This is a genomic window from Paenibacillus sp. J22P51 (assembly GCF_059692215.1).
Genome location: NZ_JCAUAZ010000022.1, coordinates 1 through 84,921 on the forward strand (window position 1 = coordinate 1; position 84,921 = coordinate 84,921).

Sequence of the window (84,921 nt, forward strand, 5' to 3'; positions counted from 1 at the left end):
GAGTCCCCTACGGGTCACCATTTACACATCCCATGGAGGCTTAGCTCAGCTGGGAGAGCATCTGCCTTACAAGCAGAGGGTCGGCGGTTCGATCCCGTCAGCCTCCACCATAAACTTCATATGCCGTTGTAGCTCAACTGGTAGAGCAACTGACTTGTAATCAGTAGGTTGGGGGTTCAAGTCCTCTCGACGGCATGTTATTATTGGGGATTAGCCAAGCGGTAAGGCAACGGACTTTGACTCCGTCATGCCAAGGTTCAAATCCTTGATCCCCAGCCATTTTTATCTTGAGTCATTAGCTCAGTTGGTAGAGCACCTGACTTTTAATCAGGGTGTCGTAGGTTCGAATCCTACATGACTCACCATTTGCCTTTTTTATAATATGCGCGTATGGCGGAATTGGCAGACGCACTAGACTTAGGATCTAGCGGGTGACCGTGGGGGTTCAAGTCCCTCTACGCGCATTAAATCCTCAAACATATTCATATGTCTGAGGTACCCTGCGGAAGTGGCTCAGCGGTAGAGCATCGCCTTGCCAAGGCGAGGGTCGCGGGTTCGATCCCCGTCTTCCGCTCCAATTTAATATGCGCCCTTAGCTCAGCTGGATAGAGTATTTGACTACGAATCAAAAGGTCGGGAGTTCGAATCTCTCAGGGCGCGCCATTCTTCATTATAGGTTATAAACGTATCGGGACGTAGCTCAGCTTGGTAGAGCACCTGCTTTGGGAGCAGGGGGTCGCATGTTCAAATCGTGTCGTCCCGATCATCATTTTTCTAAACTACGCGGGCGTAGTTTAATGGTAGAACTTCAGCCTTCCAAGCTGATCGCGCGGGTTCGATTCCCGCCGCCCGCTTAAAAGAAAGAGCCACCTTCGGGTGGCTTTTTCTTTTGTTTAGGGAATTAACTATAACATGCAAGCCGGTCAGAGGTTTCTAGAATCTTACCAATACATTAATTACCACCGTGGAACGTACGGTTTTTTTTATTTTAATACTATGTGTAGCGATGAGATTGTGGTAAAATATTCTGAAATGAGTTTTTATAGCGACTAGCTTTTGCAGAGAGAAGCATTAATGCATCATAGTGAATAGATGGGGTGGAGAGTAATGGTAGAGAGTGAGATCGTCCTTCAAAAGCAAACTACGAATAACCTACTGCGCAGAGATGTTCGGTTTCTTGGGCACATACTAGGCGAAGTTCTTGTACATCAGGGCGGAAATGATCTGCTGGATGTCGTTGAAAGAATTCGTGAAATGAGCAAGTCGTTAAGAGCACACTATGTCATTGAGATCTATGATGAATTTAAGAAAACGATATCTTCACTAGATCCGGAAATTCGCCATCAAGTAATACGCGCTTTCGCTATATACTTCCAACTAGTTAATATTGCTGAACAAAACCATCGTATTCGCCGTAAGCGTGACTATGAGCGCTCCTCTGGTGAATCTGTACAACCAGGTTCGATTGAAAGCATTGTGCAAGAGCTGAAGAATACGCATATTCCTTATTCCGAGGTGCAAGAAATTCTTAAAGCGATCTCTCTGGAGCTCGTGATGACGGCACATCCAACTGAAGCTATGCGTCGTGCAGTACTAGATATTAACCTGCGTATTTCTGAGGATATGATGAAGCTGGACAACCCTAACCTAACGTACCGTGAACGCGAGAAATTGCGTGAAAAGCTGTTGGGGGAAGTGCTTAATTTGTGGCAAACAGATGAGCTGCGTGACCGTAAACCGACGGTAATCGACGAAGTGCGTAACGGCTTGTACTATTTTGACGAGACGTTATTCGATGTCCTTCCAGAGGTTTATCATGAGCTTGAGCGTTGTTTAAATAAATACTACCCAGAAGACAAATGGCATGTGCCATCCTTCTTGAAATTTGGATCTTGGATCGGCGGAGACCGTGACGGGAATCCATCTGTTAGAGCGAATGTGACGTGGGAAACACTTGGTTTGCACCGTCAGTTGGCTTTGCAGAAATATGAGGAAATTCTGAAGGAATCCCTTGCGCATATGAGCTTCAGTAAGAACATTGTGAATGTGAGCGATGCTTTGATCGATTCGATCCAATGTGATCGTGACGCTATGGGGAATGTACAGGATGTTTGGCGTAATGAGAAAGAACCGTACCGAATCAAAACGACTTATATGATCGAGAAGGTTCATAATACGGGCAATGCCAATGTGCCTGCTGCACAGAAGTACAATACTCCTGAAGAGTTTATTCAAGATTTGCAAGTTATGGAGGCTAGTTTGCGAGCGCACTTTGCAGATTATGTCGCTGATAAATACATTAAGAAGCTGATTCGTCAGGTTGAGCTTTTCGGTTTCCACTTGGCTGCCCTGGATATCAGACAGCACAGTAAAGAACATGAGAATGCGATGACCGAAATTTTGTCCAAAATGGGCATTACACCGGATTACAGCAAGCTTTCGGAAGATGAGAAGATTTCATTGCTAACAAATGTGCTGAATGATCCACGTCCGATCACTTCAACTTATTTGGATTATACGGATAGTACGAAGGAATGCTTAGATGTTTATCGTACAGTAGGTAAAGCTCAGAAAGAATTCGGACGCAACTGTATTAACAGCTACCTGATCTCGATGACGCAAGGTGCAAGTGATATGCTTGAAGTAGTTGTGTTTGCCAAAGAGGCGGGCCTATACCGCAGAGAGAGCGACGGTACGGTAACAAGTACGGTTCAGTCTGTTCCGCTTTTTGAAACGATTGACGACTTGCATGCGGCGCCTGGTATTATGAGCACGTTGTTAGCGATCCCTGCTTACCGAGATAGCCTTGATCCTGAAACACAGCTGCACGAAATTATGCTGGGTTACTCCGACAGTAATAAAGACGGCGGTGTGATTACAGCGAACTGGGAGCTGCGTATGGCGCTTCAGGACATCACAGAAGCAGCGAAGAAATTCGGCGTGAAGTTGAAGTTCTTCCATGGTCGTGGCGGTGCTTTAGGTCGTGGCGGTATGCCACTGAACCGAAGCATTCTAGCACAACCGGTAGAAACGCTTGGTGGCGGCATCAAGATTACGGAGCAAGGTGAAGTCTTATCTTCCCGTTACTCCCTGCAAGGGATTGCTTACCGTAGCTTGGAGCAAGCAACATTTGCGTTGATCACAGCATCCAAGCTGTCCCGTTCCCCGCAAAGACACCCGCTAGAAGACAAGTGGGAGAATATTATGCGTGGCATTTCGGAGCAAGCGCAGACGAAGTATCAAGATCTTATTTTCAGAGACGAAGACTTCTTAACGTTCTTCAAAGAATCCACACCGCTTCCGGAGATTGGTGAGCTCAATATCGGTTCCCGTCCATCCAAGCGTAAAAATAGCGACAAGTTCGAAGATTTGCGTGCGATTCCATGGGTATTCTCTTGGACGCAGACGAGATACCTGCTTCCAGCATGGTATGCGGCAGGTACAGGTTTGCAAAGTTTTGCGCAAGGCAATGATAGCAACCTAGCGGTTCTTAAAGAGATGTATGAGGACTGGTCATTCTTCCGCACCATGATTGATAACCTGCAAATGGCGTTAGCGAAAGCAGATCTTCTAATTGCGAAGGAATACGGCAGCTTGGTTAAGGAATCGGCGATTGCAGAGCGTATTTTCAACTTAATCAAAGAAGAGTATGAGTTGACGTCCTCGATTATTTTGCAAATTACAGGTCAGCAAGAGATTCTGGATAATGTGCCTGTCATTCAAGAATCGATCAAATTGCGTAACCCTTACGTAGACCCACTAAGCTACATGCAGGTTGAACTGCTCACTGAGCTTCGTGCACTAAGAGAAAACAATGAAGATGATGCGATTCTGCTTCGTGAAGTACTACTTACGATTAATGGGATTGCCGCGGGACTTCGGAATACGGGCTGATCCTTACAACAACCTAATAAAAGCAACAGGATGATAAAGTCGGGGGCCTTGCAGCTATGCAGGCAGCTCGGCTTTTCCTGTGATTACGGGAATTGCCCAAAGACAGGAGGTGCGCAGCAGCATGGGGCGATGGTTGGCAATAGTCCTTGTTCTTATTGGAGCTTCAAGCTATGGCTTGCTCTCCTCATTTATTAAAATGGCGTATGATCAAGGCTTCACGGACGGACAGATTACACCTGCTCAAATGACGATGGGAACTCTGTTCGTATGGGTATTGATTCTTTTTCACAAAAAATCATGGGTGAATCCCTTCAAAGGGCCGTGGATTAAGCTTGGATTGATTGGTATTTTTGGATTGTCGTTAACGACGGTTGTTTACAATATTGCGCTGCAAGAGCTCGATGCCTCCCTATGCATTATTCTTCTCTTTCAATTTACGTGGATGACGATCGCCATGGATTGTCTTGTGAACCGTAGATGGCCTAAACGAATGGAAGGGTTTGCGATTGCACTCATTCTGGCAGGGACGATACTTGGTGTGAATGTGTTGGAGACAAACTGGGGAGAGCTTAGCATTCTGGGCATACTATATGGACTTATATCAGCGTTAACCTATAGTATTTTTCTGTTTTTCACGGGACAAGTGGTAAGCTCACTGCCTCCGCTGATGAATTCTGCGATAATGCTCACGGCCGCGTTGCCGGTTATGTATATCTTGTATCCGCCGACGGTCTTTGTTCAAGAAAATGGTGGCATGCTGGTACTATGGGGATTGCTGTTAGGCTTCTTAGGACAGGCTGTACCGACAATTTCATTTAACATCGGCATACCCAAGATCGGTAGTACACTCGCTGCTTTGTTGGGCTCTGTAGAGCTTCCTGTGGCTATCCTCGCTGCGTATCTCCTTATTGGAGAGCCGATTAGCGGGTTACAGTGGGGAGGCATGGGGCTGATTTTAGCAGGAATTATAATTTCTGAAAACAAATCGTAATTTCTGCGTATATATTTAGAAGAGGGAAATTATTTGAGTTTGAATTGTCGAGAAGCCGGAGGAAAATCAAATTGAACTTTGTTGAAGCACGACTGGCTAAGCTGGCCAGAAATGGGGATCGGAATGCTTTTGCGGAGCTCGTAGAGCTCTATAAAGACAAGATCTTTCATTTGGCTTACCGCATGCTGAATAACAAGCAAGAAGCCGAGGATGCCGTGCAGGAAACATTCCTGCGCGTGTATACGAATTTGCATCGCTATGATGAAAATCAGAAGTTTTCTACGTGGATTTTTCGGATTGGGACAAACTTATGCATTGATAAGCTGCGCCGAAGAAAGCAAACGTATTCGCTGGATGCGGAAATGACGGATGGTGAGGGCAATGATTATTATGCAATGCTGCCTAGTGATGAGGACACACCTGAGAAGCAGCTGATTGTATCAGAAACACAGGCACAAATTCACCGAGCGATTGAGACGCTGCCGGAGAAATATAAATCGGTTGTTATCCTCAGGTATCTGCATGATATGTCCCTGCAAGAAATAAGCGATGTGCTCGACATGCCCGTGACGACGATCAAAACGCGTGTACACAGGGGGCGTGAGTACTTACGAAAAAGGCTGGAGCAGGAGGAACAAGTTGTTAGTACAAATCCTGTTCGAAATTGAAACATCTTTGAAATTGAAACGTATGGTATATCACATCATGCAAAAGTCTAAGAAAGGGGTGGCGATATCGTGAATTGTAAAGAAGCCCTCCCGCTCATACATGAATACCTCGACGGTGATTTACCAAAGTCTGAAGCTCTACCGTTGAAAGAGCACTTGATAGCCTGTCAGGCGTGTCATAACACTTTCAAACAATTAGAGAAAACGGATGCTTTGGTTAGAATGCTGCCCTCCATCAAAGTACCTGATACATTAACTGCACAGATTATGAGCGGATTACCACCGATGAAAAAGAAGAATACCTGGACCGATTGGATTCGCAGACATCCTGCTGTATCGGTTGCTGTTGTTTTCGGAACGGTCATGTTCGGAAGCTTCGTTTCAATGTGGGACGACGATAAGAATCTCATGGTGCAGGGAAGTAACCTACAGGATGTCGTTATTCAAGGGGATACAGTGATTGTGCCGCAAGGACATACCGTAAAAGGTGATCTTGTGGTTAAACGCGGTGAACTGAAGGTTGAAGGCGATGTAACGGGGAATGTCGTCGTGATCGATGGGTCGGTCAACCTGGCCTCAACGGCGCATATTTCTGGAGAAGTCAAACAAGTCGATGAAGCATTGAGCTGGGTTTGGTATAAATTAGGTGAGTTCGTAGGAAAAATCACGCCATAAGTGCACGTCCCCTTATAGCTGAGACTATAGGGGGCTTTTTCTATTTTTTATATAGGAAAAATGAACCAATTCTCGTCTGGCGAGTCTAGATAAATAGAAGTATACCTGGGTTTATGTTATGATTCTTTTATAGAGAGAACTTTGTTTAGTCGCCTGGGGGAGAATACAATGGATTTGCTCACGAGCATCTCGGCTAAGGATATCGTCGATATACTCATCGTTAGCTATGTGATTTATAAATTGATCCTATTGGTGCGCGGGACAAGGGCCATTCAACTAATGAAGGGTATCCTCGTAGTTGTCATTATCTGGGTCATTAGTATTTGGTTTCAGTTAAGTACACTCCAATGGATGGTAAATCAAGCATTTACGTTCGGGGTGCTCGGGGTCATCATTATTTTCCAACCTGAGCTGAGAAGAGCCTTGGAACAATTAGGTCGAGGGAAGCTATTCGGCGGCAGATCTTCATCAGAAGAGGATCAAGATGTAAACAAACGAATCAGTGAAGTGATTCGGGCTGCGAATTATTTGGCCAAGCGGAAGATTGGGGCTTTGATTGTTTTTGAGAAAGAGACTGGACTTACCGACTATGTCGAATCCGGGATTGCGATAGAGAGCAAGATCAGCGGAGAGCTGTTAATTAATATTTTTATCCCCAATACGCCTCTTCATGATGGTGCAGTCATTATTCGGCAAGGTCAGCTGATGGCGGCGGGCTGTTATTTACCCCTGTCTGAAAATCCTTTCATTTCGAAGGAGCTTGGGACTCGGCACCGTGCCGCGATTGGTATGAGTGAGGTTTCAGATGCCATGTGTGTGATTGTTTCGGAAGAAACAGGCCAAATTTCATTAACCATGAATGGTCATATTGTGCGGGATATTAAAGAGGAATCGTTGATTTCTAAGCTTTTTGAAGAGTTGAAGCCAAAAACAAAAGCAAATGAAAAGAACCCTTTCTTGAAATGGAGGGGTCGTTCGAATGGATAAATGGTTACGTAATACGAATGTGGTACGGATCGTCGCTCTTGTTATCGGGATTCTGCTATGGGTAGTCGTGCATATGGAAGAGACGAATATATCCGGGAATACACCGCTGCGCGAGCGCGTGGAGACCATTAATAACGTATCGATCACAACGAAATACGATGAAACGCATTACTACATATCGTCGATGTCTCCTGCCAATGTACAGGTGATTCTGAAAGGCAAGGAATCTTCCGTAAAAAAAGTGACGGCAAGCAATTCGTATCAGATTCAGCTCGATTTGACACAGGTCGGTAAAGGCGACCATCAGGTTACACTTACACCAATAGGGATACCCTCGGATGTAGATGTGGAGATCGTTCCTAGAACGGTCCACGTCATCATTGAAGAGCTGCAGATGAAAGAAGTACCTGTGGTCATTAATGTCAAAGGAACGCCTGCAGCAGGCCTTAAAGCGGGACAACCTATTGTGAAGCCAGGTAAGGTGTATATTACGGCACAAACGAGTAAGCTCGATCAGATTGAGAACGTCCGCGGCGAGGTTTCCGTAGATAAAGCGCAATCGGCAGTGACAAAGCAGGTTAGATTGCAGGCTTTTGATAAGGAAGGCAAAGAAGTCACACTGAACATTAACCCTTCGGTTGTGGACGTTGAGGTGCCTATCACAAGTCCGTTCCAAACGATTCCGTTGCAGCTGAAAATAAGCGGTGAACCGCCGAAGGGCTATGCAATCGCCATGGTTACGCAAACCCCAGATAAGGTGACAGTATACGGAGCGCAGGATGTCGTAGATCGCCTGGAGTTCTATCAAGGGCCACAGCTTAGTCTGCAGGATTTGAAGGAAACGAAAGATTTTGCACTGGACATTCCTCTAAGGAATAAAGTAACTCAATTGGATCCTGCGAAGGTAACCGTCCATGTTGAGGTTGTGCCTTCGATCACGAAAGCCGTAGAAAATATACCGATTACGATTATTGGTCAAAATGAGAACTATGTAACCAAAGTTACACAGCCGGCGTCGGCTACCTTGAACATTACGGTAGAAGGGGCTCCTGCCATTATTGACCAATTGAAAGTTCAAGATATTCAAGCGATACTAGATGTTAGTAATTTGCCGCCAGGTAAGCATGAATTGAATGTTACTTTAAATCTGCCTACCTTTGTGAAGCTTGGGCTTCCGCAAGAAGTGAAGGCGATTGTTGAAATCAGCGAGAAAAACGTAAAAGCTACAAATCCATAATGGGGAATAGAGAAAGAGGAGAATACAAAAATGGGGAAATATTTCGGAACAGATGGTGTGCGCGGTGTCGCGAATGGCGAACTCACACCAGAATTAGCTTATAAAGTAGGACGCTGCGGCGGGTTTGTGTTAACAAGACAGGCGAAGCATCCGAAAGTCGTGATCGGGAGAGATACACGAATTTCGGGGCCAATGTTGGAAGCATCCCTTGTAGCAGGATTGTTGTCGATTGGTGTTGAGGTGATTCGAATTGGTGTGGTGAGCACGCCAGCGGTCGCTTATTTGACGAAAAAGCTAGGCGCAGACGCCGGCGTTATGATCTCCGCTTCACATAATCCAGTTGAGGATAACGGGATTAAGTTCTTTGGCGGCGACGGCTTCAAGCTTCTGGATGAAACGGAGCTTGAAATTGAACAGCTGCTGGACGCAGCTGTTGATGAACTGCCTCGCCCAGTTGGCGGCGAGATTGGTACGGTTTCGGATCAGCAAGATGCGAAGCATGCTTATCTAGCGTTCTTGAAGGAGACGGTGTCCAAATCCTTCGCCGGCGTGAAGGTTGTTCTTGATTGCGCGAATGGCTCAGCTTATGAGCTGGCGCCTTTGATTTTCCGCGAGTTGGGAGCGGAAGTGATCACCATCGGCGCAGAGCCGAATGGGCGCAACATCAACGATGATTGCGGCTCCACCCACCCAGAGACGCTTCGTGACGAGGTGGTTAAGCATGGCGCAGCCATCGGGCTTGCTTTTGACGGCGACGCGGATCGATTGATCGCGATCGATGAGAAGGGCGATGAAGTCGATGGCGACTTCATCTTGAGCATTCTTGGCGATGCGCTGAATCGCCAAGGGAAGCTGAACCACGGCACCATCGTGACGACGGTGATGGCGAATATCGGCTTTTTCAAAGGGATCGAAAAAGCGGGCTTGAAGGCTCTGCAAACAGCTGTAGGTGATCGCTACGTGATGGAAGAGATGCGTAAAGGTGGCTACAACCTGGGCGGGGAGCAATCGGGTCATGTTATTTTCCTAGATTACATCTCGACAGGAGATGGGATTCTGACAGCTCTGCAATTGGTGAATACGCTAGTTGAATCTGGGCGTAAGCTTAGTGATTTGAAAGGGATTATGCGGAAATTCCCACAATTGCTCGTTAACATTCGTGTTGCTGACAAGAGCAAGCTGAAGGATAACGCTGTGATCGAGGAAGCGATCCGTAAAGTGGAAGATGAACTCGGCGATAACGGCCGCGTGTTGGTTCGTCCATCGGGTACGGAGTCTTTGATTCGTGTTATGGCTGAAGGCCCAGACAAGGAACAAGTTGAAGCATACGTTCACGACATTGCGAAAGTTATTCAAGAGCAATTGGTATAATCATAGGTTGCTAGTCCCTCATTTTGCTAGAAAATAGCGGGTGGGGGATGAGGCATGCCAAAAACAAGTTGCATTGCGGCATTAAAATGCATATGATGAAGTTACTCAAGAAGGAAAGGCAGGGCAGAGGTTATTCGTATTAAATAGCGCCAGAACTCGCAAGCGGGACGGAAATGTAGTCGAAAGGCTGCTACTACGCGGTGAGTTGACGAGGTGAAGGTGTTCGAAACATTCGGCGGGGACCTTCCGGCACGAGGAGTGCCGTTAAGTTGGAGAGCAAAATCGTTCGGGCGACCGGGCAGACAAGTATCCAACATCTATTAACGTTTTTTTGACATGTACACGTAATGAACGCCCTTATAGATGGTTTATTTATTTATGTTTGATAGTGAATTGAGATCCTTGACAAACAGCCCTTGCAGAAGAGGCTTATAAAAATTTGGAGGTTGTAACTATGTGCGGTATTGTTGGTTATATTGGAAAGCGTAATTCTCAGGAGATTTTATTGGAAGGCCTTAAAAAGCTAGAGTACAGAGGCTATGATTCTGCTGGGGTTGCGGTGTATACGGCGGATGGTTTGCAAATTAAGAAGGCCAAGGGCCGTATTGCGAACCTCGAGTCGAAGCTGGGTGAAACGCCGTTGAACGGAAGTGTTGGGATCGGGCATACACGCTGGGCGACACATGGTAAGCCGTCAGATGTGAATTCACATCCACACACCGATAATTCTTTGAAATTCTCCGTTGTGCATAACGGTATTATTGAGAATTATATTACGCTGAAAGAAGAGTTGATCGCGAAGGGCCATGTTTTCGTATCGGAGACGGATACAGAGGTTATTTCGCATTTGATCGCGAGTTTGTACGAGGGAGATATCCTTAAAGCCGTTCAAAAAGCCGTGAAGCACATGACAGGTGCGTTTGCGCTTGGTGTTTTGACAGAGTTCGAACCTGACCGTCTCGTAGCTGTGCGTCAAGCTAGCCCGTTGATTATCGGTATTGGCGAAGGCGAGAACTTCATTGGTTCAGATATTCCAGCGATTCTAGAGTATACACGTAATGTGTTTATTCTCAATGATGGCGAAATGGCGCTATTAACGCGGGATGCTGTCGAATTAATGACTTTAGAGGGGAATTTTATTTCCAGGGAAATGTTCCATGTCGATTGGGATATTGTTACGGCGGAAAAAGCCGGATTTGATCATTTCATGTTGAAGGAAATTTATGACCAACCGAAGGCGTACCGCGATACGATGGGAAGTCGTATTTCACCTGACGGTAAGAGCGTCACGTTGAATGAGCTGTCGATTACGCCAGAGGCGATTCGCAACATCAGCCGTGTGCATATCGTGGCTTGTGGAACGGCGTTCCATGCTGGTATGGTTGGGAAATATGTCATTGAGAAAATGGCGCGTATTCCGGTGGAAACGGATGTAGCGTCTGAATATCGTTATCGTTCCCCGATTATCACAAAGGATACGCTTGTCATTGTTGTGAGCCAATCCGGTGAAACGGCGGATACGTTGGCGGCACTTCGTGAAGCGAAACGTTGTGGCGCACACGTGCTGGCGATTACGAATGTTGTAGGAAGCTCTGTTGCACGTGAAGCGAACGATATCATTACAACATGGGCTGGACCGGAAATTGCGGTAGCTTCGACGAAAGCGTACACGTCGCAATTGATCGCGTTCTACCTGCTTGGTCTGCATTTGGCCCAAACACTAGGCACGCAAACGCCTGAGGAAATTGCTGAAGTGATTACAGCGATGAAGGAGCTGCCTGCGCAAGTTAGTGAGATTTTGGAGCAAGCAGAAGCATTGAAGGTTGTTGCTGAAGAGATGGCGAAGCATGATAATCTGTTCTTCATCGGCAGAGGCTTGGATTATGCGGTAGCGCTAGAAGGCTCTTTGAAGTTGAAAGAGATCTCATACATTCACTCCGAGGCGTACGCAGCGGGTGAGTTGAAGCACGGCACACTTGCGCTGATCGAGGATGATATTCCGGTGATCGCGTTAGCGACACAGCATGAGCTGTTGGAGAAAACTGTGAGCAACATTAAAGAAGTGAAGGCGCGCGGCGCGAATGTGCTGGGTATTGCGGTGGAAGGCGAAATGGAGCTGCAGAAGTCGGTAGACAGCACGTTCATTATTCCGAAGACGTTGGATGTGTTAACACCTGCGTTGTCTGTAATTCCGTTGCAGTTGCTCTCTTACTACGCGTCATTGGCGCGTGGGAATGATGTGGATAAGCCGAGGAATTTGGCGAAGAGTGTGACGGTGGAGTAGGTAGAAGCTGATTCGTTTATTGTGTGGTAAGCAGAAGATCCTGAGAGAATTCTCAGGGTCTTTTTTATTAATGTAAACAATGATTCTTTACTGAACATTCTTAAACATGTATGATAGCAGGGAAAGGAGGTTATCCAATATGGCAAGGCCTAAAGAGTTTGATCAAGAAGCTGCGTTAGATAAAGCCTTGGAGCTGTTCTGGGAGAAAGGATACGAAAGAACATCCATTCAAGACTTGGTGGAGCATACAGGTGTTCATCGCGGGAGCTTGTATGATACGTTTGGGGATAAGCATAAGTTATTCTTAACTTGCTTGGACCGTTTCCGAATGGTAGCGAAGGAACGTGTATACTACATCCTGGAAGAGGATGGTGAGCCCAAGGAGGTTTTGCAGCGTTTCTTTACGAAGTTGATCGACCTGTCCCTTGATGATGAGAAGCAGCGTCGCGGATGCTTTGTGGCAAACACGGCAATGGCCCTAGGCAGTAGTGACCCCGTTGTATCGCTGCGCGTGGAAGCATACATGCTCGACATGGAAACGTGGTTCTACCATTTCCTAATTCGGGCCCAACAAAAAGGGGCTCTGAAGAGTAAGTTTGGTATTCGTGAGCTTGCTCGGTTTCTTGTAAATACAAGGCACGGTCTGCAAGTTTTGGCCAAAACAGCAACAGATCGCAGAGTGTTGGAAGATGCTGCTGCGGTGGCTATGTCCATCTTAATGTAATAGATGCCATAGTCGCCGGTGTTTCATTGCAAATTAAAGAACGAACATTCTTTAAAAAATCCCATTTTCCCACAAGTATAATACGATTGCTTAGATGTATTCCTATTTGCATAAGGAATGGTTAGAAATAGTTATTGACCGGACGTTCTTAAATGGAGTATGCTGTATTGCGTAGGAGAGATGCAGAAAACTTGGAATGAACGAGCGTTAAATATCCATTGAATTCTAAGGAATCCATGCTTGTAAGTAGGTATTTTTTTATCTTTTTAAAGAACGGTCATTCTTAAATATATCATCTCATGAAGAGGGGACATTATTATGAACATCACAAATCAAATTGCGTTAGTCACTGGAGCGAACAGAGGACTTGGCCGTCAATTAGCGCTTGAACTGATCTCTAGAGGGGCTAAAGTGTATGCAGGTGCTAGAAACCCAGAAACTATAGATATTCCTGGTGCAATTCCGCTCCAATTAGATATTACGGATCCGAATTCGGTAGCCGCGGCAGCGGAAGTGGCAAAGGATGTGACCTTGTTGATTAACAACGCAGGATCATCCACCGGTGCTTCGCTGCTTGAAGGTGATTTAGATAACATTCATCTTGAATTTGATACACATGTGTTCGGTACACTCGCCATGGTCCGTACATTTGCACCGATTATGGAGCGCAATGGCGGAGGGAGCATTCTGAACGTACTATCAGTCTTGTCCTGGTTCAGCTTCGGAAGCGCTGGCGCTTATACGGCGGCTAAAGCAGCAGAGTGGGGATTGACGAACGTATTGAGATTGAATTTGGCTCCTCGCAACATAAGAGTTTCCAGTCTGCACGTGGGGTTCATGGATACAGATATGACTGCGAATATTCAAGCACCGAAAGCTAATCCTACGGATATCGCCAAAATTGCTATTGCGGGCATTGAAGCCCACAGTTATGAGATTGTAGCCGACGATACGAGTCGTAAAGTGCAGAAAGACCTTGCAGGTGGAGTTTTGAGCATGTACCCACAATTATTCCAAGCCAACGAGTAAACCATATAACGCCTGAATTATGTAAGTAAAAAATACGTATCGTGAAGGAGGAAAGTTAATGAAAACAATGTCATCGAAAGCGGCATTCTGGGCTGTAGCCTGGATCCTGACCATCAGCTTGTGGGCCAGTACTGCTCCTTCGATTGTTTTCCCTATTTATGCGTCGCAGTGGCATCTATCTAAGGCGGTAACGACAGGTATTTTTGCATCGTCTCCGATCGTACTTATTCTGGTCCTCATTCTCTTAGGGAACATTTCTGATTACATTGGCCGTCGGAACACGTTATTGATCGGACTTACTTTTCTACTCATAGGCGCATTAGCATTCGCTTCAGCACCGAGCGTGTTTTGGCTGTTTGCTGGTCGTATACTGCAAGGTATTGGGGTTGGACTCACGGCAGGGTCTGGTGCCGCAGCACTTGTAGAATTTAATCCGACATCCAATAAGAAATTTCCGGGATCAATCAACACAATCACACAGGCCTTCGGTCTTTTCCTTGCAACGATTATAGGTGCAGCTCTCATTAAATATGCCCCATCGCCGCTGCACTTCAGTTATTGGGTTTTGACCGCCATTGTATCCTTCAGCATAATCCTATGCTTGTTTATTCCCCAAAATAAAACACCGGAATCAGTCCGGAAAACTGGCTGGAAGCCGCAAGGCATTCAAATCCCGCCAGGACAATGGGGACTATATGCATTAGCTGCATTAGCAGCAGGAACGGGTTTCGCAAACGGTGCAGTATTTTTATCGCTAGGAGCCCAAATCGCACGTGATGTCGTCGGAACGAATGACATTCTTGTTATTGGAACTGTTCTGTCGATTTCGTATCTGCTGGCCGCGGTTAGCGCTACAATTGCAGGGCGCTTGAGCCCTAGGACGTCGATTCGAGCTGGTATGATCTCCGTCTTTTTAACAGTGGTTATGTTGGTTACCGCTTCAGAGTTGCATTCCTTCGTTCTGTTTGTCATCTCGGCGATCCTCGGCGGACTTGGCTATGGCTTCTCTGCAGCAGGTGGAATCGGGATTGTCGTTATCAACTCGTCTGCTCAGTATCGCGTACAGTTTATCTCCGCTGTGCTGGTCGTCGCCTATTTGTTCCAAGGCCTTAGTGCATACGGTGGCGGGGTGGCTTCGACGGCCTACGGCTTCAGCAGCGCGATATGGATTCTGTCGATCATTGTGGCATTCCTTGCACTCCTTACCTTATTTCTTTCGATGAAAAACCGTATGGCTGTGGTGACAGCACCTGTAACCCCTAAGCCGATTGGATGATATGTATACAACAATTAGTTCCATCGTTATATTTCTCTGAAGCGAAAACTATTTTATCGAAGAGGAATCCTTTATTGGCAGGATCATTTGCGGAGGTTAACTGTTTTTTGAACTACTAAGATCAAACATATAAATACTTAATATCCCCTTGAATAAACACTCAGAAAAACCTAATGAAATAGGAGGAATGAGTGAAATTGAAGGGGATATTTTGTGTGACGTGAAAAGGGTACCATTGGCGAGTTAAGGAAGAATGTAAGTTAGACGCAACTCAGGGGAGGAGACAATTGCTGTCGTTCGTATTTCTAGCGTCTAATGCCTTGTTTGGAGATGTCATGTAACAAGCTTTTACTAGTTTTCTCAAATCGTATGGGGAACAACTCCACTTTCTCCGAAGCTAATTTCTTCAATTCAGGAAAGACAGAGGAGGAAGCATAAATTTTGTCCGAATGCTGCAAGACACTATCCAATTTTTCTTGTTCATCCCAGCCTAATATCCCACAATGTATGTGCTGAATGCCCGCGTCACGAACCTGGCTCGCCATCCATTCTCCGCCAGTCTTGCCAAGGCAAACAAACGTGACGTTAGTATCCAATTCTAGCCTGGAAATTTGGAGGAGACAGGAAGTGTCCACTGTTGTGCCAACAACAACTATTTTTTTGTCATAGCAGGCGAAGCGGGATCTAACCTCATCTTCGTGAATCAAGGTTGTGATGATGAAATGAGCGTGGCGTAGTACTTCGTCAGCCTCATCCCCATTTGGGTCCGGATCCTCTAGAAAGAGCAACGTCACGGTACCATCTGTCGCTTGTTCAATAGCCTCACGGAGGAAATGATGATCATGCCCTTTGCATTCGACCAATACAATATGTAATTTTCCTTGGGATCGAGGAGTGTTCAACAGAACATAAGCGAGACTGGCCGTGAAAAGTTGCTGTAAATCGTGGCCTGTGGAGATAGCTTCACGAATGGTCTTCTCCAACAGCTTCTGCATAGACAGCCGTTCCTTTCGGAGCCGCTCTGTTTGGGGCCCGTCTACAACCTGTGTACCCCGCCCCCTTTGCATGGTGACAAGCCCTTCATAACGAAGTTGAGTAAACGCATTATTAATCGTATTTAGATTAAGCCCTAATTCATCGGCCAATTGGCTTGTAGAGGGAAGCATATCGCCAGGCTCGATTTGGCCAATGCCAATCAGCCATTTTAATTGTTCCTTGATTTGCGTATTCATATTAAAAACTAGATCGGGAGCTACTCGAAGTGGCAGCTTTTTTTCGTCCATGAATGATCACCTTTTCTCTAGCTTGACAAGCTATATTATATCGCATCGGTAGATAAAATAAAAACAAGATTCCCTAGAATCTGACATGGAAAGAAAGGTGTAAAAGACTAAATAACTAGTTAAATATGTATTTATATGTTATGCTACGGGTAGTTTTCTGTTATCAAAAGGATGAAGCTTTATTATAACGAAAGTCACCATCGCTGTTCCCCCTATTTGCGAACGTGTCTCGTTGGAGCTTGAACAGTCAGGACAGAAAAGAAAAGGATGAAGACATCATGGGTGTTTGCAATTGTCCGGTATGCCAAGTAGGCGTTGTTGAAAATGTTGGTTACTTTGAACTAAAGGAAGGACCGCTGGAATTCAAGTTTAGTCAATTTCCACCACCTGAAAAAGCAACGATAACGATTGGAATTTGTAGTCGAGGAGCATGTCAGTATGTGGGGATGGGGGCAACTCCAAAGTCTCGATCTCTTGCCAAATGTTCCGCGAGCGACCTAATTTTATCGATGGCTAAACATTCACCACAGGAATAGTGATTAAGTACATTAGTCTTGAATGGTAAAAAGTACCAGTGAAAATATGCTGGTTCTGTTTCCGTGTGTCCTAGTCTTGTTAGCGAAAACCTAAGAAAAATGCCAGTTCAGTTATTTACAAAAAAAATATAATATAGATTTTACATACAAAAATAGAATTTAATAGGCAATTATACCCATTAATTTACATAAGCTCGTTTGATGGGATGTAACGCGATGAGAACAGCGTACAACTCGGATTGATGGCTCAATCTCGGCGGAAATAATGAACCGAAAATTGCATTTCAATGTTTTCCTCCTACAGATTAGTTGGACTAGCAGGCACGAAACCCTAGGTAGATCTGCTCATTGTTTTATTTTCCCAGTGCAGAATATAATCAGGCTGTGAAAACCAGTCGACAAAATTTGCGCGAAAAGATTCGTTTTGACAATGACTGCAATCACAGCTTGACCCCCATAGGGGCAACATCTTAAGGAGGAAAAATTGGTATGGCATTGCATGCTAGAAGGATTCGCAAGAAATTTTTTCAGATTATTTCTTTATCGATCGCTTCATCCATGGCACTTAGCGTATTTAGCGTGGTACCTATCCCAAAGGCGACTGCCGCAAAGGCTGCTGGTACTTCGCATCTAATTTCGTATGAGGGAGCAGCTTACGCTTCATCGATGGAGGGAGGATTAACGCCCGACAAAGCGGTAGATGGCGTCAAGGACTCTCGCTGGGGCAGCGCCTTTAGTGCAGATCCGCAGTGGATTTATGTTGACCTTGGTGCTGAGGCAACCATTGACCAAGTTGTTCTCCGTTGGGAGAACGCCTATTCCAAATCCTATAAGATTCAAGTTTCCGACGATGAGGCACAGTGGAAAGATATTTACGAAAACATCACCGGTGACGGAGGCGTGGACACGATTTCGCTAACAGGATCTGGGCGTTACGTACGTATGCTGTCTCTCGAACGCGCTGGAAATTATGGTGTTTCTCTCTATGAATTTGAGGTTTACGGTACAGGCGGAACTAACCCTCAGCCCATTGTTCTTGGTGAGGATGTCGCTTTAAATAAACCTGTTGTCGCTTCCTCCTACCAAATTGCTGAAAAAGATAAACCCCTTATGATCCCGCAGCATGCTGTAGACGGGGATATGAAGACGCGATGGTCATCTCACGATACAAGTGATGAGTGGATTTATGTTGATTTGGAAAGTGTTCGCACTATCGGGCGTATTAGATTGCAATGGGAAAACGCAGCAGGTAGGATCTACGACCTTCAAGTATCTGATGATGCCGTCAATTGGAAGACGATTTACAGAGAAATGAATGGGCGAGAAGGTTTAATGGACACACCTGTATATGCCAGTGGCCGTTATGTGAGAATGAAAGGAATTAGCAGGACGACTAGTTTTGGCTACTCTCTATTCAATTTCTCTGTATATGATTACGTGCCAGGGGATCCCCAGCCGGTTTATACCATTCCGACATTGCCGACTGCCTCTACAGTTAACGTTGGAAAGGGCAGTTATTTAACAAATGATGTTTCAATGCCGCAGCCTAGACCACCGGTCAATAAAACGGATAATGTCGCTGCACCGATTGCTTCTAACGATTGGTGGCAGTCCGTATTGATTAAAGATTTGAGTGACAGTCTAATCACGCTTCCGCTTAAATCCAAATATACCAATCAAGGTCTTAGCATCCTGAACCCCGGCGCGGGTTGGGTGGATGAGAGTGGGAATTCGCAGTATGCAGGCGGAGATCCCGATGTTTACTTGATGTCAGGTAATATCAGTGCATCCCGCATAAAGAACAAAATATCCGGGTACAGCGACTGGGCTGCCACTGTTGTGTTAAGCGACAACGAGACCGACAAAATGAAAACAACGTTTGTCAAAGGTTCGCCTTATCTATACTCCGAGTTCAGCGACCCATCAACACCGGAATTATACTTCCCTGCTACAACGCGGTTTTTCGATGACAGCAATAACGAGATCCTTGCGTCTGAAGGCGCTTCTGTAAAGACGGACCATATCGGGTTCACCGTCACCAACAAGGATGGCGCTCCGAAACCGCAAACCGTAACTCGAAACTACGGTCTGTTCGCACCTGAAGGTTCTACTTTTACGAAAGTCGGAGGCAAAATTAAGATTCGACTTGGCAATGGGCAAAATTATTTGTCCTTCGCTACGATTCCAGCAGCTGTTGATTTGAACTACTTCTATCAACATGCTTACGCCTTCGTCACGAATACGATGGTCACTCCGAGCTTTAACGAGAATACTTCGGATGTCACGACCAAGTTCGAAGTCACGATCGATCAGAAGCGGGCTGATTTGGCACCAACGACTTTGATGACATTACTTCCCCATCAATGGAAGTTGACGGATTCATCGCTTACAAATCTTACTTATTCGTCCATTCGGGGGACATTGAAGCTGCATGAAGGCAACTCTTTTACCACGGTAGACAAATTCTACGGGATTGTGCCTCAGTTTACGGAACCAGGGGATCCTACATACTCGCGCGATGCCTTGTTAGAGCAATTAGACTTCCTAGATGAGTCGACCTCCAAAAATATAATGGCCGGCGATGCGTATTGGCAAGGAAAAGTACTTCATCCTTTGGCTATGGGCGTATTGATCGCTGATCAAATCGGCGACACGTATTATAAAAATGTTTTCCTAAGCAGATTGAAAACGATACTAACCGACTGGTATACGTATACGAAGGGCGAACCGGAATACTTCATGTATTACGATCCAACCTGGGGTACCATGTATTACAAATCCAGTGAATTCGGTGCAAACACAGGCCTAACGGACCACCATTTTACGTATGGTTATTACGCGTTTGCTTCCGCTATTCTAGCGACTTATGATCAGGATTTCAAAGACAATTATGGCAGCATGGTGGAGCACCTTATTCGGGATTATGCTAACCCATCCAAAAACGATCCACTCTATCCATTCCTTCGTAACTTCGATCCGTATGAAGGCCATTCATGGGCTGGCGGATATGGGGACAATAACAGCGGGAATAACCAAGAAGCAGCGGGAGAAGCACTCTTCGGTTGGGTTGGGGAATACATGTGGAGCTTGCTTTCAGGCAGTAAGGCAGACCGCGATATCGCCATTTATGGCTTTACGACTGAACTAAAGGCGGTAGAGCAATATTGGTTCAATTATGACAATGACAACTGGCTGCCAGGGTTTAAGCACAAATCGGTCGGTCAAGTATACGGAAGTGCGTATAATTTTGGCACCTTCTTCAGCGGAGATCCTGTTAATGTATACGGCATCCATTGGCTGCCTACTGGCGAATATTTGACAAGCTATGGCTTTGATACCCAAAAGGCAGCGGACTTGTACAATGGATTCGTGAAGGATAATAAGGGACCTGAGACGGCTTGGCAGCATATCGTGTGGCCAATCCAGTCACTTAGCGACCCACAAGGCGTTCTAAACAAATGGACGATTGAAGGTACTCAGAAGAATGAAATTTTCGACACCTATTGGTTCGTACATAACATGGCCACTATGGGTCAGCGTTCCAATGAGATCTGGGCGACTGAATGGTCTGGGGCGACTGTATATAAAAAAGGTACAACCTATTCATCTATGATTTGGAACCCAACGAATGTGCCTGTTACGGTCAATTTCCGCAACGCAGCTGGCATAACAGGTTCGGCTATCGTAGGTCCGAAAATGCTTGTGAAAGTGGATCCGACGAAAGTTAGTGATAAGAATGCAAAAATAGCTCCACAAGTAACGGCGGATTCTTCACAGAATACGACAGGGCAAGCGATCGAATTGACCTATGCGGACAATGAGGCATGGAGAAATGCGATTAACATCGTGAAGGTCAACGGAAACGTTGTGGCTGCTTCGAAATATAACGTAGTACCAGGTAAAATTACCTTGGATTCAAGCTTATTTGTAGAGGAAAACAGCTATACCATTACGATTTCAGCGGATGGATATCCGGATGCTACGATTCAGCAAAATGTCATCACGAGTTCAACGGTTAACCTTGCTCTGAACAAACCTACCCTTACTTCGGAGAAAGCGAACAAAGCGGGCACTTTTGCCGTAGATGGAAAGTTGGATACGCGTTGGGAGTCTGATTTCAACGATCCACAGTTCATTACGGTTAATCTGAAATCAGAATATAAAATTAGCCATGTACGCTTGAACTGGGAAAATGCAGCGGGTAAAAGCTATACCGTTGAGGTTTCCAAGGATGGGGAATCATGGAAAACTGTGTATACCACAACACGCGGACATGAAGGGATCAGCGACATCACGTTCCCGGCTGTGGACGCAAGATATGTCAAAGTGAACGGTACGAAACGAACAACCGCATACGGCTATTCCCTGTGGGAATTCGAAGTGTTCGGTACCCCTTCGGGTGTTCTGGACACACCGGAATTAACGCCAGATACGACGATGAACAGTGTCGGTCAGCCGATTGACATCACGTTTACCGAAGATATAGCTTGGCGTGGTGCGATCAACTCTGTGAAGATAAATGGAACAGAATTGAACAGTGGTCAATATAAGTTTGCTCCAGAAAAAATGACGTTGGATGCTTCTTTATTCCCAGAGGTTGGCACCTACGAGATCACGATTGAAGCCAAAGGTTATACTAACGCTGTCGTTCAGCAATTTGTTATTACGAACTCAACAGTGAACCTTGCGCTAAACAAACCAACGATCACTTCCGCGGACCCGGGGCAAGCCGGTAATAAAGCGGTTGACGGAAACAAGGATACGAGATGGGAGTCGGCGTTCAGCGATCCTCAATTCATAACGGTTGATTTGGGCTCAGAGTACAAAGTAAGCCGTGCGCTTCTGAATTGGGAAAATGCCGCAGGCAAGAGTTATACGATTCAGGTTTCCCTAGACGGCTCCAGTTGGAAAACCATGTATACTACAACTTCTGGTAAACCAGGGATCAACGACATTTCGTTCTCACCTGAGAGCGCAAGATACGTGAAAATGAACGGCACAACACGGACAACTGCATATGGCTATTCGTTGTGGGAATTCGAAGTATACGGTAACCCGTCCGATGTACTAGCATCCCCTACAATGATCGCAGATACGACGATGAATAAGGTCGGTCAACCGATCGAGATCACCTTCGCGGACGATGCGGCATGGAGACATGGAATTAACGCAGTGAAGCTTAACGGAACGATTTTGCCTGCTGCACAGTATAGCGTTGCATCTGGGAAACTAACTTTGGATGCCTCCTTATTTGCAGAAGCCGGTAGCTATACGATCAGCATTCAGGCATCTGGTTTTAACGATGCTATCGTGCAGCAGGAAGTGATCACGAACACGAACCTGTCACTTAATCTTGCTTTGAACAAACGAACAATCACATCTGAGAGCCCTCTTCAAGGCGGCAATAAAGCGGTGGATGGAAATAAAGGCTCACGCTGGGAGTCTGCATTCAGCGATCCTCAGTTTATCACGGTTGATTTGGGTACAGAGATGATCATCAATTATGTGCGTTTGAACTGGGAAAATGCAGCGGCAAAGAGCTATACGCTAGAGGTTTCCTTGGATGGCGTAACTTGGAAGACTGTCTATGCAACAACAACAGGTAAAGCCGGAATCGACAATCTTACATTTGCTCCAGAGAGCGCAAGATATGTCAAGATGAGTGGTACGACACGGACAACGCAATATGGCTATTCGCTTTTTGAATTTGAAGTGTACGGCAGCGCCGAGAGTGCACCAACCGTACCAGTAACAACACCTGAAATAACGGCTGATACGACGAAGAATACGATTGGTCAGCCAATTGAGATCACCTATGTGGACGATGTGGCATGGCGAGAGGCTATCCAAACAGTGAAGGTAAACGGCGCAATGTTAAACGCGCCGCAATATAACGTAACACCGGGGAAAATCACCCTAGATGCCTCCTTGTTTACAGAAGCCAGCAGCTACACGATCAGCGTTCAGGCAACTGGCTATGGCGAAGTTTCGGTTCAGCAGGAAATCACGCCGAATTTGGCAGTTAATCTTGCTTTGAACAAGCCGACGTTCACCTCCGAAAATCCACTGCGAGGTGGCATTGATGCGGTAGATGGAAATAAAGGCTCACGCTGGGAATCCGCATTTAGCGATCCGCAATGGATAAGCATTGATCTGGGAGCAACGGTCTCGATTAGTAGTGTAGTTTTAAACTGGGAAAATGCTTCGGCCAAAGCCTATACAATCGAAGTATCCACAGATGGCGAGTCATGGACACCCGTGTATGCAACGACAACCGGAAAAGGCGGCATTGCTAGCATAAACTTCAGCCCAACCAACGCCAGGTATGTAAAAATGAACGGTACGCAACGTAATACGCAATATGGCTACTCTTTATGGGAAATGGAAGTCTATCAATAACGAAGAGTATGTTAGTCAAATGGCAAGGCAACACAGAAAGGGACCGGAGGCACTTGAAAGAAGTGCACCCGGTCCCTTTCACTTACGGAATCGGATCTTATAGATGTAATGCCTAAGTGCCGCTTTTGCCAATTTGCATAGGGTGGGGGGCTATGATAAAATGCAATCAATAGGGAGTGATTGTGATGACGGAAGAGAGCAACTCACACGACATGTGTGCAACTTCAAGTGAACGAAAGAGCCACCATTCCGACAAAGCTAAGAGTAACCTGATCACTCGTCTTAACCGAATCGAGGGACAAATACGAGGGGTTAAGGGACTGATTGAAAAGGATACGTACTGTGACGATGTGTTGAATCAGATTTCATCGATCCAGTCTGCTCTCAATGGGGTGAGTAAGCAATTGCTTGAGCATCACATGAAAAGCTGCGTCATCGATCGCATCCAAGAAGGCGATGAAGATGTGATTACAGAATTATTAACAACGATTAATAAACTTATGAAGTGACGGATCTGGAGGGTGCAAGTACTCCGGATTTTTTCTTATTATGAATAAGGATAAATGAACCTAATCTTAATGATTCCCTTGACTTTATATAGGGTAGGGGGGTATACTAAATTTAATCCGAGGTTGTTGAACATTTTCAAGATGGCAATACTGAAGTTCGGGAACCTTTTTCAAAGATGAATTTCATATCAAACATATAAAGGAGAATGAACAATGCAAAATGTAACGTTAAAAGTAGCAGGTATGTCGTGTAACCACTGTGTGAATTCCGTTGAAGGTGCTTTGAAAACGATAGGTGCTGCTGGGAAAGTTGACTTAGCGAATGGAACGGTGACTGTGGAGTTTGATGAAAATAAGCTAACGCAAGATGCCATTAAGGAAGCTATTGAAGAACAAGGATACGACGTTAATTAAAAGAGGTGTTGATAATGGGAACTGCTAATGCAGCAGATACGACTAAACAAACCTCACTGCAGATTACAGGAATGACATGCGCCGCCTGTGCCAATCGAATTGAAAAGGGTTTAAACAAGCTTGAAGGGATCACGGAAGCCAATGTCAACTTCGCGATGGAACGAGCAACGATCACTTATGACCCTAGTCGAATTGATGTTGCTAAGATGGAACAAAGTATTCAGAAGCTTGGCTATGATACGGCTAAGGAAGCCGTTGATTTGCAGCTTGAAGGCATGACATGTGCGGCCTGTGCTCAACGGATTGAGAAGACTTTAAATAAGTTGCCAGGTGTGAGAGCAGCCACGGTTAATTTTGCGATGGAAGTCGCCCATGTGGTGTACAATCCAGCTGATGTTACCGTAACTGATATGCAGAAGCGGGTGGAGAAGCTCGGCTATAAAGCAGTCCTTAAACAAGAGCAAGGCGATCCGTCGGAGCATCGGCAACAAGAGATTAAAAAGCAAAAACGTAAACTGCTGTTATCTGCCATTCTGTCACTCCCGTTGTTATTGACGATGGTCAGTCACTTTTCGTTTACCACATGGATATGGATTCCCGAATTTTTCATGAATCCGTGGTTAGAATTCATTCTGGCAACGCCGGTGCAGTTCTACATTGGAAAACAGTTCTATGAAGGTGCTTATAAAGCGCTGCGAAACGGCTCTGCCAACATGGATGTACTGGTTTCACTGGGGACCTCAGCTGCTTATTTCTATAGTCTGTATTTGACGATCGATTGGTTTATCGGTGACGCCAGCATGCATCATGCGCCGTCTTTGTATTATGAAACAAGCGCGGTACTTATTACTCTAGTCATCATGGGGAAATTGTTGGAAGCTCTCGCTAAGGGTCGGACATCGGAAGCGATTAAGTCTTTAATGGGGCTGCAGGCGAAGACAGCATCGGTTATCCGTGAAGGCATAGAGCTCAACATTCCAATTGATGAAGTAATAGCAGGGGATATTGTGTTAGTCCGTCCGGGAGATAAAGTACCCGTTGATGGGGAAGTGCTTGAAGGTTTATCCTCCGTGGATGAATCGATGCTGACTGGTGAGAGTCTTCCTGTGGAAAAGAAGCCTGGTGATGCTGTTATAGGGGCAACCATCAACAAAAACGGGATGCTTCGCATTCAAGCAAAGAAGGTCGGGAAGGAAACAGCGCTGGCACAAATTATTAAAGTGGTCGAAGACGCGCAAGGTTCGAAAGCACCGATTCAAAGGGTGGCCGACGTCATTTCGGGGATTTTCGTCCCCATTGTTGTGGGGATCTCCCTAATTGCTTTCCTAGTCTGGTATTTCGTTGTGACACCGGGCGATTTTGCAGGGGCTTTGGAGAAAGCTATTACTATCTTAGTGATTGCCTGTCCTTGCGCGCTTGGCTTAGCAACACCGACTTCGATTATGGCGGGATCAGGGCGTGCAGCCGAACTAGGTATCTTGTTCAAAGGCGGCGAACATCTGGAGCAAACCCATCGCATTGACGTGGTTATTTTAGATAAAACAGGTACGGTAACGAAAGGGAAGCCAGAGCTTACCGATGTATACGCTGAAGGGGACGAAGCGGAATTCCTGAGACTTGTAGGCGCCGCGGAGATAAATTCGGAACATCCCCTAGCTGAGGCTATCGTTGCAGGCATTAGAGTGAAAAACATTGAATTGCCAGAGATAGAAGCGTTCGAAGCGATCCCGGGATATGGCATTAAAGCTGTCGTAGAGGGTAAGGAGCTCTTAATCGGGACCCGACGACTGATGGAGAAATTCGATGTAGATGCGAAGCATGCTTACGACACGATGTCGAAGCTCGAGGAGTCAGGTAAAACAGCTATGCTTGTTGCTATTGATAAAGGGTACAGGGGTATAGTAGCTGTTGCGGATACGATCAAAGAATCTTCACAGGCTGCGGTTAGCCGACTGAAGGATATGGGTATTCAGGTTATTATGATCACGGGCGATAACGAACGGACGGCTAAGGCAATCGCTGCTCAAGTGGGTATTGATCATGTACGTGCCGAGGTTTTGCCAGAAGGAAAAGCAGAAGAAGTGAAGAAGCTGCAAGCGCAAGGAAAGAAAGTAGCGATGGTGGGAGATGGTATTAATGATGCCCCAGCGCTGGCGACGGCGGATATCGGGATGGCCATCGGAACAGGCACGGATGTGGCCATGGAAGCTGCAGATGTGACGTTGATGCGCGGTGACCTATCGAGTATTCCGGATGCCATCTACATGAGCCGTAAAACGATGAGCAACATCAAACAAAACTTGGTGTGGGCGCTTGGTTATAACACATTAGGCATACCAATTGCCGCGCTAGGCCTATTAGCCCCTTGGGTAGCAGGCGCGGCAATGGCTTTAAGTTCGGTCTCTGTCGTTCTTAATGCACTTCGTCTTCAACGTGTGAAGATTCGGAGCTAATCGTAAACTATTTCAGTCCTTGATTCCTCCAAATGGAGGGATCGAGGGCTTTTTTGGTACATGGATGACATTATGGCTTGGGATGTACCGTCGATTCTGGTTGAGGAAGATGGAGTAATTCGGCGAGCTGTGCAGCCAAGAAATCCGGTGTGTAGGGTAAATCATTGCGCAGCCAGAAGACGATTGTGCCGATGATGGCCGAGGAACCATACCATATCGCGATATCCTTCTTAACCTTAATATTCAATGTAGAGGATGCCTCTAACTTGTTCATTCGTTGGGTGATAAAATCAGCGATCAGCTTCATGAGCCGTTCCGTAAATACAGGAATACGTTTGGAAGCAAGCAGAACCTTGTAGAAATTTGAATTCTCCGCAATATGCTCAAGCATATTCAATATGATCTGCATATTAAAACCAGGCGGGTCCGGAGCTTCCTTCAAGATGGCATGGATTTCGTTAATCATGTCTTCAGCCAACTTATCAACCATATCGGGAATATCTTGATAATGAAGATAGAAGGTAACGCGATTAATCGTCGCGCGCTCCGCGATGCGATTTACAGTTATTTTCTCGAGCTCAAGCTCCTGAAGTAATTCGATGAAGGCATCTCGAATCAATTGACGCGTACGGAGTACACGCGGGTCTATTCGTTTTGATTTTGTTGACATGAGCGACCATTCCTTCCTTTCTTCCCCATATGTGCTATACGACAACTTCTGCAATCTTTGTAGATAATGTGATGGATAGACGACAAATCTATTAGAAATGTAAACTAATAAACATTTATAAAAAAGCTGTTGCTTGTGAACATAAGGAGAGATGACTATAATACTATTTACATCAAGTTTATTATACAACACATTGTAAATTAGTTTGAAGTCGAAATTGAAAGGAATATGTGAAATGAGTAAAATTGCAGCATTTGATCCTAGTTCTATTAAGAAAGGTCCCCTTCTATTTGTTATGATTCTGGGGGCGTTCATTGCCGTTCTGAATCAGACGATTATGAGCGTTGCCTTACCTAAGCTTATGGTCGAATTTGATATTGCCGCTTCGACAGGTCAATGGCTGACCACTGGCTATATGTTAGTTAACGGCGTTTTGATTCCGATAACCGCGTTCCTCATGCAGCGATTTACGACGCGTGAGCTTTTCCAAGCTTCCATGATTATTTTTCTCATCGGTACCATTGTTTCAGCGGTGGCGCCAGGTTTTGAAATGTTGTTGGCAGGCCGCCTGATTCAAGCAGCTGGGGCAGGTATTCTAATGCCGCTTCTTATGAACGTTATCCTAACGATCTATCCGCCAGATAAACGCGGTGCTGCGATGGGAATGGTAGGGTTGGCTATCATTTTTGCCCCAGCAGTTGGTCCTGCTGTCGCTGGTTATATTTTGGAGCATTATTCATGGCGTACACTTTTCTATGGCATTATTCCATTTGTAGTCATCGTAATTGCTGTCGCGTTTATCTACCTCAAAAATGTCTCTGAACGTCAATATCCCAAAATTGATGTGTGGGGTGCCGTTCTCTCCACTATCGGATTCGGTTTCCTTCTTTACGGCTTCAGCAGTGCTGGTGGCAAGGGTTGGTCCAGTGCGGAAGTTATCGTATCTATCATTGTCGGTGTAGTTGCATTAATTCTATTTACATGGCGTCAACTGGTTATCAAAGACCCGCTGTTAGATCTTAGAGCATTCAAACACAACATGTTTACCCTGACGACGTTAATCAACATTGCAGTTACCATGGTTATGTATGCCGATATGATGCTGCTTCCGTTGTATTTGCAAAATGCTCGCGGCTATACCGCTTTAGAGTCAGGTATCCTTATGCTCCCTGGAGCACTGCTTATGGGCTTAATGATGCCAGTGGCTGGTAAACTGTTCGATAAGTTCGGAGCAAAGTGGTTATCTATTGTAGGTATGGCCATTACGATCATAACCACGCTTGGATTCATCAATTTGACGGATTCTACAAGTTATACGTATTTAGTTCTCATGTCGACAGGTCGACGCTTCGGGATGGCACTATTCTTAATGCCAATCACTACGGCGGGTCTAAATCAATTGCCAGCAAGACTGAATGCGCATGGTACAGCTATTTCGAATACCATTAAGCAAGTGGCAGGTGGCGTAGGTACCGCGCTGTTGGTCACGGTTATGTCAACCAGAACCAAGTCACATCTCGTAGAGATGATGACGGCTGGTAAAACAGCGACTGCTACGAAGGAAATGATTAAAGAGGCATCTATTCAAGGCATTAATGATTCTTATCTCGTTATTATTGTAATCGGAGTGATCGGACTGCTGCTATCCTTCTTCATTAAACGTGTAGGTCAAGCGGAGGAAGAGGTAACAGAAGTCGTTGCAAACCGGAAATCCGTTAGTGCAACGTAGGAAGAACAGATAAGTATAAAGAGCTTCTCCCTTGTAAAGTGGGAGAAGCTCTTTTGTGTTTGCAATTTATAAATTGGCACTAGTCAAATACCCACCAATGACCTATAATGTGCTTATATGAGTTGCAGTTTAGCAGCTCATTTTTTATAAACTATACTGCGCTTAATTTAGGCACATATTTATGGAGAGAGAAGGGACACATCTACTTTGAACGTCACGATTTTTACGGAGAATCTACTAGCCCGTAAGATGCCTATTATTTATAACATATTAGAAAAGGGAGATGTTAAAAAATGAATATCGTTTCGATTATTTTACAATCGTTATTGGCGCTTGCCTTCCTAATGGCGGGTTTGGGCAAGATCTCGGGCTCTAAAATGCACGTTGAGAACTTTAAGAAATGGCATTTGCCGCAATGGTTCAGAGTTGTCACAGGGCTCGTGGAATTCGTTGCAGCAGCAGCGTTAATTATCGGTTACTGGGAGCCGAGCTGGGTCGCTGCAGGAGCACTGCTGCTTGGTATTACAGCTATCGGGGGAATACTCACCCACGTTCGCGTGAAGGACTCGTTGAAAGACACGTTTCCGATCATTCTTATTGGCATTTTAGCTTTCATTTTATTTTTCATTAACGTATCGGATCTTTCCGATTTCCCAGGTTTTAACTAATAGTTAGCAGCAACATCGAGTACAGCATTCTCCTAACGGGAGGGTGCTGTGCTTTTTCTTTGTATGGGAAGATCACCAGAACTCAGGTCTAGAGGGATACCTGCGATTTGTGTATAATGAGACAAGTTGACGAACGGACCCGACTTTTCTGAGACTGAAAGGTATCGTAATTGATTTCAGCACTTCTCACGTGTGGGATCACTCGGCCGTGATGGCGATTGCCAAAACCATGCAAATATACGAACAAATCAACAAAACCGTTACGATCATTGGCTTGAACGCGGAAAGTAAGCATCTTATGGATCGAATCGGACCACTGCAGCACTAGGTGTTTTCCATGAGGGGTGAGAATTACGTTGAAATATCGTCCTAAGGCATTCGAGTATGCCGTTAAATTCATGCATGTTGCACTTATTGGTTCATTAGTAAAATGGATTTTCTATGGGAGTCTCGTAGGGGTGATAACGGGGTCAGCTTCCGCACTGTTTCTAGCCAGCTTAGATCTTGTTACGCAGAAGCAGGTGAACCATCCATGGTTGTTATTTCTTTTACCCTTAGGCGGGGCGCTGATGGCTTATGTCTATCTGAAAATCGGCAAAAATTCGGGCAGGGGGAATAACCTGATCCTCGAACAACTGCATGAAGGCAAGGAGACGGTTCCATTCCGTATGGCACCTTTGGTGCTCATCGGGACACTAATCACGCACCTATTTGGGGGATCGGCCGGCCGCGAAGGGACTGCTGTTCAAATGGGGGGAAGTTTTGCCGAATGGATTGGGCGATTATGTAGAGTGGACGAAAATGATCGGAAAATCCTGCTCATGTGCGGCATCAGCAGTGGGTTTGGCTCCGTGTTTGGAACGCCGCTTGCGGGAACCATCTTCGGCTTGGAAGTGGTCGCGATTGGGATGATGCGGTATCAGGCGCTGATCCCTTGCTTTATCGCCAGCTTAGTAGCGAATCTGGTCACCACTGCGTGGGGGATTCACCATATTCACTATGCCATGGGGGCCGTACCTGTGTTATCCACAGGGGTTGTTCTCAAGTTGGTATTTGCTTCTATCCTATTTGGTTTAGCCAGTATCTTGTTTAGCGAGCTTACCCATGGGATGAAAAAGCTGTACACGCGGCTATTCGCCAACCCTGTGTGGAGAGCCTTCGTCGGCGGTCTCGTTATCATTGCGTTGGTTGCGATGTTCAGAACGAGGGATTACCTCGGACTGGGTATTCCGCTATTACAGCAATCGTTCGAAGCTCCAGTGGCCCATTTGGCGTTCTTGTGGAAAACCATCTTTACCGCGCTTACGCTCGGAGCGGGCTATCTCGGTGGGGAAGTGACCCCCTTGTTCGTCGTTGGCGCCACTATGGGCAATTCGCTTGCCGATTTGTTGGGGCTATCCGCGCCTTTCTTAGCTGCGCTTGGACTTATCGCAGTATTCAGTGGGGCAACGAACACGCCTCTCGCCTGCTTTATCATGGGCATTGAGCTGTTCGGTTCCGAAGGCATTATCTATATGTTCATGGCATGTGTTGTGAGCTATCTCTTCTCAGGCCATACAGGGATTTACACGTCACAGCGAATTGGATTATCTAAATCGAGAGGACATGCTGTACCTGAGGGTGCAACACTGGCTTCGATCAAGGTGAAGAGCAATGAAAATAACCCGGCAGACCGCAAGGTCTGAACCGGGTTGTATCAAGTGACTTTATTGCGCTTCTTCGTGATGCTATAATGAAGGTACTAAACTGGGCATTGACGATGCTGCGGATCAATAGGAGTGTGTCGAGTGAGTACTGCCAATCGCGGAGTGAACATAGGTCCTCCACGTTTCAAAATAGCTGTTCATGCCATTGTCTGGTTAGCTAACAGTGGTTGCCTTCTATCCAGTGCGACGATCGCGAGTCAAGTGGATTCACACGCAACCTTCATGCGCAGAGTGATGCAGTCACTCGCAGATGCAGGGCTCGTTGAATCCAAAGGCGGGCGCGAAGGCGGCTATATGCTGCGGAAACGGGCCGAAGAGATTACGCTTGGAGATATATACTCCGCTGTTAGTCTTGGATGTGTTGAGGCCGAAGGCGGCTCTGATTGTGGTGAAGCAGGTGAACTGCTGGATGCAGAGCTGGAGAAAATATTAACGGAAGCCGAACAGCGCACAATTGATTACCTAGGTCAGTTCACGATTACCCAGGTTATGAATCGTGTTGAGTTCTTTAAGAAACCGTGTAGTGAGGAGTAATGAAGTTCGCAATTCCTAAATAAACAAGCGCATGTTACCGAAGGGGGCATGCGCTTTCTTTATTTGGCATGCTACAAGGTATATGGCATGAATTTGGAAGCGCCTGATTTGAACAATCCGGCTAGAATCACACAATGTAAGGCAACGATCTCCTGCACCCACGCGGGCTTGGAATGGGAATCGGCAGCAAGGGTGTGAGCATCTTGAAGGGCGGTTTGCTGGGCAAACAGAATAAAATCATCTCGCAGGCAATACCGATCCTGCTCAAGCTCAATGGGCGACTGTCGCAGAGCGATTAGCCCAGTGCCGATACAAGCGAAAGTCTGTAAGGTTGGCGGCAGGCGACAAGAGAGCCATTTGATACACATCGCAATCTGTCTTTGGTTTGGAGCTTTCCGTAGATTGAACTGTTGGTTGAGATCGAGGATACCGTTTGGAATGGAATAAGGGGTTTCACTTGTGGAACTGAAAATATGGATATCGTTCTCCCCCACATGAATGACATCGAGATGACTGGGGATTTCCGCTTCAGAGATAACCTTCTTCAGAGCCTCTAGCGAATCTTCCGTTCTGCTTTCAACTTGCTCTGGGGTGTCTGATGATGACGCATTGGATAATTCGTTTGATTCATGACTTAGCTTCCTCATGTACTTATCATTGTGCATACGAATACCTCACCCGTAAGTTACATAGTTATAGTTACCGCGGCAGCGGTGTTCAGAACCCCAATAATAACGGATAACAGATGGAATGTAAACCCAATTTTTCTATTTTTTATAAGAACAGACGAAAAATAAGACCCCATCCAATAACGGATCGGGTCAATGTTTAGTTGAATTAGATTACAAATTTATAGCCTACGCCCCATACGGTTTTTATATATTTTGGCTCTTTGGGATTGATCTCAATTTTCCTGCGCAAATTCGTAATATGTACATCAATCGCACGCTCATTTATGTAGGAATCGAAACCGCGTAAAGCATTGATCAGGTCTTCGCGACGGTAAACCCGTTCAGGATGTTCAACTAACAATCGAATGAGCTCGAACTCAGAGAAGGTCATTTCGATAGATTCGCCTCGTACGTGCAAGGTGCGTTTCTCTAAATTAATTTGGAGCTCCATAGCGGGAACTGTAATCCGTTGGCGAATCGGGGTAGGTGGTGCAGGCTGCTGCTCGGCGGGTAGTTCCTTCTTGAAGCGACGTAGTAAGACTTGAATACGGGCCTTCATTTCATGCATACTGAATGGTTTGCATAAATAATCATCGGCTCCAACGGTAAAGGCTTCGATTTTCTCACTGACTTTGGAATTTGAAGAGATGATAATAATCGGAACAGGTGTTAGTCCTCGCAAGGAATTACATAGCTCTGTACCCTCAAAGTCGGGAAGAATAAGATCAAGTAGAATCAGATCTGGCTGGAAATCGTGCAGGGCCGTTAGACCCTCCTGTCCGTTATGGCACCTGAGTACTAAGAAGTCTTCCTCTTTCAGATACATGCAGATCATCTCACCGATTATATCATCATCCTCAATTAATAGAACTCTGTCCATTAGAAGTCCCCCCTAACGCATAGTTTTCTAATTTGAAATTCGTAAAAAGTGATGAGGTGAGTGATATTGCTAATATTTAGCTAATAATTCTATTATACGCTGTCGAATTTTAAGAGTAAACCGTTTTCAATTCAGAAAACATAAAAATTATTAGTAAACTATTAGCGAAAAATAGGTGTAAAATTCATAGGACTTAAGGAAGTAACCTAATAAGTGGAAAGTACAATGAGGTTATAAGTAAGAATGGCTTGAAGAGGTGGCGAGAAGATGGGTCTGACAGGCAGGTGCGGAGTACTATTGGTGAGTATATCCGAGCATACTCAGGAGGTCATTACGACTATATTGAAGCAGGATAAACAGCTCAAACTGACAGGAATTGTAGCGCATGGCAGTGCCGCATTGGCATGTATGTTAAGCGATAAGCCAGATCTGGTTCTTATCGACATGGACTTACCTGATTTATTAGGACTTACGACACTCCAGATGATCATGGATCATAGTCCTATTCCAGTGATTATGCTGAGTACTCACACATCAGAAGGCTCCGTTCAGACTATCCAAGCGATGCGATTTGGTGCAGTTGATTATTTTCATAAAGAAATGTTGGCTTCAGGTTTGGATGGTGAGGGGGTCATTACCTATTTCCTAGAGCGGTGTAAAGTGGCTGTTCAAAATGGGGTCAAAGGTGTGTATCCCGCAGCAGAGCATGCAGAAGGACATATGGACAACTCGCAGGTTAGTGTTCCATTTATCAATGGGGCAATACTGCAGAGACGGATGGATATTGAGTTTCATTTACGCAAGGCGATACCTAAGCAAGAGTTTAAGCTCGTCTATCAGCCTGTCGTAGATATCGATACGAACTGTATTGTCGGAATGGAGTGTCTGCTTCGTTGGGATAATCTCTATTTAGGGAATGTACCCCCAGCGGAATTTATTGCGATCGCAGAAGAAAGTGGACTCATTCACGAGATCGGGGAGTGGGTGCTGCGAGAAGCTTGTAAACAGAACCAGAAATGGCAGCTGGCAGGTCTTCCACCTATGTTCGTAGCCGTCAATTTATCTAGAAAACAGTTCAATGATTGCCGTCTTAGCAAGACCATTGCAGGGATTCTAAAGGAAACTGGCCTGGATCCCCAGTATTTGGAACTCGAAATTACGGAGAGTCTAAGTGTGGATGCCAGACTAGCCGCAGATACGCTTGGGAAGCTGAAGAAACTGGGTCTCCGCATTGCTATGGACGATTTCGGTACAGGATACAGCTCACTCGGATATCTGCGTGATTTCCCTGTGGATAAAATGAAAATTGATAAATCTTTCATTAAAGGCTTACAACACGGTCAAGTGAACGCGGTCATCGTGAATACCATACTGACAATGGCTAAGGATTTGAATCTTACCGTTGTTGCGGAAGGCGTCGAGACAGAGGAAGAACTGCAGGTATTACGCGAGTATGGCTGCCGCTTCGTTCAAGGGTATTACTATAGCAAGCCAGTTGAAGTTGGATATATCGAAGAAATGTTGTTTCAACTAGCCTAATTAAAGTGGTAGAATATTGAAGTATATGTTTTCGGCACCCAATACAGCAATCCGATTTGCGATAAGATATACATCTAAACGTGGCCGCTCATCGTTGGATTGCCTCGATAGAGATTTTCTCACTAGAGTCAGAAACGGGTTGGTGATTCCTCTGTTACGTGATTTGATTATCAATTTTGCGTTAATAACCGTCTTTGTCGTATTTATAGAACATTTCTTTCTCCTTATGAAGCTTGATCAACGGCCAACTTGGTTAAATAAAGTCTATATAGGGTTGGCACATGGGGCGCTTGTGGTCGTTCTGATGAATTTCAGTATTCCAATGGCTCCACAAGTAAGTCTGAATTTCCGCGGTGTCGGTTTGTTGTTGGCAGCCTATATGGGAGGCATGATTTCTTTATTCATTACCTTTGTCTGTTTATGGGTAGGGAGATTCATAGTGGAAGGTACGATTTCGTTGCCACTGCTCTTGATTGGCATCGCAGCGATTACAGGAACGGGCATCATATTTGCCAATATAAGCTCCTATTGGATGAAATGGTTGTATGGATCGACATTCTTTTTTGTTTTTTATTATGCGATGGTCTGGCTGGTATTCGGGACGTCACTTGATGTCATTTGGAAATACATTAGCTATCAGTTGATATGCGTTTTCGTTATTACTTGCTTCATGCGATATTTGGTTCGAAATCGGGAGTATAAGCAGCAGATTCGGCAAGTAGAGGAAGAGCTTATTGATATGCTGCGTTCTCAGCCCGGATTCACATTTAAGCTGCATAAACACCGCGATGAATACGTTTACATTGTTATTGAAGGACAGCTGCTGCAGATGTTGGGTTTACACCCTAGTCAATTTATTGGCAAAAAAATTAGCGATGTGAATGTGTTCAATGCATCCTTTGTGGCTCAAATCCAGCAATACTACGAGAAGGCCTGGCAGGGTGAACGCGTTAATTACGAGTATGAACACAATGGCTTTACGATCCTAGTAAGTCTACAGCCAATCTATAAATTCGGGTATGTGACGGAGTTAATTGGATCTGCATGTGATGTAACGGAGCACCGTGCAGCTTTAATTAAAGCGAGAGCTAGGGATGAGCAGTATCGGACCCTGGTCGAAAATTCAGAGGATTTCATATTCAGATTTCGTTTGGATGGCACAATTGCCTCGTCAAACAGTAAAATGTATCTTACATACCACATGGATGCCGACCAAGTAAAAGGGAAACTGCTAACAGAGTTGGTTCAGATGGACGAGCCTGAGACATGGGATATGTGCTTCGAACAAACGATCATGGAGCGGAAAACGCAGCAGTTCGGTATTCATCTTCTCCATCCGGACGGATCGGAGCATGCGTATAATGTCACGTTGTCCCCCCTATTTACAGATGGGGAAACAGAGATCGACGGCGTAACGGGAACAGTCCACGATATTACGGATCTGAAGAAGCGGGAAGAAGCGGATCAATCCAATAGAGCCAAGAGTCAATTCTTAGCTAGAATGAGTCATGAAATACGTACGCCGCTGAACGGGATCATCGGTCTGTCACTGCTTTTACAACGAACAGAGCTATCGACGATTCAACAGGATTATTTGAGCAAAATAGATTCCTCCTCTAATGTTCTACTTGCTACGATTAACGATATTCTTGATTTCTCGAAGTTAGAAGCAGGCAAAATGTCATTAGAGACAGTAGATTTCTCTTTAGAGTCATCTCTCCAAAAGGTAGCTGATCTTGCGAGTGTTGCACTTGGAAAGAACCGAATCGAGATCATGCTTGATACGTCCGAAGACCTCCCTAATCTTGTTAGTGGAGATCCGTTTCGTTTAGAGCAGGTGCTCATTAATCTAACGAATAATGCCATTAAGTTTACCAAAAGGGGCTATTTGAGGTTGAAAGTCGCTCTGGAGGAAACGTCAGATGAGGGTTACTTGCTCTCGTTTGCCATGGAGGATACCGGCATTGGTATCTCCAAGGAGCAGCTCTCGAAGCTGTTCGTCCCTTTCTCACAAGCGGATACGTCGATGAGTCGGCGATATGGCGGGACGGGGTTAGGGCTTGTTATTTGCCAGCATTTGGTGCAGTCAATGGGCGGTGTCTTGCAGGTGGATTCCACCCTTGGCCAAGGTAGCCGATTCTACTTCAGCCTGATGCTAGGAAAAGCTCATCCTGAAGAGGAAGCGCAGCCTGGTGTGATGCATGCGAGGTCTAGGTCAGTGCAGAATCAGCGAATTCGGATTGCGGAGGATCATCCCCTTGTTGCTGAGCATATGGCTGAATTACTGGCAGCGATGCACTTGCAGACTGACATTGTAACGGCAGCGTCAGATTTGGTAGCCGCATTAGAGCAAGATGCCTGGAATGCCGCGCCGGTTGATTATGTGCTTCTTGATATGCAAATGGAGGGTTTCCAGTATCAAGATGGGCTAGAGCGAGTGATGGCTCCAATTGACCGCTCACGTACGAAGATTATTGCCTATACGACACTCGATGGCAGGGAACAGATGTCAGAGCTGCCGGAAGCTCTGCAGGCCGATGCTGTGCTCGTGAAGCCAGTGAGCAGAGCCAACCTGAAGATTGCCATCGAAGGGTTAGCTCAGCGTGAGACAAGACATGTCGAAATGGAGCCTAGTCTATTGGTTCACCCATTGGAGAAGCAGGTCATCGCGTCCAAAGGGAACATTCTCGTGGTCGAGGATAATGAAATTAATCAACTCGTCATCTCGGAGTTATTAATACAATTAGGCTATCACCCGGTGATGGCACAGAATGGTCTAGAAGCATTAGAAGTGGCTGAGACGCAGACGTGGAAGCTCATTCTCATGGATATTCATATGCCAGAGATGGACGGCTATGAGGCTACACAGAAGCTGAGGCAGCGTAAGAGCTTAAATCTCGTGCCTATCGTAGCGCTTACCGCGAATATGCTTATGCAGGATCGCATGCAGCTTCTGAAGCTGGGAATGAATGATCTGCTCATTAAGCCCATTACGGAACGGCAGCTGACTGACATGTTGGGAAAATGGGAGCAGACGTACTGGCTTAACCAATATCAAGGTGTTGGTGCGGAACAATTGATGCGGAATATCGATCATAAGCTGCATATTTTCCAATATATGATGGAGAAATTCAAGCAAGATTACAGTAACTTCAATGTACAGATCACTCCGTTTATCATTGGCGGGGAGCTGGCCGCAGTGAAAAGGAAGATCCATACGCTGAAAGGGATTGCCGTGAATTTCTATGCGGAAGGGTTAGTGGCGGAAGTACTCGCTATGGAGAAAGAGCTGGAAAATGGGGTCGATTCAAAGGATATCTTCCCTATTTTGAAACGTATACAGGTTGAAATCGACGGGATTGTTGGAATGCGCAGTGAGGCAGTGGAAGTAAGTGGGGTTCGTTGAGATCGCGATAGTTGTTGCAAGCTAGCAGACCGAGAGGCTTGATGTTGACGTTGAAACCGAGTGAGTCGGTTGACGTACATCAGGCCTCTATGTTTAAGATGCGATGAGTAGCAAAGATAACCAAACGAAATGATACACGTTGATGGCGGCATAAATAAAAACGGTAAGGGTTAAACAGGGCTGTACCCAGAATTTCTGGCGGATATAAGGAAACATGTACATCAAAGCAACAGGGAATATGAGCTTCACGAGATAATAAGCGATGATATGCCATTCGTAGAGACTGCGGATGAACGGATTTGCTTCTTGAATGAGGTCTAGCTGCAGGCCTATATCGGTAAATAATGCGTCGGAGAAGCAGAGAATGAGCAGCAATACCAGCATTTTACTCTGAAATAAGGATCGCAAAACAAGCATACAGTTCCTCGCTTTCCGTGGCTGAATTCGGATGTATGCGTTCGTGGGGCAGGGATAAGGTGTTGGGAGAAGCGTAGAACGTAACTTTCTATTGATCTTTCTATTGATACATATTGTATCATTGCGGGGTGAGTTTGTCCAGATTTGAGGCGTTAGATAGTCAGAGTTCAGTTCGTGTTCAGTTCACAAGCCGAAAATGAAGAAATCCCCTTCGATCTTATGAAGATCGAGGGGGATTCTCGTAGTAGTTTAGAACACTTTCGTCGTCCAAGACTCACAGTTCCATGTTTCCGTCACGACATCGCGATAGAAATCAGGTTCATGAGAGATCAGGATGATGCTGCCTTTGTATGCTTTCAACGCACGCTTCAGTTCTTCCTTCGCATCGACATCCAAATGGTTCGTCGGCTCATCGAGCACAAGCAGGTTCGTTTCGCGATTGATCAGCTTGCAAAGGCGAACCTTAGCTTTCTCGCCGCCGCTGAGCACAACGATTTTGCTTTCAATATGTTTCGTCGTTAATCCACAACGGGCAAGCGCCGCGCGAACCTCGAATTGATTTAACGAAGGGAACTCATTCCAAACCTCATCGATACAGGTGTTGTTATTGGATTCTTTGATTTCTTGTTGGAAGTAGCCGACTTGCTGGTTTTCTCCTTTATGCACAGAACCGGCTAAAGCAGGGATTTCGCCTAAAATGCTGCGCAGCAACGTCGTTTTACCGATCCCGTTGGCACCGACGAGTGCAATTTTCTGCCCGCGCTCCATGCGCAGGTTAAGCGGACGGGATAATGGTGTGTCGTAACCGATAACCAAATCCGTCGCTTCAAAAATGAGCTTACCTGCCGTACGTCCTTCTTTGAAGTTGAACTGTGGCTTCGGTTTTTCTTTGGCAAGCTCAATGACATCCATCTTGTCGAGCTTCTTCTGTCTGGACATCGCCATATTACGTGTAGCCACACTCGCTTTGTTACGTTGAACGAAGTCTTTTAACTCAGAAATTTCCTGCTGTTGGCGCTTGTATGCGGACTCCAGCTGGGACTTTCTCATTTCATGTACTTCTAAGAAATGGTCATAGTCGCCAACGTAGCGGTTCAATGCTTGATTTTCCATGTGGTAAATCAAGTTGATAACGCTATTCAAGAACGGAATATCATGTGAGATGAGGATGAAGGCATTCTCGTACTCATTCAGATAGCGTTTCAACCATTCAATATGCTGCTCATCCAAATAGTTCGTCGGCTCATCAAGTAGCAGAATATCTGGTTTCTCCAGCAACAGCTTCGCAAGCAAAACCTTCGTACGCTGTCCGCCGCTCAAATCATTCACGTCTTTATCCAAGCCGATATCTGTCAGACCCAGACCGCGAGCCGTTTCTTCGATTTTGGCATCGATCATGTAGAAATCCTGATTCGTTAATGTATCTTGAATCGTTCCTACATCTTCGAGCAAGCGTTCCAGCTCTTCAGGGGAAACGTCGCCCATGCGACCGTACATATCGTTCATTTCTTGTTCCATATCGAACAGATATTGGAATGCTCCTTTGAGGACATCGCGCATCGTCATTCCTTTGCTCAGCACCGCGTGTTGATCCAGGTAACCAACGCGCATGCGCTTGGACCATTCGACTTTCCCGTCGTCCGGCTGCAGCTTGCCGGTAATGATGTTCATGAAGGTGGATTTCCCTTCACCATTTGCGCCAATGAGTCCGATGTGCTCGCCTTTCAACAGGCGGAAGGATACATCGTTGAAGATCGCGCGATCTCCAAAGCCGTGACTAAGTCGTTCTACATTTAATATGCTCATGAATGACACCTTTTCTATTGAACTTTTTTTCTTCTTACATTTTATTATAAACGATAGGAAGCAAACAACTCCCCCAGGTGAATAAAATAAGGAAATTAGGCTTCATCCATCAGGATATGCCCATAGCTTGGTTGGAATTCTGCGAAGCCTGCCATGTGGCGAAGCTGACAGGTGATCGGCTTATTTTGACCCATCAGGATGATATTCTGCAGATCGCGGCGCCCCTCGGCCGGAAGTTTATAAACTTTAACGTACTTAAATACCTCGCTAAGCGTGGTATGAATGGCTGCGAGGAGCGGATCATGCTCACCTTTGCCCATGAGGTTCAAGAGGATGGCGCCTTCGGCTTCGAGCTTTTCTTGTGCCATTTGGAAAAAAGTTAATGACGTTAACGACAGGGGAGTGCCCTTTTCGGTAAACGCATCAACAAGAATGTAATCGTACGCGCGTGGAGGCACGCTTCTAAGAAGCTCTCTTCCGTCACCGATATGCACATTATCTTGGCTGTAGCCGAAAAAGCGCCTGCTTAGCGCCACGACATGCTCGTCCAGTTCTGCAACGGTGAACCGTTTCTCCTTCAGATGGGAAGCGATGGTGCCGATACCGTGACCGATTAGGAACACGCGTTGGAAGTGTGGGGCGTTCATTTGCATGAGATGAATCATCGCCCGTGGATATTCAAAAAGCATACGCTCCGGATGCTGCAAATCCATCGCGCCCTGCATGGCATGATTGGAAAACTCCAAGACGCGGAAGCTCCCTTTTTGATCCGAAAAGGTGTTGGTATCATAAATGGTTATGTCATGGTGGGCGGTTTGTTCCTTGTATAGCACGTTCAAGGGTCCTAAACTCCTTCGATAATAAGGTATGAGGACAGTATAACATAGTCTAGTAGAGTGCGATTAGAGAGTGGGAGCTGAGGGCGGCTGTGTGGACCCCAAGAGCAACTGGAACCCCGAACCCCCTCGCGCGAGTCGGGTGATTCCAACGGATATCGTGTATAATCAATGGGAGAATCACATCATAGCAAGGAATGGGTGAAAAGTATGGTGGGGAAAGCAGTAGTCAGGCAGTTGGGCAGCTCGACTTTGGCCTTGTCACCACTCGGACTGGGTTGCTGGCAATTCAGCAACGGTCAGGGGATGGTTGGCAAGTTTTGGCCGGTGCTGCAGAAGGAAGATGTGCGAAGCATTGTTCAAACCAGTCTCAAGGGCGGGATCAATTGGTTTGATACGGCGGAGGTTTACGGCAAAGGTCAATCGGAGCAAATGCTGGCAGAAGCGCTGCGCGAAGCGGGACCTTTAGCTGAAGGAGCACACATTGCTACGAAATGGTGGCCTGTGCTGCGCACGGCTAGCAGCATCACGAGCACCATCGATGAGCGCATTCGCTTGCTGGAGAACCGGACGATCGAGTTGCATCAGGTGCATCAGCCTTTTTCATTTTCGTCCGTTCGTGAGGAAATGAACGCGATGGCTGAGCTGGTGAAGAGGGGCAAAATCAAGAACGTGGGTGTCAGCAATTTTTCTGCGGACAAAATGCGTGAAGCCGACCGCGTTCTGCGTGAGCATGGACTTCGTCTCATTTCCAACCAAGTGAAGTATAGCTTGCTGGATCGCCGCATCGAACACAATGGCATCATGGACGTTGCGAAAGAACTGGGGATTGCAATTATCGCGTATTCACCGCTGGAGCAGGGGATTCTGAGTGGTAAGTTTCACAAGAATCCAGCGCTGGTGAAAGCGATCAAAGGTCCGCGCAAATTCACTTCTGCCTTCCGCAATGCGGGGCTCCAGAAGTCAAAGCCGCTGATCGATAAGTTAGATGAACTTGCTCAGCTGTATGATGCGTCTCCAACACAGATCGCGCTGAATTGGTTGATCCATGCGCATGGGGAGACGGTTTTTGCTATCCCAGGTGCGTCGAAAACGCATCATGCGGAAGAAAATGTGAAGGCCATGCAATTCACACTAACCGAAGAGGAATTAAAGCAAATCAGTGATGTATCCAATCAGGTGCTGTACAAATAAAGAAAAAGCCTCCAATCACAACCATGTGAGTTGGGGGCTTTTTGGCGATGTATCAGTCCGACCTACGTCACTGCACGACCATGCTCTACCTTCCGATACTCCTTCGGCACGATGCCCTTACTTTCGCGGAAAATCCGCGAAAAGGTTTTGTACGAGCCATAACCAACCTCCAACGCAATCTCCGTGACACTCATGTCGGTGGAAACTAGCAGACTGCAGGCATGGCGCAGACGCAGATCATGCAAGAAATGAACGAAGGTTTGCCCTGTCGTCTGTTTAATAACTTCGCTAATGCGTGAGACGCTCATCGTAAAGCGTGCAGCGAGATCGGATAAAGCAAGATCCTCTTGGTAATTCCGATGTATGTAATGGATGATAGGCCACACGGCTTGGCTGGCTTTGGATGTGGTTTTGACCATGCTCACAGCCTCTTGTCCAACGTGCTGAAAGCGATGTCGATCGAAGCGGATCAGAATCTCCTTCAATTTGGCCTTCAGCAGGGTCTGCCTGTAGCGCTCATCCCCGTGATACTCTTTAAACATATCTTCGATGAGTGCTGTCATCTGCCTCTGCTCGGCCTCTTCAAACTGCACATAGGCAGGCAGATCGTTAGCGTCATTAAATAAATTAGATAATCCTTGATCATTCCCTGGCTCCATAAGCAGATCCATACTGAACATGCCGTTGAAGAGAACTAGCTTTTGACCCGGATCCGTAAAAATCTCATGCACCTGATAAGGCAGCACAAAGGTAAAAGTTCCCGGTGCCATCGTGTGTTTCACATCATTTATCGTTTCTGCGCCTCTTCCTTCCACCACATAAGAGAACTCAAGGAAATCATGGCGATGTGCGCGAAAGCCACGCTCCAATGTATTTCTACTAAGGTGAAACGGAAAAGGAGAGTGCATGTTGGGGTATGTTTTCAAATAATCTGGAAAATACGTCATGGTTACTCAGGGCTCCTTCGAAAAAATGGGACGTTTTCCGAATATACGGTACGACTTCTTATCGAACTTATTTTATCATAAAAGCAGGGTCAACAGCGTGTACTTATGAGGAGGAACGAATCGTGGAAAGCGTTAACAAAATTAGAATTGGCATTATCGGTGCAGGAAATATTGGCGGTGTTCATATTCGTGAGTTTTCGAAGCTGGCGGATCAATGCGAAATCACGGCGATAACGGATGCGTACTTGCCTTTAGCTGAGGCGAAAGCACAAGAGCATGGCATTGCCTATGTGGCAGCCACACCTGAGGAGCTTATTCAGAGCGATAAAGTCGACGCAGTAATTATTGGCGTACCGAATCAATATCATGCTTCCCTTGCTGTACAAGGGATTGAAGCGGGCAAACATGTACTTATCGAGAAGCCAATGGGCATTAACGCCGCAGCGGCCAAACAAATATATGAAGCAAGCAAAGCGTCGAATACGATTGTGATGATCGGTCATCAAATGCGCTGGGAATTCGTTCCGATGCAAATTAAAGAGCAGGTCGAAGCGGGCGAGCTAGGCAAAATTTACACAGCCAAAACCGGCTGGTTCCGCCGAAAAGGTATTCCTGGTTGGGGAACTTGGTTCACGAGAATGGATGAGTCTGGTGGCGGTCCTTTGATCGATATCGGCGTTCATATGCTGGATCTTGCCCTCTATTTGATGGGGAATCCGAAACCTGTATCCGTCGTTGGTGCAACGTATGCCGAGTTCGGACCGCGCCGTAAAGGGATTGGCACATGGGGCAAACCGAACTGGAACGGGACTTATGATGTTGAGGATTTGGCGACGGCGCTGATTCGTATGGAGGATGGCAGTACGCTGACACTTGAAGTGAGCTGGGCGGTGCACATGGATACGGACAACACACCGTTCGTACACCTCATGGGATCTGATGGTGGAGCAAGCTACAAGGGACCAACAGGTAAATTGCTGACCGAAAAATTCAACCGTGCGATCGAGACTGAGCTGAAAAAGCCCGAGAATGATGAAGGAGAGCGCCAACGTCTCAGCCAACATTTCTTAGTTTGTATTCGTGAAGGCAAACAGCCGATTACTTCTGCACTTTCAGGTTATACGAACAATTTGATTCTGGATGCAATCTATGAGTCTTCGCGTACAGGTAGTGAGGTTAAGCTGAACTGGAATTAGTCGAGGCTGGCAATAGGGTAGGTAATGGGCAAGCAAAGAACAGCCACAAAAGCAAGCAGAAAATAGCCAAAGAATTAGCAAACATTTGGAGGATGATCCGATGCTTAGAGGGTTAACAAGAGCAGGGCTTGGCAAGATCGAGAGCAACGAGCAATTCATAGAGTTAGCGGCAAAATATGGATTCCAAGCGGTCGATCTCGACGCTGTGAGCCTCGTAGAAACGCACACCGTTGCTGGTGCGCGGGAGTTGTTAGAGAGTCGCGGACTTGTCGTCGGGTCCATCGGTTTGCCCGTGGAATGGCGTACCACGGAAGAGGCATTCCGCGCGGGGCTGCCGAAGCTAGCCCAAGCCGCGGAAGCGGCAGCAGCGCTCGGCTGCACGAGCTGCTGCACCTACGTGCTGCCCTCCACGGACTTAGGGGCAGCGCACTTCATGGCGCTCGCGACGCGCAGACTGCGCACGTGCGCCCAAATCCTAGGCGCCTACGGCATCCGCCTAGGGCTGGAGTTCGTGGGTCCGCATCATTTGCGGACACAGTGGAAGCATCCGTTCATCTGGACACTCGATGAAACGTTGGATTGGATCGATGCGATCGGTGAGCGCAACGTGGGCTTGCTATTCGACGCGTACCACTGGTACACGACGGGTGGAACTGTCGCGGATATCGAGAAGCTCCGCGTCGAACAAATCGTGCATGTGCACATCAACGATGCGCCGGACGTGCCGGTGGAGGAAGTGCTCGACAACGGACGCGTGTACCCGGGCGAAGGCGTCATTGACTTGGCAGGCTTCCTGCAAGGCCTGCAACGTATTGGCTACACCGGCGCGGTGGCGCAGGAGATCTTGACGGCGGAAGCGCCGACGGATTCTCCGGAGAGCTTAGTGGAGCGGTCTAAGGCTGGTTTCGACAGGGTTTATGCCGCGGCGGGACTGTAAGGAAGTGAGAAGAGCGAATCTTTCGGGATTCGCTTTTTTTTTAGCTTTCATTTGCCTTGGCCGAACCCAATCCAATCTCAACACTCGCCTGAGCGTTCCGCCTAACCTTGAACCCCGTCCCCCTGGACTCTGAATCGCCAGCCCCAACTAACTAGAACTCAGCTCCATTGGACAAATCCAATGGATTGGTCTTAAAAGTAGCTAAATACTCAAATTGAGTGGATAAATCCACTCAAAACGGATAAAAAGAGGCCTTTTTGTACGTTTTGGGGTAACTTCAGTGGAAAAATCCAATGTAGAAGGAAATTTTGGCCTTATGGAAAGGAAAACACTGTATTTGTCCAATGGGGATGCTCTGGGGTCAGTCTGATGTGCAATTAACTGGATTTTCTCCAGCTAATTTCCGAGAAATCTGCGGTTTGAGACGAATAACTGGATTTTATCCAGTTATTTTTCGCGGTATTTAGCCTCTGCGCTGGATTGCCTTAAATTAACTACAGCAAATCCATCTAATCGCCTATTTCAGCTGAATCCGCCGAAATTAGCTGTAGTTTCTCCATCTAATCGGCAGTACCATCCACCGGAAGACACACTCCAAGGCGCTTCACCCCGCCAAGAGCATCCCCTTCGACAAAAATTCCTATAATTCGTCCCTAAAGTGTGACAAACTTCTCATGGAAACTCGGGTACGATTTTAAAAAAGCGAAAAGGAGATAAGATCATGCAAATTAAGAATAAACAGGATATCGGCCTGATTTTGGACAACTTTTCAAGCTTCGCGGAGTGGGATGCAGCAGGGAAGAAGCTTTACCTCGTTTTTGCCGATAAAAAACGTGGAGGTCAATGGACCCTAATGAACTACGAAGACGAACGCTTTAGTGTTCATGGCGTGGGGAAAGATTACGAGGATGCGGAAGAATCGTTTTTCGAGGAGCGTAACCAGGTTCTCTCCTTCCTGTGGGACAACCGTGCCGCGCTTAAAGCAGCGGTTGAAGCGAGCCAAGTCGTTTCCGCCTAGGAACCGATGCGAAGCAGCTTCGCGAATCGACAATGGACAAGCCTCCTTGAGGCTGTCCCGCAAAACGAACAACAGCCTGCGAAACCACCAACTACAATGTGGTGGCTTCGCAGGCTGTTTGCTTTTGAAAACGCCCTACGTACTCGGCGGCGTGCCCTCTTTCTGCTTATCCCGGTACTGACCGGGAGTGAGTCCTTCCTGTTTGCGGAAGGAGCGAATGAAATTCTGCGAGTTGTTGTAGCGCAGCTTCGAGGAGATATCCTTGATCGGCATATCGGTCTCGGAGAGCCATTTTTTCGCCATATTGAAGCGGTAGTTCGATAAGTAGTCACTGAAGGAGCAGTTCGTTTCTTTGCGGAAAATGCTGCTCAAATAGTTAGCATTGTAATGCAAGCGAGAAGCACATTCCTCGAGCGTTAAATCCGTGTCGTAATAATGCTGCACGAGATCGATGATTTTCTCGGAAATGTTATGGTACTGTGCATCCTGACGGTCTCGGTAAATCCGGATCAGCGGATGGATAACCTCGGTCCAGAACCAATCCTCGATCTCAGCCGTCGTATGCAGGCCGAGTACTTCTTCGAACAAAGAGCCTTTGTTCGGATGGATCTGATTCAAGGCGATGCCGGATTCCTGCATCATCATCAGCAGGTTGTTCAGCAGCCGCGCTAACGGGATCTGGTACTCCTGCGGCGATAGCGGCGCCGCGAAAACAGCCTGCAGCAGCTGCTTCAGCAGCTCGCGGGATTTATCCTTTTCGGCTAGCTTAATGCTGTCGATCAGATCGTTTTCCAAAGGCTTCGGATAATTCAAGTTCAGGTAATGCTTCCCGGAGTTAATATTCTCATATTGAATAATGATGCCTTCTCCGAGCTTGATTCGGTGCTTCAGCGCCTCAAGTCCCTCTTTGTACGCTAGTGCCATCTGGGTAAAAGCATGAATCGGCAGGGAAATACCGATGGAAATATGCAGCTTCAAGTAGTTGTAAATATGCTGCTGAACCTGTTCCGTTAAGCTGTATACCCTTGTACGGAAGTCACTGTCTACCGAGTCCGCGCTGCCGATCAACGTAACGATGGTTTGATCAATCAGGATCGGCGCTAAGCGCTGTTCCGAAGGGATGAGCTCCTCCAGCATATTGTGCACGGCAAAAAGCAGCAGCTCCATATCCTTTTTCTCATAGCGAGTATGGTCGATAGCATCGATTTGGATCGTGATGACAGACATCGTTTTCCAAGAGTCAATATGTTCGGTGTAGCCGAATTGGGCAAGTTGTTCTAACAACTCCGCCGATTTAATATGTCCCTGAAAAGCCTTGATGAGGAAGAAAGTCCGCACTTGACCAATGTGTTGGTGGACTTCTTTTTCCAGCTGCGACTTGGATTGGAACAAGGTATGCACATGCTCGCTGATCATCTGAAATTCATTGGCTTTGCGCTTCTGATTGCCCGTCACTAAGCCCCCGATTTGATTCAGAAGCAGCTGGATAGGTGAATACATTTTACGCGAAACGAGCCAAGCTAGCACCAAGGCAAGAAGCAGCATCAGGACGCAGATGTAGATCGTATAGGTTCCGATTTTGCTGGACTCCTTAGTCAAGCTGTCGATTGAAGTCAATGATAAGTAGGTCCAGTTGTTCAGATTCGAACGCAAGAAGGTAACGGAATAAGGTTTATCGTGAATGCTGGAGCGGAACTGTCCGCTTCCTTCTTCAAGCGATTTAAGGTCAGTCAGACCTGCCGCAGTGATTGGTTTTCCGATCAGACCGGGATCCCGATTCATCACAATCCGCTGCTGTTCATCGATGATGACAATGTCATCGGGGTGTTCGGAGTCACTTTGAATCATATCCTGCAAGGAGCAGGCGGGAATATTCGCTATGGCCAGGCCGTATTTATCCAAGCCGGTTGTCGGAAGCTTTTTGACTAGCGAAATACTATACTCACAGGTCACGCTTCGCGCATTTTCTTCCGTGTAGAACCACTCCGAAGGATTCAGGGTCCACGTACTGTTATCTTGCGCGTTCATCAGCGAGATCAGTTTATCGGCAAACGGATAGTTGTCAAAACGGTAAAGGCCTGAATTTTTGATCATCCAATTCTGCTTCGCGTTAATCAAGAGCACATCTTCGAGCCTCGTGTCAAAAGATTGCATATACCGAATTTCACTGCGCAAATCATCGTACATCATGAAATCGGTTACAGTCAGCGGCATTTCCATCGCCTTCTTGAGAACAGTGGAATTGATGACCTGATTTAGTGTATGGTTGACAGTGGTTAACTTCTGCTCTACATTAGAGTTAATTTGGGTGATTAACTGCATTTTACCTTCGTTTACATTTTTCTGGATTTCACTAGAGGATGTCACGAAGGCAAAAGCGCCGATAAAAATCACAGGCAGCGTGCTGAGCAGGAAGCTGAATATCGTCATTTTGCTAAGAAAACTTAAAGAGCGCATCGCATCCAACACCTTATCTATTCGAAGAATCATTCGTCAGACTATCTATGTATTGTAGTCAAGAGTGCAGTTTAGATCAATAATCATCTGCAAATGGGATAATCATTATCTCATATTTACTGTTAAAAAACACTTGTGTAGCAAGGGGGAATTAGCTTGAGAAGTGGTTTATTTGGTGGGCGGCTCAAATGGACAGGACGGATGATAATAGCTCTGAACATCCTTATGTTGATAAGTGCTTGTCAGAACGAAAATACGCCAATAGTGAAAGAAGAGAAGGGGACTAGACCTGTTATCTCCATTATGGCACCTCTTCATTTTCCGCATCCGCCAATTCCAGAGCTTGTACAAGCGATTGAGAATAAGACGCAAACGAAGCTGGATTTGAACTGGGTTCCGGATGGTATTTATACAGATAAAATGAATACAGCCCTCACGACGAACTCATTGAAAAAAGCGACTTATGTCAAATATACGGACTATATGCTGATGAAAAATTCGATCCGTTCCGGCGCATTCTGGGATATTGGACCTTATTTGGCAGCGTATCCGAATTTGAAAAAGCTGAATAAAGAGATTTTGGGTCAAGCGGCCGTTGACGGCAAAATTTATGGCTTATACACCGAGCGTCCGTCCTCTCGGCAGGGTATTATTATTCGTGAAGATTGGCTGAATAATCTCAAGTTGAAGAAGCCAACGAATCTGAATGAATTGTATGAAGTGCTCAAAGCATTCACATATGGGGACCCTGATCGTGACGGGAAAGACGATACGATAGGGTTAACGGATCGCAATGATTTGGTATTCGGCTCATTCAAGACAATAAGCTCCTACTTTGGAACACCGAACAATTGGGGAGTTTCCGCTGGAAAGCTCGTTCCGGAATTCGAAACACAGGCATATGTAGACACGATGAATTTCATGAAAAAGCTGTATGATGAGAAGCTGATTAATTCGGATTTCGCCGTGACAAGCAAAGAAGTGCAGCGGGATAAGTTGATTCGCGGCACGGCCGGCGTGTACATCGGCAGTATGCAGGATGTGCAGCGTCTTTCGGATGAGGCGCAGTTGGTAAATCCCGAGGCAAGGTTAACACTCGTGAATCATATTGAAGGACCGCAGGGATTTCATATTTGGTCTATTCCTAATTATAGTGCCTTATATCTGTTCTCCAAAAAGGCGATTAGAACGGAAGCGGAACTGAAGCAGATGCTGCAGTTTTTTGATCGGACGATGGATAAGGATATCGCTAATCTGATGAAGTACGGCTTGGAGGGACGGCATTATACGGCCAAGAATGGGCAAATTCAGCTCTCCGAGGAGACGTCGAAAATTCGCGTCAATGAGGTCAACGCGCTGTATGCGCTGATGATCGCTGATCTGAACAACCCGAACGTAATTCCCGTTGTGGAAAGCGAATCGTTGTCCCAGCTGGCAGATACGCTTAGCTTGGATAATGAGAAATATGTCGTCAAGGATCCGACACTAGGTCTGGAGTCAAAGACCTATGATGAGCGAGGTGTCGAATTGTACAAAATCATCTCCGATGCGACATATAACTACATTTTAGGCAAGTTAGATAAGGCGGCTTTCCAGCAAGAGATCGAGCGTTGGAAGCGCGGCGGCGGGAATCAGATGATACAAGAGTATAATGAGGCGTATGCGAAGAAGGGCTGATGGCCGAGGTTGAGAGAGTAAGCTGTGGGTCGACAGTAGACCAGTAAGAGGTACTGTCGCAAAATGTGGCGTCTAATGAGCGACAGTATGGCGGTATAGGCCTCTCCCCCGTGCGAAATTTGAGCGGATTTTGGCGAATTCAGATGGAGTTTTTCCATTTAATAGAGTACTGAGCTTAGGTAGAAGAATAATAGAGGATGGTTAATTATGGTTGTGATCCTCGCGACATGGGATGAAAGAAGTACAGTTGTGCGGAATTATTATAGGGCACTGGTCGTAGTTGGTCAGATGTCACTCGATACCTGAGTTGTATTTTCGACTCTGGAATAATCCAAAAGTTATAGGCCGTTTAAGTGCATCGCGCACTTAGGCGGTCTTTTTCGTGCCTTAAGCCCCAACCGCGGCTTTAAAGGCTTCCCCAATAATCATCTCCCCACCCGATAATCATCATCTCACATCCCGCGTTAGACGTGAGTTATATGAGTAAATGATTGTATCGGTACCTAGTTACGACCGTGTAATGTGTGAGTTGTAGCACACAACATTTTCACGGAGGTCAAACCGATATGAAGAGAAATTTAGTCACGATTCCACTAAGCGTACTTCTCGTTTCCAGCTTTGCTTTGGCAGCATGCGGAGATAAAGAAACGCCTGCATCAACAACGGCAGCAACAACAACAGCGGCTGCGGCAGCAACGCCGAAACCGACAGACAACACGCCTACAGCGATTACGATCATGGCACCACTCAATACGGCACAGACTCCTCCGGATACCATTATCAAAGAACTTGAAAAGCTGACGAACACGAAGCTGACGTATCAATTCTTCCCGGCAGACACGTATGAAGAGAAGCTGAATACGACTTTCGCAACTGGCGCACTGCCACAAGCGACGTATTTGAAAAACCAAGCGACGTTCATTCAAATGAAATCAGCAATCCGTGACGGACAGTTCTGGGAGATCGGGCCGTTATTGAAAGACTTCCCGAACCTGAGCAAGCTGAAATCCACAACGAATGATAATACGAAAGTCGATGGCAAATTGTACTCCTTGTACCGCGGTGTAGACATTGCACGTCAAGGTCTTATCTACCGTAAGGACTGGGCAGATAAATTGGGTCTGAAGCCTCCTGCTAATCTAGATGAATTGTTCGCTATGGCGAAAGCATTTACAGAAAATGACCCTGATGGCAACGGCAAGAAAGATACGATCGGATTAACAGATCGTAACGATCTCATTTACGGTGCGTTCAAAACTATCGCTGCTTGGCAGGGTACACCGAATAACTGGGGCGTAAAAGACGGCAAGCTAGCTCCTGAATTCATGTTCCCGCAATATGTAGCGACGATGGATTATTTCAAGAAAATGCGTGATGGCGGATACATCAACAAAGATTTCGCAGCAACAAGTAAAACGGATCAACAAAAGTTGTTCACTGCGGGTACAGCAGGTATGTACATCGGAGCGATGACGGATGTAACGACACTGAACAAGGATTTGGTCAAAAACGTTCCAAACGCAGTAGTTGATGTTCACAGTATGGTTGCTGGACCTGATGGCAAATTCGCACACTGGGCACTACCTGGATTTGCAAACGTAGTTCTATTCCCGAAATCCGCGAATAAAACGGAAGCTGATCTTCGTAAAGTACTAGCTTACTTCGACAAAATGATGACACCAGAAGTAGCGAACATGGCAAACTGGGGTATCAAAGATAACCATTACAGCCTAACTGATAACAAAGCGAAGAAGCTGGACGATGAGAAATGGACACGCGAAGTGAAGCCATTCACAGATGCAGCGATTGGTGATGAAGATACGTCCGGTAGATACTTGGGTATTCCAACGATCCCTGCACAAGGAAAAGCAGACGAGTTGAAAATCGCGAACCTGAAGTTCGCTGTTCAAGACCCAGTAGCTGCGCTTGATTCCAAAACAAACCTTGAAAAAGGTGTTCAAGCGCAAGCCGTTATCACTGATGCAACGAACAAATACATCTACGGAACAATCGATAAAGCAGGCTTTGATAAAGCAATTGAAGATTGGAAAGCTCGTGGCGGCAGCAAAATCATCGAAGAATACAACGCGCTTAAAAAGTAATTCAGCAACAAAGTGTCTGACTAGTCAAGGCGAGAGGGCTGCTTGCATCGCGGCAGTCTTCTCCTTTTAAGGAAAGGAAGAAGTCCTATGCAAGAAGTGAATGTTTCGCAACGTGTTGTCGCTAGGAAGTCAAGCAGTGAACTGAGCAGACGTCTTTGGAAAAATAAATGGATTTATGTCATGTTGCTGCCAGGGATTTTGTACTTTATCGTTTTCAAATATATCCCGATGTACGGATTGATCATTTCCTTCCAGAACTACAAGCCGTTCAAAGGTGTTACCGGGAGTGAATGGGTCGGTTTGGAGCATTTCAAGCGCTTGTTTACAGAGCCGGATTTCCTGAACATTTTGAGCAATACGTTAATCTTGTTCGGTATGAATCTCTTGTTCTATTTTCCGATTCCGATTATCTTGGCGCTCATGTTGAATGAGGTTAGAGGAGATCTGTTTAAGAAAGTGTTTCAAACAATCGTTTACCTGCCTCACTTTATGTCATGGGTTATTATCGTCTCCATCAGCTTCGTTATGTTGACCATGGACGGCGGTATTATTAATGAGTTGATTTCGTATTTCGGCTTAGAAAAAGTGAACTTCTTACTGGCGCCAGAATGGTTCAGACCGATTTATATTTTACAAGTTATTTGGCGTGAAGCAGGTTGGGGAACGATCATTTATTTGGCGGCGATTGCTTCCATTGATCCTGGGTTGTATGAAGCTGCTCGTATGGATGGTGCAGGACGATTTAGACAAGTGTGGCACATTACGCTGCCCGCGATCCGAAGTGTCATTATTGTTTTATTAATTTTGAAAATTGGTGCGGTTCTCGAGCTCGGTTTTGAACATGTGTATTTGCTTCTTAACTCCATGAACCGAGAAGTTGCCGAGATCATTGATACTTATGTATATACAGCGGGTCTTAAACAAGGGCAATTCAGCTACAGCGCAGCGATTGGTTTGTTCAAATCATTCATTGGACTTGTACTGGTGATGCTAGTGAATCGGATTTCCAAGAAAATGGGTGAAGAGGGCGTTTACTAAGCCCTGTAAGCGCAAAGCAGCTAGGAGGTTGAAGTCGTGGTAGAAGATAAAACATTAGCCGGCAGAATGTTCGGTATCATCAACTATTTGTTATTAACCATCATCGGATTGATTACGATCATCCCGTTCGTGCACGTGGTGGCAGGTTCCTTCACGACGAGTGCGGAAATGGCGACTAAGAAATTCGTCCTCATTCCGACGGATTGGAGTATCGAGGCATATCGCTTTATTTTTTCAACGAATACCATATTTAAAGCCATGGCGGTCTCGATTGGGACGACGGTTATCGGCACAGTGATCAGTATGTTCATCACAGCGTTGATGGCTTACGGTTTGGCACGCAGAGATGTGGATGGACGTAAAGTTATCATGTTCCTCGTTGTTTTTACAATGCTGTTTCATGGCGGCTTGATCCCGACGTTTCTCGTAGTAAAGGAGCTTGGTATGATCGACACCTACGCGGCGTTGATTCTTCCAACAGCAGTCAGTGCATTTAACTTAATTATTTTGAAAAACTTCTTCCAAAACATCCCTGAAGGGCTCGAAGAGTCGGCGAAAATCGACGGCTGCAGCGACTTCGGTATCCTATTCCGTATCGTTCTGCCATTATCGATGCCTGCGATTGCAACGATCTCGTTGTTCTACGCGGTAACGTATTGGAACACGTACTTGAGTGCGATTCTTTACATCAATGAAAGTGCCAAATGGCCGATTCAGGTCTTGCTTCGCCAAATTGTCGTCCTTGCCAGCGGTTTGGACGTGAGTTCGGACTTGGACAACGCGACACCGCCACCGGCGCAGTCGATCAAGATGGCTGTTATCGTCGTAGCTACGATTCCGATTCTGGCTGTGTATCCGTTCTTGCAGAAGCATTTTGCTAAGGGTGCGATGATTGGATCCATCAAGGGTTAATAGGTGTATGAACAGGACGTTACAACACATAAGCGGGGAAATGCGCATGACAGATGGGGAAAATCAGAGACAAGAATCACAAGATATGAGACAAGGTCAGGATCAACGTGCGGAGATTGATCAACTTCTTGCAGAGATGGATCAATTGTTTGATGGTTTTGGAGCGTGGCTTGGCGGGCAAAGGGATGCGGAGAGCGGAGGGTTTTACTATGCCGCAAGCTCCAGACGAATGCCAGGAGGCGCTCCTGATATTGAATCCTCCGCACAAGCTTTGAACATTCTGGAACGCTGTGGTTGGCTGTCTGATATGCCAGTGGAAATGAAAGACGGAAGTATCCGTTTCTTTCAAGGTAAGCAGGAGACATCGTCAGGCTACTTCTATGATGAGAATCCGTTGATGCGTGAAGATGAAGTGATGGTTGCCCGCGCCATTTCGTATAGCTTGAATGCATTGCGCAAGCTTGGCGGGTATCCGCTTCATGCATTGCCTTATGAGGCGCAGCAAGCGCCAGCCTATATGTCTTCACCAGAAGACTATCTCGATTGGCTGGAATCGGTTGAGCTGACGAACAGCTGGCGAGGCTGCGATCGCCTTTCAACTTCTAGCGTGTATGTGAGACAAGTCGAGCCTGAGAGCATCAGAGCTGCCTTCGTGCAAACGGCGTTTAATTTCTTCGCTAATAAACAGGATCCTTTTACCGGTTTATGGGGGGAAGGGTCCTATTATGTGCGGATCTCAGGCACGTTCAAGCTGCACATTTTCTATGACCATTTCAACGTGCCGCTGCCAAGAGAGGAACGAATTTACCAAAGTATCCTCTATGCCTTAAGGCATGAGGAAGCGGTTGACATGTGCTATATTCGTAATCCGATTCACTTATTGTCCTACATGAAGCTATCCATTCCGCCTGAAGATTTGCGAGAAATCATAGCCATTACATTAGCAAATATGAAGCGTCTGCTTCGTACAGACGGGGGCTTCTCCCGTGAACTGGCCCACTCTCCAACAGCGCCTAATGTGGCGCAGGTGAAGGAAGGCGAATATTACCCCGGCATGCCGAAGGCTGTCCATATCGGGGGAGGCGAAGTGGAAGGCGATATGAATGCCGGCACACAAGCTTTGTTGATTCGTTCGGTTTGCTATCAGTTAGCTGGCAAAAAGGCGCCTGCTCTGACAAAAGGGCTGATTTTCACAGCACTGGATAGAAATTGAAACGTTTTAATCTACTATTTTCCAATAGGAAAGGGGAACCTCATCGTGGCTCCTGTTCAGACCAAAACACCACTGGAGTGGGCACAAGCTGCCTGTGACTCGATCATAGACAAGCATACACCGATGGAGCTGCCACCAGCAGGGCGTTGGCATTATCACCAAGGCGTATTCCTTTGCGGCATGGAAATGCTTGCGGAAGCAAGACAGGATAATCGCTATGACGCGTATATCCAAGGATATGTCGATGGTCTAGTCGACGACAATGGCAGTCTCTACTTCGCTCGCGATGAGCTCGACGCGATGCAAGCAGGGCTGCTGCTGTTCCGCATAGAACAACGCACAGGCCAGCCCAAGTACCGCGTTGCTGCGGATAAACTGCGCAACCTGCTAAAAACCTTGAACCTCACCTCTGAAGGCGGGTTCTGGCACAAAGACAAATACGCCAACCAAATGTGGTTGGATGGTTTATACATGGCCGGTGTCTTCTCGCTGAAATACGCGAACGCCTTCGGCGAAACGAACTTGCGCCAAACCGTGCTGCACCAAGAGCAGCTGATGCGCAAGTACATGAAAGATGAGCACACGGGTCTGCTGTACCATGCGTGGGATGAAAGCCGCCGCATGCCGTGGGCGAACCCTGAAACCGGCTGTTCGCCGGAATTCTGGGGACGTTCGCTCGGTTGGTACGGCCTAGCCGTCTCGCAATTCCTCGACGAATTGCCGGCTGATGAGCCTGGGCGTGAAGCGCTGGTGAAGTCGCTGTGCGAATTCGTATATACGATCATCCATTATCAAGACGCGAAAAGCGGGCTCTGGTATCAGGTGGTCGACAAAGGTGATCAGCCGGATAACTGGCTAGAAAGCTCCTGTACAAGTTTGTTCGTCTACACGATTGCCAAGGCCGTTAATCTCGGAGTCGTTGGCCGTGAATGTGCGGAAGCAGCTGTGAAAGGGTATGAAGGCTTGCTGCGTACGTTGAAATTTGACGATCAAGGGAGAGTTATTCTGCCGCTGATCTGTATTGGTACATCTGCGGGAGACTATGAGAACTATGTAACGCGACCAACAAGTGAGAATGATCTGCATGGTGTGGGAGCTTTTGTCATGGCGTGCGTTGAAGTTGAGGCATTGAACAAGTAAGGATTCGAAGGAGCAACCTATGGCGATATATAACATAACGACGTTCGGCGCTGTTGGTGATGGCGAAACCGATAACACGCAGGCGATCGCAGCAGCGATTGAGACCTGCTCTCTAAATGGCGGTGGAACGGTATTCGTTCCAGCTGGGACGTATCTCACGGGCCGGATTGAGCTGTGCAGTTACATGACGTTGGAGCTTGAGACAGGCTCAAAGCTGATGTTTATCAATGAGTTCGACAAGTATCCGCTAGTACAGACGCGCTGGTCAGGCTACGAATGCTACGGGTACTCCCCGCTCATTTATGGGAGAGGCCTGAAGAAGGTGTCTATCAAAGGTGACGGTATTATTGATGGGCAAGGCAGAGCTTGGTGGCAGGCTTATCGCGAGATTCGCAAAGGCGGCACGATGGACTCCGCTCAGACGCAAGAGTTGAAGGTGAAGAACCAAGCGTTGCGGGAAACCGTGAAGAGCAACATTGTAGAGTGGTCTTCCCAATTCCTAAGGCCGCCGCTGTTACAGTTGATCGATTGCGAAGGCGTTAGGCTCGAAGGTATCACCTTGCAAAACTCCCCTTTCTGGAATACACATCTGGTCTATTGCACAGATGTTCAGCTTCAAGGGGTTTCGATTAAAAATCCGAATGATACGCCAAATGGCGACGGACTGGATATCGATTCTTGCCAAAATGTTCGTATTTCCGATTGCTTCTTCGATGTTGGCGATGATTGCTTGTGCATCAAATCCGGCATCGATGAAGATGGCCGACGGGTGGGCAAGCCTTCAGAGAATATCGTGATTACCAACTGTACGATGCTAAGAGGACATGGCGGTGTCGTGCTTGGCAGCGAGATGGCTGGCGGTATTCGCAACGTGGTCATTTCCAATTGTATTTTCACAGGGACAGATCGTGGCATACGGATGAAAACGAACCGCGCCCGCGGTGGTTATATCAAGAATATTTTAGTCAGCAACATTTATATGGAAGATGTGTTCTGTCCGTTAACGATTAACTCGTTCTATCGGCACGGCGTTGACGAAAGCAATCCGTTGATCAGCAGCCCGGATGCTGTTCCGGTAACCGAAAGCACGCCTGTAATCGAACACATTCGGATACATCAAGTAACTGCGAAGCGGACTCGCGCCGCTGCTGGCTTCCTCTACGGATTACCGGAGATGCCGATTCGTGACGTGCAGCTATCTCATGTCCACATCGAGATGACGACAGATCCTTCAGAGATGGGGGACGAGCCAGATATGGTGAGAGAGAAAATCATCATGGCTGGCGACGGTATGCTGTGCAAGCATGTAGCGGATTTGGAGCTTCACAATGTGCGCATCGAAACCCGGCAGGGTCCTGCTCTTCGTTTAGAAGATGTGAAAGGCGTCGACGTTCACTCGCTTACGATGAAGGGGAAACATGCCGCGACGTCGGTTGTGCGTGTGACTCGCGCAGAGGAGTTGTACTTCTCAGGAAGGCAGTCTACGGAGCCAGGATATTTGGAAGAAGTGAAAGAGACTGTTCGTTCGCTGGATTGACTTATGGAGAAAAGGACGCCAAATGGCGTCCTTCATCTAAATTAATAAAGTAAGCGTATACAATAGCAAGTATATGGAGGAATGTTTCTTGAAAAAACAAAAACGGTTGTTGGCAACAGTCTTGTCATTAGTTTTATTATTATCGATGATTCCTTTTAGCGGATCCGCTGTAGCGGCTGTTGGGGCGGCGTGGACACCAAGTATATTTGGATCAAATACGGCTGCTGACAGAAATTCCATAACAACAAATTCAAATGGGTCAGTTACACTAAAAGCTGTTAACGGAGGGAAAATTGATGGTTCGAGCGAGGGGCTGGCTTTTTACTATAAACAGATAAACTTATCAACTGATCCAGACTTTGAGATCCGTACGAAAGCAAAAGTAGTGAGTTTTACCAGTCCAACTAATAGCAACCAATCCCAAGCCGCTTTTGGGTTAATGGTCAGAGGGAACGTCGGTTCTAATGGATCAGGATCAACTATAACATCTAATTTTGTGGCAGTCGGTGGAGTTGGAGTTAATCCAGTCGCTGCTACAGCCACTGTTCCAGGCACTCCTGTTTCTTCCGTTACACAAGTCGTTTACAAATCAGGTACTCAGCTGAGTAAATTGCCTGCTTTTAAAACTGTCAATGATCCTATTGATGGTGAAGAATATGATATTTCGATTAAAAAATCAGGAAATGCCTATAAATTAATGGTCAATGGTGAAAGTCAAACCGTATCTCTTGATTTATCTACAGCATATGCAGGCTTATTTGTAGCCAGAGACGCTGAAATCATTTTTAGTGATTTTGACATTATCGTGGATACTCATGCAACACCTAGTGGAATTACACTAGACACGACTTCTATGAAGAAGCAGTATTTGAAGGATCAAAGCCTTGATACAACTGGTTTGATAGTAAAATCAGTAACAGGAGCCGTGTATGAGGAACTATCAAAGAATGACTATATAATTACAGGATTTGACAGCAGCAAAGTTGGGGCAAATACAATTAAAGTGAACTATAAAGGTGCAACAAAAACGATTGATCTCATTATCTCTCCTTTATCTGTTGCTGCATTGGATTTGACAAACCTTCCTGCTAAAACTGTCTATTACACAAATGATCAATTTGATCCAGAAGGTTTAGTAGTTACAGCTGGATATGATTCAGGTATTAGAGCTGATATTAAAAGCGATAAATACACAATATCGATTCCGAATGCAACAGTTACAGGTTCTACTTATACGTTCGACACACCGGGGACAAAAACCGTTACTATTAGATCAACGGAGACTCCTGCAAAGACTACAACATTTAACGTGACTGTGAAAGATGCACTGCTTACTGGTTTGGAAATCACACAACCACCGCAAAAAACGCTTTATTATCTGGGTGATCCTTTCGTTCCTAACGGGATGGTTGTATATGCGAAATATAGTGATAATTCGAGAGTAAGACTTATGAATAACGAATATACCGCTGTACTCGATACAACCACTGCTGGTTCGAAGCAGGTTATAATTTCGTACAGAGGACAACAAACTTCTTCCAACGTTACGGTTAAAGAAAAAGTATTAACAGGGATTAAAGTTAACCAAAATCCATATCCCAAAACTACTTATCTAGTCGGTGATGGATTGAACACTGTCGGATTAAGTGTGTATAAAGTTTACGATAATAAGGATGAAGAACTTTTCTCGAGCACGAGCTATGATATTGATTCTTCCAATTATAATAAGGATATCGCAGGAACGTATAATATCCGAATCATTCCTAAAAATACAAGCATTGCGCCAATTTCATATAAAGTTGCAGTAAGAGAACCTGTGCAACCTCAATGGAAAACAATAAGGTTTGGACAATCCACATCGGATGAACTTAATACGGTGACGGTAACTAATGCAGGCTTATCAAATGAAAGCATTGCTGTTAAAGCTTTAGCTAAAGAAGCCGAAAGTAAATATGGCGGTAAAATTACCGGTGATCACGATGGTATAACCTTCTACTACACCGAACTTGATGCCGTTCAGGATAACTTTGTCTTATCCGCAACTATTAATGTTAACACATTTGCTAAAACCCCGTACGATGGCCAGGAATCTTTCGGAATAATGGCTAGAGATGCAATCGGAGCCCCTGGTGATGCCAGTGTATTCGCTTCTAATATTGCCGCGATAGGTGGATACAGTGGCGGAACAACTAAGCCGATAGGAACTCAGCTATTTGTCAGAACAGGTGTCACTTCTAAGGATGGTACAGGCAGCAAAGGGATTCAAAGTACCATATTAGATACTACACCTACAAAACCTGCAGGAACTATCATACTTACACTCACAAAAAATAACAGTGGTTTTACTGGGAAACTGAACAGTGGTAATGCAACACAATACTTTGTTCCAGACATCATGAACGTTCAAGATTCTAAAATGTATGTAGGTTTTTATGCAGCTCGTCTTGCATCGATTGATGTAAGCAAAATTGATTTAAAAGTAACAGCAGCAGAAGCTGATGCTCCAAAAGTTGAAGGCCCCAAAGAAAAGGTTGAACCTGATTTTCAGTTTCTATCATTGGATAAAACTTCAAAGACTGACTATGATTTAACATATAAGCCTACTGTGAACGGTACAGTAACGATCAAAAAGGGTGAAGAAGTGATCGCGCTAGATCAAACCGTTGAAGCTGGGAAAACGATTACGTTGAAAACTTCGGTTGCTGGAAACGCAACTACGAATTTTAGCGCTACATTTTTGCCAGATGATACACAGCTTCTAACATCATATAGCAGATTAGTGAAAACATTCTCTGTAACGATGAAAACGTTAGGTCAAGGCGGAGACATTTATGTATCACCAACGGGTACGAGTGCGGGTACAGGCTCCATCAGCAGTCCGCTTGATCTTGACACGGCTATCGCTTATGTAAGCGCGGGTCAGAAAATTATTATGCTAGATGGAAAATATGTTCGCAAGTCCAAACTAGACATTAAGAAGGGGAATGACGGTACAGCCAATGCCAAGAAATCTCTCATTGCGGCTCCGGGTGCAAAACCTGTCATAGATTTTTTCAGAAAATCCGAGGGCGTTGTTTTGAGTGGGAATTACTGGCATGTGAAAGGAATTGATTTTAAACGCACAGCTGCCAACACGAAAGGCTTTACGGTAGGTGGAAGTTACAACATCGTTGAGAGCAGCCGATTCTATTCGAATGGTGACACGGGACTACAGATCAGCAGCACAGATGGATCCTCGGATAAAACGACATGGCCGTCGTACAATCTGATATTGAACAATGAATCCTTCGATAATATAGATCCATCTAATAATAATGCCGATGGTTTTGCGGCAAAACTGACATCGGGCGTAGGCAATATTTTCAGAGGTGATATCTCTCACAATAACATTGATGACGGTTGGGATCTTTATACTAAAGTGGGTTCAGGTGCGATAGGCGCTGTAACGATTGAAGATAGCATCGCTTATAACAATGGTACATTAACGAATGGCAAAGTAGGTGAAGGAGACAAGAATGGCTTTAAGCTTGGTGGTGAAGGCATTCACGTACCTCATATCATTCGAAATAGCATTGCTTTCGGCAATGGTGCGATTGGTTTTACAAGTAATAGTAACCCGGGTGTCAGAGCTGAAAATAATATTGGCTTTAACAATGCCAAAGGCAACTTAAGCTTTACAACGTATTCAGGCATACCTACTGATTTTGCAATTAATGGTTTTGTATCCTATCAAAAAACGGTATCTGTCAAAGATAATTTCCCAGCGGAATTAACAGCCAACAATAACTACATGTTTGACGGTTCCAAATCCGCTAACAAATCGGGTATTCAGCTTACAGGTGCAAACTTTACAAGTTTAGTACCGGTTGAATCGTACACGAGAAATGAAGACGGCAGCATAATCTTGGGAACCTTCCTTCAATTTATCGCACCGCTTTCTGCACCGACAAGCTTGACTGCCGGAGCAAGTGACGCAACAGCGATTTTAAGTTGGCATACGGTAACTGGTGCTACTTATTATAACGTTTATCGTGGAACGACTGAGAATGGCTCGTATGAAAAAATTGCAACAAATGTTACGAGTGCAACTTATACAAACAGCGGATTAACTAACGGCATGACTTATTATTACAAGGTAACAGGTGTGAACGCTTTAGGGGAAGGTCAATATTCAAATCCAGCAAGTGTAGTGCCTCGTGAATCAAATGACAAGTCACCTGGAGGTTATGCACCTGCTGCTCCAACAAACAACGATGGCGGCGTGCAAGTGTTAATCGCACCAGTTAATCAAACGATCAACGGGAAAACCGTAGCGGTAGTTACGGTGGATGGAAGTACGCTCAGCAAAGCCTTTGATGCACTCAAATCCAAAGAATCCAAAGATCAAAAAATTAATATTGAAGTAAAGAGTAGTGAAGGAGCGGCTAAGGTTCAGATTGAAGCTAACGCCTTGTCGGCAGGTATGAAAAATGCCCCAGATACGGTATTATCCATTAAAAGTAATGAAGTTACTTACAATCTTCCTGCCAAGTCTTTGGATCTTACGAATCTAGCTAAAACGCTAGGTACCGACGTAAGCAATGTGAAGATTAATATCACTATTGAAAAAGTAACCGGCCCAACAGCGGATCTGATTAACGCTAAAGCCAAACAAGCAGGGTTATCACTTCTTTCCGGTGCAGTTGATTTTACCATTACTGCGGAAGGCAATGGTAAGACTACAACAGTGAACGATTTTGGAAATACTTACGTACCTAGAACGATTACTCTTGTTCAAACCGTAGATTCCAATCAGTTAACTGCCGTAATGTACAACCCTGAAACTGGGGAGATGACTTTCGTTCCTGCGATTTTTACAACAGTGAATGGCAAGACAGAAGTTACGATCAAGCGTCAAGGTAACAGTATCTACACCGTCGTTCAATCTTCCAAAACATTCGACGACGTAAAAGGTCACTGGGCGAAAGCGGATGTGGAATTACTTGCTTCTAAATTGGTCATTAAAGGAGTAAGTGACACCCAGTTCGCACCGAATTCAAACATTACTCGTGCCGAATTTGCAGCTCTGCTGGTTAGAGCACTTGGTTTGAAAGAGGAAGTTTCAGCAAAATTCACAGATGTACCTTCGAATAGCTGGTTTGCAGGGGCGGTTGGTGCATCTGCTAAGGCTGGTTTGATTGAGGGCTTTAATGATACTTCATTCAACCCGGATGAGCGCATCACGAGAGAGCAGATGGCGGTTATGATAACGCGAGCAATGAAATTTGCCGGTAAATCAGCTGTAGTTGACCTCAAGCAATTAGACAAATTTACGGATAGCAAGGGATTGAGTGTATGGTCTAAAGATGCAGTAGCCGGAGCGGTAAGTGCTGGAATTGTAAATGGCGTAACCGAAACGGAATTTGTACCAACAGCTCCAGCGACTAGAGCGGAAGCTGCGGTAATGCTGAAGAGATTCTTGCAATATGTTCAGTTTATCAATTAAATAGTTTTGGAGGACGTCCATCAGGGCGTCCTTTTTTTCATATTTCTTAAGTTACCAATCGTTCAACACAGGTGACGACTATGATAAAATAGAATAATAGATAGATCCATAGATTAAGAGAAATGTGAGATACAACACTTTCTAGATCAAATAGAAGCCCGTAAATAAGACAGATTAGGTACGGAGCGCAACATCAGGGGGTACAACAAATGAAACGAACGTTAGTAATAAGCGATATCCACGGCTGTGCGGATGAGTTTAAGGAATTATTAGATAAAGTAAAGTTCAATGCGGAAGAGGATCAACTTGTTTTGCTAGGAGATTATGTAGATCGGGGACCAGCTAGCCGAGAGACCGTGGAACATGTGATGCATTTGGTGCGTGAAAAAGGGGCAATTGCCCTCAAGGGGAACCATGATCAACGCTTTTTGGAAGTGATGGGTGAGACTGATTCCTTGACGGAAATGAAGTTTTTTGAGCATGGCGGTATTCAGACATTTCAAAGCTTCAGCGGTGTCAGGGACTTTGATTTGAAAACAGCGAAAGAATGCATTCGGGCCAATTGCAGCGAGCAACTTGCATTTTTACGGGATCTGCCGCTGTATCACGAGAATGATACGCATATCTTTGTACATGCTGGGCTAAATCCTGCCTATGCAGACTGGAAAACACAACCGGAGCGGGACTTTATCTGGATTCGAGCGCCATTTGTGCAACAGAAAACGGTTGTGAAGAAGCCTGTTGTATTCGGGCACACGACGACGAAGGATATACATGGGAAAGCGGATGTGTGGTTTGATACGGATAAAATCGGGATCGATGGCGGCTGTGCCTACGGTCTGCAGCTGAATCTTCTGGAAATTAAGGGGAAGAATCAATACAAGACATACTCCGTTGCTTCCAAAGGGAGCTGGAAATAGGAGCAAGAAATATCAAGAAGCGTAGTTCCTAATGGCGTAAACTGTGGTTAACAAGCTGAAGGAGGCAAATGATGGATACCACTTATGAGTCGCGGATTCAGATGACGCTGGATCATATTGAGGAACATCTATCGGGACCGCTGTCCGTGGAGTGCTTAGCCAAGGTAGCCTGCTTCTCAGCCTTTCATTTCCATCGTGTCTTCCAAACCATGGTGGGGGACGCTGTAATGGAATATGTTCGCAAGAGAAGATTAGCGAGAGCGGCTTATCAAATCGCACATACGGAGCAGAAATTGATCGATATTGCCTTCGATAATGGCTTTGGGTCCCCAGAGAATTTCACGCGGGCATTCAAAAAGGTGTTTCAACGCACGCCGCTTGCCTACCGCAAGCAAGGCATTCGACCGCCTAGCTATCCCAAAGTGAATGTGCTGGATCGGAAATTCAATCCCTATTTAGGAGGAATACGTATGAACTACGCATTGCAAACAAAACCTGGATTTAAATTGATTGGATATGAATTGAAGACCTCGTGCAAAGAGGGGCAAAATCTTCGGGATATCCCTGCTTTTTGGCAGAAATACATGCAAGAAGGGCTGGGGGAACACATCCCGAACCGCGTTCACACAGGGTTGCCGGTCGAGATTGGGGTCTGCGCGGATGTTGACTTGGAGAGCGGAGATATGACCTACATCATCGGGATGGAGGCGACGAGCTTCGAGAATGTGTCAGAGAATCTGGTGTGCCGTGAGTTTCCAGAGGCGAATTACGCCGTATTTACAACACCGAAGGTGACGCAGGATCAGTTTGTAGCATCTATTCAGAGTACGTGGAATACGATTTTCACGGAATGGTTTCCTCATTCAGGGTATGAGCATGCGGGGAGCGCCGAGTTTGAATACTATGATGAGCGCTGTAATTCTAGCTTGCATGAGCTTGTAGAGATGGATATTTATATTCCAATCAAAGCGAAGTAAGCTGGCGGAAATTGGGTAGGTGAAAGCTGTAACAAAGGAGGAATCATTTGTCACGGAAATGACATCTGAATTTCATCTCTCTTTAAGGTTCGCGGCCTATAATGAAATTCGACCCCCTTTTAAATATATATATACTTAAGACCCGCAGCCCGTTGCTGTGGGTCTCTTTTTTTGTGCGGAGACAGGAAAACGGTTTATTATTTTGGTGGGAGGGAAAGATGTACAGGATCAGTGAGTTCTCGGAAATGACGGGGTTAAGCAAAGATACGTTGCGTTATTATGCAGAAGTGGGGCTGCTCGAACCTGCTTCGATGATTTTTTGCAATCGGGGAAGGATGTAAATGCATGATCGAATGGAAAGAAGAAATTGTGATTAAGGCGGAGATTGAGAAGGTCTGGGCCTTATTTTCGGACAAAAATATCAAGAGAATTATGCCTAAAGTAGAGGAACATACGCTCATCGAGATGGGTGAAAGGGAAGCGGGGGCCAAGCATCAGCAGAAGTATCGAGAAGGCAAACGTGTGGAAACGTATATCGTTGAAACCTTAGCGTATGAAGATCAGGAGATCGAGAAACGAAAGACAATTAGCTTTGTATTAGGAAAGGCGTTTGATATCAAGCTTACGTTTAGGTTAGTTAAGATCGATCATGGGCATACGAAATTTATATATGAGGGTCACAATAGAGGTGTTAATTTTGTCGGAAGAGCGATGTTGAAGCTCGGTAGCGAGAAAAGCAACTTGAAAGTGGTGCATGAGTTTATGCAAAGGGTCGAACAAGAAGCGATGAAGCCCGAGTAGGGTTCAAATCAGGTTTAAATAAGAAAGCGTGCAGCCAGAGGCTTGCACGCTTCTTTTAACGAATTTAGGCCCTCTCTCGCTCCCGTCCACGCGTGCTTCTCACAACGACGAATATCGCCATGACGAGGAAGATGAGTGGCAGTACCGCGGTGCGCATTCCCTCGTGGGAGCGGATGTGGGTCAGCATGGCGCTAGCCATAATCATGGCGATAACGCCTGCGGAGAGGAGTGCAATCCGCGGGCGCCACAGGCCGATGATGAGCCCGATGCCGGCGACTAATTCAACGGCGCCAACGATATACATGAACTCTACACTGTATCCATAGGTTGACGTGAATATTTTCATTTGCAGGTCATGGGTAGACAGCTTCAAAATCCCGAACATGACATACGCTGCTGCCAATAAGATTTGAATGATGCGAGTCGTCCATGTCAATGCCAGAGCACCTCTGTTTGTTGGAATTGGTTATGTTAGCATGTGCAATCTAACCAATTTCATGCTGCTTAAAATGATACTGCTAGATAGCTCAGCGAGCCGACCTCATAGCTGCGGTGAATGATCTCGACAGGCCGACCAGGGTCGCCGCTGCCCATCGCGATGAATAGCGGAATGAAATGCTCGGGGCGTGGCACCGCCATCTTCGCATTCGGTGCTTCTGTGGCGTAGTTGAACAACGCCTCTAAGTTCTGAGCTTGCATGTTCGCAGCAAGCCAATCGTCAAAAGCAACCGCCCAAGCATCCGGCTCGGTAGCGTTCCAGTTCAACGCGCGCAGGTTGTGCACGGTGGCGCCGCTGCCGATGATCAGGATGTCTTCCTGATCGAGTCCACGCAAGGCTTCGCCGATCCGGTACTGTTCCGCAGGCGGCAGGTAAGGATTAACGGACACTTGAATGACAGGGCATTTAGGTGTCGGGAACATCCTTAACAACGGCACCCAAGAGCCATGATCTAGGCCGCGTGTGCGATCGAACTGAACGGGGATACCCTTCGCTTGAAAACGTTCCGCGATGGATTGAGCGAGAGCAACGTCACCTTTGGCGGGATATTTTAGTTGAAACAGCTCATCGGGAAAGCCGCGGAAATCATAGATCGTTTCGTACACATCATTGGTGGAAGATATGGTGAGTACTTCTGTTTCCCAATGTGCGGTGAAGATGACGATCGCTTTGGGTGAGAGCTTATTACCGTAATCGAGCAAAAATTGCGTACAAGCAGTATCCTGAAGAGCCATCATGGGTGAACCGTGGCCTACAAAAATCGGTGAAATCATAGATCACATCTCCTTTATATATCAGATGTATATTTACTTAAATATATTTAGTTACTTTATGTAACCAATGATACGCCAATGAATCAGTCTAGTCAAGTAAGTAAATTACTTTTTGTAAGCAAAAATGAGGTTGAAGTGAGAGTGAGGATTAGGGGGAGAGTAGGGAGCATATCTATCCAGTCCAGTATGGTTTCATATGCGACGGGGGTAGTGGATGCAATAAAATGGATTTTCTCCCGTTAATTTATGTGAAATGGGCCCCTGTAGAAGAATAACTGTATTTCCTCCAGCTAATTTCTTCGATTCTTGCTCAAAATGCCTAATTCGCTTGAATTAACTGCATATTTTCCATCTGTTTGGTAATTTCGGTCGATTACGCCATAATTAACTGGAGTTTTTCCAGTTATTCATCTCCCTGCGCCCGTGTTGCCCCTGCGCCCTGCCGCCGCCTCGCCTTCGCACCTGCGGTCTTACAACGCCAGTGGCTCTTGCCACGCCTATCGCCCCCGCACGTCCTCGCCGGAAAATGCAAATGAGCCTCCCAGAATGGGAGACTCTCTCGCTACAACTTCTATTTGTCCGGCTCCACAACCTCAAGAGGAGAGAACGTAAGCCCAGCTGCGTCATCTTCCTGTTCGACGAATCGTTTGAGCACATTGAGCTTGTTTTCCCAGTAGCGCTCATAAAAGGATAACCAACGTTTGAGCTCCATCAGCGGCTCGGCCTCCAATCGATATCGGGTTTCGCGGCCCACCTTGCGTTCCTTCACGAGACCTGCTTCGGCAAGAATGCGAAGGTGCTTCGAAACTGCCGTACGGCTCATTGGAAAATGACTGGAGATGACAGTGACAGGCATTTCCTGATCTCCCAGTAGCTGCAGCAGATGTCGTCGCGTGGGATCGGCTATGGCCTGGAAGACGTCATGTTTTTGCGCGGGAATGGCCATCTTAAGCCTCGATGTAAGCGGATAGCCTTTGGACGATGCCAGCCCAGCCTTGTGCCATAGTCTCGCGAACTGTATCATGCGGTTGGCCGAACTCGGTGACCTTGTCGATATCCCAGCCACCATGGGTGAGGGTGAATTCTGTTTTGCCATCTAGATCAGACAACTCAAAGGTCAGAAACCAGTCTTTCCCCCAAGAAAAGGATAAACGATTCGGGGGATCAAGCTCTGTGACCTTACAAGGGGATTTACCGAAAGGACCAGCCTCCAAATGGAATTCGTAACCGATTTCCGGCATGAAATTATTCGGCATGAACCAAACGCCAATGCCTTCAGAAGTGGCTACGGCATTCCAGACTTTTTGAATCGGCGCATTAAATATAAGTGTTTGTTTAATATCAGGTAGGGTTTGCATTTGATTTTCCATAGTAAAAGGCCTCCAGTGGCAGTATAGTTATTTACTTTTCACCTTACTCGTATGACGAAATCGCAGAGCGGACCATGTATCATCCACCGCGACATTGCTGACTGCTCGATAATCAGTTTGACCAGCAACTAACTCGAATAAGCTGTCTCGGTTAATATCCGTTTTGATCTTCGAGCTTTGCTTGGGATACGTAATCCAGAACAAGGCATCCTCGTTCAGAAGGGCAATCGCTTTATGAACCCATGCATCCACGTCAGCTGCTTGGTTAACAAAAAGCTGAACAAAATCATAAGTGCCACTCGGCTCCCCATCATCCTCGACACCGAGTTTATAGCCCTCGGGTGCTTGAAGGACGAGAGCGCGTCCTGTTTTATAGCGTAGTTTTTTCAGAAGTTCTTCCTGCATCAGATAATCTCCCTTCAAAAATAAAGCTCATCTACTTAGTTTTCCCGCAAAACCACTTTTCCATCGGCCCGTCAACGCGGAACCATTTGGTTACGCATCCTATTATACGAAACCATTTGGTTTCGTGTCAAGGTGTGTGCAAAAGCGTAACTTATGGGCAATATGGAATATTTTAAGCGGAACTGCTCAGAATAAAGGAAAGCTCTAGGTGGAGGGGATCACGCATGGCCATATGGGATCGTTTATTATTTTCCTATTCGCGGAAAATGGACAGAGAGCCTAAGCGGTTTGAGATACCTGCTCTAGATGACCTGATCGACAACAACGAGCCGTTATCATTAGCTCATATCCTAAACCAATTTGAGGATTGCGTCGATGTGTTTCATCGAAACATTCCGAATATCCAAGTTGATCTTGTCTATTTTCCGCATCTCATTGATCACACGCAATTGTCTCGGGAAGTGACAGATCCGTTATCTAATTTGCAAACAGATGATCTGAGCTCCATTTTGGAGCAGTCTCAATTTGAAGTATCGGATGACCCTAAGAAGATTGTTGTTGGGATCTTATCTGGGCAAGTTGCTATTTTTCATAATGAGAAGGTGTACCTCGTCTTTCTATATGGGCCCCAAGCAAGGAGCGTGGAGCAGTCCGAAACTGAGACCGTTATTACGGGGCCACATGATTCGTTTACAGAAACGGCGGGCACGAATCTTTCCTTAGTTCGAAGAAGGGTAAAGAGCTCCCATTTGAAAGTGATCAAACTAGAAGTGGGTGAAGTCACCAAAACCGTCGTATTTGTCCTGTATCTCAAAGGCATTGTGAACATGGACCTGGTAGACGAGTTTGTTCGTCGTATTCGAGGGATCGAGGTTGACGCGATCTATGATGGCAATATGTTCACACAACACATCGATGATGTACCGAATTCGTTATTTCCACAATTCTTACTTACGGAACGCCCGGATACCGCAGTTTCCAAATTAATATCAGGGAAGATTCTAGCCATTATCGATGGAAGTCCGGCAGTGGTGAGCGGTCCGACGGCCTTCTTCGACTTTTTCTCCTCTGCGGATGATTATTATCAGAGATGGACGATTGGAACCGCCACAAGGCTGCTTCGATTTATCGCATTCGTGATGGCGATATCGTTTACAGCTATTTATGTATCGGTGACTACGTATCATTATGAAATGATCCCAGAGGCTTTGCTTTTAACCTTGAGGGAGTCGCGAAGCAGGGTGCCCTTTCCTCCTGTGTATGAAGCGCTGCTGATGGAAATTACGATCGAGCTATTGCGGGAAGCCGGGGCGCGTCTGCCGACCAAAATCGGGCAAACCATCGGTATCGTAGGCGGTATAGTAATTGGACAAGCGGCTGTTCAAGCGGGGCTCACAAGTAACATTCTAATCATTGCGGTTGCCTCATCTGCGATAGCGTCCTTCGTTATTCCTAGTTATGTGATGAGTGCTTCGATTCGTCTTATTCGTTTCGGTTTAATTTTGCTGGCAGGTATTTGGGGGAACTTCGGGCTCATGATGGGGATTAGCTACATTGTGATCCATCTTTGTGGGTTAACTAGTTTGGGTACTTCCTATATCACACCAATTGCACCTGCGAAATGGAGTGATTGGAAGGATGTATTCATCCGCGGTCCTTTCTCCATACTGACATCACGTCCTAGTCAAGTGAAAACGGCAAATTCCACGAAGAATAAAATGAGAAAATAAGGATGATCCGAGCGTGAAAGAGAAGCTGAACAGTTTCCACATTTTCATTTTGATTCCTATGATACAGATTGGCGTCGGTATCTTTGCCCTGCCTCGGGTTGCTGCTGAATATTTTGGTTATAACGGTTGGCTTATGCTTTTCATAATCGCGGGTGTGGTTGCGTTTAATATTTATTTGATGTGGATCGTGTGGAAGATGGGAAAAGGGGAAAGTATATACGCCATCTTTGAGAGGTATCTACCGAAGTGGATCATTTATCCATTGTATGTCATCATGTCGCTTGCATGGTCATTATCAGCGAGTTTGGTTACTAAGATCTATGTGCTTATTTTCCAAGTGACGGCATTCCCCACAACGAATCCGATGGTTTTCATGTTTGCGATGAGCCTCCTGGCGTATGTGTTAGTTATCAAAGGCATCTACACGATTGCGAAGGCAAGTACGGTCTTCTTCTATTTAGTAATGTGGATGATGTTCTTGGAGCTTACCTTTTTTAATGACTTGAAAATATCGAGATACACCCATTATGTATTCAAGGAGGGGAAAGAATTCTGGAAAGGTGGGTTGAACCTGTATGGCTCATTCCAAGGGTATGAATTCTGTTTACTTTTATTTCCCTTTATTCAGCCCAAGACGAGATTTTTCACGGCTGTACAGCTGGGCAATGTGCTTACCTTCTTGTTTTATTTAAGTGTAACCGTTATTTGCTTTGGATTTTATAGCTTGCAGCAGCTCAAGCTTATTATGTTTCCTTTCCTCGATCTTCTTGCTTACATTAAATTTCCGTTTATGGAAAGAGTGGAGAATGTGCTCTTTGGTTTTTTTGTATTCACGGTCATTATTACAATTGTGATGTATCACTGGGCTGCAAGCTTGAACATGCAACAGATTTTCAAGCATGCGAAAGCGAACAAAATAACTTTGATTGTGATGGCTTCGACCTATCTAATCTCGTTTATTCCAAGTGTACTGGATGAGGCGGGAAAGTGGTTGTTTTTTATCGGGTATTTCAACATTAGTATTTCCTTTGGCTTGCCGATCTGTTTAATTGGTCTTCTTTCTATTCAAAGGTGGCGAAAACAGCTTGCATAAAATTCGCTTTGGATGCCTGATGATTAGCGTGTTGCTCTTACTATCCGGATGTGGAAATGATCAACGCATTCTGGAGAAAATCGGTTTGACCCATACGATAGGCTTTGACTTAATGCCAGGGGATATGCTCAAGGTCACGAATAGTATCCCGCTTTCTTCTACCGATTCCAAAGGAGCGAGTGAAGTGCTGACAACCATTTCGCACAGCAGTAAAAGTGCAAAGGTTGACCTCTCCAGACAAACACAGTTAATTCTGGTTAGTGGACAGCTGCGCAATGTCATGTTCGGACTAACGCTAGCTCAGCGAGGCTTCTGGGACGATATCGATACCTTAGTGAGAGATCCTTCGATTTCACCGCGGGTTAAAGTTACGGTTGTGGACGGGGAAGCACATACCATCTTGAAGAAAAAATACACCAACTTCTTGCAAACAGGACAGTATATTGATCGTATGCTGGGAACGGAATCGCAGGCTCAGACCGTTCCGAAGGTAACCGTATATGATTTCACAAGAGATTATTATGACGATGGAATTGATCCTGTTGCTCCCATTATTAAAGATGGCGGAGATCATGTCGAAATCGAGGGAATTGCCCTTTTTCGGGACGAACGGTATCGAATGAAGGTTCCTGCGAAAGAATCGCTTTATTTTGCCATGCTGCGCGGGGATTTCAAGTTGGGTTCGTTACCGCTGCTTCTAAATAAAGAAAATGAAGCCAAGGAGCTCGTGTTGTTTGATGCACTCATTAGCAAAAGGCATGTCAAAGCATCTCGAACGGGAACTGGCTCCTTTAAAGTGGATTTTGATATATCGCTAAGCGGCGCTATTCTGGAGTACGTCGGAGATTTGAAAATCAGTAAGGAAGCGGATCGGCACGAACTCGAATCCAGAATTTCAGAGAAAATTAGCGCTCAGATGGAAAAGATGCTGAAGGATATGCAGGAGCATAACGTGGATAGCATTGGGTTAGGAGGCGTTATTAAGGATATCGTTTCCTATAAGGAATGGAAAGCCATGGACTGGCGCGAGGTGTACCCTGAAATCGAGATTCATTGCCATTCAAAAGTGAAAATCAAGCATTATGGGAAGCTGCAGTGAGTTCAAAGATAGTAAATCAGTAAGGCGATTGAATTTGGAGGTTGAATTTGATAGGGTATAAGTCACAGATCATAGCAAGGTGAAGGAGTCATGGGGAAAATGATACGATTTGCAGTTATTGGTACGAATTGGATCACAGAGGAATTCATACAAGCGGCGCTCGAAACAGGAGAGTTCGAGTTGACGGCCGTATACTCCCGCACGGAAGAAAAGGCTGCGGAATTCGCAGGGAAGTTCAATGTAGGGCATCGATTTACAGATTTGAATGCATTTGCGAAAAGTGATGCATTTGATGCGGTGTATATTGCGAGTCCGAATTCGTTGCATGCGGATTATGCGGTTCACTGTATGAAGCACGGCAAGCATGTGATCTGCGAAAAGCCTGCGGCTTCCAATAGCACTGAGCTAGCGGCGATGATTGATACTGCGCGCAGCCATCAGGTTGTGTTCATGGAGGCGTTGAAATCAACACTCATGCCTAATTTTAAAGTCGTGCAAGAGAATTTACATAAGCTTGGGAAAGTAAGACGCTACTTTGCAAGCTATTGCCAATACTCGTCCAGGTATGATGCTTACAAGCAGGGAACCGTGTTGAATGCGTTCAATCCAGCGTTCTCGAATGGATCCATGATGGATCTAGGTGTTTATTGCATCTATCCGTTGGTTGTATTATTTGGTGCGCCGGAGAAAGTGCAGGCGAATGCGGTGATGCTGGAATCCGGCGTAGATGGCGAAGGCAGCCTATTGCTGAGCTACGATGAGATGGATGCGGTGATTCAGCATTCCAAAATCGCCAGCTCCTACCTGCCTGCTGAAATTCAAGGTGAACTAGCGACCATGGTCATTGATAAAATTAATCAGCCGGAGAAGGTGCAAATCCGTTACCGAGACGGCTCCGTAGAAGATTTGACGCAGGAGCAGAGTGTGAGAACCATGCGCTATGAGGCGGAGGAATTCAGCCGGTTGATCAAGCACGGCGAGTTGGAATCTGCGACGAACTCGCATGCGAATTCCAGCGCGGCCATGGCGATCATGGATGAGGCGCGGAGACAGATCGGGCTAGTATTTCCGGCGGATCGGAAGTAGGGAGGGGACGGCGGAGAGCGGAGAGCGGGGGCGAAGAGGGTAGAGCGAAATGTGAAATGCGAATGCGTACCCCGAAGCCGGAAACCCGCAACCCGAGACCCGCAACCCGCAACCCGCAACCCGCAACCCGCAACCTGTAACTCGTAACCCCCTGTCCCGCCGCCGCGTCAGTGTTTAACTGGAAAAACTACATCTAATTTCGCTATTATCGTGTGGAAATCTGGAATAGATGGAAATAATGCAGTTAATTCTACGCATTTGGCCCATATTGTAGGAAATGCCCGGAAATATCTGTAGTTTTTCCAGTTAATCGTCGCTGAACGGGAATTAGTGAGGAAATAGCTGGAGTTTTTCCAGCTATTTTTGCGTGGCGAGGGAGTAGTGACTAGCTAGTTGGTGATAGGAGATTTGGTTGGTGTTTGTTTAGAGGAACATTAGGCGTGCTGCGACATTTGCAGAGCAGAGCCGTAATCCCTATGGGTTATATGCGAGACCAAGGTGGTTAGCAGAAAGAAGAACCTGAGGCATCCCTCAGGTTCTTTGTGTTTTCAAATCAGAAGCATGCAGATGAGCTTCAACTATTTCAACGTCCCGGCTGCACGCATGGTAACTGTGGCATCTTTGGTTTGAGAGGCACGCTTTTGAACCAGGTGATAGACAATCCCCATCATTAGCCACGTTCCGCCCATCCATAAAGCGTCCTTATCCAGCAGTGACAGCAGATAGCCGATGAATCCAGCGCCAAGCAGTGGAAGTACGAGATACAGGAACGTTTGCTTCGGCGAGCGTTGGCGTTCTTTCATATACTTTTGCGCTATGACGGACACGTTAACGAAGAAGAAAGCGGTAAGGGCGCCGAAATTGACGAATTTCACGGCATTATCCAGGGAGATCACGAGAGCGAGCAGTGAGACGACGCTAACGATCACGATGTTGATGACCGGTGTGCCCAACTTCGGATGTAGGAAAGCAAATACCCGTTTAGGAAGTACGTTATCTCGCCCCAAAACAAAGAGGAGCCGCGAAACGCTGGTAACCGACGATAACCCTTGGGTGAAGATCGCAAGAATCAAGACGGTGAGGAATACGGAGCTCAGAGCTGCTCCACCAACCATTTTAACAATTTCAAAGCCCGCAGAATCGATATTTACGAAAGTCAGATGTGGATACACGAGCTGTGTTAGGAAAGAAGGCACTAAATAGAGAATACTGGCAGCGATGATGATGATCATGATGGCTCGAGGAATGGTCTTCTCGGAATTAACGGTTTCCTCTGCCATTGTCGTAACTGTATCAAAGCCTAAAAAAGAGAAGCATATAATAGAAGCACCAGCGAGAATCGTGGAGAAAGGCACATCCGTTTGCAGAAACGGCCCAAGCGGGTGAATCTCACCAACGCCAGAGAGGTTTCGGAATAGAAAGAAGCAGAACACAGCAATAAACACGATCTGAATCCAGACGAACAATTTGCTGATATTCGCGGAGAATTTGATGCCAATGATATTAATGAGGCCGAGGATGATGTTGAGTCCGATGATCCACGCATAAGCGGGAATGGACGGGAACTGAGCATGCAGGTAGATGCCGAAGGTTAGGCACGCGATGATGGGGGAGAAGAAGTAGTCCAGGAGCAGCGCCCAACCCACTAGAAAGCCTAGATAGGGATGGATGCTCTTTTTGGTGTAGGTGTAGGCGGAGCCGGAAGTCGGAAACACCTTTGACATTACACCATAGCTATAAGCGGTGAAGAAGATAGCGATGAAAGCCAGCAGGTAGGCTTGCGTTAGCATCCCATGTGCATTCTCATACGCAATGCCATATATGGAGAAATAAATCATCGGGGTCATCCAAGCAAGCCCCATGTAGACGACTTGGTACAGGCTCAGGGACTTGCGTAGTGTAACTTCTTTGGTCATAGCGGTAACACTCCCTTATTCAGTGGTTGACTGTGAACACAGGAGCGGGTTATATACAAAAAAGCCAAGGGGATATCTAACGTGCAGATATCTCCCGGGCTTTTATCCCTCCGTGAACACAGTCTTTAGCTGTGCGTCTCCTCTTGGTCCAGACCGGGAAATATGCCGCCCGCGGAACCCTAGAAAACTTTATATGTAATGTTTCATGACTTATATATAAGGATGTTAACGATTTTATTAATCATGTTAGCTATTGATCATTCATGTAAGTTAATATAACACATTATTAGGCTTGTGAGAAGTGTTTTATGCCAATAAACTAAAATAGATAGTTGTTATTGACACATATCATCAACGATGTTATGTTTAGTAACACAAACAAATACGAATGTTTACTAGGGTTCCGCCGGTACTGATGACCGGGCTGGTCCGAGAGTAAACCACTCTTGTGAGAGAGTGACACGGAAGGATAAAAACCTGGGAGATATCACCAAGACAATGGGTCTTGTGATGTCTCCCTTTTTGTTTAAGTAAATAGCGAAGGAGAGCGATAGCATGGGGAACATTTGGAGTAAGGACATAGGGCCAGGAGGCAAATGGTCAGGGGTAATTGGCAAAGGGAAGTTGATTCGTTTGACTGCACTGGAAGCGGGCGCGAATGTGTCGGTCCAGTTGTACCACGCGAAGGATCTGACGGAGCGCTACAATATGCCGGATACATTGAAGGCGCAGCATACCGCTCATTTGACCCGAGGGAATGTGCTGATGAGCGATAACGGCCGTGCGATGGTAAGTATCGTGGAAGACAGCCTAGGCTGGCATGATCCACTTAGCGGATACACGAGCCGTGCAGCGACAGATGCCAAGTATGGGGCGACGAACTATCAGGAGCTGCGCAATGATTGGCTGCGGAGCGGTCAAGAGAACTTTGCTGTTGAGCTGGTTCGTAATGGCTTGAGCATGCGGGATATGATGCCGGTGGTGAATCTATTTTCCAAAGTTGTCGTGGATGACAATGGGGATATGCGTCTTAGCCTAGATCACTGTCAAGCAGGTGCAACGGTCACGCTAAGGACGGAGTTAGACACGCTAGTAGTTCTGTCTAATACGCCGAATCCACTTGATCCGAGAGAAAGTTATCCATCTGTGCCTGTCAAAATCGAAGTACTAGCCGCCACGCCGGTTAATGAAGATGATTATTGCTTGAATTATCGTCCGGAGAATCGCCGAGCTTTTGAAAATACATGGGAATATCACACATTGTTAGGTTCTTAATAGAAACGACCGCAGAGGAGGTATGAAGTATGGCTGTATTTAATCGAGTAGAGAGCCCTCGTCAAGAGGAGGATGCGATATATAGTGAAGTGATTCAGGCAGGAGATGGCTGGATGCGTGTCTTGAAGCCAGGACAAGTGATGCGGATTGTGGATCTCGAAGGAAATCAGGCGGCAGACACGTTGTTCTATGATGCAGAGAATCCCGAGGATCACTATAGTGCGGTAGCAACGATTACGGGTCAAAGCAACATTTACTTGAGCACAGGCTCCATTTTACGAGCCGAATCAGGAAAGGAGCTGCTAAAAATCGTAGCTGACACCTGCGGACGTCATGATACGGTCGGTGGATCGTGCTCGGCGCAAAGCAATACCGTGCGTTATTCGCACGATAAGCTGTCGATGCACAACTGTCGCGATACGTTCATGCTGCAGCTAGCTGGGCAGGACGGTGTGTATACGAAGCGCGATCTGGCGCCGAATATTAATTTCTTCATGAATGTACCTGTGACACCGGATGGTGGTTTGAAATTCGATGATGGTGTATCTGCGCCTGGTTGTTACGTAGAAATGCAATCCCTTGGCAGCACTATGGCACTGATCAGTAACTGCCCGCAGCTTAACAATCCATGTAACGCCTATAACCCGACGCCGATTCAGGTGCTTATTTGGGATAAATAACGAAGATAAACGCGAAGGAGTGGTTACGATGTTTACAAAAGTGCTAATTGCGAATCGTGGCGCGATTGCCGTACGTATTGAGCGTACATTGCGCAAATTGGGAGTTCAATCCGTTGCTGTGTATACGGCGGCAGATCAAGATAGTTTACATGTGGATGGAGCCGATGAAGCGGTTCTGATCGGTGAGGGGCCGGCGAAATCGAGTTATTTGAATACAGAGCTGATCCTGCAAACAGCGCTCGAAACCGGTGCGCAAGCGATCCATCCTGGTTATGGCTTCTTGAGTGAAAATGCGGATTTTGCCCGCGCTTGTCGCGAACATGGCATTGTATTTATCGGACCTACTCCGGAGCAAATGGAAATGTTCGGATTGAAGCACTCTGCCCGTGAGATCGCCGAACGTGCAGGTGTTCCGATGCTGCCAGGTACTCCTTTAATCACGGAGCTGGAGGAAGCTTTAACAGAAGCTGTGCGTATTGGTTACCCTGTTATTCTGAAAAGCACAGCAGGCGGTGGCGGTATCGGCATGCGTGTTTGCGCAGACGAAGCCACATTGCGTGCAGCGTATGATGGTGTACGCCATTTGGCCGAAACGAATTTCAAAAACGGGGGCATGTTCCTCGAGAAATATATTGCCCGTGCTCGTCACGTTGAGGTACAAATTTTCGGCAACTCCTTAGGTGAGGTCGTAACGCTCGGTGAGCGCGATTGCTCCATCCAACGTCGTAATCAGAAGGTCATTGAAGAGAGTCCAGCTCCGAACCTGTCGGACGAAGTGCGTGAGGCGATGTTTGCTTCGGCGAAACGGTTGGCAGCAGAAGTGGGCTACCGCAGTGCGGGGACGGTTGAATATCTCTATGATCCAGAAACGTGTGAGTTTTACTTCTTGGAAGTGAATACGCGTCTTCAAGTGGAGCATGGCGTGACGGAGGAAGTGCTGGGAGTTGACCTCGTGGAGTGGATGGTGCGTGAAGCGGCATTGGAGCTGGATGATCTTCAATCGCTGATCCGCAAGCCGCAAGGCCACAGTATCCAAGCGCGGATTTACGCAGAGGATTGCCTTCAACAGTTCCGTCCGAGTGCAGGGCAGTTGGATCGCGCTGTTTTCTCAAGCAATGCTCGCAATGAAACGTGGGTCAGAGATGGTCTGACCGTAACGACGCTGTATGACCCGATGCTGGCTAAAATCATTGTTCACGGCAAGGACCGCTTAGACGCGATCCATAAATTAGTGGAAGCGCTGGCTGAAACGCGCATGTACGGCTTAACAACCAATCTGCAGTATGTACGTGCGCTTCTGCAAGAAGAGGCTTGCCTGAGCGGTAATGTGTACACGCAATTGCTGAATACATTCGAGCCTATAGAGCGCGCACTTGAAGTCGTCGATGGTGGTATTCAAACGACTGTGCAAGACTTCCCTGGCCGTATTCGCCATTGGGATGTTGGAGTACCGCCTTGCGGACCGATGGATCCATTGTCGTTCCGTATCGGGAATAAATTGCTGGGCAATGCTGACGATGCGCCTGGGCTAGAAATGACTTTGCGTGGCGGCTCCTACAAGTTCCGCAGCGACATGTGGTTCTGCGTGACGGGTGCGGATATGCAAGCGGAGCTCGACGGAGAGACGGTTGCTACGTACCGTCGTGTGTTTGCTGTACGCGGGCAAGTGCTGAGCTTCGGCGAGGCCAAAGAAGGCATGCGCACGTATTTGCTCATCGACGGCGGACTCGATATGCCGAAGATTCTGGGCAGCTCGGCCACGTTTACGCTGGGTGGCTTCGGGGGTCACGGCGGTCGGGCGCTACGTACGGGCGATGTTTTGGGTGTCAATGAAGGCGGCGAGATGTTAAGTGGTGAGGCGACGGAACTTGCTATCGCTCATCGCCCGGGAATGACACGCGAGTGGACGATTGGGGTCGTTCCTGGACCGCATTGTACAGGTGAGTTTTTGCGTACGGAGTATCTGGATCAACTGACAGAAACGAGCTGGGAAGTGCATTTTAACTCCTCGCGGACGGGGGTTCGTTTGAAAGGGCCAGCACCGCTATGGACACGGGAGGATGGTGGGGAAGCAGGACTTCACCCTTCCAATATTCACGATAATGCCTATGCAATTGGGACGCTGGATTTGACCGGAGATATGCCGATTCTCCTTGGGCCAGATGGACCGAGTCTTGGTGGTTTCGTGTGTCCGGTGACGACAGCATCAGCTGAGTTTTGGAAGCTGGGTCAGCTGCACCCTGGTGACTCGATCCGCTTCCACCTGCTGACGCTTCCAGAATCGGAAGCACTGCGTGATCTGCAAGAGAGCAACCTGCGTGCGATTGGCGAGGGGCATTTTGACCAATTAGTACACGTGCAATTGCCTGCTGTGAATGAGGAGATTACACCTGAATATCCGCGACTTTTCCATGAAGTGGAGAACCGTCGATTCCCAATCACCATTCGCTGCTGCGGGGACCAAAACTTGCTCGTTGAATACGGTGAGCTAGAGCTGGATTTGCTGCTTCGCTTCCAAGTGCAGGCTTTGATGCAGGCGATTGTCGAAAGTGGCTCGATTCCGGTACTGGACCTGACGCCAGGTATTCGCTCTTTGCAAATTCATATTGATCCGTCGCAAATTACATTGACTGAGGCGTGCCACAAGGTCGTTGAGATTGACGCTGCCCTACCTCCTTTAGAACAGTTCCGTGTGCCTTCGCGTATTGTGCGCTTGCCACTGTCATGGGATGACCCGGCTACACAGTTGGCGATTCAACGTTATCAACAGGGAGTGCGACCGGATGCCCCTTGGTGCCCGAGCAACCTCGAATTCATTCAACGGATTAACGGATTAGATACGATAGATGAAGTGAAAAAGATTGTTTTTGAAGCTAACTACCTCGTACTGGGGTTAGGTGATGTGTATTTGGGGGCTCCTGTGGCAACGCCGGTTGATCCTCGTCATCGTCTAGTAACTACAAAATACAACCCAGCGCGAACATGGACACCAGAAAATGCCGTTGGTATCGGCGGAGCTTACATGTGTGTGTATGGGATGGAAGGTCCAGGCGGATATCAATTCGTAGGACGTACCATTCAAATGTGGAATCGTCTGCGCTCAACGGAGAGCTTTCAAGCGGGCAAGCCTTGGTTGCTGAGATTTTTTGACCAAATCCAATTCTATGAAGTGAGTGCGGAAGAGTTGCTTCAGCTGCGTGAGGATTTCCCTCGTGGTCGTTATGAGGCTGACATTCAAGAGACGACTTTTGATCTAGGTGAATATCTGCAATTTTTAAGTTCTATAGAAGAAAGTGCGGATACCTTCCGTACTGGGCAGCGCGTAGCGTTCAATGAGGAACGTGAAAGCTGGAAGGCGAAAGGGCTTGCTGAATATGTCTCCGAGCAGGAGACAGGCGATGCTGCGCCGGAAGATGAGTTACCTGCAGGGACAGTGGCTGTGCGTGGTATTATGCCAGGAAGCGTGTGGAAAGTACTCGTGTCCCCGGGAGAACAAGTGAAGAAGGGCGACCAGCTCGCGATTCTCGAAAGTATGAAAATGGAATTCCCGCAGCACGCGCCTTGTGATGGCTATGTTTCGATGATTGGTGTGAAGCCGGGCGATCAGGTGCATGCAGGTCAATTAATTCTGGGTATTGCACAATCTGCGTAAGGGAGAGGTGAGGGGGTTATGGGAGTTTTGGAAAAAGAGTTAACTATTGCTTACTTGCGTGAAAAGTATGAAGCGGGCGCATTATCTCCACAGGAGGTCATGTCGACCATTGTAGAGCGTTCCGTAGCGGATGCTGATATGAACATTTGGATTACGCCGCCGACGATGGATGCCATCCAGCCGTACTTGGATCGGTTGTCATTTCTTTCTTTGGCAGATGCACCGCTGTGGGGGATTCCCTTCGCTATCAAAGACAACATTGATCTAGCTGGCGTTCCAACGACGGCAGGCTGCGCAGAATATGCTTTTACCCCAGAAGAACATGCGGGTGTGGTGGAGAGATTAATTGCCGCAGGCGCGATTCCAGTAGGCAAAACGAATCTGGATCAGTTTGCGACGGGATTAGTCGGCGCTCGCAGTCCTTACGGGGACGCGCATAACGCGTTGCGTCCGGAACTGATCAGCGGCGGCTCGAGCTCAGGCTCAGCCGTCAGCGTTGCCCGTGGCCAAGTGGCGTTCTCACTTGGCACAGACACAGCAGGCTCCGGCCGTGTGCCGGCAGCGCTGAATCGCCTAGTCGGCTACAAGCCGAGTCTCGGCGCGTGGCCGACCAAAGGGGTCGTGCCCGCCTGCGAAAGTCTCGACTGTGTAACGGTCTTCGCGCATAGCCTAGCGGATGCGCTTGTTGTAGACAGCGTGGCGCGGGGTGCCCACGCAGAAGATCCTTGGTCCCGCAGCGTGGTGCGGAAACCGGCAGGGTTGCCTACTCGGATTTGCCTACCAAGTGGCGAGTTAGGCTTCTACGGGCCTTACGCTGATGAGTATCGCGCAGCATGGGAAGAAGCGGTTGATTTTGTGCATGAAGTCAGTCTTCGTGAGGGCATCGAAGTTGTAGAAGTGGAGGTAACCTTATTCGCGCAAGCTGCGGCGATTTTATATGAAGGTCCTTGGGTGGCTGAACGCTGGGCAGCTCTAGGCGAATTTATTGAGGGGAATCCGGGGGTTGCATACCCAGTGACGGAGAAAATATTGCGCTCAGGCTCCGCTGCCGAGTACGATGCAGCATCGGTGTTTGTTGCGATGCATAAGCTTCAGAGGTATAAATTGGAAGCTAGGAAGCTGTTGCAGGATGCGGTGCTTGTGATGCCGACCTGCGGAGGTACCTGGACGCGTGAGCAGGTATTGGAAGACCCGATCAGCACGAATCGCGATATGGGTCGCTACACGAACCATTGCAACCTGCTGGATTTGTGCGCGGTTGCTGTGCCTGCAGGCGATGCGGCGCCGGAGACGCCTTTTGGGATTACGCTCTTCGCTGTAGCGGAAGAGGAAGGGTTGATTTGTGGAGTTGCTGAGTTGTTCGTTGCTGGCGCTAGTGATGGTGTAAAGGCGGAGGTTGCTGCGGCGCGTGTGGGTGCGAGTGCGGATGGCGCCGGTGCTGCGCAGACGACGCTGGTGGCGGTTTGCGGGCTGCACATGCGTGGCTACCCGCTGGAGAAACAGATGCAAGGCTGTGGAGCGCGGTTCATCCGGGAGGATGAATCCGCAGCGAAGTACAGCCTTGTGAAGCTGCCGACATCCCCTGCGAAGCCGGGGATGATCAAGCAACAGCAGGGTGGCGCGGCCATCCAGCTGGAGATTTGGGAAATGCCGCTCGAGGCATTTGGCGGCTTTGCGGCTGCGATCCCGGCACCGCTCGGGATCGGCAAGGTTGAGCTCCGGGACGGCACAGAAGTCCCGGGCTTCGTTTGTGAAGCTTACGCGGCCGTAGGCGCGGAAGATGTTACGGCGTTGCGCAGCTGGCGCAACGTGGTGCCTCTGTAAGTAATTATGATAGGAACTTAATGGAGACGATTGTTCCCTTTTATTTTGAAGGGGGGGGTCGTCTCCTTTTAACTTTTTTGCGAATGAGGGTTGTAATGCATTTATATCCATGGTATATTACTGGTCCGCCATTCTTTCCGAGGGAAATTCCTTGTGGAGTGGGGATGTAGATTGACCGCAAAAAAAGAAAATAAAAAAAACACTTGCAATTGAAAAGTGTACGTGGTACATTATCTCTCGCTGCTTCGGTAACACGGCAGTGAGCGAAAGAAATTGATCTTTGAAAACTGAACAACGAGTGAGTAAGCACGAACGAGAAATCGTTCAAAAAAGAGATTGCAAAATCTCGCTAGCAACGCAAATGAGCAATTAAGCT

Annotated in this window: 61 protein-coding genes, 9 tRNA genes and 2 riboswitches; of the genes, 55 read left to right on the top strand and 15 right to left on the bottom strand. The window is 46.6% G+C overall.

Annotated features, from left to right (window positions below; genetic code table 11):
- Positions 1 to 34 precede the first annotated feature (34 nt).
- The 20 genes from AC58QC_RS27940 to AC58QC_RS28035 all read left to right on the top strand — a co-directional run bounded on the left by AC58QC_RS27940 (position 35) and on the right by AC58QC_RS28035 (position 15,136).
- Positions 35 to 110, top strand: a tRNA-Val gene (locus tag AC58QC_RS27940).
- Positions 111 to 122: 12 nt separating this feature from the next.
- Positions 123 to 195 (top strand) — tRNA-Thr (locus AC58QC_RS27945).
- 9 nt (positions 196 to 204) lie between these two features.
- A tRNA-Gln gene (locus AC58QC_RS27950) sits at positions 205 to 279 on the top strand.
- Between the two features lie 10 nt (positions 280 to 289).
- Positions 290 to 365: transfer RNA gene (locus AC58QC_RS27955), tRNA-Lys, on the top strand.
- Positions 366 to 384: 19 nt separating this feature from the next.
- Positions 385 to 464, top strand: a tRNA-Leu gene (locus AC58QC_RS27960).
- 38 nt (positions 465 to 502) lie between these two features.
- A tRNA-Gly gene (locus tag AC58QC_RS27965) sits at positions 503 to 577 on the top strand.
- Between the two features lie 9 nt (positions 578 to 586).
- Positions 587 to 663: transfer RNA gene (locus AC58QC_RS27970), tRNA-Arg, on the top strand.
- Positions 664 to 689: 26 nt separating this feature from the next.
- Positions 690 to 763 (top strand) — tRNA-Pro (locus AC58QC_RS27975).
- A 20-nt stretch (positions 764 to 783) separates the two neighbouring features.
- Positions 784 to 854, top strand: a tRNA-Gly gene (locus AC58QC_RS27980).
- Between the two features lie 253 nt (positions 855 to 1,107).
- On the top strand, positions 1,108 to 3,894 hold the full coding sequence (ppc, locus tag AC58QC_RS27985; RefSeq protein ID WP_497418306.1) for a phosphoenolpyruvate carboxylase: 2,787 nt from the start codon (positions 1,108 to 1,110) through the stop codon (positions 3,892 to 3,894).
- Between the two features lie 121 nt (positions 3,895 to 4,015).
- Positions 4,016 to 4,885 carry a DMT family transporter gene (locus AC58QC_RS27990; protein ID WP_497418307.1) on the top strand — a complete coding sequence of 290 codons (870 nt, stop codon included), beginning with the start codon at positions 4,016 to 4,018 and terminating at the stop codon, positions 4,883 to 4,885.
- Positions 4,886 to 4,956: 71 nt separating this feature from the next.
- Entirely contained in the window at positions 4,957 to 5,553 is a 597-nt protein-coding gene (gene sigW / locus AC58QC_RS27995) for an RNA polymerase sigma factor SigW (protein WP_497418308.1), read from the top strand.
- 69 nt (positions 5,554 to 5,622) lie between these two features.
- Positions 5,623 to 6,228: a zf-HC2 domain-containing protein gene (locus tag AC58QC_RS28000; RefSeq protein ID WP_497418309.1), complete on the top strand. Its 606-nt coding sequence runs from the start codon at positions 5,623 to 5,625 to the stop codon at positions 6,226 to 6,228.
- Between the two features lie 168 nt (positions 6,229 to 6,396).
- Positions 6,397 to 7,215, top strand: coding sequence for a diadenylate cyclase CdaA (gene cdaA / locus AC58QC_RS28005; protein ID WP_497418310.1), 819 nt, complete (start codon positions 6,397 to 6,399; stop codon positions 7,213 to 7,215).
- Entirely contained in the window at positions 7,208 to 8,452 is a 1,245-nt protein-coding gene (locus tag AC58QC_RS28010; protein WP_497418311.1) for a CdaR family protein, read from the top strand. Before cdaA ends, AC58QC_RS28010 begins: the two co-directional genes overlap by 8 nt.
- A gap of 30 nt (positions 8,453 to 8,482) precedes the next feature.
- Positions 8,483 to 9,823 (top strand): phosphoglucosamine mutase, encoded by a 1,341-nt coding sequence (glmM, locus tag AC58QC_RS28015; protein ID WP_497418312.1) that lies wholly within the window; start codon positions 8,483 to 8,485, stop codon positions 9,821 to 9,823.
- Positions 9,824 to 10,277: 454 nt separating this feature from the next.
- Positions 10,278 to 12,107 carry a glutamine--fructose-6-phosphate transaminase (isomerizing) gene (gene glmS, locus AC58QC_RS28020; RefSeq protein WP_497418313.1) on the top strand — a complete coding sequence of 610 codons (1,830 nt, stop codon included), beginning with the start codon at positions 10,278 to 10,280 and terminating at the stop codon, positions 12,105 to 12,107.
- Between the two features lie 139 nt (positions 12,108 to 12,246).
- On the top strand, positions 12,247 to 12,831 hold the full coding sequence (locus AC58QC_RS28025) for a TetR/AcrR family transcriptional regulator (protein WP_497418314.1): 585 nt from the start codon (positions 12,247 to 12,249) through the stop codon (positions 12,829 to 12,831).
- Positions 12,832 to 13,149: 318 nt separating this feature from the next.
- Positions 13,150 to 13,860, top strand: a complete 711-nt coding sequence (locus AC58QC_RS28030; protein WP_497418315.1) for an SDR family oxidoreductase — start codon at positions 13,150 to 13,152, stop codon at positions 13,858 to 13,860.
- Between the two features lie 58 nt (positions 13,861 to 13,918).
- Positions 13,919 to 15,136, top strand: a complete 1,218-nt coding sequence (locus tag AC58QC_RS28035) for an MFS transporter (protein WP_497418316.1) — start codon at positions 13,919 to 13,921, stop codon at positions 15,134 to 15,136.
- 305 nt (positions 15,137 to 15,441) lie between these two features.
- Here AC58QC_RS28035 and AC58QC_RS28040 read toward each other — a convergent pair whose 3' ends face one another.
- Entirely contained in the window at positions 15,442 to 16,419 is a 978-nt protein-coding gene (locus AC58QC_RS28040) for a GntR family transcriptional regulator (protein ID WP_497418317.1), read from the bottom strand.
- Between the two features lie 1,025 nt (positions 16,420 to 17,444).
- Between AC58QC_RS28040 and AC58QC_RS28045 the strand changes: the two genes are divergently transcribed.
- The 4 genes from AC58QC_RS28045 (at position 17,445) to AC58QC_RS28060 (ending at position 26,730) form a co-directional block, all read left to right on the top strand.
- The gene (locus tag AC58QC_RS28045) at positions 17,445 to 23,354 is read left to right on the top strand and encodes a galactose-binding domain-containing protein (protein WP_497418318.1); all 5,910 of its coding nucleotides are present in this window, start codon (positions 17,445 to 17,447) and stop codon (positions 23,352 to 23,354) included.
- Between the two features lie 185 nt (positions 23,355 to 23,539).
- Positions 23,540 to 23,863, top strand: coding sequence for a metal-sensitive transcriptional regulator (locus AC58QC_RS28050; protein ID WP_497418319.1), 324 nt, complete (start codon positions 23,540 to 23,542; stop codon positions 23,861 to 23,863).
- Positions 23,864 to 24,076: 213 nt separating this feature from the next.
- A complete protein-coding gene (locus tag AC58QC_RS28055) occupies positions 24,077 to 24,277 on the top strand; it encodes a copper ion binding protein (RefSeq protein WP_497418320.1) in 201 nt (66 codons plus the stop codon).
- A gap of 14 nt (positions 24,278 to 24,291) precedes the next feature.
- Positions 24,292 to 26,730, top strand: a complete 2,439-nt coding sequence (locus AC58QC_RS28060; protein WP_497418321.1) for a heavy metal translocating P-type ATPase — start codon at positions 24,292 to 24,294, stop codon at positions 26,728 to 26,730.
- A gap of 70 nt (positions 26,731 to 26,800) precedes the next feature.
- Here the strand turns inward: AC58QC_RS28060 and AC58QC_RS28065 are convergent, their stop codons facing one another.
- Positions 26,801 to 27,400 (bottom strand): TetR/AcrR family transcriptional regulator, encoded by a 600-nt coding sequence (locus AC58QC_RS28065; protein WP_497418322.1) that lies wholly within the window; start codon positions 27,398 to 27,400, stop codon positions 26,801 to 26,803.
- A 235-nt stretch (positions 27,401 to 27,635) separates the two neighbouring features.
- Here AC58QC_RS28065 and AC58QC_RS28070 point away from each other — a divergent pair, with 235 nt between their 5' ends.
- The 5 genes from AC58QC_RS28070 to AC58QC_RS28090 all read left to right on the top strand — a co-directional run bounded on the left by AC58QC_RS28070 (position 27,636) and on the right by AC58QC_RS28090 (position 32,037).
- Positions 27,636 to 29,129, top strand: coding sequence for a DHA2 family efflux MFS transporter permease subunit (locus AC58QC_RS28070; protein WP_497418323.1), 1,494 nt, complete (start codon positions 27,636 to 27,638; stop codon positions 29,127 to 29,129).
- Between the two features lie 293 nt (positions 29,130 to 29,422).
- Positions 29,423 to 29,797, top strand: a complete 375-nt coding sequence (locus AC58QC_RS28075) for a DoxX family protein (protein WP_497418324.1) — start codon at positions 29,423 to 29,425, stop codon at positions 29,795 to 29,797.
- 163 nt (positions 29,798 to 29,960) lie between these two features.
- A complete protein-coding gene (locus AC58QC_RS28080; RefSeq protein WP_497418360.1) occupies positions 29,961 to 30,125 on the top strand; it encodes an STAS domain-containing protein in 165 nt (54 codons plus the stop codon).
- A gap of 70 nt (positions 30,126 to 30,195) precedes the next feature.
- Entirely contained in the window at positions 30,196 to 31,482 is a 1,287-nt protein-coding gene (locus AC58QC_RS28085) for a voltage-gated chloride channel family protein (protein ID WP_497418361.1), read from the top strand.
- A gap of 102 nt (positions 31,483 to 31,584) precedes the next feature.
- Positions 31,585 to 32,037, top strand: coding sequence for an RrF2 family transcriptional regulator (locus AC58QC_RS28090; protein ID WP_497418325.1), 453 nt, complete (start codon positions 31,585 to 31,587; stop codon positions 32,035 to 32,037).
- A 71-nt stretch (positions 32,038 to 32,108) separates the two neighbouring features.
- On the opposite strand, the gene AC58QC_RS28095 is transcribed toward AC58QC_RS28090, so the two are convergent.
- Both AC58QC_RS28095 and AC58QC_RS28100 read right to left on the bottom strand, forming a co-directional pair.
- Complete coding sequence (locus AC58QC_RS28095) at positions 32,109 to 32,702, bottom strand: hypothetical protein (RefSeq protein ID WP_497418326.1); 594 nt, start codon at positions 32,700 to 32,702, stop codon at positions 32,109 to 32,111.
- 172 nt (positions 32,703 to 32,874) lie between these two features.
- The gene (locus tag AC58QC_RS28100; protein ID WP_497272442.1) at positions 32,875 to 33,588 is read right to left on the bottom strand and encodes a response regulator transcription factor; all 714 of its coding nucleotides are present in this window, start codon (positions 33,586 to 33,588) and stop codon (positions 32,875 to 32,877) included.
- 267 nt (positions 33,589 to 33,855) lie between these two features.
- Between AC58QC_RS28100 and AC58QC_RS28105 the strand changes: the two genes are divergently transcribed.
- Together AC58QC_RS28105 and AC58QC_RS28110 are read left to right on the top strand one after the other, a co-directional pair.
- Positions 33,856 to 35,127 carry an EAL domain-containing protein gene (locus tag AC58QC_RS28105; protein ID WP_497418327.1) on the top strand — a complete coding sequence of 424 codons (1,272 nt, stop codon included), beginning with the start codon at positions 33,856 to 33,858 and terminating at the stop codon, positions 35,125 to 35,127.
- 142 nt (positions 35,128 to 35,269) lie between these two features.
- Positions 35,270 to 38,533: a response regulator gene (locus tag AC58QC_RS28110; protein ID WP_497418362.1), complete on the top strand. Its 3,264-nt coding sequence runs from the start codon at positions 35,270 to 35,272 to the stop codon at positions 38,531 to 38,533.
- 93 nt (positions 38,534 to 38,626) lie between these two features.
- On the opposite strand, the gene AC58QC_RS28115 is transcribed toward AC58QC_RS28110, so the two are convergent.
- The 3 genes from AC58QC_RS28115 to AC58QC_RS28125 form a co-directional block, all read right to left on the bottom strand.
- On the bottom strand, positions 38,627 to 38,950 hold the full coding sequence (locus AC58QC_RS28115) for a DUF5658 family protein (protein WP_497418328.1): 324 nt from the start codon (positions 38,948 to 38,950) through the stop codon (positions 38,627 to 38,629).
- 249 nt (positions 38,951 to 39,199) lie between these two features.
- On the bottom strand, positions 39,200 to 40,756 hold the full coding sequence (locus AC58QC_RS28120) for an ABC-F family ATP-binding cassette domain-containing protein (RefSeq protein WP_497418329.1): 1,557 nt from the start codon (positions 40,754 to 40,756) through the stop codon (positions 39,200 to 39,202).
- 95 nt (positions 40,757 to 40,851) lie between these two features.
- The gene (locus AC58QC_RS28125; protein ID WP_497418330.1) at positions 40,852 to 41,595 is read right to left on the bottom strand and encodes a spermidine synthase; all 744 of its coding nucleotides are present in this window, start codon (positions 41,593 to 41,595) and stop codon (positions 40,852 to 40,854) included.
- Positions 41,596 to 41,802: 207 nt separating this feature from the next.
- Between AC58QC_RS28125 and AC58QC_RS28130 the strand changes: the two genes are divergently transcribed.
- Entirely contained in the window at positions 41,803 to 42,786 is a 984-nt protein-coding gene (locus tag AC58QC_RS28130; RefSeq protein WP_497418363.1) for an aldo/keto reductase, read from the top strand.
- Between the two features lie 62 nt (positions 42,787 to 42,848).
- On the opposite strand, the gene AC58QC_RS28135 is transcribed toward AC58QC_RS28130, so the two are convergent.
- Positions 42,849 to 43,733: a helix-turn-helix domain-containing protein gene (locus AC58QC_RS28135; RefSeq protein ID WP_497418331.1), complete on the bottom strand. Its 885-nt coding sequence runs from the start codon at positions 43,731 to 43,733 to the stop codon at positions 42,849 to 42,851.
- 122 nt (positions 43,734 to 43,855) lie between these two features.
- Here AC58QC_RS28135 and AC58QC_RS28140 point away from each other — a divergent pair, with 122 nt between their 5' ends.
- The 3 genes from AC58QC_RS28140 (at position 43,856) to AC58QC_RS28150 (ending at position 46,884) form a co-directional block, all read left to right on the top strand.
- On the top strand, positions 43,856 to 44,929 hold the full coding sequence (locus AC58QC_RS28140) for a Gfo/Idh/MocA family protein (RefSeq protein WP_497418332.1): 1,074 nt from the start codon (positions 43,856 to 43,858) through the stop codon (positions 44,927 to 44,929).
- Positions 44,930 to 45,029: 100 nt separating this feature from the next.
- Entirely contained in the window at positions 45,030 to 45,866 is an 837-nt protein-coding gene (locus AC58QC_RS28145) for a sugar phosphate isomerase/epimerase family protein (RefSeq protein ID WP_497418333.1), read from the top strand.
- A gap of 721 nt (positions 45,867 to 46,587) precedes the next feature.
- Complete coding sequence (locus tag AC58QC_RS28150) at positions 46,588 to 46,884, top strand: hypothetical protein (protein ID WP_497418334.1); 297 nt, start codon at positions 46,588 to 46,590, stop codon at positions 46,882 to 46,884.
- A 135-nt stretch (positions 46,885 to 47,019) separates the two neighbouring features.
- On the opposite strand, the gene AC58QC_RS28155 is transcribed toward AC58QC_RS28150, so the two are convergent.
- On the bottom strand, positions 47,020 to 49,341 hold the full coding sequence (locus tag AC58QC_RS28155) for a helix-turn-helix domain-containing protein (RefSeq protein ID WP_497418335.1): 2,322 nt from the start codon (positions 49,339 to 49,341) through the stop codon (positions 47,020 to 47,022).
- A 156-nt stretch (positions 49,342 to 49,497) separates the two neighbouring features.
- Here AC58QC_RS28155 and AC58QC_RS28160 point away from each other — a divergent pair, with 156 nt between their 5' ends.
- The 12 genes from AC58QC_RS28160 to AC58QC_RS28215 all read left to right on the top strand — a co-directional run bounded on the left by AC58QC_RS28160 (position 49,498) and on the right by AC58QC_RS28215 (position 67,143).
- Complete coding sequence (locus tag AC58QC_RS28160) at positions 49,498 to 51,018, top strand: extracellular solute-binding protein (RefSeq protein ID WP_497418336.1); 1,521 nt, start codon at positions 49,498 to 49,500, stop codon at positions 51,016 to 51,018.
- Between the two features lie 566 nt (positions 51,019 to 51,584).
- Entirely contained in the window at positions 51,585 to 53,120 is a 1,536-nt protein-coding gene (locus AC58QC_RS28165) for an extracellular solute-binding protein (protein WP_497418337.1), read from the top strand.
- An 87-nt stretch (positions 53,121 to 53,207) separates the two neighbouring features.
- A complete protein-coding gene (locus AC58QC_RS28170) occupies positions 53,208 to 54,158 on the top strand; it encodes an ABC transporter permease (protein WP_497418338.1) in 951 nt (316 codons plus the stop codon).
- Between the two features lie 36 nt (positions 54,159 to 54,194).
- Positions 54,195 to 55,070, top strand: coding sequence for a carbohydrate ABC transporter permease (locus AC58QC_RS28175; protein WP_497418339.1), 876 nt, complete (start codon positions 54,195 to 54,197; stop codon positions 55,068 to 55,070).
- Between the two features lie 46 nt (positions 55,071 to 55,116).
- Positions 55,117 to 56,283, top strand: a complete 1,167-nt coding sequence (locus AC58QC_RS28180; RefSeq protein WP_497418340.1) for a hypothetical protein — start codon at positions 55,117 to 55,119, stop codon at positions 56,281 to 56,283.
- A 45-nt stretch (positions 56,284 to 56,328) separates the two neighbouring features.
- Positions 56,329 to 57,423, top strand: coding sequence for a glycoside hydrolase family 88/105 protein (locus tag AC58QC_RS28185; RefSeq protein ID WP_497418341.1), 1,095 nt, complete (start codon positions 56,329 to 56,331; stop codon positions 57,421 to 57,423).
- A gap of 19 nt (positions 57,424 to 57,442) precedes the next feature.
- Complete coding sequence (locus AC58QC_RS28190; RefSeq protein WP_497418342.1) at positions 57,443 to 58,960, top strand: glycoside hydrolase family 28 protein; 1,518 nt, start codon at positions 57,443 to 57,445, stop codon at positions 58,958 to 58,960.
- Positions 58,961 to 59,048: 88 nt separating this feature from the next.
- Complete coding sequence (locus tag AC58QC_RS28195) at positions 59,049 to 64,445, top strand: right-handed parallel beta-helix repeat-containing protein (RefSeq protein WP_497418343.1); 5,397 nt, start codon at positions 59,049 to 59,051, stop codon at positions 64,443 to 64,445.
- A gap of 209 nt (positions 64,446 to 64,654) precedes the next feature.
- Entirely contained in the window at positions 64,655 to 65,365 is a 711-nt protein-coding gene (locus tag AC58QC_RS28200) for a metallophosphoesterase family protein (RefSeq protein WP_497418344.1), read from the top strand.
- 71 nt (positions 65,366 to 65,436) lie between these two features.
- Positions 65,437 to 66,342: a GyrI-like domain-containing protein gene (locus AC58QC_RS28205; RefSeq protein ID WP_497418345.1), complete on the top strand. Its 906-nt coding sequence runs from the start codon at positions 65,437 to 65,439 to the stop codon at positions 66,340 to 66,342.
- 218 nt (positions 66,343 to 66,560) lie between these two features.
- A complete protein-coding gene (locus AC58QC_RS28210) occupies positions 66,561 to 66,683 on the top strand; it encodes a MerR family DNA-binding transcriptional regulator (RefSeq protein ID WP_497418346.1) in 123 nt (40 codons plus the stop codon).
- 4 nt (positions 66,684 to 66,687) lie between these two features.
- A complete protein-coding gene (locus AC58QC_RS28215) occupies positions 66,688 to 67,143 on the top strand; it encodes an SRPBCC family protein (protein ID WP_497418347.1) in 456 nt (151 codons plus the stop codon).
- A gap of 64 nt (positions 67,144 to 67,207) precedes the next feature.
- Here AC58QC_RS28215 and AC58QC_RS28220 read toward each other — a convergent pair whose 3' ends face one another.
- The 5 genes from AC58QC_RS28220 to AC58QC_RS28240 form a co-directional block, all read right to left on the bottom strand.
- Positions 67,208 to 67,579, bottom strand: a complete 372-nt coding sequence (locus AC58QC_RS28220; protein ID WP_497418348.1) for a DoxX family protein — start codon at positions 67,577 to 67,579, stop codon at positions 67,208 to 67,210.
- A 68-nt stretch (positions 67,580 to 67,647) separates the two neighbouring features.
- A complete protein-coding gene (locus AC58QC_RS28225; RefSeq protein WP_497418349.1) occupies positions 67,648 to 68,415 on the bottom strand; it encodes a DODA-type extradiol aromatic ring-opening family dioxygenase in 768 nt (255 codons plus the stop codon).
- Positions 68,416 to 68,986: 571 nt separating this feature from the next.
- Positions 68,987 to 69,361 carry an ArsR/SmtB family transcription factor gene (locus tag AC58QC_RS28230; protein ID WP_497418364.1) on the bottom strand — a complete coding sequence of 125 codons (375 nt, stop codon included), beginning with the start codon at positions 69,359 to 69,361 and terminating at the stop codon, positions 68,987 to 68,989.
- 1 nt (position 69,362) lies between these two features.
- A complete protein-coding gene (locus AC58QC_RS28235) occupies positions 69,363 to 69,785 on the bottom strand; it encodes an SRPBCC family protein (protein WP_497418350.1) in 423 nt (140 codons plus the stop codon).
- Between the two features lie 27 nt (positions 69,786 to 69,812).
- Positions 69,813 to 70,190 carry a hypothetical protein gene (locus AC58QC_RS28240; protein WP_497418351.1) on the bottom strand — a complete coding sequence of 126 codons (378 nt, stop codon included), beginning with the start codon at positions 70,188 to 70,190 and terminating at the stop codon, positions 69,813 to 69,815.
- 224 nt (positions 70,191 to 70,414) lie between these two features.
- On the opposite strand from AC58QC_RS28240, the gene AC58QC_RS28245 reads away from it, so the two are divergent.
- The 4 genes from AC58QC_RS28245 (at position 70,415) to AC58QC_RS28260 (ending at position 75,198) form a co-directional block, all read left to right on the top strand.
- Positions 70,415 to 71,920: a spore germination protein gene (locus tag AC58QC_RS28245; protein WP_497418352.1), complete on the top strand. Its 1,506-nt coding sequence runs from the start codon at positions 70,415 to 70,417 to the stop codon at positions 71,918 to 71,920.
- A gap of 13 nt (positions 71,921 to 71,933) precedes the next feature.
- Positions 71,934 to 73,013 (top strand): GerAB/ArcD/ProY family transporter, encoded by a 1,080-nt coding sequence (locus AC58QC_RS28250; protein ID WP_497418353.1) that lies wholly within the window; start codon positions 71,934 to 71,936, stop codon positions 73,011 to 73,013.
- Positions 73,006 to 74,112 carry a Ger(x)C family spore germination protein gene (locus tag AC58QC_RS28255; protein ID WP_497418354.1) on the top strand — a complete coding sequence of 369 codons (1,107 nt, stop codon included), beginning with the start codon at positions 73,006 to 73,008 and terminating at the stop codon, positions 74,110 to 74,112. Before AC58QC_RS28250 ends, AC58QC_RS28255 begins: the two co-directional genes overlap by 8 nt.
- 99 nt (positions 74,113 to 74,211) lie before the next feature.
- A complete protein-coding gene (locus AC58QC_RS28260; protein WP_497418365.1) occupies positions 74,212 to 75,198 on the top strand; it encodes a Gfo/Idh/MocA family protein in 987 nt (328 codons plus the stop codon).
- Positions 75,199 to 75,776: 578 nt separating this feature from the next.
- Here AC58QC_RS28260 and AC58QC_RS28265 read toward each other — a convergent pair.
- On the bottom strand, positions 75,777 to 77,114 hold the full coding sequence (locus AC58QC_RS28265) for an APC family permease (RefSeq protein ID WP_497418355.1): 1,338 nt from the start codon (positions 77,112 to 77,114) through the stop codon (positions 75,777 to 75,779).
- Positions 77,115 to 77,203: 89 nt separating this feature from the next.
- A riboswitch (guanidine-I (ykkC/yxkD leader) is annotated at positions 77,204 to 77,308 on the bottom strand.
- Positions 77,309 to 77,498: 190 nt separating this feature from the next.
- A riboswitch (guanidine-I (ykkC/yxkD leader) is annotated at positions 77,499 to 77,600 on the top strand.
- A gap of 69 nt (positions 77,601 to 77,669) precedes the next feature.
- Here AC58QC_RS28265 and AC58QC_RS28270 point away from each other — a divergent pair.
- From AC58QC_RS28270 to atzF, 4 genes are read left to right on the top strand one after another with little or no spacing between them, the layout of a single operon-like run.
- On the top strand, positions 77,670 to 78,389 hold the full coding sequence (locus AC58QC_RS28270) for an urea amidolyase associated protein UAAP1 (protein WP_497418356.1): 720 nt from the start codon (positions 77,670 to 77,672) through the stop codon (positions 78,387 to 78,389).
- A gap of 29 nt (positions 78,390 to 78,418) precedes the next feature.
- Positions 78,419 to 79,069, top strand: coding sequence for an urea amidolyase associated protein UAAP2 (locus AC58QC_RS28275; RefSeq protein ID WP_497418357.1), 651 nt, complete (start codon positions 78,419 to 78,421; stop codon positions 79,067 to 79,069).
- Positions 79,070 to 79,097: 28 nt separating this feature from the next.
- Entirely contained in the window at positions 79,098 to 82,721 is a 3,624-nt protein-coding gene (uca, locus tag AC58QC_RS28280) for an urea carboxylase (RefSeq protein WP_497418358.1), read from the top strand.
- 18 nt (positions 82,722 to 82,739) lie between these two features.
- Positions 82,740 to 84,545 carry an allophanate hydrolase gene (gene atzF, locus AC58QC_RS28285; protein WP_497418359.1) on the top strand — a complete coding sequence of 602 codons (1,806 nt, stop codon included), beginning with the start codon at positions 82,740 to 82,742 and terminating at the stop codon, positions 84,543 to 84,545.
- Positions 84,546 to 84,921: the final 376 nt, after the last annotated feature.

What these genes read in the sequence shown, in the direction of transcription:
- ppc (WP_497418306.1), top strand. Translation starts at nt 1,108, where the DNA reads ATGGTAGAGAGTGAGATCGTCCTTCAAAAGCAAACTACGAATAACCTA.
- AC58QC_RS27990 (WP_497418307.1), top strand. Translation starts at nt 4,016, where the DNA reads ATGGGGCGATGGTTGGCAATAGTCCTTGTTCTTATTGGAGCTTCAAGC.
- cdaA (WP_497418310.1), top strand. Translation starts at nt 6,397, where the DNA reads ATGGATTTGCTCACGAGCATCTCGGCTAAGGATATCGTCGATATACTC.
- AC58QC_RS28010 (WP_497418311.1), top strand. Translation starts at nt 7,208, where the DNA reads ATGGATAAATGGTTACGTAATACGAATGTGGTACGGATCGTCGCTCTT.
- glmM (WP_497418312.1), top strand. Translation starts at nt 8,483, where the DNA reads ATGGGGAAATATTTCGGAACAGATGGTGTGCGCGGTGTCGCGAATGGC.
- glmS (WP_497418313.1), top strand. Translation starts at nt 10,278, where the DNA reads ATGTGCGGTATTGTTGGTTATATTGGAAAGCGTAATTCTCAGGAGATT.
- AC58QC_RS28025 (WP_497418314.1), top strand. Translation starts at nt 12,247, where the DNA reads ATGGCAAGGCCTAAAGAGTTTGATCAAGAAGCTGCGTTAGATAAAGCC.
- AC58QC_RS28030 (WP_497418315.1), top strand. Translation starts at nt 13,150, where the DNA reads ATGAACATCACAAATCAAATTGCGTTAGTCACTGGAGCGAACAGAGGA.
- AC58QC_RS28035 (WP_497418316.1), top strand. Translation starts at nt 13,919, where the DNA reads ATGAAAACAATGTCATCGAAAGCGGCATTCTGGGCTGTAGCCTGGATC.
- AC58QC_RS28040 (WP_497418317.1), bottom strand. Translation starts at nt 16,419, where the DNA reads ATGGACGAAAAAAAGCTGCCACTTCGAGTAGCTCCCGATCTAGTTTTT.
- AC58QC_RS28045 (WP_497418318.1), top strand. Translation starts at nt 17,445, where the DNA reads ATGGCATTGCATGCTAGAAGGATTCGCAAGAAATTTTTTCAGATTATT.
- AC58QC_RS28050 (WP_497418319.1), top strand. Translation starts at nt 23,540, where the DNA reads ATGACGGAAGAGAGCAACTCACACGACATGTGTGCAACTTCAAGTGAA.
- AC58QC_RS28055 (WP_497418320.1), top strand. Translation starts at nt 24,077, where the DNA reads ATGCAAAATGTAACGTTAAAAGTAGCAGGTATGTCGTGTAACCACTGT.
- AC58QC_RS28060 (WP_497418321.1), top strand. Translation starts at nt 24,292, where the DNA reads ATGGGAACTGCTAATGCAGCAGATACGACTAAACAAACCTCACTGCAG.
- AC58QC_RS28065 (WP_497418322.1), bottom strand. Translation starts at nt 27,400, where the DNA reads ATGTCAACAAAATCAAAACGAATAGACCCGCGTGTACTCCGTACGCGT.
- AC58QC_RS28070 (WP_497418323.1), top strand. Translation starts at nt 27,636, where the DNA reads ATGAGTAAAATTGCAGCATTTGATCCTAGTTCTATTAAGAAAGGTCCC.
- AC58QC_RS28075 (WP_497418324.1), top strand. Translation starts at nt 29,423, where the DNA reads ATGAATATCGTTTCGATTATTTTACAATCGTTATTGGCGCTTGCCTTC.
- AC58QC_RS28085 (WP_497418361.1), top strand. Translation starts at nt 30,196, where the DNA reads ATGCATGTTGCACTTATTGGTTCATTAGTAAAATGGATTTTCTATGGG.
- AC58QC_RS28095 (WP_497418326.1), bottom strand. Translation starts at nt 32,702, where the DNA reads ATGCACAATGATAAGTACATGAGGAAGCTAAGTCATGAATCAAACGAA.
- AC58QC_RS28100 (WP_497272442.1), bottom strand. Translation starts at nt 33,588, where the DNA reads ATGGACAGAGTTCTATTAATTGAGGATGATGATATAATCGGTGAGATG.
- AC58QC_RS28105 (WP_497418327.1), top strand. Translation starts at nt 33,856, where the DNA reads ATGGGTCTGACAGGCAGGTGCGGAGTACTATTGGTGAGTATATCCGAG.
- AC58QC_RS28115 (WP_497418328.1), bottom strand. Translation starts at nt 38,950, where the DNA reads ATGCTTGTTTTGCGATCCTTATTTCAGAGTAAAATGCTGGTATTGCTG.
- AC58QC_RS28120 (WP_497418329.1), bottom strand. Translation starts at nt 40,756, where the DNA reads ATGAGCATATTAAATGTAGAACGACTTAGTCACGGCTTTGGAGATCGC.
- AC58QC_RS28130 (WP_497418363.1), top strand. Translation starts at nt 41,803, where the DNA reads ATGGTGGGGAAAGCAGTAGTCAGGCAGTTGGGCAGCTCGACTTTGGCC.
- AC58QC_RS28135 (WP_497418331.1), bottom strand. Translation starts at nt 43,733, where the DNA reads ATGACGTATTTTCCAGATTATTTGAAAACATACCCCAACATGCACTCT.
- AC58QC_RS28145 (WP_497418333.1), top strand. Translation starts at nt 45,030, where the DNA reads ATGCTTAGAGGGTTAACAAGAGCAGGGCTTGGCAAGATCGAGAGCAAC.
- AC58QC_RS28150 (WP_497418334.1), top strand. Translation starts at nt 46,588, where the DNA reads ATGCAAATTAAGAATAAACAGGATATCGGCCTGATTTTGGACAACTTT.
- AC58QC_RS28155 (WP_497418335.1), bottom strand. Translation starts at nt 49,341, where the DNA reads ATGCGCTCTTTAAGTTTTCTTAGCAAAATGACGATATTCAGCTTCCTG.
- AC58QC_RS28165 (WP_497418337.1), top strand. Translation starts at nt 51,585, where the DNA reads ATGAAGAGAAATTTAGTCACGATTCCACTAAGCGTACTTCTCGTTTCC.
- AC58QC_RS28170 (WP_497418338.1), top strand. Translation starts at nt 53,208, where the DNA reads ATGCAAGAAGTGAATGTTTCGCAACGTGTTGTCGCTAGGAAGTCAAGC.
- AC58QC_RS28180 (WP_497418340.1), top strand. Translation starts at nt 55,117, where the DNA reads ATGACAGATGGGGAAAATCAGAGACAAGAATCACAAGATATGAGACAA.
- AC58QC_RS28190 (WP_497418342.1), top strand. Translation starts at nt 57,443, where the DNA reads ATGGCGATATATAACATAACGACGTTCGGCGCTGTTGGTGATGGCGAA.
- AC58QC_RS28200 (WP_497418344.1), top strand. Translation starts at nt 64,655, where the DNA reads ATGAAACGAACGTTAGTAATAAGCGATATCCACGGCTGTGCGGATGAG.
- AC58QC_RS28205 (WP_497418345.1), top strand. Translation starts at nt 65,437, where the DNA reads ATGGATACCACTTATGAGTCGCGGATTCAGATGACGCTGGATCATATT.
- AC58QC_RS28210 (WP_497418346.1), top strand. Translation starts at nt 66,561, where the DNA reads ATGTACAGGATCAGTGAGTTCTCGGAAATGACGGGGTTAAGCAAAGAT.
- AC58QC_RS28215 (WP_497418347.1), top strand. Translation starts at nt 66,688, where the DNA reads ATGATCGAATGGAAAGAAGAAATTGTGATTAAGGCGGAGATTGAGAAG.
- AC58QC_RS28225 (WP_497418349.1), bottom strand. Translation starts at nt 68,415, where the DNA reads ATGATTTCACCGATTTTTGTAGGCCACGGTTCACCCATGATGGCTCTT.
- AC58QC_RS28230 (WP_497418364.1), bottom strand. Translation starts at nt 69,361, where the DNA reads ATGGCCATTCCCGCGCAAAAACATGACGTCTTCCAGGCCATAGCCGAT.
- AC58QC_RS28235 (WP_497418350.1), bottom strand. Translation starts at nt 69,785, where the DNA reads ATGGAAAATCAAATGCAAACCCTACCTGATATTAAACAAACACTTATA.
- AC58QC_RS28240 (WP_497418351.1), bottom strand. Translation starts at nt 70,190, where the DNA reads ATGCAGGAAGAACTTCTGAAAAAACTACGCTATAAAACAGGACGCGCT.
- AC58QC_RS28245 (WP_497418352.1), top strand. Translation starts at nt 70,415, where the DNA reads ATGGCCATATGGGATCGTTTATTATTTTCCTATTCGCGGAAAATGGAC.
- AC58QC_RS28260 (WP_497418365.1), top strand. Translation starts at nt 74,212, where the DNA reads ATGATACGATTTGCAGTTATTGGTACGAATTGGATCACAGAGGAATTC.
- AC58QC_RS28265 (WP_497418355.1), bottom strand. Translation starts at nt 77,114, where the DNA reads ATGACCAAAGAAGTTACACTACGCAAGTCCCTGAGCCTGTACCAAGTC.
- AC58QC_RS28270 (WP_497418356.1), top strand. Translation starts at nt 77,670, where the DNA reads ATGGGGAACATTTGGAGTAAGGACATAGGGCCAGGAGGCAAATGGTCA.
- AC58QC_RS28275 (WP_497418357.1), top strand. Translation starts at nt 78,419, where the DNA reads ATGGCTGTATTTAATCGAGTAGAGAGCCCTCGTCAAGAGGAGGATGCG.
- uca (WP_497418358.1), top strand. Translation starts at nt 79,098, where the DNA reads ATGTTTACAAAAGTGCTAATTGCGAATCGTGGCGCGATTGCCGTACGT.
- atzF (WP_497418359.1), top strand. Translation starts at nt 82,740, where the DNA reads ATGGGAGTTTTGGAAAAAGAGTTAACTATTGCTTACTTGCGTGAAAAG.